This is a genomic window from Cuneatibacter caecimuris (assembly GCF_004216775.1).
Taxonomy (GTDB): Bacteria; Bacillota; Clostridia; order Lachnospirales; family Lachnospiraceae; genus Cuneatibacter; species Cuneatibacter caecimuris.
Genome location: NZ_SGXF01000003.1, coordinates 145224 through 260566, shown reverse-complemented (window position 1 = coordinate 260566; position 115343 = coordinate 145224). Strand labels below are relative to the sequence as shown.

The following is a 115343-nucleotide window of genomic DNA, read 5'->3' as shown; positions in this document are numbered from 1 at the left end:
GCATACCACATATCCGCAGGAATCCTTCACCACAGGAACCCCCTCAGCCATTTCATAGCCGATCTCTGTAAATTTATCCCTGTCTTTTCCGGAAGAGAAACCCAGAGTCCCGATGATTCCCGGATCAGAATTTTCTGACAATACCGACACTGCAAATACCCCGCATTTTTCCATACAGCTGTTGGTATAATTGTCGTGGTTCATGCTCACCGCCACTGTGGCGGGAGAGGACGTGATCTGCATCACGCTGTTTGCAATACACCCTGTGGGCCGTTCTCCATCCATAGTGGTCACGGCATAAACTCCATAAGACATACTTCTGAAAATTTTCGTATCCATAACAAACTCCTTTCCATTACACTTTATTCTGTTCCATCCCCGTCCGTCACAGATGCAGGGATTTTTTCAGCTCGCTCCAAACCGATCCCCCCTGGAAAATTCCGAAAGCCGCCAACACAATCACGCAGCAGGCCGAGGAAACAATGGACGGCCACTGCACCTTCAGCGCGCCGCATACCAGCAGAACCAGAGGGATCAGTCCAAAACCGCAGCACATCAGCAAATAGATCATGTATTCCGGTGAACTCATTTTTCTGACTGTGATGATCACCAGCATGGAAACCAGGGCCGCCACAACCGCGGCAGGCAGGCCATAGTCCAGCGCCCAGAGCTGCCAGCCCGTGGCCCAGTCCCACAGCACCAGCGCGATGCAGGCCAGCACCAGCTGCCACATGGCGTTCTTCAGCAGGTTCCGCCGCTTCCGGATCGCCACCACCGTCACCAGCCAGGCGCAGGCAACGCCGGCCAGCACAAACAGCGACCACCAGGTATCAAAGGGCAGCGCCGCGTTCAGCGACACACACACTACTGCTGCCAGAACACAGACAAAGGTATAGATTTTAAACCAAAACGCCAGTTTGGATGTTTCTTCACTGAGATCCGGAAACAGCTGCTCACAGCCGCTTCCATCGCCGGACAGCGCTCCCTGGCACAGAGGACAGCGTTTCTGCGGCGTTCTGATTCTGACTCTGCAATTTTCACAATATCTCATTCTGCGCCTCCTCCTTCCTCCGGGGACCATGCAGATATTTCCGCCTTTATTCCCAAATCAGTCAGAATCCGGAAAAAATTCCGTTCAATCCTGGTGTCTACATAGCTGGAGGTGAAACTAAGGGAAAGCTTGTCTCCATAAGAGCACATACAGAGCTCCACCTTCGGGGTGCTGGTAAACACCTCAAACTGTTCCAGAAAAGGCGAGCACTCCTGAGGCATTACGATCTTCCCTATATTAGAAAAAATCGCGGTATTTCCGGAAGGCTTCATGTTGGTTCCCAGATAAAGAGCTGCCTGTTTCAGCGCCAGAGGCAAAATCCTCACCAGGGGATTCCGCTCGAATTTCATCAGGCCGTAGATCCGTGCCGCCATCCGTTCCCGGGTAAGCTCTTTTTTAAAGAAGCCTCCCACAAAGGACACGACTTTTTCCAGATCTCCATCCCAGCCCTCAAAATTATAGCCAATATCAATCCACCAGAAAAAATTCCGCATGGATTTGGATGGAAAATAGCTTCTCAGGTTCACCGGAACCATCAGAGAAACTATTTTGTTTTTCTGTCTGGGCGCCAGCTCCTTTGCAATGGCGCAGAGATAGACAGCGGTAAGAAATACTGTGAGCGTAACGCCCCGCTGCCTGGCCTGGGAAAGCGCTTCCTTCACAGACAGCGTCCCCTGGATCAGACGAAGGCTGCCGTATTCCAGCCGGCGGTATCTCAGTTGGAAAGACCGATAGGCAGGGATATCTGTCACCTCCCTGCCTTCCCCATAATATTTTTCAAAGCTGTCCTCTTCCATCTCTTCCGCCGTTGCATCTGCCAGCACAGAGGCCACCGGCCCCCGCACCTCCTCGGGATGCGCTTCCCGGAGGTAATGATATACCAGAACCCGGAAAAAAGCCAGCGCTCCGGTACCGTCCGTCAGCGCGTGATACATCTCACAATTGATGCGCTTTCCAAAATAAGTCACTTCGAACAGCAGGCTTTTCTGATCCCTGACATAGAGCTGGCTGCAGGGAACCTTATATTCCTCCCGCACTTTCGGCTGAATATCCGTAGATTCAAAATAATTCCAGAACAGCCCTTTCCGCAGCACGCAGGAAAACATGGGAAACTCCTGTATGCACAAATCCAGCGCCCCCTGCAGCGCCCCGGGTTCCACTTCCTCCTTCAGTTCACAGACAAAGCGAAAAACCCGTTCATCCTTTTTGTTGCTGGTAGCCGGAAAAATCTTGGCGGCGTTTTCAAGATTCCTCCACCTGGTTTTCTTTGCCTGAAACATCTTCCATCTCCTTCACAAATTCCCGCACCATCCGGTATACCTCCTGCACCGGAGGATACAGAGGCGGCATCTGGATAAAACCATGGATTGTATCCTCCATCCGGTGCAAAGCCGTTTCCACTCCCGCCTCTGCCAGCCTTCCGGCAAAGGCTTCCCCCTCGTCCCTGAGCGGGTCATATTCCGCAGTAATGACAAGTGTTTTGGGCAGCCCTGTGAGATCCTCTGCCAAAAGAGGCGCAAAATACGGATTCTGCCAATCTTCTTCACAGGAAACGTACAGATTCAGATAATCCACCATGTTTTTTCTGGTCAGAAGATAGTCCGATCCGTTTTCCAGTACAGAAGCAAAGGGAGTGTGTTCCGAATAGTCATTGTTGAGACAGGGGTACAAAAGGACCTGCCGCCTAGGAAGAAAGGTTTTCCGTTCCCGCGCCAGCAGGCACAGCGCGGCGGTCAGATTCCCTCCTGCGCTGTCTCCCATCACCGTAATATTTTCCGGGTCCACATTCAGAATACTTCTGTCTGTAAAAATCGCTTCCGCCACCGCGTAGCAGTCTTCCAGCTGTCTGGGAAAACGAAATTCCGGCGCAAGGGGATAATCTACGGATACCACAACCATCTCTGTATGCTTCGCCAGGTCCCAGCAAATCCTGTTATAAGACTCCACGCTCTCCGTCGCAAAGCCTCCTCCATGAATAAAAAGCAGTACAGGCCAGGTATTGTCTTCCATTTTTCCCGGAGACGACACTGGATGTTCTTTCCGGTATTTCTCTATATCTACTGTCTCAAAGGCCTCTTCGCTGGGAAAATAGATCCGCACCGGCACCTCGTGGTCCCCGTTGTAGAATTTGTGGTCCAGGGTCCTGTAGAACAGCTTGAAGGGGTCCAGGGTCTTAATATTCATCAGCTTTCTGGACTTCCCCAAATCCAGCTCCTCCTCCGGATGGGACAGGATCTGCAGCAGGCGCTGCACTGCTTTATTCATGGTCATCTCCTCTCTGCCGGCTCAGGCCGCTCATTCTTTCATCATTTCCCGGGCTGATTCCATGGCTGCGGCCCAGCGGTCGCACCAGGCGTCAAAATCCGGGTCCTCTTTCTGAAGCTCCGGATGGGACATCACATATTCTACAGACTCCCGAAGCCCCTGATCCATCCGCTTCACTGCCCTGAAGCCTGGAACCAGGCGCTTCAGCTTGCTGTTGTCAAATACCACCGTGTTGGCCTTGTCCCCCAGCAGGCCTCCGTACAGATCATACCTGCCTGACTCAGCCAGCATGACGGAGGGGATGTATAACGGGTTCAGTTTTACGCCCAGAGCGGCCGCAACTGTCTGATAAATCTGGTTCCAGGTCATGGATTCGTCGGAAGTGATCTGCACGGCCTCTCCGATGGCGTGGGCGTTGCCCAGAAGGCCGGTAAATCCACAGGCGAAATCCGTATTATGGGTCATTGTCCACAGGGAAGTGCCGTCCCCGTGGATAATCACAGGCTTTCCTTCCAGCATCCGCTTCAGCACCGGATATCCGCCGCCAGGACTGTGCACGCCGAGAGGCACGCTGTATTCGCTGTAGGTATGGCTGGGGCGGACAATGGTCACCGGAAAACCGGTTTCCCGGTACTGCTTCATCAGGTACTCTTCACAGGCAATTTTGTCCCTGGAGTACTGCCAGTAAGGGTTGGACAGAGGGGTCCCCTCCGTAACCCTGTAGTCAGACAGCGGCTTCTGATAGGCAGACGCGGAGCTGATGAAGATATACTGCCCGGTCCTGCCGGAAAAGAGCCTCACATCCCGCTCCGCCTGTTCCTGACGGAACGCGATGAAATCCGCAACCACGTCAAAAGTCATCCCTTCCAGGGCGGCCGCCGCCTGTTCCTCATCTTCATTGATGTCCGCAAAAATCTCATGGGCCCCTTCCGGCACCCTGTCATTCCTGCGGCCTCTGTTCAGCAGATACAGTTCCTCTCCTGCTTCCAGCAGCCGTCTTGTTATGGCGGCGCTGATCGTGCCTGTTCCCCCAATCAATAAAATCCGCATCCGAGTCCTCCTCTGACCAAATTATGGAATCTTTTTCTTTCTATTATACCCGCAAATCAGAAGGGTTTCAATCAGTTTATTGATTCTCGTCCTTCAGCGCGTCAATGGGATTATCGCTGCTGATTTTCCTCATGGAATACATCATTGTGGCGAATACCACCAGGAAAACACTCCCCACAGCCACAGCCACCGCCGGCCAGGGCAGATAAAATCCGGTGTCGTACCCCATCCGGACGCTGCGGAAAATCAGCCAGGTAACCGCAAAGGAAGTGGGGATGCCAAACGCAAGGGCTTTCAGCCCGTAAAGCAGGCACTCAAAATTCATCATCTTACGGAATCCTTTTCTGGTCATACCCACCGATTTCAGCATGGCGAATTCCCGCCTCCGGAGGTAGATGCTGGTGGAAATCGTATTAAATACATTTGCCAGCGCGATCAGGGAAATCAGGACAATAAAACCATAAGAGAATACCTTGATAATCAGCACCAGGTTTCTGTCGTTTTCATTCACCGCATACACATCATACAAATATTCCCTTGGCAGCCCGTTTTTCCCTGCTTCTTCCGCCATGTTCTGAAAAACCAGGCTGTGATCTGCAGCTTCAAAATATATCGTCGCAGACGTACTTCCCAAATTCAGTTTTTCAAAAGCTGAAATAGGGTATACAATACAGACGCTGTGGTTTTTGGAACGGTTCAGGCCGAAAGGGAGCCGGTCCGCATAGGTTCCGATCTCCAGGGTTCTGGATTCCAGGCAAGACCGTCTTCTCTGTTCATATTCTTCCTCTGTCATATCGCCGGTATTGCCCTGTTCCAACATCTGTTCAAATTTCGCCCTGTTCAAATGCCAAAAAGGCAGGGACTTCCGTTCTTGATCCAGCAGCTGCAGGCTCTCCACCCGTTCTGTGCCCCGGTTAAAATCCCTCAGCCAGGAATATCCGACCCCCAGGGGATGCTCTGCATCCATATATGTTTCTTCCGGCAGGCCCAGTTCCTTCAGATAACCGCGGTAGGTCACCTCATCCACGCCATATATCATCAGCCCTGCCTGAAAACCTTCCGCTCCTTCTGTCTCAACTCCTCCTGTCCCAGTCCCTTCAAAATACTTTCTGGTGCTCTCCGGCATCCACTCCGGCGGTATTTCCAGATCCTCTTCTATCGCAACCGCCGCAAAGCTGGAACGGGTCACTCCTTCCGCCCGAGAGAGCAGCGCAGCCGCCTGTCCGGCAGAAACCGGATTGCCCTGGCTGTCCTTCAAGTCCTGGGGAACACTGTAGCTGATATCATAATCATGCACCTGGAATGTACCTGTCACCGCATCTGTGAGATAAGTACAGAAGCTGCTGGCAGATATAAAGATCACCACGCTCATGAAAAGAGAAATAATTGTGGCCCTGTACCGCTTCTTATCCCGTTTAAAATGCTTTGCTGCAATCATTCCTTCCAGTCCGAACAGCCTGTAAACTATCCGTGAGGTTTTCACCTTTCCCCCTGCCTTGATATCTCCTGTCTGGCGGATTGCCTCAATAGCCGATACCCTGGCCGCCCTTCTGGAGGGAATCCAGGCTGATACGAGCACTGTGATAAAGGCCAGGACCGCCGCTGCAGCCAAAGCAAACGGTGAGATTTTCAGGCGAAAGGCCACCTGCCCCACGCCAAACAGGGAATAAAACTTGTTTCCGATCAGGTTTAAAGTCACTCCGATCCCCGCCACGCCGCACAGGATTCCCAGAGGGACGCCGATCAGGCTCAGATAGACCGCTTCGTCGAACACCATATTGCGCAGCTGCCGTCTGGTCGCTCCCACTGAAGAAAACAAGCCGAACTGCCGGGTCCTTTCGCTGACCGATATGGAGAAAGCATTGTAGATCAGAGATACTGATCCGAAAATCGTCAGCCCGATCAAAATGGCCGCCAGGTTGTAAAGCACTTTGTAAAAAGTATCATAGAAGGAAACGCCGCTGTACAGAAGCACGTCTGTATTAGCTGTGCCGGTATACATTGATCCATTCATATAGCTGTAGGCTTTTCCCGGATCCTTTAAAAGCAAATATACGGAATATGTTTCCGCCGCAGAGGAATCATCCCAGCATGTCAGCGCCGTCTGTCCGGGAGAACTGTAATCTTCAAAGCCCGGCGTCTCATAAACACCGACAACTGTGTAGGTTCTGGCCTGCCGTATCTGCAGCGTTTCTCTCAATTCTCCTGTCTCATCCAACATCAAAGGATTATGCTGATACAATGTTTCTCCGCCCAGCATCCTGTCCCCCAAATCCAGCGTCAGCTGATCTCCCACATAAATTTCCGCCTGTCCCCGTTCCACAATTTCATTGGGTATCAAAAGCTCCGAGCTGTTTTCCGGCAGGCGGCCGCGGATCAGATGAACAGGCATCCGCTCCATGAACAATCCGTCCGCGCCCAGCACATAGAGGTAGGGCTTTTCCGCCCATTTATTCTCCACCGGCGCATACCCCAGTTCCTGGGCCGCGGCTCCGCTGTCAACATCTTCGTCTTCACGGACCTGGGACAGCTCCTCCTGCGTCAGATTTTCCTGAGAAATATGCCAGTTCCCGTCCTGATAAACAGCGCAGTTCAGGGCATACTCCTGCAGGCTCACAATGCTGGTCAGCACTGCGGTGATCATGGCTGCCGACAGCATGATCCCGATAATCGTCACGATTGTCCTGGTTTTATTTTTCCAGAGCGTTTTCCTGGTGGTCCTGCCAAAAATATTCATCCCCGGATCACCTCGTCCCTGGTGATTTTCCCATCTTCTATAGCGATGATACGGTCTGCCTGCAGAGCGATATTTTCGTCATGGGTGATAACAATCAGCGTCTGTCCGTATTTCTTATTGGAATATCTCAGCAGCTCAATGATCTCCTGGCTGTTTTTGGAATCCAGATTACCTGTAGGTTCATCCGCCAGCACCACTGCCGGAGCGTTCATCAGCGCTCTTCCAATGGAAACCCTCTGCTGCTGGCCGCCGGACAGCTGATTGGGCAGATGCTGTTCCCTCCCTTCCAGTTTCAGCGTGGCGATCAGTTCCTGCAGCCGCTTTTCATTCACCTTCCTGCCGTCCATCAGCACCGGAAGCGTGATATTCTCTGTCACATTTAATACAGGAATCAAGTTGTAAAACTGATAAATCAGCCCCACCTGTCTCCTCCGGAATACCGCCAGCTGTTCCTCATTCTGTGCGTATACATCCTGGTCCTCCATATACACCTTTCCTGAGGTAGGCGTATCCACGCCTCCCAGTATATGCAGAAGCGTGGATTTCCCGGAGCCGGACGGCCCGATAATCGCCACAAACGCCCCTTTTTCCACGCTGAAAGAGACGCCGTCCAATGCCCGCACTTCATTCTCCCCCGAGCCATACACTTTCATCAGGTTTTCCACTCTCAATATTTCCATCCCTGTTCCTCCTTGATTGATATGGCTCCATCATACCCCCCGGTGATGACGCTCCGGTGACTTGCGGGTGACAATTCTGTCACATTATTATACTGTGGCCCTGTAAAAACGTATGGTAAATTCCGCCCCGCCGCCCGGCCTGTTGCCTGCCTTCAGGGAACCGTCCTGTTCCGTCACAATCATTCTGGCCAGCGCCAGGCCGATGCCCGCGCTGCCTTCCGCAGCATGTTCCCCACGGTAAAACCGCTCGAACAGCCGGGGAAGATCTTTTTCATCAATTCCCTCCCCGGTATCAGAGATCACAATTTCCGTAAAGATCGGCGTTTCCCGCGCTTCGGCTGTAATGCAGCCTCCCTCCGGCGTATGCTCCATACAGTTTTTCAGGATATTTTCCACAGCTTCCGTCGTCCATGCCAGATCTCCGTAAAAAGTCTCTTCTCCCGAGGATTTGAGAACCAGGCGCTGTCCCCGCAGATCCATGGGAATCTCCACAGGCTGCGCCGCCCTGCCGAGCATTTCCCTTACATTCACCTGTGACCTGGCAAATCGGACTGTGCCCGCGTCCAGCCTGGACAGTTTCAGCAGTGTGCCGATCAGCCAGTCGATTCTCCCCAGCAGGCCCCGCAGCTCCTGTACAAGGGCAATCCTGCGTTCCTCTTCCAGGCCCTCCTGCCCCAGAAAATTCACCACCAGATTGATGGACGTCAGCGGTGTCCTGATCTGATGGGAGATATCCGCAATAGAATCTGCAAGGTATACTTTGTCTTTTTTCAGGTTTTCGGCCTGTTCCCGGAGGCGAACCGTCATTTTATAAATTTCGCTCTGGAGCACCGCCAGCTCCCCTTCTGCGAACCGGTCCAAATCCAGCCCCACGCTTCCATGAAGAATCTCATCGATCTCCAGGCTTAACTCTGCCAAAGCCCTGTACCGCCTGAAGGTGGGGACAAAATGCAGCGCTCCGCAGAGCAGGCCAAAGGCCGACGACAGCGCTCCGAACCGCCAGTCCAGACAAGCTGCCGCCGCTGCAAAAGCTGCAAGCCAAAGGGCCCATAGCCAGATACTCCGCCTGATCTCAGGATTTCTGTAAAATTTCATCTCAATCTCCCGCCTTATAGCCCATCCCCCGGACCGTTCTGATCACTGACGGATTCTGTGGGTCGTCTTCGATTTTATCCCGCAGCCGCTTGATATAAACCGTCAGGGTGTTGTCATTCACATATTCTCCCGCGATATCCCAGATTTCTTCCAGCAGTTTGTTCCTGGACAATACAATGCCCATGTTATTGAAAAATACCAGCAGCAGTCGGTACTCCAATGCGGAAAGGAACACCTCCCTGCCGTTTTTCATGACTGTGCCTTTCACCGCGTCCACGGATACGCCGCCATATTCCATGATTTTTCCCAGCCGGTTATTACGCCGGAGCACATTCCTGATCCGGGACACCAGCTCCCTGGGCCGGAAAGGTTTGGCAATATAGTCGTCCGCCCCCACGTCAAACCCTGTCACCACACTGTATTCATCTCCCGAGGCAGTCAGAAAAATCACCGGGACGCCAAAGCGTTCTCTCACCGCGGAACAGACCGCATAACCGTTCCCATCCTTAAGAGAGATATCCAGCAGCACCAGATCCCAGGAGCCGTTTTCCAGCTTTTCCAGCGCCTCCTGCTGTCCCGCCGCAGCTTCCGTCTCAAAACCTTCCCTGCGGAGGAATTCCCGCAGATTTTCAACAATCTTCCGGTCATCCTCCACCAGTAAAATTTTAGTCATCTCAAATTTCTCCTTCCGCCCATGCTGTTCCTATTATATCAGCCGTTTTCAGCTTTCTCAATGAAATTCTTTTTCATATTTTGTTCACTTGACAGCGCTGTCCATGTAGCCTACAATATTGTTAACAAATTAACGGAGGAAAATTAATGATGGCAAATATTTTGATCAGCCCCGGCAAATATGTCCAGGGCGCAGGTGAACTGAAGAAACTGGGAAATTATGCGGAAGGTTACGGAAAAAAAGCGCTGGCTCTGATTACAAAGTCCGGCTATGGCCGCGTTGGAAGCCAGATTCAGGAAAGCTTTGACAAAACCGGCTGCAGCGTGGTCTTTGATTATTTTAACGGCGAATGCTGCCGTACGGAAATTGACAGGCTGACAGCGAAAATGGAAGCAGAACAGTGCGATATGGTAATCGGGATCGGAGGCGGAAAAATTCTGGATACCGCAAAGGCTGTAGCCTACTACCGCAAAACCCCTGTGCTGGTCTGCCCCACCATCGCTTCCACCGACGCTCCCTGCAGCGCGTTGTCAGTGATCTATACAGACAGCGGTGTTTTTGAAGAATACTTGTTCCTTCCTGCCAACCCCAATATGGTGCTGATGGATACAGAGGTGATTGCAAAATCTCCCGCCCGCCTGACTGTTTCTGGAATGGGAGACGCGCTGGCCACTTATTTTGAGGCCCGGGCCATACAGCGTAAAGCTGCTGCTACCTGCGCCGGAGGCCAGGTCACACTGGCTGCCATGGCTCTTGCCAAGCTTTGTTTTGATACGCTCATGGAAGAAGGTGTGAAGGCCAAAATTGCGCTGGAAGCAGGAGCCTGCACAAAATCCGTGGAGAAAGTCATTGAAGCCAACACCCTGCTTTCCGGAATCGGCTTTGAAAGCGGCGGCCTGGCAGGAGCCCACGCCATTCACAACGGATTCACAGTTCTGGAAGAATGCCATTCTATGTACCATGGCGAAAAAGTAGCGTTCGGCACCATCACACAGCTGGTTCTGGAAGACGTGCCCGCTGAAGAGCTGCAGGAAATCATTGATTTCTGTATTGAGCTGGGCCTGCCTGTAACGCTGAAGCAGCTGGGCGTCAAAGAAGTGACAAACGATAAGATCATGGCCGTGGCCAAAGCAGCCTGCGCGGAAAATGACACGCTGCACAACATGCCCTTTGAGGTAACGCCGGAATCCGTCTGCGCCGCAATTCTGGCCGCGGATGCTTACGGGCGCTATTTCCTGGGAGAATGATCCGATGCCGGGAATGGGAAAAAGCGTTATTCATATTTTCGGGGCCTCGGGCTCCGGGACTACCACTCTTGGAAAGTATATCAGCGAAAAGCTGGGCTATTTTTTCATGGATTCCGACGATTATTTCTGGCTTCCCACAGATCCCAAATATACGGCAAAAAGAGACCGGGAACAGAGAATCCAGCTGATGAAAAAAGATATGGAAACCTGGGACAAGGTGGTGGTTTCCGGATCTTTGACAGACTGGGGAGACAGCCTCATACCCTGTTTTACACTCTGCCTGCGCCTGGTCATTGAGCCGGAAGCCAGGCTGGCCCGGCTCAAAGAGCGGGAAAAACGCCATTTTGGCCCGCGCATCGCTCCCGGCGGCGATATGTATGAAAATCATCTCAAATTTATGGAATGGGCCGCTCAGTATGATGAGGGAGGCGTGGAAGTGCGCAGTAAGGCGAAACATGATGAGTGGCAGAAGCTGCTGACTTGCAGAGTCCTTGTCTTAAACGGGGCCGACACGCTGGAACAGAACCTGTCGGCTGTCCGAATGGCTCTGGCAATTCCCTCTATGCATGAATAATTGTTATATACCTGATGCAGAACCGGCGGCTGTCCTTCGACAGCCGCCGGTTCTGTCTCGCTGCATGGGAATCCGCGTTCCCTGTGCAGCAAAACCCTCCCTCTATTCATTAATTCTTACAGATTCTTTTTCCTTCTGCCTCTGGCCGCCAGAGTCAATGCTGCTCCCCCGGACAGAAGCGTCAATATAAACCACAGGAACAAGCGGCTGTTATCTCCTGTTCCGGGAGACGGATTTTCTATCCTGTCAATCAGTTCCAGCAGAGCGTCGATTTCTGCAAGTTGATCACTGATTTCCTTCTTCTCCGCCTCAGTCAGGTGATTGCCCTGCTCCTCCATTACCTTCTCATAAGCGTTTTTGGCTTCTTCCAGAGCTGCTTTATCCTCAGGCTTCACATTATCCCGATGAATGCCTTCAATACCCTTGCCGGCCTCTTTTACTGCCTCAGACGCTTTGCCGATCTCATCCAACAACTCTTCCAGACGATCTTTGAGTTCTTCCAGTTCCGCCTTCTCATCATCCGTCAGATGACCGCCGCTGAGCTGCCCTTCGATGTTTTCCACCAGATCATTGATGCTGCTCTGGTCCTCTGAATCAGCCTGATCAAAGTCAATATTCTCCGCCTGATCCCTGATTTCATTCAGGGCGCCGCTGATTTCTGAAATTTTTTCCAGCAGTTCTTCCCCTTTGCTAATGATTTCTGAAAGGACCTTTTTTTCCTCGGCTGTAAGATTTCCTGTTTCTTGCAGCATTTTTGCTTCTTCAACGATCTGTCTGACCGCGTCTTCATCCGTAGATTTCACTGTTTCGGAAGTATAACCCCCCATCTCCTTCTCCAGCTGATCCAACAGCTCCGCAACATCCTGAAGCTTTGCAAGAAGGCCTTCCAGCTTTGTTTTGCTGTCATGAAGAACATTTCTTTCTGGCTCAGTAAGATTCTGAGTTGTCAAAAGGATGTCTATATCTCCGATCAGCTTTTCAATTTCTTCCTTATCAGAGGATTTCACAGTATCGGGGCTGTACTGCTCTGACGCATCATTCACACGCTCATATTCTGCTGTGGTTTCCGCAATATTATCCAGCAGGCCAGCTGCTGCTTCTCTGACCGCATCCAGCAAGCTTCTCTCGCCCTCAGTCAGATTCCCGCTCATTAAAAGCGAATCAATCCGGCTGACTAAAGATTCGATATTCTCTTTGTCTGAGGAATTCACGGTCTGAGGATCATAACCATCAACACCGTCCGTCACTGCTTTGGCTTCATCTGATACTGCCTGAATTTTCTCCAGCATAGCCTGACACCTGTCAAGAATCTCCTGGAGCGCTGCTTTTTCTTCATCGGCGGCATTCCTCTGGTCTACGGCTTCTGCCGCTGCTTTGACTGCCTCAATCACAGTTATGTCAGCAGAGGTCACCTGGTCCTCGGTGATGCTGTCAATCGGTTCGGCAATTGTGGAAACCGGCTTCATGGTCACAGTCACAACAGTGCTGTTTCCTGCCTTATCAACTGCAGTAATCGTGTAGGCTTCTTCCCGATTGCCGGGCAGCGCTACAGCGCCGGTAACATCTTCGCCGTTGAGGGTAACTGATTCCAGGTTTGCGTCCTGAACATCCGCAATCTGCGTTGTGTAATATGTGCTGCCGTCAGAAACACCGCTGACTGCCGGAGCCATGATATCAAAAACAGCCCCGTCAGAACTGATATAAGTCACATTGCCCGCATCGTCTGAGATCTTGACATAATACACAAATTTCACTGCATCCTTGGCCGTTTCACTGATGAGCTCCTTATAATCTGACCATCCTGTCAGCACCTTCACTTCATTCTCACTGAGCCCTGTTTCACTCCTGAAGTACTGAATGCTTTTTACCCCGCTGCCTGTATCAGACGCGGTAATGCTGACGTCTACATTTTTGTTGAAAAATAAACCGAAACTAATCGCGTTGAGGAATTCACCCCACTTGTCCGAAGCAATGGTAATTTCTCCCTCAGGCGCTGTTTTATCAATTTTAACTGTTTCCGCAGCGATCCCGTCCGTCATTTGACCCTGGGCATTTTTCAAATATACTGTTTCCCCGTCAGTGCTTCCTGTCAGAGTCAGCTTCTCGCCATAAATTCCGTTTAAAGCAGTGGAAATTGTCCATCCCGCCGGAGGCAGAATCTCTACATCGCTTCTGAACCAGCCGTTTTCCCCCTGTATTCCTGAAAGGGTATAGGGTACCTGGGGTGCTTCCAAATAACTGATTGTGAAATCCTTTGTTGCGGAGGCTGCTCCATAATTTTCATCTCCCGCCACAGAAACCCGCAGCGTATAGTCTCCTCTAACGGACGGTTTAATGGCCGAATATGTGCTGTCGTCCGCGTTCCGGAGCTTGTACTCTACCCTCGCCGCGCCGGAAGAAAGCGCCGTAAAGGAGGCGTCTTCAACAGGCTGGCCGTCATAAACCTTAGAAGGATCCGAAAGCTCTTTCACGCTGCCTGCCGCCTTGCTGACAGTAAGGGCAATTTCAGTTGCGGCAGGGGCGGCATTGCCGTCCTTTTCCGCATATTCCATGCCCAGGGGGTGATAGCTGACCGTCAGAATATACGGTTTCACGTCCGCCGCAAGTGTATCGAGCCAGACGGCTTTAAATGTAATTTCGCCTTCCGAGGAGACCGTATAATCCACATTTTTCGTCAATACGGTTCCCCCGCACTGAATTTCCTTCACTGTATTTCCGTTCAGCTTAACCTGCGCGGTTACATCTGACACCCCGGTTTTTGTAAAGCTGATGGATCCAGTATCCTGCGCGGAATCTGTGTAAAGCACAATGCCGTCAGAGCGGATAAAAGCAACGTTGCCCACCTGATCAGTCGCTTTTGCATAAATATATGTTCTGGAATTTGGCGCCATGGTGAAGGTTCCCGTGTAATCCGTCCAAGACACATTGGCATCGTTTAATTCTTTTCCATCACTGTACACCGCATCAGTAAGGAGATACTGCACTTTCTCCACTCCTGAATCAGCATCATCCGCCGTAATCTCTACCGTCTGAGTCTCCTTAAAGAACAAGCCGAAGGTAATTGTATTCAGAAAAGAAGTCCAGTGATTGCTGCCCAGTGTGATTTGAGCCGAAGGCGCCGCCATATCCTGCGCTACCCCTTCCACAGTTACTGTCTGGTTCTCCACAATATCAGATATCGTGTAGCTGCCGTTATGCTCTGTCAGGAGAACACCGTTGGCTTTTACCGCGAAAGCAGCAGTTTTGTAATAGGTATCTGCCAGCGCAAGAGTAAAGCTGTAGCTGCCCCCTTTTACAACCGGGTCTGAACTGCCGGTAACCGTATAACCTTCGCCCGCCGGAAGTGCAACCGTACAGGTAACCGAAGCCAGCTTAATCTGATTGTTCTGTAATGTAAACCAGAAAGCATCGTCTTTATAAGAAAACTTGGCCAGATCTTCTGGGGTAATCGTATAATCCTTTCCTGACGCAACCACATCCCCGGCTTCCGGGTAACCATAAATCCCTTCAATTTCCACCTTATTCTCCAGCGCAGAGGAGATCTGGAACGGTTTGCTGCGAAGATCCAGATACAGTCCGTTGGGGATATTCGCGCTGCCGCCCAGTGTAAAGGTACTGTTCACCACATAGACATTATGGCCTTTTCTTTCAGCCTCCACTGCAGTTCGGGCAGTGTTGTCTCTGATCGTTCCCCCGGTGATCACCAGTTCCGGACTGCTGCCGCCCGCTGCTTTGTATATTCCGCCGCCCCGTCCATAGAGTACGGAATTCCCGCTGATTTCGCCCCCGGTGACAATCAGAACCGAATTGCTGTAAATCGCTCCCCCATAGGTAGCGTCTGCATCTGTTCCGGTGACAGTATTTCCTGTAAGGCTTCCATCTGTGATGCGAATTGTGGTTGATCCCCACCCTGTATCGCTGATTGCGCCGCCGCCCCTGACTGCCGTGTTATTGCTGATCACGCCGCCGTTCATGGTAAAGTTAATTGTACCGCCATTATCGCCCAGGTTAATGGCTCCGCCCATTCCTGTGCTGCTGTTTCCGGTAATGGAACCTCCGTTCATAACAAGATTGGCAGTTACATTATAACCTGCGCCAAAGGAAATGGCAGTATTTGCGTTGTTTTCCAAAACTGCGCCGTTATTTATTGTCAGAGTACCGCCCTTATTAAATTTAAGAATATTTCCTGCTGACGGAACCTCTCCTTTATTTCCATCCAGCGTAATGTTTTCCAGCGTCAGGCTGCTGTTTCCCGCAACAGCCTCAAACATATTTCCTGTACAGGACGCAGCGCGGGTCAGCGCTCCGCCAGTGAGCGTCACGTACTTGCCGCTTGGAATTGTGATCGTGGCAGTAATTGCAATTCCGCCGGCTGGAATTGTGATCACTTCCGGCTGGCCGGCCGTACCGCTGCTCTCGTTAATCGCTGTCTGCAGATCGAACAACTTTGCCGCCAGCACCAGGTCTGTACCGTTCTGTTTGAGGATATAATCTTCTGAAACCAGGGTAAACAATTCTTTATTGACATCGTCAACGGAAGAGACAACAGTTTCACCGATATCAACGCCAGCACAGTCTATTGTTGCACTGGATCCCCTGTATCCTTTCGCGTCAATACTTTCCTTATTCCCAACTTTTATTATGGCAGACACGCTCCCGGTACCAGATAACGTCAGTACAGGCGATCCGGTAAGATACAGCTTACCGAAAGTGGAGTCCGGATAACCCGTGGTATCAATTACATAGCTGTCAGCCTCATAGCTTCCGCCATAAATAGAAACTGTTCCGTCACAGACAATGGCGGAGCCGGCTCCGGTAAAATGTCCCTGATAGATGCTCAGCGTTCCGCCGGCCGCACAGTATAACGCATTAACGCCATTTATTCCGCCGGCTTCCCCTGCGCAGTCGCATACCGTCAGCGATGCGCCGCTCTTTACCTGGACAGAAGCCCGGGGCATATCACTGCCTGCAAATACCGCAGGGCCCGTAACCGTATGGCCGTTCAGACAGAGGTTGATATTGGCATCTACATCCCAACGGCTGTCCAGCCGGACATCCTGCTTCAAATAATAATTCCCGCCGCTGTGGGGCATGGAATCTGCACTTTCCCATGCCGTCCACACAAGTTCCGCATGCGCCGGATCGCCATGGGTGCAGCTCAGGCCGCAGACAGGGTGGTTCAGATGCGTATCGGCAGGGGACGGTGTTATCTCCACATCCGTGGATACAGCTCCATTTCCGGATTGGGTGATATTTCCCACCTTATCGCCGTTTACAAGGATATCATAAACTGTATCAGAGGAGGTAACAGTGCCAGAGTAAACGCCGTCTCCCTGATGGTTTAATACAGTCTCGTTCTGATTGCTGTCTTTAATAATAACGGTTGCATCCGTCACAGGATTTTTTTCTGTATCTGTTACCGTAATGGATATGGAACCAGGAGCGCCTCCCAGCCCGGGGATGAATCCCTGCAAATAGGGATATCCGCCATTTTTGGCGGGGTCAATGGTCCAAGTGTTGCTGAAATCCCAGTTAATATAATTATTTTGCTGTTTTAACTCTCCGGAAGTTCTTCCAAGATCCGTACGTCCGCTGGACGAACTGAAATTTGGGGAAAGTGTTTTGTCAAAATATGTATTTGTAATTTTTTCATTGGGAACAGCCGCGCCGTCGCTCCATCCTGCAATGGGACGAAGCTCCCCGATGCAGGCGGAATAACAGTTGATAATACTGATGCTGCTGCTTGAGTTCCAGCCTGAAATCCCCGCCGTGTCTCCTCTTCCTCCGGTAGGCTTTAAGTCTACGCGGGCATAGCAGTTCTGAACTGTCGTAAGTGTGCTGTAGGTAGAACCTAACAGACCGCTGACTGCAGCGTAGCCTTTCACAGCGCCGGTCACATAGCAGCGTTCAATGGTACTGCCCTGGGCATACCCGGATAAAATCGCCACATCGTTGCCGGAGGAGGTCACATTTGCATTTTCTATCCCTAGCCTCCGGACTGCAGCGCCATTCAGATATCCGAAAAAGCCGCAGTAGCGCTGTGTCGTATTGATGGTCATATTATAGATGATATGATTCTGCCCGTCAAAAACGCCCCGGAATGCGTTGCTGGAAGTTCCGATGGGAGTCCAGTTCGATTCCCCTGCAAGGTCGAGGTCCGCATTCAATGTTACGGTTTGTCCACTGTAGCTGTTTCCGCCGTTTACAGAATCCCGAAATGCCTTCAGATCCTCCACAGTGTTGATTTGGGTGACGGAAGCCGGGGCGGCTGTGACCGCCACTGACGGCGCCGCCGGCACCATTGCGATCACCATACAAAAGGTGAGCAGAAGCGCCAGGAAACGGTTTGTTCTTTTACTTTTCACTTACTTTACCTCCTATTTAATTTTAATATTTTGACCGGCAGGATGTCTCTCTGCCAATGATTCTCTGTCTTCTGCTCCTCCCTTCCTCCGAACTGACTGACAAGACAAATTTTGCTGAAACAGTGTAGCACATGATATGTGTATCGTCTGTCACGGATTATATAATGCCGTCAATTTTTAGACAGCCATCTCTGGAGCGCCGCATAGAGTAAATCAATCTCCAACGGCTTTGTAAGGAAATCGTTCATACCAGCCTCTTTCGCCATATCCCTATCCTCCTGAAAAGAGTTGGCGGTTAGAGCGACAATGGGGATTTCCGCAGCATCTGAGCGGCCGGAATCCCGTATTGCCCTTGTCGCCTCCAGACCTCCCATGTTAGGCATTCGCATATCCATTAAAATAAGATCAAAGTACCCGGGAATACTTTGTTCAAAAAGTCTAACCGCTTCCGCTCCATCCTCCGCAAGCTCCACCTGAATGCCTTTTGATTGTAATATGTCAATCGCGATCTCTGCATTAATCGGGTGATCCTCAGCCAACAGAATCCGTACATCTTTAAAACGGACAGATGACTCAGGCGGTGCTTTTAATTCTATGGGCCTTCCAAAGGAAATCGGAAGAGAAAAGAAAAATTCACTGCCCACATTTATTTTACTTTTCACCTGTAAATTCCCGCCCATAAGCTGTACAATATTTTGGCTGATCGGTAAACCCAGCCCTGTTCCCTGACTTCGCATTTGACTGGCGCCCACTTGTTCAAAAGAATCAAAAATACGTTCTAAATCCTCTTCTCTGATGCCAATGCCGCTATCAGAAACCTTAAATAAATAGGTAGCCTGCCAATTCGAGGCTGCCGTTTCTTCCACACTCAGATGTACCTCTCCTCCTGGCGGTGTGAATTTAACCGCATTGGATATCAGGTTCATCAAAACTTGCTTTAATCGGATTGCATCGCCCTTCAAATCTGAATGCTTGAAATTATTTTCACAGAAAAGTAATATCCCCCGGCTTTGTGCCTGTGTTTGCATCATACTGCAAAGTTCATCCAACAGCTGACGCAAGGAGAAGTCTTCCATTGCAATTGAAAGCATACCATTATCAATTCGGCTCATATCTAAAATATCATTGATCAGCCCCAATAAATATTGTGAGGTAGAATTAAGCTTTGCTAAATTTCCTTTTATGCTTTCGGGAATATCATCCTTCATCGCTATGAGCGCGGTCGTTCCAACGATTGCATTCATGGGCGTACGGATTTCATGGCTCATTCGGGAGAGAAATTCACTTTTGGCTCTGTTATCCGCCTCTGCTCTCGCAATGTTTTTTTGCATATTGGCATTTTTTACACGCATGTTGGATATTACGATAATCACCATTGTGACCAGCAGTAAAATTGTTGATACAGCGGCGATTGTTAAAATAGGATTAGCCTCCACAAAACTTTTCACTGAAACCTTCGTGTCTCCGATTGAAATCAGGTTATGATCCAGAAGAGAATTCCTGTCATCCTCGGATAAGCTGTTGATGCCTTTGTTTATTATGGACAAAAGCTCCGGATTTGCGGGCGCCGGCATAGCAAAGCTGATTTTAATGCGGTTCGCCGATAAAGTAACAGGAACTACATTGGTATAAATCTTGTCCTGCATCATCTGTTCCATTCGCGCAGAAAGCCCGCAGGCAAAATCCACCTTATGAGTATTCACCGCCGACAAAACTTCTTCTATAGTCGTAAAATACACTACTTCACTAGCTTTTACATAAGAAGGCAGCTGGCGCCCTTCCAAAAGCCCGCAGGTTAATCCGTCCTCAGGATAAGTCACAGATCTATTGCGTACAATTAAATCATTTAACGCGGCATAAGACTTGGTCTGTACCAGTTCACTGCGCATGGCATCCGCGGAATCATCGAAAAAAATGCCGGCCATATCAGCTTTGCCTTCGATAACAAGCTGCTGCGCATGGTCATAAGAGTCTGCCAATATGTAGGAAAATTTCATTCCATATCGTTTAGTTATTTTTTTCAGCAGTTCTGGAACCAAGCCGGAATGGTCTCCGTCTTCGTAGCCAATACAATAAAGCGGATGATAATAGTCAGGAACCGCCACTGTCACTGTGCCCTTTTGCTCCACATAATCTTTTTCCTCCTCGCTCAGCAACAAATTTTCCACCCCAGTATCATCAAAATATCTCTGATATACTTCTTCCGAAAAATGAGGATCGGCTAAAAGAATATGCTCCATTGCCCAGTTCAGCTGATCGAGAAGCTCCTTGTTGTCTGGCTGCACAACCAGATAATGGGGCTGTGCATCAAAATACGCCACCGCGCGAAACTCACCTGTATCATCCGTCGCATTTCCAAGTTTCAGGTCAATCTTTCCCTCCTCCAAATCCAGGTTAATTTGATTAGCGGCAACTTCTTCAGAGGTATATGGTTTGATTGTGCAGTTTAAGCCGTTAACATAGAGGAATTCCTTCAGCCTCCGCACATTATCTGTGGCCCGCTCCACAACGCCTATGGTTTTTCCGTTCAAATCCCTTAAATCATACCCTTTGATAGCGTCATTATTCTGTCTGGCCAGTAAAACCGCTTTGGTATTGCCGCAGCTGAAATCCGGGTAGGCAAAGTATTCCTCAAACGACGGAGAATAGTATGTGCCGCCCATGAGGTCATATTTTCCGGCAATAAACTCTCCCGTCATGTCGTTGGCGTCGGTCTCAATAAATTCGTATGACCAACCGGTATACTTTGCAATTTCATACAGATAATCCACTACCAGGCCGGAGCGTGTTCCGTTTTCGTCGGTCATTGTAAAGCCTTCCGCCTCCGGAAACGGAACACGGATCCGGACGGGTTGTTCTTCTGCGGCATAGGCCGGAATAGTTCTTGTACACATTATGACAAGCAGCACAGCCACAGGCCAAAGCCTTGTCATCTGTTTTTTTAACTCTAATACAAAACGTCTCATATTCACTCCTATAACAGCCTATGAAAAGGTCATACTGTATTAATATGGTCCTCGCAGGTGTCGGCGCGTAATTTTTAGTCCCATTTTATTGTAAGCCGGTGGTCCTTTGGCGGAGAAATCGTTCCTGCATGCCTGACGGCGGCAGTCACCAGATCTGTATTATTGCCCAGCTCACTGTGAACACTCAAAGTAGAGGCAATATAGGTTTCGTCAATAGAAGTAGCCCAGGCGGCAACGGTGTAGCGCTTATCGTCCGCGATTTCACTGCCGTCTGCCAGGGTCAGCTTTATCACGTTATTGTTTTGGTCACGCCAGGGGGCATATTCCATCGTGAGGCCGGAAAAAGCGTACATAGCGTTGATTTCCCCGCCGTTGATCATGGGGTGCTCCAGAAGGGCTTTCAGATCAGCGCCGCGGATCTCATAGGTTGTCAGGTAATCCTCGTCATCCAGACCGCGCAGGTAAAACCGATACAGCATGGTCACATCACCCTCATAAAATTTCGCAAAATTTCCATTGTAATAAGTGCAATGTGGAATCAGAGCAATCTCCGCCCCAGTGGCAGAACGCATAGCATCGGCTATAAAGAAGCTGGTTTCCAGAATAGTAAATTCCTCCTCAGCAGTCCCCACTGACTCTTCCGGTTCCCGGCTGTCTGTGATTTTTTCAGTCATGGCGTCCGTTTCGGCAATAACCTGTTCCAAGGTCAGATCGTCCTCTAAATACTTTTTCATGGTTTGATTATGAAGATCATTTCCAATACTGTCCGCGAAAAAAATCTGTCCATTTTCAAGGCATGCCTGCACGTCCCAAAACTCTTCCCTCAAATTCGCCTGGGCGGATTTCACGCTGCTCAATCCCGAATAAAGCTCCTGTAAGGCCTGCTGTCCTTTGTTTGTGCTGAGAAATGCAAAGATGTCCAGTAAAATCTTCTTTTTGCCGGGATCCTCCATGGACGCTTTGGACAGCGCCATACTGCGCCCGAAAGACATTTGCATCCAGCGTTCCCCCGGCGTATCGGTAGGATAACCAAAAAAGCCAATTTCACACGCAGGCTGTTCGTCCTCATACAGGGAGAACATGGTCAATTGTTCCGGCAGCATAGCAATTTCACCGGCATAGAGGGCGTAACGATTTTTCGTCAGGCTGGAAGAAAAGTCGTCTTCCACCACGATACCACGGTCATATAGTTCTTTATGTACCTCAAAATATGGCTCCAACACGCCCTTGCATGAAGCTTCACCGTTACAGAACAGGTCATACTGTTCCCGTTTTTCCATGGTGGAAAAAACCGCGCGGTTGCTGAATCCCAGTCCTACCCCATCCATGGAATACTTAAAGCAGGGGACAAAGGGGCGTATACCTTGGGCGGAAATTTCATCACACAGGGCATAAAATGCGTTGATCGTCTCTGGTATTTCCCAGCCGTGGGCTTCAAACAGATTTTTATTGTAAAAGATTCCTTGTACCGAGCTGTTAATAGGAAGCTGGTAGAGTTTGCCCCCGGAGCTTAAGTCATTCAACGCGGATTGATTGTACCTGAATGTGAAATCCTCCGCCGATAAGTCATAGAGAATATTACTGCTTATCTCAGCATCCTTTATAGCGCCCGTAAAAATAATATCTTCCAAATCTTTCTGTACTCCGGGATTTTTCAAATGTTCCTGGATGTCCGGAATGCTGGCCTGATCCATGATAACGATATCAACGTTGGGAAATTCCGTTTCGATGGCAAGCTCTACGGGCTTTGCGTTGCAAGGCGCATATGTGCCAATGGTGATGACCGTTTTATCGAAGTCCACCGGCTTATAAGTTAAAATTTCATTGTCTGCGCAGAACCGCGCCTCTGGCTCTGTTTTTTTCTGCATATCGGAGCATCCAGCCATTCCCGCCAGCATGGCGCCGGTTACAAAAAAGATCCATAACTTTTGCTTTTTCACACGGCTTCCTCCCTAATGTATATATTGGATAAATATTTTTTTAACAGCTTCTAAATTTACCGGCTTGCTGATATGAGCCTGCATCCCGTGAGCAAGAGATTTTTCCACATCCTCTTCAAAAGCGTTTGCGGATAAAGCGATGATGGGGATGCTTTGCGCGTCCATGTGGGCCGAGCTGCGAATAGCAGCCACAGCTTCCAGGCCATTCATCACCGGCATTTGAATATCCATCAAGATTATAGAATAATATCCCATGGAAGAACTTAGGAAGCGCTCCACAGCTTCAGCGCCATTAACCGCCCCGTCAACCGAAAATCCAAGCCCGCTTAAAAGCGCTGCCACAATTTCGCGATTGATTTCGTTATCTTCCGCCAGCAGTATTCTCTTTCCACGCATATATTCTGGCAGTTCATTGCTTTGCCCTTTTTCTGGTTTTGATTCGCTGAGTTCGATCCGCTCCAGGGGAAGCTCTATGACAAATTTGCTTCCTTGGTTCAGTTCGCTCTCCACATGAATGGTGCCATTCATCAAAGACACGAGACTGTGTACAATTGCCAGCCCTAAACCACTGCCCACATGCGCGGAGGTAAGGGAGGACTGTTCCTGCTCAAAGGGATGGAACATCTGCTGCATAAACTCTTCGCTCATGCCGATCCCTGTATCCTCCACCATAAAGCAGGCCCTGGTATACGTGACGCTTTCCTGACATTCCCGGTAAGTCAGGGTCACTCCCCCCTCTTCTGGGGTAAACTTTATGGCATTGGAAATCAAATTGACAAGACACTGCTTAATACGGACAGCGTCCCCCAGGTATCCTCTGTGGATGCGATCCGGACAGTCCAGATGAAAATTCAGCGCCTTCTTACACGAGGAATATGTTTCCAGCTGAATAACCGTATCCAGCAGTTCCTTCATATCAAAAGCCGTATGGGAAATCCTTAACTTTCCGCTTTCTATCCTGCTCATATCTAATACGTCATTGATAATGGAAATAAGATATTCACCGGACTTTTTCGCTTTCCGCGCACAATCCGCCACAATATCTGGTTTGTCCACATTGTGCAGCAGCAGGTCGTTCAGCCCGATCACAGCTGTCAGCGGTGTGCGGATATCATGTGAGACCTTGTTCATAAAATCACTTTTCAAGGTGGCTTTTGCTTGCTCCAGTTTGATCTGCTGTCCTTTCTTTACATAGTAGCATATCCAAACTGCAGCTATGGCAACTACAGTTAAGAGGGTCAGCCCGATCATAATGATTACATTACGCATTCCGTCAAAGGTGGCTACCGCCGTTATTGAAATCGGAACAGCTATCACAATACTGTTGCCCCCGCTTTCCGGAAAACTTTGAATACGCCAGATCTCTCCATCTATTTTTGCTATGGATTCCACCTTGTGCTGCTGTTCCAACCCCTGCTGCAGTGCAAGAATCTGGCGCTTGTCTACTTTCTTTTCCTGCAGGGTATGGAGCAGGTTATATCCTCCAAAATATTCATTGGCGGTGGATTCAGTCGGCCGCAGTTCGATCACGCCTTGTTGATCCACAACATAAGAGGCTCCCTGATTTTCGTATAACGCGGTGGCCGCAGCCTCTGCATAAGAATTTGCATCTACCAGCATGATAACGCCAAAAAATTCTTTACCGTCTATGGTAACATCGGAAATAGGAGACATAAAAACCCAAAAATCTCCCTTAGCCTGTACTGTACAAAAATCTGTCCGAATCTCATCCGAAGATTTCAACATCTTAATTTCTTCTGATTCAGACAGTACAATTCTCTCTCCGGTCAGAGAAATACAGGAACCGTCCTCAGCCAAAAGATATAACTGTTCAAACGCCAGAAGCAATTCCTGCCCCTGGTCCAGAGACTGGACATGGTTGCTTGTGATAACAAGAGCCGCCTGTCGCACCTTATCCTCATAAGTTTGCCTCAGCAAAAGCAGTTTTTCTGAAATCAAAGTACTCATTTGCTCAATGGAGTCAATACGCTCATTTTGAATCGACTGGTTTAAATGACGATAAGTAACAGTAAAAATAAAGACCTCGGAGAGGAGCAGACACACCAGCAAAACAGTCATCCGCCTAAGCCACGGAAGACTCTTTACTTTGGCATTTTTTGTCTTGCCAATCATTTCTCTTACCATCTTGCTTTACCACCCTCCGCTCAGCATGATTAAAGTCTTATCAAGAAAACTATTTCCAAAGCTGAGAGCCGTCATATATTTTCTTAACTGTCTCCCAGTAGCCTAACCTTTTACACTCTTCAACGATAAGTTGATGGGTATACTTGAACATCGCGGCGGCTTGTTTTGCAAATAAACTTTGGTCTCCTTCCAGCAAAGCATTTGCTGCTTCTTTGCACATTCCATGTATCTCCAGTTTTCCGGATGCATTGGCCCGGTTTATTAGTTTCGGTATTTTTCGGCCAATTCTGTAATTTTCAAGTATAATTGTATAAATTGACCGCAGAGCATCAAATGGAATGTGCTCAATTAAAAATTCCAGAAGGACAATAGGGTCAGCTTGATATAAACAGCTATATTTTTCCGCTTCGTCCAATCGCTGAATCAGCTTTCGGATTTGCTCATTGGCAACATGGACCGCAGCCTGGTAAGCTACTCCCTCCGCAGTAAGTGAAAGCAGCTCCAGGCACTCGAAATATCTTCTGAGATGGCTTGCAATTAATTCCGGGTCCACATGGATATCATTTAATGCCTCTATATTAGATGAAACAAAAATTCCCTTTCCGCGTGTCGCCTCTACCACGCCCCATTTTTGCAGACATTGAATGGCCTGTGTCGTCGTATTTACGCTGACGCCATACTGCTTCTGCATCTGGGCGTGTGAGGGCAGCCTGTCTCCCGGCTGATAATAACCAATGGCGATAAGCCCCAAAATGTCCAGGTATACGCTGGAATAGCGTTCATCCGCTGTTTTCATCCACTGATCCAGACCCTGAACGCCAATTCGAAAGGGCGAATCAACAGGAACGTAGCATTGAAAATCTTCCCTTGAAATGGTAATATCATGAATATATGCAAGGAAATCTTTGATGGCATCGCTTGTAGGCGCCGATGTCCTGCTCTTTTGAATAAAATTAAGGAGTGTCTGCTGATATCTTACGCGTGAATCAAAATTGTTTTCCCTATATTCCACTCCCAGAAATCCAAGAGAATCAACGATATGAAGGCTTAACTCATTTTCGCATCTGGCAATAAAAAAGCGCCAGATCTGTTTGGAATTTTTCCAAAAAAGCCTTGGTATCCTGGGATTCAATTGCCGGACAATCTTTTCAGGGATATCCCAATCATACTTGTTGCACAGGGATATTCCATGACATATAAATGGATAATAAACAATTTCCGCTGTTTTTAAGATGTCTGTCATAACGGGGACATTTGGCTCATGCAAATTGTAAGCTAAATCATTTCCCGGGTCAGCCTGATCATAAATCACCACAGAAAGCTGTCTCTCTTTTGTCTCAATGAGTCCGGCGTCAGACAGCATTGCAGCCACGCGGCGTATCGTTTTATTGGATACTTTGTACTCTTTGCAAAGATCTGCAAAGGAAGGGAGCATTGTCCCTTTCGGAATTAATCCGGTTTCGATTTTATTCTTTAATATCTCAAATAATCTGTAATATTGAAATTTATCGTATTTCATGTCCTCTTTTCCTCATAAGGCATTTCTTCTGATAGTACGGACAAAAAACTATTCATGGAATCGTCATAGATGCAGTAACAATTCCGTCCTTTATGCTTTGCGGCATACAGAGCCTGATCCGCGCAATGAAACAGGTCTTCATATTCTGTTGCGTGCGTCGGGGCAAGCGCAACTCCCATGCTCGCACAAATATGGAAATCTTGATACATTCCGCCGATGGATTGAAAAATGCGCTCTGCTACGGGGGTGATATCCGCCTTATATTCCACAAAGAGCAAAAATTCATCCCCGCCGATTCTGGCAATTATATCTGAGTTCCGTACTGATCTCTTCACTTTCTGCGCCACCGCGCGCAGCACTTTGTCTCCAAACATATGCCCATAAAGATCATTTGCATTTTTAAAGAAATCCAGGTCAAAGAGCATCAGCGCATATATTTTGTTCGCAGAATGCTCTTTTTCGATAATTTCTTTTATTCTTGTTCGGGCATATTTCCTGCGGTATAAGCCAGTTACATCATCAAAATTGGCGGTCTGCTTTAATAGATCCAGTTCGGTGATTTCCTCATGAATGTCTGTACACTTTCCGATCACGCCTGTAACTGTATTCGTATCATTCCCTAACCAAAGAGGGCGCGCTATGATTTTGAACCACCGCCATTGTCCATGAACGCACAGGCAGTAATTTTCCGAAATGGTAGGTTTTTCTGGCGACACATCTCGAATCTTCTTTTGCAGGTCTTGATAGTCCTCTTTTTTAATAACCTGCTGAAACAGCCTGTCCTCTTTCAGATTCACAATAATTTCAGGTAATCCAAGCTGGAAAACACCCTCTTCTGACAGCGTCAAGACATCAGTCTGGTATGTATATTCAAAAAGGATTTCTTTTGACATTTTAGCGATAAACTGATATTTAATCCGTTCCTGCTCCAAGAGAGCCAATGTGCGATTGGAGGCGGCTCCGCTCTGCAGAATAGTTCGAATTATTTCTTTGATTTCTTCTTTTGTGACATAGCCAAGCGAACGGAGTTTCAGCTCTCTTTCCAACAAGGGGCCTATATCTTTCATGCATTGGAGCAGCAGCGGATTGAATGCGCCGCATTTTCCGCTGAAAATCAGTTCAAAGGCTTCTTGATGCGAATAGGCTTCCTTATAAACACGCTTATGGATCAAAGCATCATACACATCCGCCAGGGAAACCACCTGAGCCTCAATGGGAATTTCATCTCCTGCAAGACCGTCAGGATAACCCTTACCGTCATATCGCTCGTGATGCCACCGGCAAATATTTCTTGCGATCCGCACAATCTCCTCATTGGGGTAATATCGAGTTTTTTCCAGTATATTGGCGCCGATGCTGCTGTGCATCTTTATTTTTTCGTATTCTTCAGGCGTGAGCTTGCCAGGCTTATTTAAAATCTTCTCGTCTATAGAAATTTTACCAATGTCATGCAATGATGACGCGTTTGCAATCAATAAAATTTGGGATTGAAGATAGCGATATTGGTTCTGTGAAGCGCAGAGCTGGGTCAGCAGCATTTCAGTGATCAACCGAATGTTAAGGACATGCATTCCGCTCTCACCGTTACGGAATTCGACAATGTGACTTAAAACCTCAACCATAATAAGATTGCTTTTTTCTTTTTCCAAAACTTGCTCTGTCACTGCATTTTCAAGAAATTTCTGTTTGGAATATAGCATAATGGTGTTGGAGACACGCCGTTTGATTGTTTTGGGATCAAACGGGCGATTTATAAACTCGGTTGCGCCTAAATCATAAGCCGCATCAATATAGGCTGCTGTTGTTTCGGCTGAAATGATTATGACTGGGATATGCTCAATCCATTTATTTTTATTCATTATTGCCAATACCTCAAACCCATCCATCTCAGGCATGACAATGTCCAGCAGGATCAACGAAATTTCGAATTGATGAAATTCCAGAAGCTTTACGGCCTGCAGCCCATTCCCGGCCTCTAAGACTTCATATTCATCGCAAAGCATTTCTGCAAGCAGGGAACGGTTCAGCTCAGAATCATCTACAATTAAAACTTTATTTTGGAGTTTCATCTTCAGGGTTAATCCTTTTCATGTATGCGCTTTCTCTTAATGCAGCTATAAAATCTTTTTAATCAGCTGCAATACACAGAAAAGCCAAATCTCTGTGTACCTGTACCAAATAAGTCTATCATAAAAAATAGCAAATGTCAATTTATTAAGCTATTGTACGGCACGATATACAAAATAGGGACTCTTTCTATAAAAAAAACAGGGACAGCTTAATCTTCTCAAGCTGTCCCTGTTTTTCTATTTTTTTCGTCACTACTTGTTATGCCGTCATGCCGCCGTCAACCACAATGCTCGTTCCAGTCACATATGAGGAATCTTCGCTGGCAAGGAACACTGCAACCGTACCGATTTCTCTCGGCTCTCCGCCTCTTCCCATAGGAATCGTCGCCAGCGTTGCTTTTGTAAACTCGCTGTCCCTCTGCATCATTTCTGAATAAATTGTTCCGGGGCAAATCGCATTTGTGCGGATGTTCATAGGCGCAAGTTCCTTGGCCATGGATCTGGTCAGGGAAAGCACCCCTGCCTTAGTCGCGCCATAGGAAGATAAATGAGGAGCCCCGCTCAAACCGCCGATGGAAGCCACGTTTATGATAGCGCCGCCATCTTTCATCGCATTCGCAGCGAATTTGGTGGCCACAAAATAGCTTTTCAAATTCAGTCCGATTACCTGATCCAGATCGCTTTCCACATCCATATTGGCGATCTCAAAGCTCTTTAAAACTCCTGCGTTATTTACCAGGATATCCAGTTTTCCATATGTATCCAGGGTTTTCTGAAACAGATTGGCCACATCCGCGCTGTCAGTCATATCAGCACGGACAAAAGTTACGTCATAACCCTTCTCCTGAAGTTCCTTTTCAATAGCCTTTCCTTTTTCTTCTCTCCTGCCGCAGAAAACCACCTTAGCTCCCTCTTCCAGAAAGCACTCCATAACCCCGGTTCCGATGCCCGACGTAGCGCCGGTAACAATGGCGACCTTATCCTGAAGCTTACCCATGAATTTTACCTCCATAATTTCTGATTTGCGATACCGCATAAAATTTGTTATAATTATAACATTACAGTTCATGAGCAACAAGAAACACTTTGTCCAAAACAATCTCTTATGAGACAAATCTGCTGATTTTGTCTCTCCTCACAGGGGGTAATATTATCATGAATTCTGATTTTCCAGTTTCCCGGTGCAGGTCCCGCGCAGCTTATATCGCCGCTTTTATCGGACTGCTGCAAGATAAAACTTTTCCGGAAATTACGGCCAATGAAATTATTTCCAGGTCTACCTACAGCAGAGCCAGCTTTTACCGCCATTTCCGGGATAAATATGATCTGGCGGAAAAGATGATCACGGAAGAAGCAGAACGGTATGTTCAGATGATCGGCACGCAGATGCTGCTATGCAGCGAGATGTCCTCTCAGGAAGAATATGTTTTTCAGGTGGCTTTGAAAACTTTTCAGCATGTGGCTGAAAATATGTCACTATACCGTATTATTCTGGATTCCAGAATTGACGGCTTTGATTTGGAACGTTTCTGTACATTAGCCATAGACTTTTTTAAAAAAATCGGGCAGTTTGTTCCGGATAAGTCAAAATCTGCGATTGATACTGATTTTTATTTTTATTGCACCACACATCAGTTTATCCGTTATGTCTGCTATTGGGAAAAAAATAATTTTGTTCAGACGCCGGAATATATGGCTGCGCAGGCGGCGGAGATGATTAATTTGGCAAAGCCTGGGGCTTTTTTGTCCGGAAAAAGGTTGAAGTAGACGGTTTTATCTAGGTAGCGGCTGGCAGGAGAGCCGCTAAGAGGCGGCAGAAAAAACGGAGGAGGCTATTTGCCGTAAGGCATCGAGCCTCCGGAGTTTTCTCTGCCGCCTCTCTGCCGGGGGAGTTCCGGCCGATGCTTTATAACTTTATTTTTCTTCTTTTACCAGATAGGCCGGACGTTTTTTGGTTTCCAGATAGGTTCTGGAAAGGTAGACGCCTAATATTCCCATGCATAGCAGTTGTATTCCCCCTAAGAATAATATTATGCAGGCCAGGGAGGGCCAGCCTGCTACGGGATCGCCGAAGAGCAGCGCCCGTATGACCACAAATAGTACCATGAGGAGGGACAGCAGGCAAAGGATTGCTCCTGTGACGGAAGCGAGGGCCAGAGGAGCGGTGGTGAAGGCTGCGATTCCTTCTACGGAGTAGCGGAATAGCTTCCAAAAAGACCATTTTGTCTGTTAAAAGGTTAAGAATTAGTAAAGGCGCATAGAACCGTCTACTTCCGCGCCGGGACAGGCCCAAGTTTTTGGCAGCGCTGCAAAAAATCATGTAGGAGTCCGACCGTAAACCATAACTGATAAAACAATAACAAAATAACGTGCGACAGTGACGGATCCCCAACCTGCATTGATCTGCGGCCTTTGGCCGCGGCAGGCAGCGGCTGCCCGGAACGCGGAACGTCTCTGCTCACAGTTCCAGTTCAAAGGTCCTGGTTTGATTGCAGGCGTCCAGCTCCAGCTGAAGTTCCATGATTTCTTCATTCAGCTTTCTGTAGTCTTCCTGCACTTTCTTTACATCGTAATTCAGATACGCATATTCGATCAGGCTGCTGTGGCCATAGCTTTCATGACGGGTTTTGGGCAGGCGGCTGCGCATATCTTCCAGCCGCAGCCTGGCCTGGGTCATCTGGGCCATTTTTACCAGCGCCTCATCAATGGTGATTCCCTGTTTTTCCAGGACTGTGGTGGTGTTAAAAACATTCACCGCATGCTTGATCCGGCAGATTTTTCTGTCGATCTCCTGCATTTTCGCAGTGGTCTCCTCATAATCATAGGCCGGAGGCTCCTGTTTTTCATTCTCCGCCAGCACGTACTCTCTGGAACGTTCTTCCATCCTTTCCAGGTAGCTGCGCTCATCCCGCAGCGCCCGCAGCATTTTATTCGCTCCTGCTGATGTGATCTGCATACGCCTTCCTCCTGTTCTGCAGCATTTCGGTCAAAACGGCTGGGCGGACGGCCTGGGGCCAAAAACCGCAGCTCTGACCTCTGTTTCCAGCTCTGTCACCCCTTCTCTGATCTGATACCGGACCGCAGGAATCAGGGTCTTGGGATACAGCAGATTCGTATTGGGACTGGGTATGATCACCTCGCCCCTGCCCTCTCCCTTCCGGGACTTCACACTGCAGCTGCTCCAGCTGTTGGACGCCAGCCCTTCTGTTTCTTTTTCTTCCTTTACTGCCTGTTCTCCCAGCGCGTTGGAAACCGCGAAGCCTCCGTCCACTGCTTCACAGGCGATGCTGCTGGTGATCCTGTGCTTTCTGATATGCCCCTCTTCTGTGGGGATCAGCACAGTTTCCACCTCGATTCCCGGGAACGGAGACCATTTGGAATACACAGCGTTCTCTTCGATCCTGTATTCCTGGCAGATCCGGCGCATGAAGACATAATCTCCCACGCAGAAAGCCAGCATGCTGTCCGGCGCTGCTTCATGCAGCTGGCAGGAAGATTTTGCGATGCTGAAGCCAAACTTACTGTCATAGGCAAATTTCCCATATTTGGCGGGCATCTGGTTGTGCTCCTGGGAGCTGTACAGTCCCGGCGCGTATGCCGTCACATGTCCGGGATAGCGGCGCAGGATCATGGCGCCCTGTTCCATGGCGCACTGCGGCGGCAGCTGGGGCAGAGGCCCGGCCTGCGCCGACCAGAAAGGATGGTCATCCGGAAGGGCCAGAAAAGCAAATGCTTTCATGCACCAGTAAGGGGAGCCGGGCGCGTTATACTGTTCCGCCATCAGGAGGTTTGGATAACCGTATCCAATGGTCAGAATCCCGTCCCTGTCAAAAACAGGGCGCTCCAGCCAGGACCGGAGATGCCTCGTGATCAGTCCCTTCATTACAGGAACAGGAAAAGGCTCCACTCCTGCCAGCAGGCAGGCGGAAAAGAAGCTGACCTGGGCAAAACGGTATGTCATGGACCGGCCGAAGGCAATGGACGGGCCGTCTTCATCAAACCAATAGATAAATTGTTTCGCAAACAGGCAGGCGCGGTCCCGGTAAAGGCGGGCGCGCTCCGGGTCTTCCTGATCCATAAATTTCGCGTAAATCAGGCTGTAAAAATGGATAGCAAAGGAAATATAGTAATCCCTCTGGTCTCCGCCTCCGTCTTTATACCAGCCCTCTCCCAGATAATAGGCCTCCGCCCGGTCCAGATACCTGGCCAGGCATTCTTCGCTGTAAGGATAGCCCACCTTCTTCATGGCGATGTTCACCAGCACATCAAAGAAAATCCAGTTGCAGTCCGGAAGCTCATGCTCATTGATCTTGTACAGATATCCGGCCAGATTCTTTTTCCCCTGTTCTGTCAGGGGTTCCCAATAAATCTCCGGCTGCATCAGAATCGCATAAGCAATAGCAGCCATTTCCACAAACCGCTGGTCATAATCCGCAGGCTCTCCCCAATATTCCGGATGATCCGGGTCCGTGCCATTGGCCAGCCCCTCTCTGTAGATCCTGTCAAATTCGGGGCTGCTTCCTCCTCCCGCGTGAAATGGCACAAGCCCCCACAGAGGCCTGGCAAAAGCCTCCATCCATACTGCTCCCTGGTCATAATGGGCGGCGGTCACGCCGATATTCAGCCGCGCGCAGCCTTCGCTGTAATGCGGCAGAAGAGGGTTCAGAATATCCATCATCATTTCCTGAAAATCCTGTTTTCCTGACAGCTCTGTTTTCCTCATAAAAACTCCTTTCTGTACTTTTCCTTTGAAACGCCAGGTTATTTCTCTTCCTGAATTTCTTCTTTCCGGATCGCTTTTGTGCGGATTTCTTCTGCAATCTGTCCGATAAACTGGCCCAGAGGCTTCACTCCCTCGTCTCCGGCGAAACGGCTGCGGACAGAAACCGTCCCGTCCGCTTCCTCCTGCTGTCCCACCACCAGCATATAAGGCAGCTTGTCCAGACGGGCCTCCCGGATCTTGTAACCGATTTTTTCGGATCTGCTGTCCAGGCTGCAGAGAATCCCGTTTTTCTTCAGCTCTTCAGTTACCGCTGCGCCATATGCTTCGTATTTGTCAGAAATGGGCAGCACCCTTACCTGTTCCGGGCAGAGCCAGGTAGGGAATTTACCGGCATACTTTTCAATCAGCCAGGCCAGCGTCCGCTCGTAGCATCCCATGGAGGTGCGGTGAATGATATAGGGGCGCACTTTGTCGCCGTTCTGATCGATATAGTACATATCAAAATTTTCGGCAATGGCGCAGTCCAGCTGGATGGTGATCATCGTGTCCTCTTTGCCGTACACGTTTTTAGCCTGGATATCGATCTTGGGGCCATAAAACGCCGCCTCACCGTCCGCCTCTGTAAAGGTCAGGTTTTTCTCCACCAGAATCCTGCGGATCGTATCCTGGGTCTTCTCCCAGTACGCTTCGTCTCCCAGATATTTCTCCTTGTTGCTGGGGTCCCATTTGGACAGCCTGTAGGTCACCTCATCCTGCAGGCCCAGGGTGCGCATGCAGTAGTCCGCCAGGTCCAGGCAGCCGATCATCTCTTCTTCCACCTGGTCCGGGCGGATGACCAGATGGCCTTCCGAAATAGTGAACTGGCGCACTCTGGTAAGGCCGTGCATTTCTCCTGAATCCTCATTCCGAAACAGCGTGGAGGTCTCTCCGTAGCGGATGGGCAGATCCCGGTAGGAATGCTGCTCTGCTTTATATACATAATACTGGAAAGGGCAGGTCATGGGGCGCAGAGCCATCACCTCTTTATCCTTTTCTTCCTCCCCCAGCACAAACATCCCGTCTTTATAGTGGTCCCAATGGCCGGAAATTTTATAAAGATCTGATTTTGCCATCAAAGGAGTCTTTGTCCGCACATATCCCCGGTTATAATCTTCTTCATCCTCAATCCAGCGCTGAAGCGTCTGGATAATCTTCTGGCCTTTGGGCATCAGCAGGGGCAGGCCCTGTCCGATCACATCCACAGTGGTGAACAGCTTCATTTCCCTGCCCAGCCTGTTGTGGTCGCGCTTTTTTATATCCTCCAGATGTTCCAGATAAGCGTTCAGCTCCTCCTTCGCGGCAAAGGCAGTGCCGTAAATCCGCTGCAGCTGGGCTCTGTCAGAATCTCCACGCCAGTATGCCATGGAGGAAGAGATCAGCTTAAAGGCTTTGATCCCTTTTGTGTTCATCAGGTGAGGGCCGGCGCACAGGTCGGTAAAACCCTCTCCCTGCCGGTAAAAAGAAATCACCGCGCCTTCAGGCAGATCCTGGATCAGCTCCACCTTATAAGGCTCTCCCTGCTCTTTTTCAAAAGCAATGGCTTCTTCCCTGGGCAGTTCAAAGCGTTCCAGACGTTTTCCCTCTTTAATGATTTTTTTCATCTCTTTTTCCAGGTTGTCCAGATCCTCCCTGGAAAAAGGCTCCGCGTCAAAATCGTAGTAGAATCCTTCGTCTATTGCGGGCCCAATGGCGCATTTCGCGCCGGGAAAAAGCCTCTTTACCGCCTCAGCCAGCACATGGGACGCCGTGTGCCGCACCACCTGCAGGCCGGCGGCGTCTCTGGCCGTCAGGATATTCAGCGCGCAGTCCCTGTCAATCACTGTCCTGAGGTCGGCCACTTCTCCGTCCACCTCTCCGGCGCAGGCCGCTCTGGCCAGGCCTTCACTGATATCCGCAGCGATGTCATAGATGCTTTTTGCTTCCTGGTATTCCTTCACAGTTCCGTCTTTCAATGTGATTTTCATCTCGTTGTTTCCTCTCTTTTTCTGTTTCCTGTTCAATATTCAACTTATTATGCCTCATTTTCTGTCAGGCAGGCTGCCAGAAGCTTCAGCGTATTTTCCACTCCGTCCCTGTGGCTCCGCTCATAGCCATGGGAAGCATACACGCCCGGCCCGATCAGGCCGTGCCTCACATCCGCCCCCGCGCGGAGAGTCGCCTCCACGTCAGAGCCATAATGAGGATAGATATCCACTGCAAAACCAATGTTGTTCTGCTGGGCTGCGCGGACCATCCTGCTGACCACTTCATAATTGTAGGGCCCTCCGCTGTCCTTGGCGCAGATTGAGACCTCTCTCTCCGTACACTGCAGACCCTGCCCGACGCAGCCCATATCCACGGACCAGGCCTCAGTCACTCCGGCAGGGCAGGGGCCGCTGCCTCCGTGCCCCACTTCCTCATAAATGGTAAAATGCGCGTATATCATGCGCTCCGGTTCCAGGCATTCTTCCTTCAGATATCTGGCAAATCCCAGAAGGATTGCGCTGGACAGCTTGTCATCCAGAAACCGGCTCTTGATATATCCGCTTTTCGTCACCCTGGTGCGGGGTTCAAAACAGATATAATCCCCGGGCATGATCCCCAGGGCCCCGGTCTCTTCTTTAGAAGAAACCGGTTCGTCGATCACAATTTCCACGGTGTCCCAGGTTCTCTCTGTTTTCCCATAGTCCCCGTTCACATGGACGGATGCGTCCGCCAGCTGGCAGGTTCCCTCATAAATTTTCCCGGTTCTTGTAAGAATCCGGCAGTTTTCTGCTTCCGCGTTGGCAGCCATCATACCGCCTATATTGACTGCCTTCAGCCTTCCGTTTGTTTTTATTTCATGGACCATGGCGCCCAGAGTGTCGCAGTGGGCTTCCAGCAGCACCGCATCCTCCCTGTCTCTTCCGCCGAATTCCGCCAGCACGCCTCCCTTGACAGTCCTCCTGGCCGGCACGCCGATTTTCTGCAGCTCTGCCAGAAGATACTCCGTCACTTCTTTTCCATATCCGGAAGGGCTGTCGATGGCCAGCAGTGCCTGAGCCTGTTCTATAATATAGTCTGTATATTTGCTGAAATCTTTGATCATTTCTTTCCTCCCGCTGAGCAAATCGTTCTGAGAACAGTTTACTATGGAACTGCGCAGAGTTCAATCCCAAATTTTTCCGCCTTCAGCCCTGACGACCCGGTCGGCAATGCGTTCAGCCGAAGCCCTATGAGTGGAAATAAGGATGATCCTGCCCTCCCGGCTGCTTTCCAGGCATCGGTATAATTCTTCTTCATTTCGGGAATCCAGCGCAGAGGAAGGTTCGTCCAGGAGCCAGACCGGAGCGTTTCTGTAAACCGCTCTCGCCAGAGCCAGACGCTGCAGCTCTCCGCCCGAAAAACAGCCGGAGCCGCCTGTGATCCTGGTCTCATAGCCTTTCGGAAGTTTCCTGATCACCTCATCGATCTGCGCCAGCTTTGCCGCTCTTCTGGCTCCCTCCGCATCCCTGTTCCATCCGGCCATAATATTTTCCGCAACTGTTCCCGGAAACAGCACAGGCTTCTGCGGCACATAGGCAATGAGCTTTCGCAGCGCTTTCCTGTCCCAATCCCTGGTATCTGCTCCATTAATGAGAATTCTGCCGGAATCCGGCAAATACAGCGCCAGCAGCAGCCGCAGCAGCGTGCTTTTCCCTCCGCCGCTCTCCCCGGCCAGAACCGCTATCTCCCCTGCCCGCAGTTTCAGGTTCAGGTCCTGCCATACCGGTTTCCCCGGCTGATAGGAAAAAGCGACGTGTTCCAGCACGATCTCCGGTTCCCCTCCCGCTCCTGCCTCCTGCCCCGGCTGTTCCGGCAAAAGCCCGGCCATCATCCCGAATACCTTTGCCGTACCAGCTACCGACATCTGCGTATCCGTCAGAATCCTGGAAACATTCAAAACCTGCGCTACCTGGCCTGAGAGCTGGGAAACCTGCACTACCTGGCTGATTCCCAGCTGCCCTCCCGCGGCCAGAAGCCCTGAAAGAAAGATGCTTCCCTTCTCCAAAAACTGCCCGTTTGTATTGTTCAGGCCTCCGATCAGCCCTGACAGGCTTCCATAAGCCACAGCTTTTTTCTGTTCCGCCAGACACGCCTTTTCATATTTTTCCTGAGCCACCCCGCCCAGCCCGTCCATGCGCACTGTTTCTATCCCCTCCAGCACAGACTCCATCCACAGGCAGGTTTCCCCTCTGGCAAGGATCAGGCGGTCGCTGATCTTCCGCATCCTGCGGGACAGGGTCAGGCTATAGGCCAGCTGCCAGAAGCCTATCATCAGGACAAGAATTCCCATGCTCCAGTGCATAGAAATAATATAGGCCAAACCGCTTCCGCCCAGCGCCAGAGCATTCGCCGGGACCTGAAGGACCTGGGTGAGATTGGTAAATGCAGCCTGAATATCGTTTGAAAAAACAGCCAGCACCTGCTCGCCTTTCAGCCCATATACCGCGTCCATCCTGGCCTCCAGCAGCTTATTCAAAAAATCCCCGCGCATCCGGGCGGCTGATTGCTGTGCCGCCTGCTCGGCCAGATATTCTCCTGCAATATGAAGGCACATCACTGCGGTAAATCCCGGCAGCAGCCGCAGCGTCAGAAATACCACCGCCGCCATTCCTTCAGACTGGATCAGAAATACCGCGTCTCCGATCAGCCCGGCCATCAGGAACACCGAAAGAACCAATTCCGCTGTTCTGCAGATCATCCCCACAGCCAGCCTTGCCCTGCTTCCTGCAGTATACTCAAATAATTTTCTGAATTCTCTCATCCAAAACACCTCCCCACATCGATCCGGCGTACCCCGGAAATTTCCAGCTCATTATGGGTCACCAGCAGCACTGTCAGCCCCGCAAGTTCCTGTTGGAAAGTTTCATAGACTTTCCTTTCCGTCTCTCTGTCCAGACCGGACGTCACTTCATCCAGCAAAATGATCCGGCTCCCTTTTGCCAGCCCCCTGGCAATAGCAATCCGCTGCTTCTGACCCCCTGACAGCGCGGTCTCATGTCCGTCCAAAAGAGTGTCCAGCCCTCTGTCCAGACCATCCAGCCAGCTTCCCAGCCCTACCTGGCGCAGAAGCTCCTCCGCACGGCTCCGGCTTATCTGTTCTGCCCTTCCGCAGGCAATATTTTCATATACAGAGACTGGCAGCAGATACGGTTCCTGGGGTACATAAGCGATTCTGCTTCTCATTTCCTGCAATCCGCATTTTCCTGCTTCCAGCCCCTCCACCAGGATTTTTCCGGACCAGGGCATATAAAAACCGCAGATCAGCTGCAGCACTGTGGATTTTCCGCTTCCGCTCTCTCCGGCCAGTTGAATCCACTCCCCCTCCTTTACCTGCATGGAAAAATTATTCAGCACCGGCTGCCCGCTGCGATACCCGAACGATACCTGATCAAAGACTAAAGCTTTTAGGCAGTGTTTGCTTTCGCCCTCCATGTCCGGCGGATTCTCAGATTCCGGCCGGATTCCTTTCAGTTCCACCCGTTCCAGACAGGCCCGCACATTCTGCAGATGAATGTTAAGATCGGCAAATCCTTTAAACAACCTGGCTGCAGAAGAGGACAGCGCTACAAATACCATCAGATCACCCACGCTCATCCTTCCCCGGCTGATTTCATATCCGCCTGCCAGAATCAGCAGGACTCTGGGCAGAATCTCCGCCAGATAGGAAAACGCCCCCTGGACGGCCTCCAGCCTTTTCGCCCTGAGCGCCGCCTCCACCTGCGCTTTCTGGCAGGACAAAAACTGTTCCTCCATTTCTTTCTGCAACGAAGCAGCCTTAATATATTCGGCGGAAGAAAAACAGTCCGATACTGTTCCCAGCATTATTCCGGCAGCCTGAAGGCTTTCTTTTTTGTATTTTTTTACCGGGCGGGCAATCCTGTTCTGGAGCCAGAGAATGAGCGGGGACAAGCAGAGCATGGCCGCTGTGACGAACCAGTTCTTCCACATCATGTACAGGACTGTTTCTACCCGCATTAAAACCAGGGAAAAACACATGATCACAAAGGGGCGCAAAGAAGCTGACAGCGCATTGATATCATTCAGGCAGGCTGCTCCCAGCTCTCCCCTGTGCCATTCGTCCAGAGAAGCCATGGACGCGCCGGAAAGCCTGGCAAAACAGTTTTTCTTGATCCGCAGCACTTCTTTTTCCAGAGAGGTCACATAGAGCCGCTCTTTTCCCCAGATGCAGAACAGAATCAGCAGGCTCAGGGCCAGCGCGCCGGCCGCCGGATACCACAGGCCTGCGCTGTTTCCCGCAGAAGCCTCATTGACCATAGCGCCGCCGAGGGACGCCAGAAGAATCCTCACCGCTCCTTCCGCGAGAGTCGCCGCCACCGCGGCCAGAAACCAGGGATTTTTCATGACTTGCTGAAAAAAAACATTCTTTTTCATTGCTTTCTACCTCCGTTTTCTTTATAATACATTGCAGATTTGCAGCAGCGCCCGTATATTCAGAAAGGAGCCCCTATGCACAATTCTCAGATGATTGCCTGGAAAGAGTCCACCGTCCGCCCTTCCCAGTATGTACATTCCTTTTTCCATTCCCATCAGGCCTTTGAAGTGGTGATGGTGACAGAAGGCGCGGTGCGCGTACATTTTTCCGGCCGTTCCTATGATGCATGCCCGGGGGACATCCTGGTATTCGGCAGCATGGAGTCCCATGTCTTCGAGATCACAGATTTTCCTTACAGCCGGACCGGAATCCGTTTCTCCAGAGAAGCGCTGCGGCGCACGATACAGAACCCGGCTCTTTCCGCAATTTACATAAAACACGCACCGGATTTCTGCCACCTGCTGCCCGTTCCCAGAGAAGCGGAAGAACCCCGGCGGCTTTTGGAAGAAATCCAGGGCCAGTTCCGGCAGAAGGCTCCTTTCTATCTGGAAAATATGCTGTATCTGCTGGGGCAGTTTACTGTCTCCCTTTACCGCTGCTGCCCCGCCTGTTTCCCTGTGGTTTCAGCCTCCGGCCATCAGTCCGTATATGAGGTGCTGGAATACCTGGAAAGCCATTATGCAGAAAATATCCATGTGGAAGAACTGGCCCGCCATTTTTATATGAGCAGCTCTCATCTGGCGCACACCTTCCGGGATTTGACAGGGCATACGCCCAGACAGTACCTGACGCTCTGCCGGCTTTCCCGGGCCAGAGAGCTGTTGGCGGCTACGGACCTCCCTCTGGAAGATGTGGCTGCCCGCTGCGGATTTGACCTGGCAGGAACGTTAATCCGCTCCTTCAAAAAGGAATACAATATTACGCCAGGAGCCTTCCGCAAATCTGTCTCTGCCCAACAGTCAATTTTTGAAAACGGCCTGGACATCCCAGTCCCAGATGTGATGGATACGTTTCATGTCCCTATATCGTGAAAAAGAATCCCGCTCGCGGGATTCTCCGCCTGCGGCGTGTCGCTTTAGCGATGTAATTCCTTACGCCGCAGTGCGATCCCCCGGAGGGTCTTGTTGCATAGGGAACGCAGTTTCCTATACAATAACAAAAAAGCCGGATGCTTTCATCCGGCTTTTCTGCTGAATAATGTGCAGAATCTGCAATTTCATTCCATAAGATTTTTTCCGTCCAAAACAGCTTCCTCCAGAACGTCTCCTTTATAGCGCAGCTTCAGGGAGAAAAACGGAGCGTTTTCCGCCAGCAGCCGCAGGAAAATCCTGTCACCCTCCCACAGCTGCAGGCCGCCGATCTCATCCGCAGGCACCCATTCCAAAACGCCCTCCCTGCAATCCGGCAGGCAGGAGGCGTCCCCGTCCCACTCTGCTGATGTGTAAAGACACATATATTCCGCGGGATGTTCATCCGCGATGAAGGTCACGATCCCCCGGAAACGCCAGGAAAGCAGTTCCAGTCCCGTTTCCTCCTTCACCTCCCGCTGCAGGCATTCTTCCGGGCTTTCTCCCTCTTCAAAATGCCCTCCGACGCCGATCCATTTATCCCGGTTCACATCATTTTTCTTGCTGACCCGGTGCATCATCAGATATTTTCCGTCCTGTTCCAGATAACACAGAGTGGTGAGGCAGGATTTACTCATCGACAGTTCCCTCCAGTTTCATTATATGATATTTCTAGATTTAACTGATTTTTCTTCATTTGTCAAGCCGGCTTTTCCCACTCCCGGCGAAACCTGCACAAATCGTCCCAGACCGTTTTTTCATCTGGACCGTTCAGGCATTCAAAAGAAACATATCCACCATAAGAAATGCGCTCCAGAGATCCCTTCACAGCGGAAAAATCTATACGGCCCAAACCAGGGCGCAGCCTGTTTGAATCTGCCAAATGGACATGCCCCAGAGAACTTCCGAGGCTGTCAATGGACTTCTCCAGTGATGCTTCTTCGATATTAGCATGAAAAGAATCCCATAATACTTTTAGATTTCTGCACCCTCTGTAATATCCGGCAAAAAAATCCAGGATCTCTTTTCCAGTATTTAACAGAGCGGATTCGTACCTGTTTAATGCCTCCAGAAATAGAACTACCCCCTTTTCCTCCGCTTCCCGGACCACAGGTTCCAGCCCCTCCGCCAGCCTCTCAAGAGCATCCTGCAGGCTTCCGGCCTCTCCTGACCCCCTCAACAAACCAATGGTAACTCCGCATTCCAAAATTTCCGCGGCCCTAATATGTTCTGACAGACGCGCTCTGGCCAGTTCCATTTTTTCCCGATCTCCGGTCAAGGAAAGCTGCTCCCTGCCTGCCGCCTGTCCTGTGGATATGGTGGAACAGCCCAGCCCGCAGTTTTCAAGTTCCCGTCTGATTTCACGAATATCCAAACTCCCATAGTCGGAGATGCACAGCTCCGCCGCCTGAAATCCTCCTTCACGGATTTTACTCAGCCCCTGCCTCCATTCCGACGCGCGAAAAGGAGAAAAGCAGGTGTCGTACTGTACCGGGATTGTCATGCTGAATTTCATTTTTCTTCTTCCGCCTTCTTTCTGTATTCTGATGGGTTCATTCCCGTCCGCTTTTTAAATACCTTGCTGAAATAGAACTGATCCAGATAACCCAGATATTCAGAGACAGCGCCCACGCTCTCCCCTGCGGATAAAAGTTCCCTGGCCTTATCAATCTTCCGTCCAGTCACATAGTCTTTGAACGAGGTATTCTGATAATTACGGAAAAGCCTGCAGATGTAAGTCTGAGAATACCCGAAAACGGAACTGATATCCTGCAGGGAAAACACCTCATTCAGGTGAGCACCGATATACTGTTCTATATTTTCCATGACCCCCTGCCCCTTTTTCTTTCCCCCTTCATTTTTCTCTCCAAAATCCCAGCCCATCATCAGCATGTCCAAAAATCCGCCCAGAACTTCTGTCATGCTTTTGGACAGGAAAATAATTTCTGCTGTGCTGGTATCCTGCAGCTCAGCCGTGATACTTCGTTTTTCTGCTGTCAGCTGAAGAATTTTCTGAAGTCCGGCTTCCACTAGATACTGAGGAATTTCTTCTTGTTCCATCTCATCAAAACAGTGAATTATCTCATTCTTCAACTGTTCAAAGCTGTTCATTTTCATTGCCTGAATCAGCTCTGCTGCCCGGATGGAAGCCGCCCTCGTCAGTTCTCCCTGCGGCTGCGGCTTCCATCCGGGCAGGGTCTGGCTTTTTCCGATTATAGTTCTGTAGTATAAAATTTTTCTGCATGCAGAACAACAAGAAGCGGCAGCCTTTAAGTCTGTAAAAATTTCCGAACAGACAGCTGTCCAATATCCCTCTCCCTCCTGCTTTTCCAACATGTTCAGCTGTACCGGGCCTGTACCGGCGTCCCACAAAACAGCCAGTACATTGCTGTCTCCCGCAAGGCACCAGGCAGCCGCGCGGCTGGGATCAGGAAGCATCTGCTCTGCCTCCTCATAGGTGACTCCGCCCTGCTCCTCCGCCTGCACCAGGTATTTCATCCGCGAGTTAAGCACGCAGCCTTTCTGCAGCAGCACAAGCTGATACTTCGAAACGGTATTTTTCAGACGTTTTACTGCATCCCCCTCCAATTCTCCCCGCAGGATGCTCTGCAAAGCTTTCTGTCCGTTTTCCAGGCGATTCTGCTCCAGTATTTCTTCCAATTGTTTCAGATTCTCCTTCAGCTGCTCTTTTGTCACAGGCTTAATCAGGTAATTATATACTCCCAACTGCAGCCCATCCCGGGCGTATTCGAAATCCCGGTAATCACTGATGATCAGAAATTGTGCATCCGGGTCAGCCTTTTTAATCCGGCGGATCATCTCCAGGCCATTCATCATAGGCATCCGCACGTCCGTAATCACCACGTCTGGGCGGTATTCTTCATATAATTCAAGCCCTTCCAGCCCGTTTCCCCCTGTGGCGGCCACTTCAAACGTTTCTTGGAACTCTTCCAGAAGCCTGCAGAGATATCTGGCGATCGGCGGCTCATCCTCTACGATCAGAATCCGGTACATCTCCATCCCCTCCTTTTATCAGCACCACCGCTCCTCCGTCTGGAGCGTTCCTCAGCTCAAGGCGGATCGCTCCTCCGGAAAACAGTTCCAGCCTGGCATAGGTATTAATCACTCCCATTCCGCCGATTTCCAGTCCGGGAAAAGACGGGCTGTTTTTCAGCTGTCCCAAATATGCCTCCATCTTTTCCCTTAAACTCCGAATCTCTTCTTCTGAAAACCCATTGCCGTTGTCCCGTATGACTAGATACCATTCCCTGGAATCCCCGCCTGTTTCGATAATCAGACGGATGATCTCTGACTGGCTTTCATAATACGGGTGGTATACTGCGTTTTCCACAAAAGGAATCAGGGATAACTTGGGAAGCAGAATCTGACTGGCTTCCAGATTCCCCAGGCGCAGTTCATATTCCAGCTTATACTCAAACCTTTTCTTCATCAGAATCAGATAATTTTCAATAAAGCCCAGTTCTTCCTGCAGAGTAACGGTCTGCTCCCTGGTGGACGTAGAATAACGGATATTTTCTGAAAGGCGGTTGCAGATCTCAGGGATCTCCTGCAGCTCTCCCTCATACGTCATATTCACAATTACATTCAGCATATTGTGCATGAAATGCGGATTGATCTGGGTCTGCAGCACGTCGAACCTGGCGTTCATCTGGGCCTGATAAGCGCTTCGCTCCCGGCGGATCGAATCCGTCAGGCGTACGTTCATTCTGCCAAAAGACGAGATTAAAGAATTAATTTCTTTGATTTTGCTGCCTGAGATCGATATATTCCCGTTTTCCTGCAAAGTATCCAGATCTGTTCGCTCCAGCACCTGCTTCAATTCCAGCAAAGGCTTCAGAATCCTATGAATAAACACCGCCGCCAAGATGATGGACAATAGCGCCACAGACATCACAGCAAAAACGCCGGTATTCCAGACAATCCCCAGGCTGCTGTCCCAAAATGAATTTTCCTGGAAAACCAGGCACTTAAGCCCTGTTTCGGAAGAAACCGCCGTGCGGACCAGTTCCTGTTTTCCAGTGGCCGGATTCTCCCAGATTCCGTTTCTTTCTTCTTGATCCAGAACCATTGCGTCCTGGTTTCCTGTTCCGTCAGCGCCGCTGTTCGTATAAAATATTTGTCCGTTTTCATCCAGTACAGTAATTCTGAAGGATTCTGCCACGCTGCATATCTCCCGAACTTTCTCAAAGTCCAGCTGTGCTTCAATAAATCCGATTTCCTTCCCCGGATCCCGTACCAGCCGGGCCAGAGTAATCACTTGAGCCCTCTGCCTCCCCCATGGATCCGCGCCCGGCCCCAGCAGCACCTTTTCCCCCTTTTTCATACGTGCTTTGGAAAGCCACCAGATATTCTCGATCATCTTTGCCGGATAGGCTTTTTTATCCACGTTTGTTGTAACAAAAAAACTATCTGATGTGAATACGCTCAGCCGGTGAAGCGTCCGTATAGAAGATTCTGTTACAATGCAGTCGGAAACAATATTGGTCAGTTCATACTTGCGTTTCTCCGTCATGTTTTTTTCTGACCGGAGTTCCTTGAGCGCACTAATCAGAGACTCGTCCGAGATAGCGTCCAGCAGGATGTAATCCATCTGTTCTATATCGTGATCCAGTCTGTCCAGGACAGATTCCACCGTATACTGAATTTTCTGCCCCTCTTCTTCCAGATAATTATGATAGCTGCCATATACCGTCCCTATGTAAACGCTGATCAGAATGGCAAATAAAATTCCCACATATAAAAACAACAGCCGAAGGCGTATGCCCGACAGCCTATCTCCGATGACTTTCCACATGCCGCGCCTCCTTTTTCGGCCCTCTCAGATTAATACACAGCATCCCGGCGATAAAGCAGAGTGTTCCGCAGATAATATATCCGGTGACAGGTTCCTGAAAAAACAGCACTGCCCAGACCAGCGAAAGAATCACTGTGGCGCTCTGAATAACCGTGATCAGAAAAAGGGGAACTGTTTTCATTGCTTCCGCCTGCAGCAAAAAACCAATGCCAGTGATTGCTCCTAATATACCTAATGCTATTATACCAGAAAAACTAACCTCATTCTGCGGATAATTCTGGAATGGCAGAAAAAACATGCAACATACGGCTCCCACCGCAAACATGGAACCATTCATTTCCATAATTCCCATCTGGCTCAGCAATCTTTTCTGCGAAACGGCGAATAAAGCAGCTCCGACGCCGGCAATCACAAACGCTGCTAGCAGATGCAGGTGTTCTCCAAAAAACACTTCCGCCGATGCTCCGTTCCAGGAAATGACACCAATTCCCACCATGCACAGAACAGCGCCAAGGATGTTCCTGGCGCTGATTTTTTCATGCAGCACTGTAATAGAAATGATCAGGACAACAATCGTCTGTACTGGCCAGACCACTACATTCCCATAGGAAAAACCATTTGCCACTCCATAATTTTCTCCCAGATAGTGCAGCGCCTTACAAAATCCTCCCAGCCAGATCAGATGGCAGGCAAATTTCCATTTTACCTTCCTCTTTCTGGCTTTCTGCAATACAGACAGTAAGAAAATCCCGCAGGCAAACCGTAGAAATGAGATCATATTAGGTGAAAATAAAGTTCCAGCTGCTTTGATCAGGATTCCGCCAAAGCTGAACAATACTGTTACAATTGCTAAATACAGATATGCCATATTTCCCCTCATTCATCCTCGCTGTATATCACAGGAGAAGAGAGAATTCCCATGGGCTGCAGCTGGTATTCACAGCTCCAGGCTGCCCCTTCTGTTCTCCAGGTTTTAGGGCCGAAATATTCCTCGTTTCTGTCACAGTGATGCAGCTGCCCAAAGGTATTTCTCCTGTTTCCATATATTGTAATCTCCACCCTGTGTTTTCCTTTTTCCAGAATACCCAAGTCTGCTGTATATGGGGAGCAAAAAAGATATTGCTCTTCCTTACCCTCTGCACGGGCTGAAACCAGGCTTCCAGAGTAATTTGGAATCTGAAGCGTCACATGCTTTCTGCTTATTATCTTCAGTTCCGTATGATAAACGATATTGCCTCCAAAGAAGGGGAAACCTTGGCGGGTCAGATCGCCAAATTGAATGGTTTCAGGCTTTCTGGTGAGCCGCAGGCTGCTGCCGTCTGTTTCTGCCCCAAACTCTCCCAGCAGAAAGCTCCATTCCAGCGCGGTCTGTTCTCCAAAAGGGACTTGGAAAACCAATTCATTGCTTCCTGAACAGATCTGCGGCAGCCGGTAGACAGTAAATGCCTGGTCCAGCCAGAATTCCTCTGTCCTGATACAAGGCTTTCCATTCAACACCAGATCCCATCCCTGCTCTGATTCTGCCGCCAGCTTCGCATCTTTTATTACCACCTCTGACTCAAAGGTAAAACGCAGCGTCAGCCTGCATACGGGTTGGGTTTTCCCGTTTTCCAACCAAGGCTGAGGATAGCTCTCAGATCGAAGAGAATATCCCAATTTCTTACGGAGAATATCTTCTATTTTTATTACCTCCAGTTGGGCTCCCTCTGCCTGTATATTGCCGTCCACCCAGAACTCCGCCCGGTCCAGCAGCAGGACATTGGGCTCTGAAAGCGAATATTCCTCCGGCCCCTGCAGATAACCCTCCTGCTTTCTTGCCTCCACGCCTCCGGCATCCCGGATATTCTGCCTTCCGCAATCCATGCTGGCTGTCAATTCATCCTGCGGAATCAGCCGGAGCAGCAGGCTGTCATCCTCATAGAATGGAATCCTGCATTCAGTATAGCCGCGTTCATAAGCAGCCAGTACTTCCTTTCGTTTTCCATCCAGAGCACAATATTCCCACACCTTCCAGCAGCCTCTGATCCGCAGGATATTTCTGCTGCACTGCGGCACGCAGGCACGCTCTTCTTTTTTCCCCGGGGCCAGAAATACCCATCTGTCCTCCCCGTCCTGCCGGATCTGGGAAATAAAACGATCCGCAAAGGTCCCGTCCTCTCCATAAACAGATATCTCCTGATACTGTTCTAATTCCCGGCGCACCGGAAAGGCCTCAAAGGGCGCGTTTTCCCCAAATGAAAACCAGCTTTTCTCCGCAGACAGCGCGTCTATATATTCCGGTTTTTCTCCCAGCCAAAGCACATGTCCTCCCATATCCGCAAATTCTTTCAGGCAGTTCAGGGTTGACTTTCTGATGGTTTTCAGCGGCGGCACCACCACCACTTCATACGCCATTTTTCCCACATGGAATTTCCCGTCCCCCTCTGTTGTGTACTGACTAGGCAGCTGAGATTCGCAAATATAATCAAAGTCCAGCAAATGGAAGATCAGCCACTCTGCAAGGGATGAAAATTCCTCTTCCATTTCTTTGCGCATTTCCCCCGTCTGGTCATTCGGCCCATAATACAGCCAATAGCTTTCTATTGGATGCACCACTCCAATATGAACAAGGGGCTTGCCTCTGGTGAGCGCAGAATTGATCCTGGCAAAATAATCTTCTATCAGATGGTACTTTGGATACCAGGGGGAATGTTCGTCAATCGGGGCCGGATAGTCCCGTTTGGCTTCTCCTTTCATGCACAGCCAGCTCAGGTGGTGCACTCTCTGGGTGACTCCCAGCGCGGCCTGCCAGTCCCCCTGCCTTTTATGCCCCCTGAAATCAAAATCCCAGTTGGTCACACCGTACAGCTCGCTGAGCACGCCGGGACAGCCATATTGGTGCGCAGCGCTCTGAGCCTGCTTCACCGTATTATATTCGTACCGGTCTGCAAGCATATCCACACCCGGCAGTCCAAACCCGCGGTACTGGCGCATGGCTTCCCCTAAAGCCCTGGTCTGAGACCCCAGCTCCGCTTCTTCCATCACATGTCCTGTCAGTAAAAGGCCGTGATTCCGGCACCAGGCTCCAATAGTATCTGCATAAGCCCGGGCAAACCGTTCCGCCACATAATCGTGATACTTATATCTCACTTCAGAAACCCCTTCTGGCAGTTCCCAAAACAGTTCCGGCAGAGATTCCAGCAGGCTGCATCCATACGTCCTGCAAAAGCCATGCTCCAGGTCTTCCGTATAAGGGATCTTCAGTTCTTCCTCCGATTTTGCAAAAGAAAAATTATCTTTTTGGGAAAACTGCGGCTCATCTGTAAAGATTGCCGGTACGGCGCCTGAGAACTCCTCTCCCACTGCAGCCGCATAACGCTCATGCACTTCTTTAATAAAATGTTCTGTAGCCTTGGGGTTCAATGTGTCTGCATAGGACTGGCTGTTGAACCAGGGAGACGCTTCCGCAGTCACCAGATAGGCAAACCATGTATTTACCGTATCCTTGTCCGATTCTGCCAGCAGTCTGTAACCCTCTAACTTCCCATCCCTCAGTTCTACGTCATACCGAGCCAGCAGCCGTCCCTGTCCACCGGCAGCAAGACGGGTGACCTGCTTCGGAGTTTTCTGGCGCATATAGCCATCTTCTTTTCTTTCCGGTGAAAACAAGAGAAACTTATTCCGGTACTCCGGGTTTTTCGTCACTCTACCGCCTCCATAACCTGAAGGCCACTTGTCCTCATCATACAGCCAGCACCGCATACCCAGTTCCTTTGCCCGGTCAATACAAAAGCGAACGTCCTCCATAAATTCCGGCCCCAGGTATTCTGTGTTCAGCCCGATCCTGCTGTGGATATGAAAGCCGCCCATGCCCATTTCTTTTAGGACACAAATCTGCTCTTCCAGCCTCTTTTTGTCCAGCCTGGTATTCCAGGCCCAGAACGGAGTCCCCCTGTATTGCGCAGGGGGATTCTGAAATACTTCATCACTGTACTGCTGACTGCTCTTGGGATATAAATCCATCTTTTTCATCCTTTCACAGAACCCGCTACCATTCCCTCCACTATCTGCTTGTTAAATACCACATACATCACCACCACAGGAATGGAGATCAACAGGATATCAGCGAATACCAGGTTCCAGTCGCTGCCATACTGTCCGGAAAAATAATATATGGACAGCTGGATAGTAGCGTTTTTGGCTCCGGGCAGATAATAAAGAGGGTTCACAAAATCATTATACACATGGAGGGTGGATACCACTGCTACTGTAGCTGTTACCGGTTTGAGCAGCGGCAAAATGATTTTCATAAATAATTTTCCGGTTCCGCACCCGTCAATAATAGCCGCCTCGTCAATCGCCTGCGGGATAGATCCCATAAATCCCCTGTACAGAATGGTGGCAAAAGATATATTCAGCGCCACTTCCACGATAATCAAACCCACAATGGTTTTAGAAATGTGCAGGAAATCCAGCACCCAGTATGTAGGCACCACGGAAGAAGGGACGATCAGCCCGGCCAAAATCAGCAGGCTGAACAATCTGGTGCTCCTGTCGTTTCTGCGCTGCATCACAAAGGCCAGCAAGGCTGTAACCACAACGATGATCAGCACAGAACAGACTGTCAATACCAAGCTGTTAAAAAATGCCCGGATGATCATCCCGTCATTTACAGTCAGGACTTCCTTGATATTCTCAAAAAGTTTCCATTCTGTAGGCAGGCTCAGGTTCAGCCAGGAGGCTTCCTTCTTATTTTTGCACGCTGTCAGAATGATGAAATAGAACGGGACGATGTAAGCCACCAGAGTGACCAGCACTGCAATTACCTGAAAAATCAGCCGTTTGACCCGCTTGTTCATCAGTACACCTCCTCTTTTTTTGTCAGATAATAATATACCGGGAAGGCGATCAGCGCCACCACAAGGAACAGAATTACATTTCCTGCTGTGGACAGGCCGTATAATCCATTGGCATACTGTTTATAAATCACCGTGGTCAGCAGATCCGTGGTAAATCCGGGACCGCCTCCAGTCATCACCCAGATCAGATCAAAGTTGCGCAGCCCGCCGATCAGTGAAAGGATGAGCACTGAATTCATAGCCGGTCGGATCAGTGGAAGAGTAATATACCTGAATCGCTGTACCCCGCTGGCGCCGTCTATTTCCGCTGCTTCCGTATAGGTCCGGTCAATTCCCTTAATCCCGGCTACATAAATCAGGGTCGCCACTCCAAGTCCTTTCCACACATCCACCAGCGCTACTGACAACAGCGCAAGCCTTTTGTCTGTCAGCCAGAAAACGGAACCGATTCCCAGCTGGTCAAGGGCCTGGTTGATAATTCCATTTGTGGGATGCATGAAGCTTTTAAACATCAGGCCGATGGCGATGGTACTGATAATGGTGGGAATAAAAATCACGGTCCGCAGATATCCTTCAATTTTCCATCCTCTGGTCAGCAAAATTGCCAGCAGCAGGGCGATCACTACTTTCAGCCCGCAGGTCATCGCTCCATAAAGAATGGTATTCTTCAGGCCGATCAGCAGAGATGGTTCCTGGAAAAAAGTGATAAAATTATCCAGCCCGATCCACTCCCAATCCTTCAGTGTCCACCTGGTGAAACTGAAAAAGAAGGATGAAAATGTGGGGATGACAAATATCACCACATAGATTGCCGCGGCAGGCAGCATCAGTTTTCTGGAATAAATTTTCTGCGCTATAGATTTATGCTTACCCTTTCTTTTCATCCTGTGTTTCATCCTCCTTTTTCATTCTGTTTACTTCCAGCCTTCCAGCCCCAGCTGCTGAGCTGATTTTTTATTATCCTCATGCAGCGCCTTGATCCCATCTTCCGGAGAGATTTCTCCTGAACCGATCTGCACACAGATCTGTGCCATATTCGTTCCTTTCACCGGGCAGAGGAATTCCATTGCGGGAGCGGATTTCCTTCCTTCCACATAATTCATCACCTCCTGAATCGCGGGCCGTACATTGTTCCCCAGATCCACGCCTTTGAGCATAAAAGGCCCCATGGGAGAGGAGGCCGCAGCATAAGCCTTGGCAGCTTCTTCAGTAGTGGTAAATTCCTGCCACAGTTTCGCGTTTTCCAGGTTCTTTGCGTTTTTGGCGATATAGAATCCATGAGGCATCCAGACAGTAATTCCACTGTCTGAACCGTCCTCTCCGGGAACTGCGAAGAATCCAATCAGTTCCTCAGCCTCCGGGTAGCTTTCTACCATGCTGTTATACTCTCTGGTCCGCATGATCTGGTGCGCACCTTTTCCTTCTACCAGCATCCTGCATCCGTCGTCATTTGTACTGGAAAGGAAATCCGCATTGAAATACTCTTTCTGGGCAGCCAGCTTTTCAAGGCTCTTCAAATACTCCGGCGCGTCCTCCAGCGTCACTTCTCCGGCAGTATATTTCTCTGCAAAATCCGGCTCGCTGGAATTCAGATAGTAAAAATCCGACAAAAGAAGCAGCTGTGAGGTCCAGGCGTCCCCGTATGTTCCGATGATGCCCGTATATCCGGCATTTTGGCAGGCGCTGCAGTTTTCCAGGAATTCTTCCCATGTCTTCGGCACTTCCAGCTTTAATTCCTCATAGATCTTCTTATTATAAAATACGCCTCCCGCATAGGTAGGGCCTACTGGCGTACCATACACCTTTCCGTCCACAGTCACGCAATCCAGGAAGGTATCGTCCACATTCTTCAGATACCCTTCTCCGGTAATATCCATCAGATTATCGCCGGGGCTCAGAGTGCTGAGCTGAGATCCGGAATGAAAATCCACAATATCTCCCAAATCCCCTGTTGCCGCTCTGGACCGAATCAGATTTTCCGCCTCATTGTCCGGAAGCAGTTCCAGAGATACCTTGACGCCGTACTTTTTCTCAAAAGCATCCACCATGGCATATGTTCCGTCGTTTACGCTGTTCTGGGGTGCCAGAATGCTCAGTTCCCCACCCTTCACATTTGCGTTCTCTGTTCCTGCGGCCACTGTGGTCTTGCTGCTGTCCGTATTCCCGCATCCCGTCATTGCCGCGGCCATCACTCCGGCCATCACTGCACAATAAAATCTTCTTTTCATGTGTTCCTCCTTTTATTTGATTCAACTGTTTTGGATATTTGTATTCTATCAACAATTTTTGACAAATTGAATGGAAAAACTGCAACTGTTTCCTGTAAAATCCTGCACTTTTAAGTTTTACTGATTTTTGTATTATGCTTCCCGGATTGACAACCTTCCAGATTATGCTAGAATATAGAGGATATCAACAAATGAAAGGGTTTTTAATACTATGTATCAGATTATCAGCGATGGCTCCTGCGATCTGGGGCCGGAATTAGCAGAGCAGTATGGAATCCATGTGGTTCCCTTTTATGTCTCTCTTGATGGGGAGGTCTACCGAAAGGAAATTGCCGAAGTGGGCGTATTAGATTTTTACCAGGAAATGATCGACCACCCCAAGGCATGTCCCAAATCCTCCCTTCCGTCAGTACAGGATTTTATCAATGCTTTTCTTCCATATGCAGAAAAAGGCACGGACATCATCTGCCTCTGCATCACCACAAAATTCAGCGGCTCCTACAATTCCGCTGTAGCCGCCCGTTCGGCCGTGCTGGAAAAATATCCGGATATCAAAATTACCGTGATTGATACTACAGTGAACACCGTGCTGCAAGGGCTTGTAGCAGTGGAGGCCGCCCGTATGCGGCAGGCCGGACTCTCCTATGAAGATTTGGTAAAACGGATTGGAGAAATCAAACATACCGGCAGGATTTTCTTTACCATCGCTAATATGGACTATCTCCTGAAAGGCGGCCGGGCCGGCAAAGTGGCCGGCATGGTCACAAACTGGCTGTCTCTCCGCCCTGTCATCACCCTCAAACAGGGGGAAATTTTCCTTGGAGGCATTGCCCGCAGCCGGAAAAAATCGCTGGATAAAGTAGTCCAGAAGCTTACGGAGCATTTTGAAAAACACGGTTTAGATCCACAGAAATATTCTTTTGCCCTGGGCGCAGGCATAAACCACGAGGAAGCCGTGCCTTTTCAGGATAAGGTTCTGGAAGCATTAAACGGCCAGCTCCCGAAAGACAGCCTGCCCATACGCCAAATCGGCGCAACCATCGGCGTGCACACCGGCCCATATCCTTTGGGGATCGGAATTGTGGAACGCTGGGACGCCGGGAGGTCTTCATGAAATCCCAATCCCGCCTGAAGGAATTCTGCAAACTGTATCTGCCCTGCAGGTTCCGCTTTTCCCTGATTTTGCTCTGCTCCTTTGCAGCATCCTTATTTACGCTGCTGATACCGCTGTGCGTCAGTAAAATCACGAATATCGTTATAGATATGGATTCTTCAGAGGCGCTGAGCAAACTTCTGCCGGTCTGCGGCGTTATGCTGGCCCTGGCTGTTCTGGAAATGCTCTTTAACTATTTCTATGATTTTTACGGCCACAAGCTGGGAGCGGAAATGGAGAACGCTCTGCGTCAGAAGCTATTCGCCCATCTGACCCGGCTTTCCTCTTCCGAATATGACGAATTCAGGGTGGGCCAGCTGATGTCCTCTCTTACCAATGATTTGCTGGATTTGACAGAACTGTTCCACCACGGTCCGGAGGACTATGTTACCAGCATTGTTAAATTTATCGGCACCGGCATTATTCTGGTTTCCGTGTGCGGGCCCCTGTCCCTGATCGCATTTTTATGCATTCCGGTAATGGCTCTCTATACCTTGTATTTTTCCCATAAAGTGAGGATCATTTCCCGGAAAAATCGCCAGGATATCAGCGATATTAACGCTCAGGCCGAGGATCTGCTCTCCGGTATCCGGGTGGTGCAGGCATATGGCCAGGAAGCCCAGGCGGAACGCCGTTTCGCCGCTGCCGGGAAACGATTTTTCCACAGCCGTACAGGAATCTATTTTATCGAGTCTGTGGAATATCAGGGCGTGCAGTTTTTGCTGCAGCTGATGACCATTCTGGTGGTGGGCTGCTGCGCGGTTCTGATCTCCAAAGGGAGCATTCCGGTATCTGTTCTGGTGGCGTTTCTCATGTACGTGGGCTATCTGACTGAACCCATCCGCAGAATTGCAGGCATGACCAACCAGTACCAGCAGGGTATGGCCGGGTTTGAGCGGGTCATGCATTTTATGGAGATGGAACCGGAAATCCGGGATGCAGCGGATGCTGAGTCCTTTCTGGAATGCCGCGGGGAAATCCGCATGGAACACGTTTCTTTTTCCTATCGTCAGGAAACCGGCGAGGTGCTTCACGATATCAGCTTCACAATACCTGCCGGAGGCTATGCGGCGGTTACCGGAGAATCCGGCGTGGGCAAATCCACGCTCTGCCGCCTGATCCCCCGTTTCTATGAACCGGATTCCGGCAATATTTACATAGACGGAAAAAACATCCGAAGCCTGAAGCTGGCCGATCTGCGGTCGCAGATCGCCTATGTGCAGCAGGACGCTTATCTGTTTGACGGAACCATTGAAGAAAATATCCGCTTTGGCCGGGAAGATGCCGCTGAGGAAGAAATCCGGCAGGCAGCCCGGTATGCCATGGCTGATGATTTTATTATGGCACTGCCAGACGGCTACCAGTCTCTCACAGGCCCCAAAGGCGTCCGCCTCTCCGGCGGGCAAAAACAGCGCATCTGCCTGGCCAGAGCTTTTCTGAAAAACGCGCCCATCCTGATCCTGGACGAAGCCACCAGCGCGCTGGATTCCCGGACGGAGGCCCAGGTAATCGCCGCTATGGAGGCGCAGCGCAAGGGCAAAACCACCCTGGTGATCGCGCACCGGCTCTCTACAGTGGAGCATGCGCAGCAGCTCCTGCATTTTGAAGACGGACGCATCACTGGCCCGGATAAGGCGTACCGACGAAATTAAAATTGGGGAGGCTTGAAATGAAAATAATTGAAATAAAGGATAGAAATCCGTTGTTGCTAAAACAGCTGTTAGAGGTTTGGAAAAGTTCTGTAAAAGCGACACATCTTTTTTTATCGAAGAACGAAATAGAGGAAATTAAGAAATATGTTCCTCAAGCATTAAACGAAATTCCCCATTTAATTATTGTAGAAAACGAAAATCAAGTACCGATAGGATTTATGGGAATTGCAGAACAGCACCTTGAAATGCTGTTTATCTCTGATGAAGAAAGGGGAAAAGGCTTAGGCAGTGAGCTGCTTAAATATGGAATAGAAAAATATTTGATTAACGATTTGGCAGTGAATGAGCAAAATCCTCTTGCAAAAGGTTTTTATGAACACATGGGTTTCAAGGTTTACAAAAGAACTGATTATGATGAGCAAGGAAATCCCTATCCGCTTTTATACATGTGCAGATAGTAGTTTTCGTTTATCAGGATGTCTGAGTAGGCCTTCTTGGGAAAGGACGCCCTGATAGGCCAATCAAAAGACTGATCGAAACAGGGCGGCCGTAACGTACGGGTTCACTCAAAAATAACAGTTAAATTCCCTCTTCTCCCGCGTCCTCTATGTACTTCTCCTCCCGCTCCGGAGCGATCACCAGCGCACAGACCACAAGAGCTGCAAAGCCTGCCGCGATCTGAAGCGGATAAAACAGCATCTGATCAGCCGGGATCAGCATGGCCAGAATTGTAATCGCGCCGGCGGGCGGCAGGTAGATCCCTGTCCCGGACATGACAGCCAGCATCACCACAGTGGCCGCTGCCGCCGAAACCGTCAGCGGCAGGCCCAGCAATCCGGTGAGGCCATACCGGCACAGAATCCCGGCGGCCGCACAGGCAGTCACTACCATCACGGCCGCTGCAGGTTTCTTCCTCAGCGCTGTCCCGGGTTCTGTCATACTGGTAAACGCCACCAGAAGAGGAGGCGCTGCTGCAAATTTCATATCCAGCCACAGCGCCGGGGCCGCCAGGACAGCGACTGTCAGAACCCGCCTCACCAGCATAATCCAATCTGACTTTTCCAAACGGGCCGGCATGAATTCGCCTTCGCTGCGCCAGCCGATTTTTTCCATCCGCTTTTGGACCAGTACAATGACAGCGGCCAGTGCAGAGGCAGAAACCGGATAAATCCAGGTATCAGTCTGCATCAGCACTGGCAGAACCATAGCGGAGATCATAGGCGCAAAATTTGTGCCTGACCAAAGCAGTCCGCAGGAGGATACAGCAAAAGCCAGAATCATCTGCGCATATATCGGCAGGGGAATACAACGTACGATCAGCACCCCCATCACTGCAAACAACGTGATGCTTGCCCATATTCGCAGCCTGTCAGTCTTCCACAGCTGTTTCGGCGCCGCCCAGGCGCCTACCGCCAGCGCGGTGATTTCAGGAAAAATAATCTCTTTTTCCTGCAGCAGTTCTGCCGCTCCTGTCATAGCGCATACCAGCAATATGGTCAGAAAAAAGGCATAACGTCTGTATTTCTCTTTCATCTCATTCCCCGCTTCTCAGATATTTCTTCACATATTTTCCCGTAAAGGATATGGGATTTTCGACAACCTGCTCCGGAGTTCCCTGTGCGATCACAGTGCCGCCCCCGTCTCCCCCTTCCGGGCCGATATCTATGAGGTAATCCGCTGTCTTGATCACGTCCAGATTATGCTCGATCACCACCACAGAATTTCCGCCGTCACAGAGACGTTGAAGGATTCCCGTGAGCTTGTGCACGTCTGCAAAATGCAGTCCTGTTGTAGGCTCGTCCAGCACATAGATGGTATGTCCTGTCCCTCTCCGGCTCAGCTCTGTCGCCAGCTTAATCCGCTGCGCTTCTCCTCCTGACAGAGTGGTGGAGGGCTGGCCCAGCCTGATATAGGATAACCCGACGTCATAAAGTGTCTCAATTTTCCTGCGGATGGAAGGGACATTTTCAAAAAACTTCACGGCCTCTTCCACGGTCATATTCAGCACGTCATAAATGCTCTTTCCCTTGTACTTGACCTCCAGCGTCTCCCTGTTATACCGCTTCCCGCCGCAGACCTCACAAGGCACATATACATCCGGCAGGAAGTGCATCTCGATTTTAATAATCCCGTCTCCGGAGCAGGCTTCGCAGCGGCCGCCTTTTACATTAAAGCTGAATCGGCCTTTCTGGTAACCTTTAGCCTTTGCATCCGCTGTGGAGGCGAAGAGATCCCGGATCAGATCAAACACGCCGGTATAAGTGGCCGGATTGGAACGGGGCGTGCGCCCGATAGGCGATTGGTCAATAGCAATGATCTTGTCCAGCTGCTCCACGCCCTCAATACATCTGTGTTTTCCCGGAATGGTCCTGGCATGGTTCAGTTTCCTGGCCAGAGACTTATAAAGGATTTCGTTTACCAGCGAACTCTTGCCGGACCCGGAAACGCCGGTGACGCAGACCATCACCCCGAGAGGAATCTTCACATCTATATTTTTCAGGTTATTTTCCCTGGCCCCCCGCACGGTCAGCCAGCCCACCGGCTCTCTTCTTTTCTCCGGCACCGGGATTTCCAGCCTTCCGCTGAGATAGGCCCCGGTGATAGACTCCGGGCAGGCCATGATCTCCTCCGCATTCCCGGCAGCCACAACTTTTCCGCCGTGTTCGCCCGCGCCCGGACCGATATCCACAATATAATCCGCCGCCCGCATGGTATCTTCGTCATGTTCCACCACCAGCACGCTGTTGCCCAGATCCCGCAGCCTCAGCAGCGTATGCAGCAGCTTGTCATTATCCCGCTGATGCAGGCCGATGCTGGGTTCATCCAGGATATAGGCTACGCCCACCAGGCCGGAACCGATCTGGGTCGCCAGACGGATTCTCTGTGCCTCGCCCCCGGACAGGGTGCCTGTCCCCCTTGACAGGGACAGATAATCCAGCCCTACATCCACGAGAAAATTAATTCTGGCGCGGATTTCCTTCAGGATCTGTCCTCCGATAGCCTCCTGATAAGGGGTGAGCTCCTGCCCTCCCAGGAACCGGTGCAGATCTTTGATGGACATTTCCGTCAGCTCAAAAATATTCTTATCCCAAACCGTCACTGCCAGAGACGTCTTTTTCAGCCTTCTGCCACCGCAGGTCTTGCAGGGGGTGATGCGCATAAAGGTTTCGTATTCAGATTTAATGCTCTCAGAGGATGTCTCCCTATAACGGCGCTGCACATTGCGGATCAGCCCTTCAAAAGCCACATCATAAACGCCCTCCCCCCTCTGTCCTTTATAGTATACCTTAACAGAATGTCCGTCTGTGCCATTGATCAGAATATCATGAACTCTCTCAGGATACTGTTCAAAAGGAGTGTCCAGGTCAAAGTCATATTCCCTGCACAGCGCGTCCAGTATGGCTCTGGTAAAGCTGCCCGGGGAAGAGCAGGACTGCCACCCCATCACTGCAATCGCCCCCTGGTTGATGCTCAGGGTTTTATCAGGAATCATCAGGTCCTCGTCAAACTCCATCTTATATCCCAGCCCGAAACAGTCAGGGCAGGCGCCGAAAGGATTATTGAAGGAAAAGCTGCGGGGCTCTATCTCCTCCATGCTGATTCCGCAGTCCGGACAGGAAAAGCTCTGGCTGAAATTCAGAGGTTCTTCCCCGAACACATCTACCACCAGCAGCCCGTCCGAAAGTTTCAGCACATTTTCAATGGAATCTGTCAGTCTCTGCCCGATCCCATCTTTCACCACCAGGCGGTCCACAACAACTTCAATATTGTGTTTTTTGTTTTTATCCAGGGTAATTTCCTCATTCAGTTCAAACAGATTTCCATCCACCCGCACCCGCACGTATCCGCTGCGCTTGGCCTGCTCGAACACCTTGACATGCTGCCCCTTGCGGCCCCGGACCACCGGAGCCAGCAGCTGGATCCTGGTCCGTTCCGGCAGCTCCATGATCTGGTCCACCATCTGGTCGACAGTCTGTTTCTTGATCTCCCGGCCGCACTGAGGGCAGTGGGGAATCCCCACCCGGGCATACAGAAGGCGCAAGTAATCATAAATTTCTGTCACTGTACCCACAGTGGAACGGGGATTCCGGTTGGTGGATTTCTGGTCAATGGAAATGGCGGGGGACAATCCTTCGATGCTCTCCACATTTGGCTTTTCCATCTGCCCCAGGAACTGCCTCGCATAGGAGGACAGCGACTCCATGTAACGCCGCTGCCCCTCCGCATAGATTGTGTCAAAAGCCAGGGATGATTTCCCGGAACCGGACAGGCCGGTGAGCACTACGAACTCGTTGCGCGGAATATCCACGTCCAGATTCTTCAGGTTATGCTCATTGGCTCCTCTTATCTTAATATACTGTTTTTCAGACATAATTCCTCCATTTATGGTTCTTCTATTTCAAGCAGGTGGCGTTTCAGTTCTTTCATCTGGTCACGCAGCTCCATTGCGGATTCGAAGTCCAGCTCCGCCGCTGCCTGCTGCATCTTTTTTGTCACCTGCGCGATCAGCTTCTTCAGTTCCTTTGCATCCATGGACTCCGGGTCTTTCTCCAGCCTGTCCCGCGCGGCTTCTGCGGCCTGGGAAATCGTCACAAGATCCCGCACCGCCTTGTGGATGGTCTGGGGCGTGATTCCATGTGCTTCATTGTATTCCTGCTGGATTTTCCGGCGGCGCACCGTTTCGTCTATCGCGCCCCGCATGGAGTCTGTCATGGTATCCGCATACAGGATCACATGGCCCTCTGAATTTCTGGCCGCCCGCCCGATGGTCTGAATCAGAGAACGCTGGGACCGCAGAAAGCCTTCTTTGTCCGCGTCCAAGATGGCCACCAGGGAAATTTCCGGGATATCCAGCCCTTCACGCAGCAGATTGATGCCTACCAGCACGTCGAACACATCCAGCCTCATGTCCCGGATGATCTGGGCCCGCTCCAGGGTCACAATGTCAGAATGCAGATACTTCACCCGCACGCCCGCTTCTCTCAGGTAATCTGTAAGGTCTTCTGCCATCCGCTTGGTCAGCGTGGTCACCAGCACCTTGTTCTTCTTATCCGTTTCTTTCCGGATTTCTCCCAACAAGTCGTCAATCTGCCCGGCCACCGGCCTGACGCACACCTCCGGGTCCAGAAGCCCTGTAGGCCGGATCACCTGCTCGGCCCGCAGCATTTCATGCTCTTCTTCATAATCGCTGGGCGTTGCGGAAACAAACAGCACCTGATCCAGTTTTTGCTCGAACTCCTGGAAATTCAGCGGGCGGTTGTCCAGGGCTGAGGGCAGGCGGAACCCAAATTCCACCAGCGTTTTTTTCCTGGAACGGTCTCCCGCATACATTCCCCGGACCTGAGGCACGGTGATATGGGACTCGTCAATCATCAGCAGGAACTCCTCCGGAAAATAGTCCAGCAGGGTATGGGGAGCCTGTCCCGGTTCCAGTCCGGTCAGATGCCTGGAATAGTTCTCAATGCCGGAACAAAAGCCGGTTTCCCGCATCATCTCGATATCAAAATTAGTCCGTTCGGAAATCCGCTGCGCCTCCAACAGTTTTCCTTCGCTTTTGAACAGCGCCACCTGTTCCTTGAGTTCTGCTTCAATGTCCCGGACGGCACGCTCCATCTCCTCTTTGGCCACCACATAGTGGGAAGCCGGGAAAATCGCCACATGCTCCAGCCGGCTCTTGATCTCTCCGGTCAGAACGTCAATTTCCGTAATCCTGTCCACTTCATCCCCGAAAAATTCCACCCTTACCGCGTCCTCTCCGGAAGCCGCAGGAAAAATCTCCAGCACATCCCCCCGCACCCGGAAGGTTCCCCGGTGAAAGTCCATATCATTGCGGGTGTATTGATTGTCGATCAGCTGGTGAATCACCTCGTCCCTGTCCTTTGTCATCCCGGGGCGCAGGGATACCACCATCTTCTTGTAATCAATGGGGCTGCCCAAACCGTAGATACAGGACACGGAGGAAATGATGATCACATCCTGCCGTTCCGCCAGCGCCGCGGTAGCTGAGTGGCGCATTTTATCAATTTCATCATTGATGGATGAATCTTTTTCAATGTATGTGTCTGTGGAAGGGACGTAGGCTTCCGGCTGGTAGTAATCGTAATAACTTACGAAATATTCCACCGCATTGTTCGGGAAGAATTCTTTGAACTCGCTGTAGAGCTGGGCCGCCAGAGTCTTGTTGTGGGCCAGCACCAGCGTGGGTTTATTCATCCTCGCGATAATATTTGCCATGGTAAATGTCTTACCCGATCCGGTGACGCCCAGCAGGGTCTCAAACTGGCTGCCTTTTTGAAAACCCTGCACCAGCTCTTCAATAGCCTGAGGCTGGTCTCCGGTAGGCTGGTATTCGGAAACTAACTCGAAATGATCCATAAAATTCTCCTTTTAGTACATCAATACAGTACAGTAACACTTATACATCATTATTAATATAATATTATGTTTTTTCAGTAGTTTAGCAACTGAAAAACCTGTTCCAAATTCATCGGATAATTCTCGCGAAAGGTTTTTCAACAGATATGAGCCATATGTTGATTTAGGCTTTCCCTGTTGCTCCTGTTCTACAAGTCTCTTCCATGGCTGGAAGTTTGTCACCATTTTGCTTTATCAATTCTTTTTTTCATTCATAAGACCTCCACTCGAATTCGCTACACATGTGTAGCGAATTGGTATTTCACTTTTTTTATAGTCCTATCCCTTTTGAAAGTATTTATCATCTGCTGTTTCTTTTGGAAACACGGCAACATCTTCACCCGTTTTTTCCAGTTCAACATTTCAGTAAACTGCTTCCCTTTCTTCTCCCCGATCAAGAACAAATGTTCTTATTTATTTTACTCCAAATACTTCCCAGCGTCAATCAAAATAACACATTTTATCCTTTAAATTTTCAAGCCTCATTGAAAAAGAGGGGCATACTGAAGACATGCCCCTCTTTTCCATATATTATAACCACATTTTATGCCAAACGGACAGATTAATTCTCCCTGCGATTCGCCCCTAAAAACTGATGAAGAATCTGTTCCAGTTGCTCCAGATCTATGGGTTTTGCTAAATGAGCGTTCATACCTGCCTGGAAAGCCTCTCTCACATCTTCCTCAAAGGCATTGGCTGTCATAGCGACAATGGGCAGGGACGCAGCATCCCTGCGGGCCAGGCCGCGGATCGCCCTTGTGGACTGATACCCATCCATAACCGGCATCTGGATATCCATAAAAATTAAATCATAGTGCCCCTCTGCAGATTTCTTCACCATGTTTACTGCTTCTTCTCCATTATGCGCCTCTTCCGGCAGTACCCCTGTCTCCTCAAGCAAAGTCCGCGCAATTTCCATATTGATTTCATTATCTTCAACCAATAAAACATGTTTTCCCGTATAATCAGCCTTGCCTTCAAAGGAATTCCACCTGGGAGGTTCGTCCCCCGCGCTCAGTTCCCGGAGCAGGTAACACATTTTTGACCGGAAAAAGGGCTTGGAAAGGAACGCCGTAACACCTGCGCTGCGGGCTTCCCCCTCAATTTCCGCCCAGTCATAGGCAGTCAGGATAACCACCGGGATATCCGGCCCCACCTCTTCCCTGATGCGCCGGGCTGCTGTAACGCCATCCATCTCTGGCATCTTCCAGTCAAGAATCACCAGCTGGAACGGGTCCTGCGTATCTTTGGCCTCTAATACCCGTGAAACCGCTTCCCGGCCCGTGGTGACAAACTGCGCGCGAAGCCCCATCGCCTGAAGCAGTTCTTTGGTGCTCTCACAAACCTGTAAATCATCATCGGCAATCAGACTGCGTACATCCATCCACTGTTGCGGCACCTCCTCATGCTCCACATTCTGCACTTTCAAAGGGATTGTTACAGTGAATACAGACCCTTCTCCCGGCTGGCTCTCTACCCGTATACCGCCATTCATCAAATCCACCAGGTTTTTGGTGATCGCCATGCCCAGCCCCGTTCCTGTCACTTTACTGCTGGTGGTATTTTGATCCCTCTCAAAAGGCTGGAACAGTCTTTTAAGGAATTCTTCACTCATCCCAACCCCTGTATCAGAGCAGCGGAAGACATAGCTGTAATACCCATTATAAACATTTTTTTCCTGCCATACTTCCACATTGATCCGGCCTCCTGCAGGCGTATATTTCACTGCATTACTCAAGATATTAATAAAAATCTGCCTGATGCGCAGAGAATCTCCAATGACCTCCTCATTTTCCAGGAAATCCAGCCGCACATCCAGTTGAAGCTGTCCGGCCTCTGTCTGCGCGCGGACCAGCTCAGCAGTATCTGATACCAGCTGGGCAAAATTAAACGGCTCATTCCGCAGCGCCAGCTTCCCATTTTCGATCTTGGACATATCCAGTACATCATTGATCAGGCTCAGTAAATGTTTGCCGGAAAGGTTGATTTTCTTGAGACATTCTAATACTCTTTCAGGATTATCAGGATGCGCAGCTGCAATGGCGGTCATTCCGATAATTGCGTTCATCGGTGTGCGTATATCATGGGACATATTGGACAGGAACTGACTTTTCGCCACATTAGCAGCTTTTGCGCTGTCCAGAGCGCTCTGGAGCGCCTGTCTGCGCTGCTCCTCCGCATACCTCTGTTCATCAATCCGACGTGAAATCAGTATGGCCAGTTTGTCCTCCGAATAGGGGTTGTCAACCGCGATCACTTGGGTGGAGGTCCAGTGATACGCTCCATCTGCCAGCTGCTGTCTCGCCTCACAAAAAATCTCTTTGCGCATTTCTCCCAGACCCCTAAAAAGATTTTCAGGAGCAAAACACTGTTTGAATTCCTCCAGGCTGTCTCTATGTATCGTTGGCAGCATATCCTCATATAACTGGCGGAAGGACTTCTGCACGCCTACCGGAAGCATTAAGCCTGGTTTTATATAGATAAAATTCAGAGTATCCTTCGTCAGATTGAGGCTGACAATTAAGGGATATGCATTGGAGATCGCTCCTACCAGAGTCAGGCGTTCCTGCAATTTCCCGCGTTCCGCCTCTTCTTCTGCCAGCTTTTCTTCCGTGATATCATGTACGGCAGTGATAATCACCGGCATTCCGTTCTCGTCCAATGTTCTCTCTACAATCCCATCCGCCCAGAAAAAGGTGTTGTCAACTCTTTTGAGCCGGATCTCAAAAATGTTTTTATTACCGTTTTGGACGGAATCCCGAAATAAAAGGGCTGTCCTTTCATAATCCTCCGGGTGCACCACATCCTGAAGGCTCTGTCCGCCCAACGTGTGCTCGCAGGAATTTTCCTGACAGCCCAACAGACGGCGCCCCTCCTCATTCAGCTGGAGGAAAAGGTAGGGCGATTCCACCGTCATCAATGCGATTCCTTCCGGCACTGCATTATAGAGATGGCTGATATAGTCGGCCTGGTTGCGCAGCCTGCGGTTGGTCCGCCTTACATAATAGAAATACATCAGCACCAGAACCGCAATCCCCAGAATGATCCACAGGATCAGAATCAATGTTTTCAGGATGATTTGATTGGTCTGTGCATTGACAACATCCTCCGGGATAATAGAAATCAGATACCAGTCTGACTGCAGCTTCAACGGAATATAACAAAAAACCGTATCTTCTCCCTGATAGGAGAACACTGCCCACCCGGTTTTCATCCCGGTCAGAGATTGCCGGAATTGTTCCAGTCCTGCAGAATCATTTTTTGATTCCCGAAGAATATCATACAGGTTCTGTACTGTTTTATTGCTGTTAGGATGCGGAGGGCGGATCAGCACATTGCCATCCGTATCGACTACATAAGAAAAACCCGCGTCCTGATAAAAGGAGACGGAGAAGGAATCGACAATTTGCCCCACCTCATACTCTTTCACCAGAAACCCTCTCGTTCCGTCAGACAATTCAGCCTGAACAAACAAATGAAATACATTCACGCCCGTTACACTGCTGATATGAGGATCAATCATCCCGCTTTTGGCATTATTCTCATGCAAAAACTCTGCTACATTTTTGTCAATTTCCTCATCCGCAGGAAAACATCTGCCGTCTTCCAGATAGAGGCTGATCCCATGGTCAACTGCATTGTAATTGCTTAAAAACGCATCCAATGCATCCGCACTCTTCGTCATATCAATACCAGTTAAAGCAGCGCTGACAGTTTCCATGGTACCGTACTCCTCCTGGAGCTGTACCCGAAGGGTATTACGCCCCTGCTGAGTGCTCTCCATAATTGTATTTATGGACTGCTGCCAAAGCTTTGCCTGCACCGCACTGATAAACATGTAAGTCATAATGCCGAGCGCTGCGCCTATAAAAATTGCTGTGAGCGCAATGGTAAGTTTAGAACTTTTTGTCTCTCTTCTATCTCCGCCCTTCATGATCGTTCATCCTCCCCAGCCTGCCGGTCCAGCCACTCCATCACCGCTCCCAGCGGCTCGCCGGAAAGCAGCTTTTGGGATGCACCGGCTGTGAGCTCCCAGATCGGAAGGTTCAGCAGTGCATCCGTACCGATCACTGTACGTCCTTCTGCATAGCAGGAATACAATGGCTGGATTTCCGGTTCCGAAGATGGAACCCCTCTTATCAGCGGGCTGAACGAAGATTGCTGATCAGCAAATTTTTGTATATTTTCCGGCGCAGTAAAGTATTCCACAAACTTCATGGCTGCGCCCAAATGTTCGCTGCCGGCATTCACACTCAGCCTGGTATCGGGATTGATCACCAGCAAAGCCCCATCATCCAATACCGGAAGCGGATACACCTGAAACTCAAAATCAGGATTCATTTCCCTCACCCGGCCGGACGCCCATGCGCCTGTGAGCATAAAGGGGGATTCCCCAAGGATAAATTCCTGCAGATCCTCTGAAGTTTTCTTGGTAGCCAAAGCTTTCGCTTTGTCAACATACCCCTTCTGAATGAACTCCTCCGCCACAGTAAACCCGGAATACAAGTATTCACTGAGCGCCGCTTCGCCATCATTGATTTGTTCAAATATCTCAGCCTGCCGCCCCTCCTGATAAGCCCGAAAGAAGCTGCGGCCGATGGCAAGAGTTTTAAGTGAGATATCATTGTTGGCAATCACCGGTAAAATCCCTCTGCCTGCAAAATAACTGCACACCGCTTCCCACTCCCCAAGATTTTCTGGGACTTTCTGCCCGTGTTCTTCCAGCAAGTCCATATTGCAGTAAAGGCCGAACGCAGATACCGTGGTGGGGACCCAGAAAATTTTTCCGTTTTCCTCCATTTGATCGAGCATCCTTTCGGTAAACCCAGTAATTGTTCTCAGTCCGGACAGATCAGCCACCTGCCCCTCCAGCTCCAGCAAAATATCGTGGTTGACCATGAACACATCATCGCCCTTTCCGGCCTTCATCCGCTTTTCTAGGGCATCATAATATTCCGTCCCCTTCAAACTTTCATAAGAAATCCTTATATCCGGATTCTCCTCCATGAAACCAGAGATGATCTCTTCGATCACTTCCACATTTTCCGGCTCATATTTATTTCCGAAAAAAGTAATTGTGGTAATCTCTCTGTCCGGATCTTCAATAGTAACCACGCTGCCTGTACCGCCGCACCCGGCAGCGGCCAAAAGCAGCAATGCGAATATAGCAAACATGGCGGATATCCATTTTTTCATCTTGTCTCCTTCATTCATTCTGCTCAGGTACCAATAAATTTTATTATAACACAAAAAAAGAGCCCCCTCAAGCCATTGGTTGACTATCAGGGCTCTCTCTTAAAAATTCAGCGCTGTTTGCACAGAACTCACGATTCCTTCACAATTTTTTCCAGCATCTGCCGGACGCCGGCGGGATTTGCCTTCCCTTTCATCCGCTGCATGACCTGGCCTACAAAGAATCCATAGACCTTTTCTTTACCGCCTTTCAGCTCGGAAAAAGGTCCCGGATTTGCCGCCAGCGCTTCCCGCACCGCAGCTTCCAGAGCGCCGGAATCCTCCACAATTTTCAGCCCGTGCTCCTCTATATAGGCCAGCGGCTCTATATTCTCCCGAAATACTTTTTCAAATACCAGCTTGGCATTCTGCGCGCTGATCTTTCCATCATCCAAGCTCTGAATCAGGGCCGCCAGATATTCTGGTAAAAAACAAACCTGCTCCGGGTCAAGTCCGTCCTCTTTCTGCAGCCGAAGCACTTCTCCCAGAAACCAATTAGCCGCCTTTTTCGGGCTTTTGCAGGCCTTCGCTGTCTCCTCAAACAGTCCGGCCAAATGACGGGAATCTGTAAGAATTCCCGCCTCATAGGCGGACAGCCGGTATTCCGCCTGATAGCGCGGCATCTTCTCATCCCGCAATTCAGGCTGCCTGCTTCGTATATCTCTGATCCAATCTTCGGAAATTTCCACCGGCGGCAGGTCGGGATCGGGGAAATACCGGTAATCTTTGGCGTCCTCTTTGGAACGCATGGCATAAGAATATTCTTTATTGTCATCCCAGCGCCTGGTTTCCTGCTGTACCGGTTTCTCTGCCTCCAGCAATTCGATCTGGCGTCTGCGCTCCCCCTCTATGGCCCTGGAAATGGCTTTAAAAGAATTCAGGTTTTTCATTTCCGTTCTTGTGCCCAGTTCCCGGCTGCCCGCCTCCCGAACAGAAAGATTTACATCCGCCCGCATGGAACCTTCCTGCAGCTTGCAGTCAGATACTCCCAGATATTGCAGCGTGTACCGCAGTTTTTCCAGGTAAGCGATCACTTCCTCCGCGCTGCGCATATCCGGTTCCGATACAATCTCAATTAAAGGCACGCCGCTGCGGTTATAGTCCACCAGAGAGCAGTCCTCCCACTCATCGTGAATCAGCTTCCCCGCGTCTTCTTCCATATGCATCTCATGGATACGGATCTTCTTTTTTCCTGCCCCGGTTTCAATCTCCAGCCATCCGTCGTGGCAAATGGGCACATATAGCTGGGAAATCTGGTAGTTCTGGGGATTATCCGGATAAAAATAATTTTTTCTGTCAAACTTGGTCAGCCGATGGATTTCACAGTGAGCAGCCAGCCCCGCCGCCAGAGCAAATTCCACCACTTTTTTATTCAGAACCGGCAAAGAACCCGGCAGCCCGGCGCAGACAGGGCAGGTATGGGTGTTGGGTTCCCCTCCAAAAGCAGTGGAACAGCCGCAGAAAATTTTTGTCCTGGTAGCCAGTTCCACATGGACCTCCAGGCCGATCACCGTTTCATACTGCTTCATATTCAGTCCGCCTCCTTTTCCCATGCCATGGAAAACGCCCCTCTGCAGGCTTCAAAAGCCGAGGCAGCCCGCAGGATTTTTTTCTCCTGAAAACAGTCCCCGATGATCTGCAGCCCTATAGGCAGCCCCGATTCATCTCTTCCGCAGGGCAGGCTCAGCGCGGGCAGACCGCACAGATTTGCCGCTACCGTATGGATATCTCCCAGATACATAGCCAGCGGGTCACGAAGGCTGCTCCCAATCTCCGGAGCCGTGAACGGCGCGGCAGGAGCCAGCAGCACGTCAAAATCCGCGAACGCCCGGTCAAAGTCCTGCCGGATGAGGGCTCTGGTTTTCAGCGCTTTCAGATAATATGCCTCATAGTATCCTGAGCTGAGCACAAAACTCCCCAGCATGATGCGCCGTTTTACCTCCGGACCGAATCCTTCCGTCCTGGTCTTACGGTACATATCATGCAGCCCGGCGCAGTCTGCGGCCCGGCGCCCGTATTTCACTCCGTCAAACCGTTCCAGATTAGAACTCGCTTCGGCGCTGGCAATCAGATAATAGGCCGGAATCATATAGTCCACTGTTTTTAAACTCAAGAACTCTACTGACGCGCCCATCCCGCTGAAAGCCTTCATGGCATCCATAAATGCCTGGCGCACCGCAGGCTGCAGACCTTGCCCGATAAATTCTTTTGGAACGCCGATACGCATTCCCCGAACCTCTTTCCCCAGAGCAGAAGAAAAATCCAGATCCTCCCTCTTTACAGAAGTGCTGTCCTTTTCATCATGGCCGGAAAGAACCTCCAGAAACGCCGCGCAGTCTGCCGTATTTTTTCCGATTGGGCCGATCTGGTCCAATGACGAGGCATAGGCCACCAGCCCGTACCGCGATACCGTTCCATAGGTCGGTTTCAATCCGGTGACTCCGCAGAATGCACTGGGCTGGCGGATAGATCCCCCCGTATCAGAACCCAGCGCAAGAAAAGCTTCCCCTGCCGCCACCGCCGCGCAGGAGCCTCCGGAAGAACCGCCGGGAACTCTTCCGGTATTCCAGGGATTGCGCGTCACGCCGTATGCGGATGTTTCGGTGGTGCTCCCCATCGCAAACTCATCCATATTGGTTTTTCCTAGAATCACCATACCGGCCTGCTCCAGCCGGTCGATCACATGGGCGTTATAGGGAGCTACAAAATTCTCCAATATTTTAGAAGCGCAGGTAGTCTTGCCCCCCTTCATACATATATTATCCTTCACCGCCACAGGCACTCCCGCCAAAGGGCCTTTCATATCCCCGGCCGCAATCTTCTTCTCCACCTGTTTTGCCCGGGCCAAAGCATTCTTTTTATCAATATACAGGTAGGCGTGGATTTCTTTTTCCTGCCTGTCAATCTGATCCAGCGTATCTTTTACCGCTTCTGTAACGCTGATCTGACGCCTTCTGATCAGATCCGCCAGCTCCAGAGCGCTGTGTTTTCCCAGCTCCATTTCACGCCTCCTGCTATTCTACTGTTTTTGGCACCTGAAACTGGCCGTCCTTTTTCTTCGGAGCATTCGCCAGCATCTCCTCTCTTCTGTCTCCATTTCTGACCTCGTCCTCCCGGAACACGTTCCGCAAAGGAAAAACATGGGACATGGGCTCTACTCCCTCCGTATCCAGCTCTTCCAGCTTTTCCACAAAATCCAGCATTTTCTGCATCTCTGCCTTCGCACCTTCCCGTTCTTTCGGAGATAAGTTCAGTTGCGCAAGCGTACAGACATTATCCAATATTTCATCATCAATTATATGAGTCATTCTTCTCTCCTTACGGCGTCAGGCGATTCATATCCCTGGGGAACAGGCAGGCCTCCCGCACATTTTCCGCTCCCAGAAGCTGCATGGTAAGGCGCTCCAGGCCGATCCCCAGGCCCCCGTGAGGGGGCATTCCATATCGAAAGGCATCCAGATAGAATTCCAGCCCTTCTTCTGTCATCCCCCTGTCCGCGATCTTGCGCGTCAGCGCCTTGTAATCATGAATCCTCTGTCCTCCGGTGGTCACTTCCACCCCCCGGAAAAGCAAATCAAAGCTCAGCGTATACCGTGGATCTTCCGGATCATCCATGGCATAAAAGGGCCGTTTTTTAGACGGATAATGGGTGACAAACACAAACTCCGCTCCGTATTCTTCCAGAAAATATCTGCTGATCAGCTGTTCTTCTTCCGGCTCTAAATCATGGGGATTTCTAATGCTTCTGCCGTACTTTTCCGAAACCAGCCTTTTCGCTTCAGTAAACCTGACCCTGGGAATTCTGTCTGCGGCCGGCAGCTTCAGGCTCAGCCGGTCCAGCTCCTCCTGATAATGCTCTTTCAGAAATTCCATAGCATACTGCAGATACCCGGTCTCCGTTTCCATCACTTCTTCAAAACCGTCAATATAACCCATCTCAAAATCCAGGCTTGTATATTCGTTTAAGTGACGTTTCGTATTATGTTTTTCCGCCCGGAACACAGGACCTGTTTCAAAGACCCGGTCAAACACCCCTGCCATGATCTGTTTATAGAACTGGGGGCTCTGGGCCAGCACGGCCGGCTGGTGAAAATATTCCAGGCGGAACATATTAGCTCCTCCCTCGGCTCCCCTGGCGCCAATTTTGGGCGTGTGGATTTCCGTAAATCCCTGCCTGTTTAAAAAGTCACGGAAAGCTCTGGTAAGGCCCTCCTGCACCCGGAATGCGGCCCGTTCCCTCGGGTTGCGCAAGGACAGCGCCCGCATGTTCAGCTTCGCTTCCAGCGATGCGGAGAGCTTCCATTTGTCAATTGCCAGAGGCAGCGGAGTTTCCGGCACAGATAATATCTCCGCCTGCTTCAGGGCCAGCTCTCTTCCGTGAGGCGCCCGCTTCTCTTCTCTCAGCTGTCCGTTCACCCGGACGGCCATCCCCTCCCTTATTTTTTCAGGCAGAGTTTCCCACTGTTCATTTTCACAGACCACCTGAAACAGCCCTTCGCGGCTGCGCAGAATGATAAAAATAACGTCTCCCATATCTCTGACGCTGTGCACCGCCCCCTCTGTCTGTACAGAAGCAGGCAATTCCTTTTGCAGCATCTCTTTCAGGCCGCAAATTTCTTTCTTATTAATTCCTTCCACAAATTCCATACAGCGCCTCCGAACCTTATTCTATCATCAGCATCAATATCATCTGGGCAGTTTCCGCCATATTGGTTCCCGAATCCATGCTGGATTTTTGGATATAACGAAATGCCTCTTCTTCGCTCATTTGATGGCGTTCCATCAGCAGCATCTTCGCGTTGTCGATGTAATTCTTTTCTTTCCATGAACGGGGAGCCGGTTTTTTCTTATCCCTTTTTTTCTGCCGCTCCAGCTGCGTCAGCATCATGGAAACCGTATTAACCAGATCAGCCACCTTTACCGGCCGCTGCAAAACCATCCTTCCATTCTCCAGCTCTCCCACATGCCCTGCTTTTTCCAGAAGGAGCATCTCAAAATATTTTGGCAGATATTCCGCAAATTCACTGCAGTGCATATCCGGCATAAAGTCTTCTGTAATCACCAAGCCGCTGTCTGTCTGGGAAATCTCCAGCAGCGCTCCGGCTGCAGTGGTGCAAACCGCAGATACAGTAAAGCCATAGCGTATCAGAACCTTCTCTACCGAATGCGCAAATTCGGCGTTCCCCAATGCAATGATGATGCTGCCGCCCATCCGCCATCACTCCCTCCTGTTGCCGTAGCATCAGATTCGGTAAAGATATTCTTTGAGCTCCCACTCTGTCACCTGTCTGGTATAGGTTTCCCATTCCCTGCGTTTAGCGCAGATATATTCCCTGAAAAACTCCTCGCCCAATATCTGTTTCATAAATTCTGATTTTTCCAACTCATCCACCGCATCTCTGAGATTCGCGGGAAAATTTTCCTCCCCGCCCACTGCTTCCGGTTGAATTTTTCTGGCAATGCCGTCCAATCCTGCCGCCAGACACGCAGCGAATACCAGATAGGGATTGGCTGCTGCGTCCGGACTGCGAAGTTCAATTTTTGTCTCTTCCCCCCGGCAGATCGGAACCCGAATCAAAGAAGTCTGGTTATTCTTGGTCCAGCTGATTTCCGTAGGGGCCTCATATCCGGGCACCAGCCGTTTGTAAGAATTAACAAGAGGGTTCGTGACAGCCGCCATTTCCCGGCTGTGGGCCAGCAGGCCGCCAATAAAGTAGTAGGCCTCTCTGCTGAGCCCCATCGGATCTCCGGGATCCGCAAATATATTTTTTCCGTATCGGAACAGCGACATGTTCACATGCATGCCGGACCCGTTCCCGTCCGCTCTGGGCTTTGGCATGAAAGTCGCGTGCAGGCCGTGCCGTTTTGCCACAGTGCGCACCGCCAGCTTAAACGTCATGATCTGGTCTGCCATTTTTTCCGCGATATCGCCGTTAAAATCAATCTCATGCTGGGCCGGAGAGGTTTCATGATGGGATGAACTGATCTCATAGCCCATATCTTCCAGGGTCAGCACCATGTCTCTCCGGGCATTTTCTCCGAAATCCAAAGGCCCGAGATCCAGATAACCTGCCTCTTCATAGCTGACCGTGGTGGGCAGGCCGTTATCATCTGTGTGAAACAGGAAAAATTCACATTCAGGATTCACATAAAAGCTGTATCCCTGTTCTCTGGCCCGCTCTGCCGTCCTGTGCAGCAAATACCTGGAGCTGAGCTGGTAAGGCGTCCGGTCAGGCCTGTAGATATCGCAGATCAGCCGGGCCACTTTTCCCTGCTGAGGACGCCAGGGCAGAATTGTAAAAGTATTGGGATCCGGATAAAGATACATATCCGTCTCTTCCGCTCCGTCAACTCCCGGAATAAACGCACAATCCACCACACACTCCTGATTCAGAGCCTTGGGGAGCTCCTTGGCCGTAATCGCAATATTCTTCAGCGTACCGAACATGTCGGTAAACTGCAGGCGAATGAACTCCACATCTTCCTCTTCCGCCATTTTCAGCACATCGTCTCTGGTATAATCCGCCATCACACATTCTCCTTATCCGAACTAATGAATTTCTCATATCACAAAAAGGCGCACTTCAGGAAAAATTCTTCCCTCAGAACGCCTTTGTTCATGGGAGCATTATAGCAGGGGATTTTTTATTTGTCAATTGATATTTTGCCCTTTTATCACATTAAATTGGTGTATCCCATCAGCGATTCGTCCACAGCCCGGGCAGCTTCTCTCCCTTCCCGAATTGCCCATACCACCAGAGACTGTCCCCTTCTGGCGTCTCCCGCCGCAAATACCCGCGGTACGGAAGTCTCATATTTTTCCGCATCCGTCCTGATATTGGTGCGCATATCCAATTCTGTCCCGAACGCCTCTGCCACATAAGGTTCCGTTCCCAGGAATCCTGCTGCAATCAGCACCAGGTCTGCCGGAATCACTTCTTCTGAATCCGGCACAGCGGCCATCCTGGTTTTCCCTGTTTCTTTGTCTTTCTCCGGCCGCAGTTTCACGGTCCTGACCTGGACCACCTGGCCTTCTTTCCCCATAATAAATTCCTGTACCGTAGTCTGATAAACCCTGGGGTCTTTTCCAAATACCGCAGCAGCTTCCTCCTGACCGTAATCTGTTTTCAGCACTTTCGGCCACTCAGGCCATGGGTTATCCTCTGTTCTGGAAACAGGGGGCTTTGGCATCATTTCCAGCTGGACTACGGATTCGGCGCCCAGGCGCAAAACCGTCCCCACACAGTCATTTCCTGTATCCCCGCCGCCGATTACCACCACATTCTTGCCTTTTGCCAGTTCAAAGGGCGGGTTCTCAAAATTGCTGGCCAGCAATGCCTTCGTAACCGCGCTCAAAAAATCCACGGCAAAATAGATTCCTTTCGCCTCTCTCCCCGGGACCTGTATTTCCCTGGGTTTGGAAGCGCCGCAGGCCAGAATGACCCTGTCAAAATCTTTCAACAATTCCCCGGCAGATATCTCCGCGCCTACATTGGCATTCAGAACAAATTTCACGCCCTCCTGCTCCATCAGCTTTATGCGCCGGTCAATCACGGATTTTTCCAGCTTCATATTGGGAATCCCATAGCGCAGCAAGCCTCCCGGGCGGTCATTTCGTTCATATACTGTCACAAGATGTCCTCTGCGGTTCAGCTGCATGGCAGCCGCCAGTCCCGCCGGCCCGCTGCCTACCACAGCAACTTTCTTTCCTGTCCGTACTCCCGGCGGTTTTGCCTCCACCCATCCTTTTTCAAAAGCCATCTCAATGATTGCCCGCTCATTTTCTTTTGTAGATACCGGCTCCCCATCCAGACCGCAGGTACAGGCCGCTTCGCAGAGGGCCGGACACACCCTGGATGTGAATTCCGGAAAGCAATGAGTGCTGGCCAAACGGCGGTAGGCCTGCTTCCAGTTTCCCAGATAAACCAGGTCATTTGTCTCGGGCACCAAATTATGCAGGGGACAGCCGGAGGCCATCCCGCCGATCATCATTCCCGATTGGCAGAAAGGTACGCCGCAGGCCATACATCTGGCTCCCTGTCTCCTCTGTTTCTCTGTACTCAGCGGCATATGGAATTCATGAAAATGGCGGATGCGTTCCAGCGGAGCCTCCGCCTTGGATGTCTCTCTTTTATATTCTAAAAATCCTGTAGGCTTTCCCATTTTTCCTCCTCACTGCTGAACTCCGGCGCTCTCATAAAACGCTTCCATCTGTGCCTGCTCCGCCGTCAATCCCTTTTCTTCAAGTTTGGCGCTGAGCAGCAGCATCTTCTGATACTCATTCGGAATCAATTTTTTAAACCTGGGCAAGTAAGCTGCATAATTTTCCAGGATCTCCTTTCCTTTTTTCGAGCCGGTTGCCCTGACATGGGCCTCTATCATTTCTCTTAGTTCTTCTTCATCATATTTATTATTGATTTTTTCAATGGAAATCATGGCTTTATTCATATTTTTATAGAGCTCATTGTTTTCATCCAGAACATAGGCTATCCCGCCGCTCATTCCTGCCGCGAAATTTTTACCGGTGCGGCCCAGCACTGCCACCCTTCCGCCCGTCATATACTCGCAGCCATGCTCTCCCACGCCTTCCACCACCGCGATGGCTCCTGAATTGCGGACTGCAAACCGCTCTCCGGCCACGCCGTTAATATAAGCGGTTCCGCCGGTGGCGCCGTACAGCGCCACATTGCCGATGATAATATTCTCGTCTGCCTGGTACCCCGCGTTTTCCGGCACTTTTACAATCAGCTTGCCTCCGGACAGCCCTTTCCCGAAGTAGTCATTGCTGTCCCCTGTCAGCTCCAGGGTCAGCCCTCTGGGGATGAAAGCTCCGAAACTCTGGCCGCCAGCCCCCTTGCAGTGAATCACCACAGTATCTTCCGGCAGGCCATCCTTATGGTATCTGGTAATCTCGGAACCCAATATTGTACCAAAAGACCGGTCCGTGTTGCCTACCTTCAGATGTAGTTCCGTTTTTTCCCCCTTTTTCACTGCGCCTCCGCATTTTTTCAACAATACTTTTACATCCAGCGTATTTTCCAGATTAAAATGATAGGCGTCCTTGGGGCGGAAGGTCACATTTTCCGCCCCTGCATATGGATTATCCAGAATCGCTCCCAGATCCAGCTTTCCCTGGTGTGGCTCCTTTGACGCTGCGTTCTCCGACATCTTTAACAGATCAGTACGCCCGACCATCTCATCTACCGTGCGCAGACCCAGCTTTGCCATGTATTCCCGAAGCTCCTGTGCGATAAAACGCATAAAATTCTCCACATATTCAGGTTTTCCCCGAAAACGTTTTCGCAGCTCCGGGTTCTGCGTGGCAATGCCCACCGGACAGGTGTCCAGGTTGCAAACCCGCATCATCACGCAGCCCAAAGTCACCAATGGCGCGGTGGCGAAGCCAAATTCCTCCGCTCCCAGCAGCGCCGCCACAGCCACGTCCCGTCCGCTCATCAGTTTGCCGTCTGTCTCAATGCGAACCCGGTTCCTCAGGCCGTTCATCAGCAATGTCTGATGAGTCTCTGCCAGCCCCAGTTCCCAGGGCAGGCCCGCATTATGAATAGAACTTCTGGGCGCGGCGCCTGTGCCTCCGTCATAGCCGGAGATCAGAATTACCTGAGCGCCGGCTTTGGCTACGCCAGCGGCCACAGTGCCCACGCCAGCCTCGGAAACCAGTTTTACTGAAACATCCGCCATGGTATTGGCATTTTTCAGATCATAAATCAACTGGGCCAGATCCTCAATGGAGTAGATATCGTGGTGAGGCGGCGGAGAAATCAGGCTGACTCCCGGCGTGGAGTGACGGGTTTTCGCCACCCAGGGATAGACTTTTTTAGCCGGCAGATGCCCGCCTTCCCCGGGTTTTGCACCCTGTGCCATTTTGATCTGGATTTCTTTTGCGCTGACCAGATAACGGCTGGTGACGCCGAACCGTCCGCTGGCCACCTGCTTGATGGCGGAGCATCTGTCTGTTTCCGACCCTGCGGAATCCAGGCGCTCCTCACTTTCTCCGCCCTCTCCTGTATTGGATTTACCCTGCAGTCGGTTCATGGCGATGGCAAGGGTCTCATGAGCCTCCTGAGAGATGGAGCCAAAAGACATGGCTCCGGTTTTAAAGCGCTTTACAATTTCTTCCACCGGCTCCACCTCTTCCAGCGGGACAGGAGTTTCACTGTAGACAAAGTCCAGCAGGCCCCGGAGATTTCCGCTGTTTTCTTCATCCACCAGGCGGGTATATTCCTGAAACAGATCATACCGCCCCAGTCTGGAAGATTGTTGAAGCAGGTGGATGACTGCGGGATTGAACCGGTGCTGTTCCCTGCCGCTGCGCATCTTGTGAGCGCCCACGCTGTCCAGCGTCAGATCCACTTCCAGTCCCAGAGGGTCAAATGCCTCTGAATGAAGGCGTTCCACATCCTGCGCAATATCTTCCAGGGTAATTCCGCCTACCCGGCTGACAGTTCCCGCAAAATATTTTTCTGTCACTTCCTCAGAAATACCCACTGCCTCAAAAATCTTGGAACCCTGATAGGACTGTATGGTGGAAATCCCCATCTTAGATGCAATTTTTACGATGCCGCTGATCACCGCGTGATTATAATCGTCCACTGCCGCATAATAGTCTTTACTCAGCATGCCTGTGTCAATGAGTTCCCGGACGGTCTCCAGAGCCAGGTAAGGATTGACGGCGCTGGCTCCGTACCCCAATAGCGCTGCAAAATGGTGAACCTCTCTGGGCTCGCCGGACTCCAGGATAATGGCTACAGAAGTGCGTTTTTTTGTCTTGACCAGATGCTGATGCACTGCCGAAACTGCCAGCAGAGACGGGATTGGCATGTGATTTTCATCCACGCCGCGGTCAGACAAAACCAGCAGGCTCGCGCCGTCCCGATATGCCTTATCCACTTCCACAAACAGCCGGTCTATCGCCCGTTCCAGTTTTGTGCTCTTATAGTATATAGTAGAAACTACCGCCACCTGAAACCCCGGCTGATCCAGATTTTTAATTTTCAGCATGTCTGTATTGGTCAGAATCGGGTTATTAATTTTCAGCACATGGCAGTTTTCCGGACTCTCCTCCAGAAGATTGCCGTCACGTCCCACATATACCGCGGTGCTGGTAACTATCTCCTCCCGTATTGCGTCGATGGGAGGATTGGTGACCTGCGCAAACAGCTGCTTAAAATAATCAAACAGCGGTCTTCGTTCCTTAGACAGCGCTGCCAGCGGCGTATCCGCCCCCATCGCCCCAATGCTCTCCGCTCCGTTCAGCGCCATATTCAAAATGCTGGTACGGTACTGTTCATATGTGTAGCCAAAAGCTTTTTGAAGCCGTGCCCGCTGCTCCGGTTCATAAAAATCCACACGTTTATTAGGAATTTTCACATTTTTTAATTCCAACAGATTGCTGTCCAGCCATTCTCCGTAAGGCTGGCGTCCGGCATAGTATTCTTTCAGCTCCTTGTTGTCCAGCACCCTGCCCTGTACCGTGTCTACCAAAAGCATTTTTCCCGGATGCAAGCGTTCTTTAAGAATGATTTTCTCTTCCGGAACCGGCAGCACCCCCACCTCCGAGGAAAGAATCACATTTCCGTCAGAAGTGATATAATATCTGGAAGGGCGCAGGCCGTTCCTGTCCAGAACGGCGCCCATTACATCCCCGTCTGAAAACAAAATGGAAGCCGGGCCGTCCCAGGGCTCCATCATGGTGGCATAGTACTGATAAAAGTCCCGCTCTTCCTGGGAAATTGTTCCGTTATTGGCCCAGGGTTCCGGGATGGTAACCATCACAGCCAACGGCAGAGGCATCCCGCTCATCGCCAGAAATTCCAGCGTATTGTCCAGCATGGCGGAATCCGACCCCCGCCGGTTGATCACTGGCAGAATCTTGTGCATCTGATCTTTTAAATAGGGAGATTCCATATTTTCTTCTCTGGCCAGCATCTTATCCGCGTTTCCCCGGATAGTATTAATCTCTCCATTATGTACGATAAAGCGGTTGGGATGCGCCCGTTCCCAGCTGGGATCCGTATTGGTGCTGAATCTGGAATGTACCAGCGCAATAGCGGAATCATAGGAGGGATCCTGCAGATCAGCAAAAAACGTGCGCAGCTGTCCCACCAGAAACATCCCCTTATACACAATGGTACGGCTGCTCATGGACACTACATAAGTATTATCATTGCTTTGTTCAAATTCCCGCCGGGCAATATACAGACGGCGGTCAAATTCCAGACCCTTTTCCACATCGGCAGGTTTTAGTATAAACGCCTGCATAATGCAGGGCATACATTCTCTGGCTTTATGTCCCAGGACTTCCGAACGGACCGGTACAATTCTCCAGCCGGCCAGCTCCAGCCCCTCCTTCTCAATAATAATCTCAAACATCTTCTTCGCCTGATTGCGGGCCAGCTCATTTTGCGGAAAAAACAGCTGAGCAATTCCGTATTCCCGCTCTTCACCGATTTCAATTCCCGCTTCCCCGCATACTTTCCGAAAAAACCTGTGAGAAATCTGCAGCAGAATCCCCACTCCGTCGCCTGTCTTTCCTTCCGCATCCTTTCCCGCACGGTGTTCCAGATTCTCTACGATTTTCAGCGCGCCGGCAACAGTGTCATGGCTTTTCCTGCCTTTCATATTGACAACCGCGCCGATTCCGCAGTTATCGTGTTCAAACTCGGGGCGGTAAAGACCCTGGCCAGGATTTCCTTCTGTTTTTGTCTTCATCGTCTTCATCCTTTCTTAAAAAAGAATCCCGCTCGCGGAGCGGTTTTATTTCACAGGAACTCTTTTCCTGTGGAATAAAACAAGCGCCAGAAACAGACCCGTACGGTTCCTCCGCAGTCTGTATCCGGCGCCTTTGCCAGCTATCCTTTAACACATTAAGTTGTAAATAGCACTCCCCTATTATCTTTCTCTCGCGTACATTTGTCAACCCCAAATTTTCATTTTTTTAAGAAAGTCATTGACAACCGGCTTTTTTTGTGTATACTAAGGGAATATAAAGCACAGGCGCTTTAGAATGAATTTTCGTTCTAAGGCGCCTTTTCTTTATACTTCTGTACCGGTTTGCCGGTACAGCCCCCTTGGCTGCTGCGAATGCCCGGGATTCCAGACGGCCATAACTGTATTTCCGATTTTTTTAATAGGAGGATATGAAAAATGGGTGAATTTTCTTCGGTAAACACAATCTGGGTGCTGGTAGGCGCCGCTCTGGTATTTTTCATGCAGGCAGGCTTTGCTATGGTGGAGGCCGGTTTTACAAGAGCCAAAAATGCCGGTAACATTATTATGAAGAATCTGATGGATTTCTGCATCGGCACTCCGGTGTTCTGGCTGGTAGGATTCGGCCTGATGTTCGGAGCCGGAAGCAGTATCGTGGGCACCATCGGAGGCATCGCCTCTGAGGCAAATTATGGGGCCGGAATGCTTCCGGCCGGCGTTCCCTTCTGGGCGTTCCTGATCTTCCAGACAGTTTTCTGCGCCACAGCGGCCACTATCGTTTCCGGAGCCATGGCTGAGCGCACAAAATTTATTTCCTACTGCATATACAGCCTTCTGATCAGTCTCTTTGTGTATCCCATTTCCGGCCATTGGATCTGGGGAGGCGGCTGGCTGGCTGAGATGGGATTCCATGACTTCGCCGGCTCCTGCGCCGTACATATGGTAGGCGGAGTCGCCGCACTGGTGGGCGCAAAGATCCTGGGACCCCGTATCGGCAAGTACGATAAAAGCGGAAAGCCCAAAGCAATTCCCGGCCACAACCTGACCATCGGCGCACTGGGCGTCTTTATTCTCTGGTTTTGCTGGTTTGGTTTCAACGGCGCCTCCACTGTCAGCATGGAGGGCGAGGCAATTGTATCCGCAGGCAAAATATTTGTAACCACAAACCTGGCAGCAGCAGTAGCCGCCATTACAGTCATGATTATCACCTGGGTCCGTTATAAAAAGCCGGATGTATCCATGTCATTAAATGGCGTTCTGGCAGGCCTGGTGGCCATAACGGCAGGCTGCGATACCGTTTCTCCCGCTTCTTCGGCCATCATAGGAATCATTGCCGGTTTTGCAGTTGTATTCGGCATTGAATTTATTGATAAAGTAGCCAAAATCGACGACCCGGTGGGTGCAATCGGCGTACACGGCCTCTGCGGCGCGCTGGGCACTCTCTGCGTAGGCCTGTTTTCCGACGGAGCGGGCACAGCGCATCTGGGACTTTTTACAGGCGGCGGGTTCCAGCAGCTGGGAATTCAGGCGCTGGGCACCGTATCCGTCATCGCCTGGGTGGCGGTCGTCATGACCATCGTGTTCCAGGTTCTCAAGCATACCATCGGCCTGCGAGTCTCCGCTGAAGAGGAAATCGCCGGGCTGGATGTCATGGAGCATGGACTTGACAGCAGCTATGCGGGATTCATGGTACAGGACGCCCTTCCGTCTGTCCCCACTCCCATGGGCTTCAAAACCCCTGAATCTGCCGCGCCGGTTTCCGCGGCATCTGCACCCGCAGAATCAACCAAAGCGGTAAAATCTGAAATCCATAAACTGACAAAAGTAGTTATCATCACCCGCCAGAATAAACTGGATGAGTTCATGCAGGCCATGAATAATATCGGGGTAACCGGAATCACAATCACCAACGTCATGGGCTGCGGCATACAGAAAGGCTCCTCCGCTTATTACCGGGGCGTTGAGATGAACATGAACCTGCTTCCTAAAGTAAAAATTGAAATTGTAGTCAGTCTGGTCCCTGTACAGACAGTTATTGATACAGCCAAGAAAGTGCTTTATACCGGTAATATCGGAGACGGAAAAGTATTCGTTTACGATATAGAAAACGTGGTAAAAATCCGTACCGGTGAAGAAGGATACCTCGCACTGCAGGACACATCCTCTAAAGAATAATTCATCATACAGGAACGCCGCAGCCTCCAGAGGCTGCGGCGTTCCTTTCACGATATAAAATTTAAAAATTCATGGACAGTATTTAAACCATAACTCCCACAGGATAGCGCATCCTCCTCTGCTGGTATGAAAGTTCCATCACCATTGCAGCTACCTGATAGCATACTGTTATAATATACTGGCAGTCCAGCTCCACACTGGCGGGAAGCCTGCAGTATTCCTCATGCATCTTCCTGATATACTGGCAAAGTGAACCGGGGGTATGCACCTCAGCCAATTGGGGAAAAGCCTCGGCCTGATAACCTCCGCGGATATATGCGCCCAACTGGTTCTTCAGTTGTTTTTCATACATGCAATGGTCTTTCAGATTCCCCTTAAAATGAGCATTGTGAGGATATGTAAAATAATCTGCCAGGTAATGGATCACCTGCCCGAGGTCTCTGCAAAACGCCCTGTCATTTTCTTCATATTTTTCATCCAGCAGCACCAGCCGTTCGATGGCGCCGAACACGGCAGCCGCTGTCTCTTCAAATTCGTGTTTTGTTGTAACAAAGGAAGGTTTACAGTCAGGTAAAACATTTCCCAAAATAAATGCCTTCCGGTGGCGGAACAGTTCTGCGCAGTCCATATCATACGCCAGATAACGCCCCAGAGACACATGTGATTTTTTTCTCATTCAAACGCCCTCCAAATCAACCTTTTATATTGTACTCGCATACCGGTCCAAAAGTCAATGGTTCTTTTTGCTATTTTGCAAATTTAATAATTGCCAGAGGGCATTGGAACATGATATACTTTCTTTAACGGTTTGCAATTATATTATAACAATACGGAGGAAAAATAAAATGATACGATTAATTCTCGTGCTGATTGCAGTAATTGTATATCTGCTTGTGGGAATACTGCTGCAGCTGATCGAGTGGATGATCGGTAAGTTTAATAAGCCCCTGAAGGACCGCAGCTCTCTGGCTCTGATCAAAGGCGTATTCCGCGTCATCCTGTTTTTGTCCGGCACCAAAGTCACCGTTTTAGGGAAGGAAAATGTTCCCACAGACCAGGCTGTGCTCTATGTCGGCAACCACCGCAGCTATTTTGATATTGTGATCGGTTACACACTCGTCCCCGGCCTTACAGGCTTTGTGGCAAAAAAAGAAATGGAGAAGATTCCGCTCCTGTCTTTATGGATGAAAATGCTGTACTGCCTGTTCCTGGACCGCAAAGATATCAAAGAAGGTATGAAAACAATCCTCAAGGGAATTGAGTATGTTAAGAAAGGAATTTCCATCTGGATTTTCCCGGAAGGCACCCGGAACCGGAATGAAGAAGGCTCCATGCTTCCTTTCCACGAAGGTTCCCTGAAAATTGCAGAAAAAGGAAAATGCCCTATTATTCCGGTGGCCTTCCACCATACGGCGGACATTTTTGAAGCCCATGTTCCTTTTATCCGCAGGGCTGAAGTCACCGTGGAGTTCGGAAAGCCAATTATTATCTCAGAACTGGAAAAAGACCAAAAGAAATTCCTGGGCGCATATACACAGGATATTATCGCCCAAATGATCAGGGAACCCGGAAGCGCCAAACGCTGAAATAATTATTTTAACGAATATTGTTCACATACAGGCAGGGCCGAAGCGGTATACCGCTGTCAGGCCCTGCCTGTATGTGTTACGATCAAAAGGCAGAATTCCATCATTTTTCAATCGCAGAAAAGAAGTTGTAAGTCAGTGTATCCGCATAGCGGTAAAACACATTGCTTCCGGTTTCTATACCGGATACAATTTCCACTAATATCCCGTCAGAAACCCCGGTTTTCACTTCCACAAGACCTCCCAAAGCGTCCTTTTTCTCATCGTAGCTCGTATAGACATAGGTTTTCCCGTCTCTTTCTTCCAAAGCCGCCGCGGGAATTGCAGCGGCCGCCTCGCTCTCTGCCGTTGTGATCTTGACGGCAGCGTTCATCCCGGCAATCAGATTTTTTTCTTTCGGAAGCGATACAGTTACACTATATTTTGTATTGCTGCCTTCATTGGAGCCGGTCCTTCCAATCCCGGTGATGGCGCCGGTGAATTCCTGCCCTTTCAGCGCCTCCAGCGTAATCTTTACGGGCAGATCTTCCTGTATAGAAAGGATATCGAGCTCATCCACGCTGATCGTGATGCTCATACTCTCCTGTGATGTGATAGAAAGCACCTGCTTTTCTGCCAGACTGTACTGTTCGTAAATTTTTTCTTCGTTTTCCTTCTCTTGCTGGGTTTCGCCTGCTTCGCCCGAGAAAGAGGGAGACTCTGCAGAACCTGACGGGAAAGAACCTGAACCGGAGGGAAAAGAGCCGCCGCTCCCCTGAGAAGGAAATGCAGATATTCCCGGATCTGAAGGACTCATCGGATCGGCAGGCTTCTGTGGGGCAGTAGGTCCCTGAGGGTCGGCGGGTTCCTGAGGGTCAGTAGGTTCCTGAGGGTCAGTAGGTTCCTGAGGGTCAGTAGGTTCCTGAGGGTCAGTAGGTTCCTGAGGGTCAGTGGGTTCCTGAGGGTCAGTAGGTTCCTGAGAATCTTCATTTTCACCGGCAGCACGACTGCACACTATCCAGACCGGAGTCATGGATCCCGCTGTACCGGCCTGAACGGTAATAACACAAAATTCACCGGGAACAAGCTTCGATGCGCTGATTGTTTTCCATATCCCGTCCTGATACGCATAAACCAAGTCGGCTCCTTCACAGGAATAGGAACCCGTATACTCATAATCTTCTCCTGACAGCCCGGAAAGATTCGTATAATCCAACGCTCCGATTGCAGCTGAGGATACGGAGAACTCAACGCTTTCTTTGCCGGATGAAACAACTTTTGCAGCAAAATTCTGCAGTACGGAATCATCTTCTCCTGTTGGTGAATTGGAGAGCAGCCTCGCTTGCACAGCGCTTTGCTCGGGGCGGGTCATAAAACCAGTAAAGGAAACTGACGATTCCTGGATAACCGCACTGTCTTCGGGAATTCCGGACACGGTTCCATCCGATTCGGCATAGAGATATCCGTCCTGATAAAGCAGAAACAGGGAATCCATCTGATCCTCCAGCGCTCTTCTTCGGTTCAGAAGACTTTGATAAGTGCTTGTATGCCCTACATCGCTGAGCGTTAAAAGGGTGTCGCCCTCATCCACATAAGTATTTACCTCCACCGGCACGGAAGAAATCTTCCCATAATACCCGGTGATTTTCAATTCGCTGTGTATATACAGGCTGCCTTCGCCAAGCTGTCCTCCATCTTCCCTCCATACGGATACCGAATCGCCGCAGTTTCCCGATTCATCGGAAATCGTAACAGTCAAAATTCCGTCTTCATTTGCCGAAACACGTCCGTTTTCCTCCGCCCCGTCAGGAAGAATGACTTTAACCGTATCACCTACGGAAGCGCCATCTGTAACTTCCAGATTTACAGCCATAAGGCCATCCAGCGAAAGCAGCATCAGGCATCCATGCTCGGATACGGTATCCAAAACGCCCGCATCTTCCTGCGCGTAAATCAATTTAACTCTTCCGCCCACAGCAGCCGTAATCGAAGCAGCAGCGTTTTCTTCAGCGGCTGCGTCCAGATCCGCGTCAAGCTCATCTATTATCCCTTGAAGTTCCGCGATAGCAACACCTACCGAAGCCTTATTGACGGAAGCCAGAATATCCCCCGCCGCAACCGTGTCGCCGTTGTTCACATGATAAGCTGTCAGAGTAACGCTGTCAGGAATGCTGACCCGTTCAGACGTCTCATCTGTCAGCGTTCCTGTCCCGGAGATCACAGTAGATATCGTGCCTTTCTCCGCTGTACCGGATACCACCTGTTTGTCTGCGTACACAGCGTCTGTATCAGAATTTCGGAGAGGCAGCGACGCAATCACCGCTGCGACAGCAATTACAAGACACGCCGGGAGAATCCAGCCTCCCTTTTTCTTCTTCTTTACATCCTCGTCATCCTCCGGGCCTTCTTTTGGATCCGCAATAAGCCGCTGCGCCCCGGCAGATGATTTCTTTCTAATACGGATATACAAGAACAGGCAGCTCCCGCCGCCCAGCAGGCAGACGATCAAAATCGGGAGCCATGCTCTGCGGACAAGAGACAAGAAACTATTCCCACCGCCAAAAGGCTGCTGGCCGTTTAATGAGAAGTCTTCCGTATTGCCGCCCGGGAAGTTAAATCCGCCTTCCGGCATCGAAAAATCTTCCGGCATGGAGAACTGTCCGTTGGGTGTTTCTCCGCTCCCGTTAAAGGAGGGAATTGAGGATGGATCAAATTCAGAAAAATCCATTGCGCCCGCTGCGGGAGTCAGGGCGAGATTTAATAAATCAGCAATCAATATGAGCATAAAAAATACCATGAGGATGATGCAGACGATTCCTCTTCTTTTTCTGGAAGAGGATATTGCTTTTTTATTCATTGGTTTATTCACCTCCATTTAACCACCGTAGTGGAGTGCGTCGATAGGCGCCATCTTCGCAGCTTTATTTGCCGGATACAGCCCGAACATGATTCCAATCATAAAGCAGAAGCCCACGGCGATCAGCACTACATTCCATTCCAGAGAAAACGACATACTGAGACTGGATACAACTACTGAAAGAATCCGAAGCACCGCCCATGACAGGAACACGCCAATGGCACAGCCAAACATGCAAAGGACAACCGATTCCAGAAGGAATTGCTGCAGGATGACCTTTCTCCCTGCGCCGATTGCTTTGCGGATGCCGATTTCCCGCGTCCGCTCCGTTACGGTAACAAGCATGATATTCATAATGCCAATCCCACCGACGATCAGGGAGATCCCCGCGATGCTGCCCAGCAGGATCATTAAGACAGAGGTTACGCTGCTCATAGCGTCCTCCAGCACATCCTGTGAAGATACCGTAAACGCATCATCGTCCTGGTCAAACCGCTCCATCAAAAGCGATGTCATAGCAGTCTCTGCCGCTGCCATGTCTGTTTCGGCGCTGACAGAAAAGCTGGTAATGTCGGACGATACCTCAGAAGACAGGCGCATCAGCGATGTATACGGGATATAAGCAACCATGGAACCGCTGCCAAAAACGGCCGTCAGAGAGTTCTCGTCATCTTCCAGCAGGCCAACAACGGTAAACTTAACGCCGTCCAGCGACACTTCTTCCCCGATGCAGTCCGTATACCCAATAAGTTCCGTTGCTGCCGTTTCGTTGATGACCGCCACATTCGTATGGCTATCCACATCGGAGGATTTGATGAACCTTCCCAATAAGAGAGAAAGGCCGTTGACCGTTTCATAAGCAGGGGTGGTTCCATATACAGTAACAGAGCTGCTGTTGCCCTCATATCTCCCCGTCACGCTGGTTTCGCCTGACGGTGCGATGAGTCCAATCCCGTCTTTCTCCATCCACTCATTCAGCGTCTGAAGCTTGACCGGCGCCCCTTTGTCATCAGAGATCGTCACTGAGAGCAGGTTATTGCCCAAGCTGGAAATAGAGTCCGTAACCGATCCGGTAGCTCCGCTGACCAAACTTACCAGGATGACCAGCGCCATGACGCCGATGATAATCCCCAGCATCGTTAAGAACGCCCGGAATTTGTTCCCGGCTATGGATTTTAGCGCCATTTTAAATGACTGAATCATACGCTCACCTCCGACAGCTTTCCATCACGGATATGTACGATCCGTGAAGCCTGCTCCGCGATCTCCTGATCGTGAGTGATGAGAACGATGGTATTGCCGTGGGCATGCAGCTCATGAAAAATATCCATGATCTCCTCCGTGGTTTTAGAATCCAGATTACCCGTGGGCTCATCTCCTAATATCAGCGACGGTCTTGTGACAATCGCTCTTGCAATGGCTACCCGCTGCTGCTGGCCCCCGGAGAGCTCCGAAGGAAGATGGCGCGACCGTTTTGTCAGATCGACCCGTTCAAGCGCCTCCGCGACGCGGGATTTTCGCTCCGCTTTGCCAATGCCCTGGTAAATCAGGGGCAGCTCCACATTTTCCTCAGCTGTCAGCTTATGGATCAGATTAAAGCTTTGAAACACAAATCCGATTTTCCGGTTACGTATTTTGGCGAGTTCAGTCTCCGTATAAGCTTCAATGGGAATATCGTCCAAAAGGTAGGTGCCGGAATCCGCTGTATCCAGACAGCCGATGATATTCATCAGCGTGGATTTCCCGCTTCCGGAAGGACCGATAATACTGACAAACTCCCCTTCATCGATATGAAGCGTTGCTTTGTTCAGTGCGAATACCTTCCCGGAACCGATCTGATAGATCCGGGAAACGTTCTTTAAGTCGATCATGCTGTCCTCCTCCTTAATTTCCGGGAAAGTTCATTCCGCCTGAACCGCCTGGTATGTTATCCGGCATATTCCCGCCGCTTGGCATACCGCCCCCAGGCATACTGCCGCCGGACATTCCGCCCCCAGGCATTCCGCCGCCAAAGTTAAAGTTACCGAGACCGTTATCCTGTGATTCCGTATAATACACTGTATCGCCTTCTTTCAGCCCCTCCAATATCTCCACATAACTGCCATTGGATAGGCCGACTGTCACTTCCGTCATACCGTCAAGCTCTCCGGTGGATTCGTCATAAGAAGTATACACGTAGGCAGAGGAACTGGTTTTCCGAACAGCGTCATCCGGAAGAAGCAGCGCATTATCCACACCTTCAATCACAATAGACGCGGAAGCCGTCATGCCGGCCAGCATTCTATCCGCTCTGTCTAAGGTGATGGTAGCCGTATAAGTTGTTACACCGCCGGAACTGGATGCCGCAGACGTATCAATTTCCGTCACCGTACCGGTGTATGTATCATCTCCAATGGATTCCACGGTAACGGATACCTCCTGCCCCACTGCCAAAGAGAGCACATCCGTTTCATCTACGCTGATGGAAACGGTCATGCTTTTTTCCGGATCAATGGCAAGCAGCACGGATTCTTCTTCCGGTGCAGAAACAGCCGCAGTTTCGGTGGGAACCGCATTGCTTCCATATCCGGAATCGGACTGTGTATGGGTCTCCGAAGAATCCTGGTTGTAAGATACGCTGTCGATACTTCCTGAAATTGGCGCGAGAATTGCTCCGTCTTGATAGAGATTCACAAGTACCTGCAGTGTTTCCTCTAAAGTCTCCCGCTGCTCCAGGATACTGTCATAATTTGCGGAATAGGAGGTGCCGGTCAATGTAAGCAGCGCAGAAGCCTCACTAACAGCGCTGTTTTCTGTTACCTTTATAGACTCAACAGTTCCGGCATAGCCCGTAATTTTTAACGGCTCATGGATATACAGCTTCCCGCTGCCGGAGTCTCCAACAGTTACCGTATCCTGATAGGCCGGCCCGTCATCTTGAATCAAAACCGTTGTTTTTTCAGCCGTTACCTTTTCCACTGTCCCTGTATAGGCCGTTCCGTCCGATGCAGTCACTGTCATTGTATCTCCCACACTGTACGCAGTGGATTCCAGATCCACGGCCATATATCCGTCCAGAGACAACAGAAGGAGCGCACCGTTCTCATACATGACAGAGGAAACATCGTCGCCTTCCTCCACAAAGATCGCTTTTACGCGGCCTTTCATAGCGGTCTTAATGGTGGAATCCACTTCCTTGCCGCTGACATCCGCAAGCTGTTGATCCAACTCGTCCAGATTTTTTTGTGTGTCCGATAATGCCGACAGAACGGAAGCTGTGTCTACGGAAGCCAGAATGTCGCCTTCTCCCACAGATACGCCCGCTTCCACATAAACCTTTTTAATTTCCACGCCGGCCGGGACAGTCACCTCCCTGATCCCATCGCTTACAAGCGCACCTGAACCAGAAACAGTGGCGCTGATGCTGCCGGTGCTGACCTCAGCTCTTAAAACCTCCCGTTCTCCTGAAGCAAAATTCTGGCGTACCTGCTTTTGAAGAAAAAGAACCGCAGCAATCAGCAGCAGAACGGCAATGGCGGCAATACATATCCCGATGCGGATATGGCGGTTTCTGCGTTCCGCTTTAGATAATTTTTGGGTCGTACTCATGATATTTCCTCCTTACACCTTTGAATCTCGTTCATTATAAAAGGCGGGGCTAAAGACAGCCTAAAGGAAATTTCTAGTTCAAAAAAAGAAGCGTTTCCGTTTTGAAAACGCTTCCCTATGATGCATAATATCAGTATGCTATTTTAAGACAATACGGAAACCGATGAGATCATGACCTTTTTTGTATGCGCAAATTTCCCCGCGATGCTTTTCCACGGCGGCTTTGGCAATGGAAAGGCCAATTCCGAAACCGCCTGTAAAAGTTCGGGCCTTGTCCGCCCGGTAGAATCGGTCAAACAGCCTATCAAGTTCTATGTGATCCACCTCTGCGCATGTATTTTCCACACAGATCACAGGATGGCGTTTGGCGGTGAGGGCCAGGAAGATACTCCCGCCCTTATCGCAGTACTTCAGTGCGTTATCCAATAGGATTGAAATCACGCGCCGTATTTCCGCCTCATCACCAGTATATGTAATCCCTGGCTGCACATCTGCAAAGATAGGTTTTCCTTTTTCCTCCGCGAGCATCTTGAACTCAGATACCGTATCGGTAATGGCGTCACTGAGTGAAAATGCGCTGACATTGACATCCGTTTTTTCCTCATCCATGCGGGTGAGCATCACAAGTTGTTTCACAAGGGCATTCATCCGTTCACCCTCAGCACGAATATCATCCAGCCATTCGTTCTTTCCGATATCTGCCTCTATAATGTCCAAATTGGCAAGAATCAGTGTCAATGGCGTTTTCAGCTCGTGATTTGCGTCTGTAATAAATTGTTTCTGCTTTTCATAGCTCTCCGCAATGGGCCTAACGCTCCGTTTAGAAAACAGAATGATCAGAAGAAGGATCAGTACAAGGCTGAACAGCAGGACAATTCCCACTGTCAATAAGAGCATTCTTGTAAAAGAGCGGTTCATTGTCCCGTCAACAAATACTACAATCTGCCCCATGTATGTATCAGATATTTTATAGCGGTATCCGTCGATCCAGCCGCGCTCCTTTCCTGAGCCCATAGCCTGGCCGGCGTACTCCTGCGCGGCGTCAGCGGTGACAGAGGCAATAAATTCCACATCCGCTGAGACAAAATGCCCCAAAAGATCAAACCTAACTGTAAAAAAGCGGGTGCTGAAAGGGGTCTCCTCTGTGATAAAAGGTGCAAACCCTCCATCCGGAGGCGGGTTCATCTCGTTAAATTCCGGAAACCGGCCGTCATCCGGAGATATTTCGTCTGTTAACATATCCATCGTACTATTCAGGCTTTTCGTGCTTACTACACAGATGCCTGTATAAATTATGATAAAAACAATGATAACAGACAATCCACTGATCCAAATAAGATGCTTTCTTAATTTATAAATCATGTCCCGTCCTCTAACGCATAACCGGCATTGCGGACAAATCGGATTTTGAGCGGCGCGTCCATCGCTTCCAGCTTCTTTCTCAAATTAGAAATATGCACCCATACAACACTGGTGTCTACACTGGTTTCCCAACCCCAGATATGCGTGATAAACTGATCTGTGGTAATGAGAACACGGGGATTGCGCATCATCATCTCCAGCACCTGGAACTCTTTTCCGCTGAGTTTTTGCATCTGTGATCCGAACATGACTTCATGAGTAGAACAGTTCAGCACCAAATTGCCCATTTTCAAAAGGTCGGGCGTATAGTTATCTTTTCTGCGCAGCATCGCTCTCACCCTTGCAAGCAGTTCCGATGTAGAAAATGGTTTCGGCAGATAGTCGTCCGCCCCGGCGTCGAGCCCCTCCACACGCTGTTCGATTTCTGTCCTTGCCGTCAGAAACAGGGCGGGTGTTGTGATGTTTTGACTCCGGAGTTTTTTCAACACCTGTATGCCGTCCATTCCCGGCATCATAATATCCAGCACAAGGCCGTCATATTCGCCGGATTCCGCTAATGTCAGCGCATCTGTGCCGTTTATTACGCCGTCCGCGGAGAATGCGTTTGCCTCTAATATATGCAGCAGCGTTTTCAGCAGCCTCGGATCATCTTCTGCTATTAAAATACGCATGATATCCCTCCTATGACTTTGTTATCCTTCATCATAGATCTGCACCCTTAAGGTTCCCTAAAGATATCTTCTTTTCTTTCCGTCAACAGGCTGATTCCCCGATATGGACATGCTTTCCAGCCGCGCTGCCATACCGGGGAATGTGACGATTATTTCATATTCAGTTTGCCAGAACAGACGCCGCAATCTCTTTCACCAGTGTATCCACTGAAGACACTGCCTGTTCTGCTTTCAGTGAAGATTTGACTGTGAGCACAGGTTCCAGCACTGTCATATTCTTCATTCCTTCCAGGGCGGCGCGCATCAGCTTTCCTGACGCAGGCGCCCAGGTCCCGTTTTCAATCAGGCCCACCGTGCGCCCCTGTACATTCAGCGCCTTCATATCGTTCAGCAGGGCTTCCATCTTCGGATACAGACCGCCGTTATAAGTAGGACTCGCCAGCACCAGGTGGCTGCAGCGAAAGGCTTCTGCAATCAGCTCTGAAACATCTGTGCTTGAGATGTCATACACTTTAATATTCCGTATCCCTGCCTTTGACAGTTCAGAGGCTGTGACGCACGCTGCGTTTTCTGTATTCCCGTACATGGATCCATACATCACCGCAACCGCTTTTTCTTCCGGCTCGTAACGGCTCCATTTATCGTATTTATTTATAAACCATTCCAGATTGCTTCTCCACACCGGCCCATGCAGCGGACAAAGCATACTGATCTCCAGCCCGGCCGCCTTTTTCAGAACTGTCTGAACCTGCGCTCCGTACTTGCCCACAATATTTGTATAGTAACGTCTGGCATCGGGAAGCCATTCCGTCTCAAAATCCACTTCATCGTTAAACAGGTTGCCGTCCAGCGCGCCAAAAGTACCAAAAGCATCTGCTGTAAACAGAAGCTTTTCCTTTTCCTCGTAGGCCATCATCACTTCCGGCCAGTGCACCATGGGGGCTGTCACAAAATGAAGGGTATGTTCTCCCAGGGCCAGCGTATCTCCCTCTTTTACGAGAAGAGTCCGTCCTTCCAGATCTGCATCATAAAACTGCTGAATCATCTGTATGGTTTTTGTGTTGCCCACCACCTGCATCTGCGGATATAATTCCAACAGCCGACCTATGAGGGCGCAATGATCCGGCTCCATATGGTTCACCACCAGATAATCCAAACTTCCTCCCTCCAGCACATGAGCTATATTTTCCAGAAACTGCTGGCTGACAGAGGAATCCACTGTATCCATCAGCGCAGTCTTCTCATCCTGGATCAGATAAGAATTATACGAAACGCCCCGCGGAATGGGGAACAGATTTTCAAACAGGGCAAGGCGCCGGTCGCTGCTGCCGACCCAGTAAACCGTTTCAGTCACATTTCTCACGCAATACATCTCTAATCCACCTTTCTGTAAGTAATTTCCGCAATAATCATACCTCATCGGCATTAAAATGTCACGGACTTTTTACGGTACATCTTACCTTTCTGCTGCAATACTGCTCCAAAAACTGCTGCCGTCACCTCTGTATGGTATTTCCAGATACTCTCCAACAGAGGCCGCGATATCCGCAAAGGTATTTCTGGTCCTCAAATTTACTCCTGGTTTAACCGGGGTTCCCACAATCACCAGAGGCGTATACTCCCGGGAATGATCTGTGGACGGCGTGCTGGGATCGCAGCCGTGATCCGCAGTTATCATCAATATATCCTCCGGCCGCATTCTTTCCAGCAGCTCAGGCAGCCTTGTGTCAAAATATGTCAGCGCCTCCGCATAGCCATCCACGTCGTTTCTATGGCCGTACAGCATATCATAATCCACCAGGTTCGTAAAACATAATCCCTCAAAATCCCGTTCCATCCACTGGGCGGTACGGTCAATCCCCTCCGCATTTGATTCTGTCCGAACCATATCCGTCACGCCGCGGCCGGCAAAAATATCATTGATTTTTCCTACCGCCAGCACATCCCTGCCTGCCTTTTTCAGGGCGTCCAATACCGTTTCTCTGGGCGGCTTCAGCGAAAAATCGTGCCTTCTGGCAGTCCGTACAAAATGTCCCGGTTCTCCCTCAAAGGGCCGTGCGATCACTCTTCCCACCGCCCACGCTCCCTGGCAGATATCCCTTGCGGCTTCGCAGGCCCGGTACAGTTCTTCTATCGGCACCACCGCTTCATGGGCCGCCACCTGGAACACACTGTCCGCAGATGTGTATACAATCAGTTTTCCGGTTTCCATATGTTCTTTCCCGAAATCCCGGATCACATCCGTACCGCTGTAAGGCCGGTTGCACAGCACGCCTCTTCCGGTCCTTTCTGTAAATTGTTCCAGTAACGCCTGAGGGAATCCCTCAGGAAATGTAGGCATGGGCTTTGGAGAAATCACACCTGCAATTTCCCAGTGTCCCGTAGTGGTATCTTTTCCGCTGGAGGCTTCTTTCATCCTGGCAACCGCCCCGGCAGCTTTCCCGCCCAGTTTTGGACCGCAGTTCACTCCTTCAATATCAAACAGCCCCAGTTTTTCCATATTGGGCATCGAAAAACGAGCGCTGCGGGACGCCGCGCCCAGCGTATTGCTTCCTTCGTCTCCATATTCAGCGGCATCCGGCATTGCTCCGATTCCCACACTGTCCAGTACAATCAGAAATACTCTTTTCATTTTCTCCTCCTGTTTGTATCCTCTGCCAGTATTTTACTACATTTTACCCGCACAGGCTACTTCCAATTCACATATTATACAGGGAAAGGAGTGATAATCTCATGAATTGTTGTTGTATATTAGCAGCTTTAGCTGCTGCCGGCAGTCAATGTGGCTGCGGCTGTCAGAATAATAGAAGACCTGAACCTCCCCGCTGCGGTTCCCGTCCGGGAGGCCGCCCCGGCTGCGGCTGCGGCGGAAACCGGCCTTCCGCTCCTGAGTGTGGAAATTCCTGCGGCTGTAATCAGGGCTGCGGCGGAAATCAAAACTGCGGTGGAAACCAGGGCTGCGGCGGAAACCAGGGCTGCGGCGGAAACCAAGGCTGCGGCGGAAACCAGGGCTGCGGCGGAAACCAGGGCTGTGACTGCAATCAGGGCTGCAGGCCTCAGCCCCGTCCCTGTCAGGAATCTCCCTGCGGCTTTAACGCCCAGATGGGCCCCGGGCCTGTCATCCGTTACAATGAACCGGATAATTGCGGCTGCAGATAAACTTCATACGATAGGCTGAATAATTATTAAAAAAGCCGCATATGCTAAAACTACTTTGCATATGCGGCTTTTCAACTGTAAACTTATAGGAGGCGTCTGATGAAACCCATAACCCGCAGCACAATCTTTTCCATTCTGTTCACCTGCATCGCAGGCTGTCTCCTCCACTTCGTCTATGAATGGAGCGGGAACAGCTGGATCACTGCCTGGTTTTCACCCATAAATGAATCCACCTGGGAACATCTTAAGCTGTTATTCTTCCCTGCCATGCTGGTTTCCATACTGGAATCCCTGTTTCTGCGGCAGTTTTATCCTGGTCTGCTTTTTTACCGTTTCTGGGGAATCTGTGCCGGGCTGGCTGCCATCGTCGTCCTGTTTTACAGCTATACCGGTATTTTGGGGTTCCATCTGCTGTGGGCTGATATCGCCTGCTTTATTCTGGGCGTTCTTACCGCCTTTCTGCTCAGCCTGCGCCAGACTCTCAAAAACCCCAAACGCCATACCGGAACTGTTGCCGCTGTTTCAGGATTCCTTGTGCTTACCGCATGTTTCGTATTCTTTTCCTTCTGGCAGCCTGCTATCGGCCTTTTTACGGCTCCCTGAGCCGATTCCCCGCGCTGTCATTGATCCAGTTTCGCCAGTGCGTCACAGAACTCCTCCAGCGAGGCGCCATTTTCATTTGACAGAAGGTACAGCGCGCCGTCTTCTGAAAATGCGGCGCCATACCCTCTGCCGTTTCCGTAATCAGTCCTGTAAAGCGCGATCTGCCTTCCTCCGATCTGCTTCTCCCCCAGCTTCTCCCATTCACGGCTGATCTGATAGGTATATGTGTATGCGGAACTTCTGTTCCGGACAAAATAGACATGATATCCAGTAATCGGCGCCGCCCCGTAAGTTTCCGTAAAACTTGCATACACAGAATAAAAATCGCTTTGGGGAGGGGCTTCCAGATGCATCCAGTCTAATTCCTGCCCCATCGGTTTCAGAAGTTTAAACCCCAATTGTTTTTCCATTTCTTCCCAGGACTTGTAGCGGTGCGTCCTGCCATAAATAAGATCCAAGTCTTTATATTGATAGCGGAACTGTTCCTGTCCGCCGCTTTCGGTACGAAACGTAATATAAGTGTTTCCCCCATAGGATTTCACAGGCCTGAAAACTACGGCTGCCGCTGTTATGGTCAGAATGACGCACGCTGCGGTAAGCGCCGCCCTCCACACCTTGAGCCGGCGGGACTGCCGGTCAGCTGCCAGGGCCCGCCATTTTAGTTTCAGTTCTTTTTCAGAAAATGTCTTTGGCAGACTGCCATTTTTTATGACCAGCATTTCTTTCACCCTGCGCTCCATCTCATCCGGCAGAAATTCCCGCCCGTCCAGATATTCCTCCGGGGTCCTGTCAGTAATTTTCTTCATTTTGGATTCCCCCCTTCTTCAGCAGTTTTACCTGTTTTTTTAGTTTTTTTCTCAACCGGTACACTTTTGTTGTAGCGTTAGTATACGATACGCCCAACGCTTCCGCAATTTCTACTGTTGCCCTCTTTTCCGTCACCAGAAGCCGGTACAATTCCAGCTCTCCCGGCCTGAGCGTCCCGGTCAGATACTTTTCCAGTTGCGCACTTTCTCTTTCTTCACAGCTTTCCAGAAATTTATCTTCCGCACTATCCTCTGCTCCATACATAGAAGTCCGGTCTGGCCTCAGATCATCTAAACTGTCCGCATACCTGTATTTCATTCTTCTGCGCAGCATCTCCATAGAAATGTTTCTGGCCGTCACATAAAGCCAGCGCTCCGGGCATGGATGCTCCATGAGATCTTCAACATGTCTGAATGCCCTGGAAAACACCTCCATCGCGCAGTCCTCCGCATCCTGAAACGGCTTCCCCAGCCGGAGGCAGCAGTACTCATAAATTCTGTTATAATTCTTATCAAATAAGAAGGCAATAAACTGATTTTCCTCCTGCTCTTTTCTCACACTCCGCCTCTTCTCTTAATCTTCCTGCCGTATCAGGCAGCTGATGCTGTCCCTGAAAAATGCTCTTTTTCCAATGGCAGCAGCAATTCCAAACAGCAGATATCCTGCCGCCAAAGCCAGTACTCCCTGAGAAACCATTGATCCGGCAGGCAGGGAAAACATCTTTTCAGCAATCACTGATATGACTGCGGCGGAAGCAGCCCATGCCGCGGGTATGACCACCAGCGCGGGCCGGACCATTTTCCAGAACAGCGACATTCTGGTACAGCCGGCCGCCAGATAGAGCCCGGTCCGCTTCCGGTCTGCCCGAATCCGGGCCAGCAGCCTGCCTGACGCCATTCCTGCGCCCATAGCTGCAGAAAGCCCTGTCAGTAACGCTGTCAACACGGCCAGCATCAAATGGTACTGTCTGTACTCCGCCATAAACTGGTACCGGTCTTCCAGTCTCATATCCGGCAGCTGCCCGCTCAGCCAGTATACTCCACGCTGAAGCGCCGGCCCGCCCCCGCCCTCTCTGCCGTAGATTCTCACCCGATTATAGGTACTCTTAATCCCAACAGCATCAAAAGTTTCATTCAGCCCATATAAATAAAAGCTTCCCGGAGGCTGCATTTCATTTTCAAACCAGCCTGCCCTGCATCGTATTACTGCTCCTATTTTCAGATGGAAATCCTGCTTCTTTACCTCATTCCGCACGATTTTCTCATTTACAAATCCCCGCAGTCCGGGGTTATCTGAATAAAGCCTGAAAAGTTCCAGCTCATCTCCCACATGATAATATTCATCCCGGTATTGGCCAGGGCTTCCGTCATACTGATCCTTTTCCAGAAAAGAAGTGGATATAGTAACAGTTCCGTCAGAATTTGCGCTGATCTCTATCTGTTTGTCCGGTATTACCAGAATCACTTCTTCCCCGCTGCGCAGCTTATCCGGATGAATCTCCCCCTCGTCTACATAAGGCGCCAGGCTCATCAGCTCTTCTTCCGGAAACCCCCGGAGATTTACATTGATATATCCGTCATTGTCCAGTTCAAAAATTTCTGCAATTTTTTCATCGAAACTCATGATATCCGCGGAATAAATGTCGTCTTCCAGCGCCCTCTGAAACGGGTCGTTTCTGTCCAGCTTCATATACAGCCTGGAGTATTCACGAAAGGCCTGCACTTTGCGTATCCCCTCTGTTTGACTCAGATATTCCAGCATCTCTTCATCCATCCCCAGATATGCCTCATTGTATACAGAGAAAATATCATCTTCTTTCATGGTGCTGATGCTGAGATGATTTCCGTTCTCATCCACATAGCTGGTATCGCTGCTCATCAGAGCCCCCAGGAATTCATAATCATAATCCGTTGGAATTTTACCATATAAAGGAGCAGAGATGTTAAATGACTCATCCGCTTTCAAAAAACAGACTGAAAAACCGTACAGAAAAAACAGAAAAAACACCAGAAGGCCAAACAGTACCTCTGAAGCCAGGCGTTTTCCCCGCCGCCTGCGCACAAAGTCCAGACCCGGCCGCGGCAGCGCCTCTGCCCTCCGAAGGCGGAGAGCAGGCAGGCACCCCGCCCCCAGTACCAAAATTCCTGTCACCGCAAAGATCATACAAGCTTGTCGCCAATCCATTGAAAACTGCACGGAAATCCCTGATACTACTTCACTAATTCTGCAGATAAGCCATCCGCCTCCCGTTCCGAGGGCTAAGCCCGCGGGCACCGCGATCATCCAGATCCAGATCAAATCCAGATAAAAGAAAAATGGAATCCGATTTTTCTCCACTCCCATCAGCCGGTACATTCCCATGCGCTTTTCCAGCTGTGGGAAAACCAGAAGAAGTATCTGGACAAGCAGCAGCCCGGAGCAGATGTATACAGCTCCCAGCAGCATGTCCGGTACAGAAAAACGCTGTTTTTTCAGAGGAATATTCTGCACCAGATTTGTATCCCCTTGATAGGATTCGGAAGAAAACAAGCTTTCCCCTTTTATCAATGTGCGGTGCCTTGCGGCTTCCTGACGCCCGGCCAGCACCAGGCTGGAAAAATCCTCCGCCGACAGGAGAATCTCTGGTACAGCGCAGTCTTCTTTTTTCTGTTTCCCATTGGCAGCCCAAAGCATGCCATAATCTGCAATAACCCCAGACACAATAAACCTCTGTCCTCCCCAGGAAATTACATCGCCGGTTTTGACCCCTCCGGGCCATTCCCTGCATAAAGCTTCTGCCAATACTGCCTGCCCCTTCTGCGGCCATTCCCCTTCTTTCAGCCGGAGCCTTCCCAGCAAAATTGCATTATTATCCGCATATCCGGCCGACAGCAGACCTGCTCCTCCTGTGCTCTGTTCTCCGTTTCTGCTGTTTTCCTGTTCCAGCCGGGAAACATATACCTGTTCGGCCTGTCCGGTCTGATCCCCCTGATCCACAGGATTTTTTCCGCTGCTGCCTGACAAGTCCCAGCTGTAAAGATTTCCAAAACTCCATATCTTTTCATTCCCCTCTCCCTTCAGCAGCTGTTCCAGCATGCTGTCAGCCAGGAGGCCATTTTCCGGAATATGTCCATTTTCCCATACAGAGACATCGTTTCCATAATAGAGATCACTGAATTCTCCATAAATGTCTTTTTTCTTTTCCTGCATGGTATAAAGCATGCTCCCTGTAGCAGTAAAAAAGAGCAGAGGCAGCGCCATGGATAGAATAACTCCTGCCAGAAAAACTCTGCAACTCCCGCTTTTCACCACACTCTGCAGACTGTATCCCAGCATTTTCTTCATTTTCATCCAGTTCACCCCTCCTCGATCCTGCCGTCCCGCAAATGGATCATCCGATGTGCCGAAGCCGCCGCACTCATGTCATGTGTGACAATAACAAAAGTCTGTTTATAGCGTTCATTGGAACGGCGTATGAAATCCAGCAGTTCCCTGCCTGCTGCCTCTCCGATATTTCCTGTGGGCTCATCGGCCAGAATAATTTCCGGACGCATCAATAGCGCCCGGGCAATCGCTGCTCTCTGCTGCCCGCCTCCTGAAAGCTGATGGGGATAAAAACCCATTCTATCCTTTAAATCCAACAGCTCCGCCAGTTCCTCCTCCAATTGAAGATCCAGAGTTTTTCCAGCTACATCCAGCGGGAAACGAATATTCTGGCGTATGGTCATCTCCGGAACCAGTTGAAATTTCTGAAAAATAAATCCGATTTTCTCCCTGCGGAATTTTGTTCTACGCGAATCCCGCAGATCATACAGAGATACCCCATCCACCAGCACCTTTCCCTGAGTAGGTGTCTCCAGCCCGCCCAGCATGTGCAGCAAGGTGGTTTTTCCGGATCCGCTCTTTCCCACAATAGCAGTGATTTCACCTTTATTAATAGAAAAATCTACATGATCCACACTCTTCACCAGAGCTTCCCCGTCTCCGTAATATTTCGAAAGTCTTTCTGCCCTGATTACCTCTTTTTCCAGATTCCCCATATACTGTCCCGCCTTTCAGCTGCCTGCACTTTACTGTTTATTTTATCATGACATTTTAATTAGATATGTCACACTTTTTATTGAACCTTTTCTTCTGCTGTGGTATCCTAATGTATACGTTATAATATAATCGCCGCAGTTATTTTGGATTTATTCAAACTACTTGGCGGCAAATCCAAATCTGACTTACAGGAGGAAATAAAATGATATGTCCAAAATGCGGAAGTGAATCCGTTTCCAGCCAGGCTGTAACAGAAACAAAATCCAAAGGCAAAACAAAGGGGTTTGGCTGGATAAAATCCTGTCTCGGTTTTTTGATCTTCAGCGTCCCGGGCCTCCTGTGCGGTCTTTGCGGAATGGGAAAAGGAAAGACAAAAACAACTACGAAAACCAGGGTGGTCCATATATGTCAAAATTGCGGCAATACCTGGTACAATTGATGGACGAAATCGGTGTGCGCAGCGGATGCCACCGCCTCCCGGAACGCAGCTTTTTCTTCCGCGGCCGCCAGTTTCCGGTCTGCGCCAGGTGCACCGGAGTGGCAGCGGGGCAGCTGGCTGCTCTGGCAGTCAGTTGTTTACGTAACGTACCGGTGATTTTGTCCACAATATTTTTGGGAATCATGGGCTTGGACTGGGGTCTTCAGGAAACCGGAATCCGACAGTCCACCAACCCCCGCAGGCTGGCAACAGGAATTCTGGGAGGGTTTGGGTTATTCAGCATCTACTGTTCCGCCGCTAAATGGGTCTGGAAAAAGCTCAGGCAGAAGAAATCCCTATAACACAAAAACCCCCTGAGAGCTTCGCAAGTACGAAATTCTCAGGGGGGTCTTATTCAGGAAAATTATTTCAGTGTAACCTTTGCGCCTTCTGCTTCCAGCTTGGTCTTGATCTCTTCTGCTTCTTCCTTGGAAACAGCTTCCTTCACAACCTTGGGAGCGCCGTCTACTACGTCCTTTGCTTCCTTCAGGCCCAGGCCGGTTGCTTCACGAACAACCTTGATAACCTTAACCTTGTTAGGGCCAACTTCGGTCAGCTCTACGTCGAATTCAGTCTTCTCTTCTGCTGCTTCTGCTGCGCCGGCGCCTGCTGCTGCCACTACAACGCCTGCTGCTGCGGATACGCCGAACTCTTCCTCACAAGCCTTTACCAGATCGTTCAGTTCCAGAACGGATAACTCTTTGATTGCATCAATAATCTCAGCTGTTGTTAACTTTGCCATGATAATTTTACCTCCATTTTTGATTTGTAAGTGGATGGGCTACGCTGCCCGTAACGGCTTCTGCCGTAATCTTATGCCTCCTGCTTCTCTGCGATCTGCTTGATCACACGAGCGAAGTTTGTAATCGGAGACTGGATGCTGCCAAGGAACTTGGACAGCAGCTCTTCTCTGGACGGGATGGTCGCGATCACTTTGATACCTGCTTCATCATAGTATGTTCCCTCAACCACGCCAGCCTTCAGCTGCAGAGCGTCACAACTCTTTGCAAAATTGTTCAGGATTCTTGCAGGAGCTGTTGCGTCTGTCTTGGATACTGCCAGAGCAGTAGGGCCTTCCAAGTTAGGATCCAGTGCTGCAAACTCCGTGCCTTCTGCTGCAAAACGGATCATGGTGTTCTTATAAACTTTATAAGTCACATCAGCTTCTCTCAGCAGCTTGCGCAGCTGCGTATCCTGTTCTACAGTCAGGCCGCGGTAGTCCACCAGTACAGCAGACTGCGCACCGTCCAGCACGCTTTTGATCTCTTCTACAACCGGCTGCTTTAATTCTACCTTTGCCATGAATGGTACACCTCCTTATTAGATTCTTGCAGGAAAACCTGCGGGGTACCGCCTCAAACCCATTTATTCCACAGAGCTTTCGCCGAAAGCCGCTGAAAAATAAACAGCCTCTCTATCCAAAGACAGAGAGGCTCCAATAAGCTTTTCTAATGAAAAATCTTATCTCCTCGGCAGGCGTTTGCACCTTATGCCTTACGGCACCTGCTGTCTTCGGCAGTGTGCGCCGTCCTTTCCGCAAAAGAACGGCACGTTTTAAAACATATCATATTATTTATAGGATGTCAAGCATTTTTGCAAAACTCAGGCATTAACCAGCTTTGCAACGTTCAGCTTTACGCCGGGGCCCATGGTAGAAGTCAGTGTAACGCTCTTCAGGTACTGACCCTTCAGGGAGCTCGGCTTAGCCTTGATGATGGCATCCATCAGCGTCTGGAAGTTGTCGCCCAGCTGCTCTTCGGAGAAGGAAACCTTACCGATCGGCACATGGATGATATTTGTCTTGTCCAGTCTGTATTCAATCTTACCGGCTTTGATGTCGTTTACGGCCTTGGTAACGTCCATGGTAACGGTACCAGCCTTGGGGTTGGGCATCAGACCCTTGGGACCCAGCACGCGTCCCAGACGTCCCACAACGCCCATCATATCGGGAGTTGCCACAACTACATCAAAATCCAGCCATCCGTCATTCTGAATCCGGGGGATCAGCTCTTCCGCTCCAACATAATCTGCTCCTGCAGCCTCTGCCTCAGCAGCCCTGTCGCCCTTTGCGAACACCAGAACGCGAACCTTCTTACCGGTTCCGTGAGGCAGTACAACTGCTCCGCGGATCTGCTGCTCGGCATGGCGGCCGTCGCAGCCGGTTCTGATATGAACTTCAACTGTCTCGTCAAATTTTGCTGCCGCTGCTTTCTTTACGACGGAGATTGCCTCCGCCTTATCATACTGAACCGCACGGTCCACCAGCTTTGCAGCTTCTGTATATTTCTTTCCTCGTTTCATTCTAAAAACCTCCTAGTGGTAATATCGGGAGAAGTCCCTCCCACAATCCTCTCAATGTTCAACTCAGTCTACAACCTGGATACCCATGCTGCGCGCGGTACCTGCGATCATGCTGGTAGCGGCTTCAACAGTCGCTGCATTCAGGTCAGGCATCTTCATCTCAGCGATTTTCTGAACCTCAGCCTTGGTGATGGTAGCCACCTTAGTCTTATTCGGAACAGCGGAACCGGACTTGATGTTGCATGCCTTCTTCAGCAGAACAGCTGCCGGAGGAGTCTTGGTAATGAAGCTGAAGCTTCTGTCTGCATAAACAGTAATCACAACAGGGATGATCAGATCACCCTTGTCAGCAGTTTTCGCGTTGAATTCCTTTGTGAACTGTACAATGTTCACACCGTGCTGACCCAGAGCAGGACCAACCGGCGGTGCTGGCGTAGCCTTACCAGCGGGAATCTGTAATTTGATATAACCTGTTACTTTCTTTGCCATTTTCGGCACCTCCTAAATAATGTGGTATTTGCGGGAATCTCCCTCCCACCGTCCCGAGGGGGACGCGTTACATCTTCTTCACTTCTGTGAAGCTCAGTTCAACCGGGGTTTCACGGCCGAACATGTCAACATTGATGGTCACAGTCTGTTTGCTGCGATTAATCGAGTGCACCACGCCTACCGTATCCTCCCATACACCGGAAGTCACGGTCACCATATCGCCCTCTTCAAAATCCACGATGACTTCTCCCGAATGGACGCCGAGATTCTGCATCTCATCCTCCGTCAGGGGCACGGGCTTGGAACCCGGGCCTACAAAGCCTGTCACGCCGCGCGTATTGCGCACCACATACCAGGTCTCATCATTCATCACCATGTTCAGCAGAACGTATCCGGGAAACATCTTCTTCTGCACTAATTTCTTCTGTCCGTTCTTGATTTCCGTCACGTCTTCCAGCGGAACCCTGACCTCCAGAATCTGGTCCTGCAGCTTTCTGTTCTCGATCGTCTTCTCAATATCGACCTTTACTTTGTTCTCATAGCCTGAATAGGTATGTGCCACATACCACTTTGCGTCTGCCATACAATGCACCTTCTCAAGAAAAGAGTACGCTGGCGCCGAGCTGGACCAGGATGTCCACCACCGCGATAACAACGCCCAGGAATACAGATACCAGAATCACCGTAACCGTTTCTTTCCCTACATCTTCCTTAGTGGGCCAGATAATCTTTTTGTATTCAGCTTTGAGATTTTTGAAAAAGTGCTTCTTTTCCTTCGGAGCCTTTTTCTTCGTTTCTACTGCTTCGCCCATACGCTCACCTCATGTGATCTGATTACTTTGTTTCCTTGTGCATAGTGTGCTTCTTGCAGAACCTGCAGTACTTCTTAGTTTCCATCCTGTCCGGATGCGTTTTCTTTTCTTTAGTCATGTTGTAGTTACGCTGTTTGCACTCCGTACATGCTAATGTGATTTTAACGCGCACAACTTCCACCTCCGCTTATTTTCTACTTGCTGATAGTGTGCAGCCCTCTCTTTTGTACCGCCTCTCCGGAAAATTGCGGATTCCGAAAATTTGTGCATAAAAAAAAGACCTGCGATTCCATTCGCCCGTCCAGTTTAGCACAGGGCAGATAGAAAGTCAAGTAGTTTCTTAAATCTGCTCTGAATTTTTAAAGACCAGGAAACGCCGGGATTCTGCCAGCCGTCTCCGCAAAATCTCTGCGCTTCCTGTCTCAATATTTAAAAATCACTGCTCTTTTGCGTGTTCCTCTTCCGGAGCTTCGCCGTTTCTTTCATGTATAAAAGACCACACGCCCGCGCCCAAAACTGCTGCGCATAATACGCCCACCAGAATATACGTTACCAATCCGTCCATACGCTGCCTCCTTTATCCTTACGATCAGTCATACATTGAAGCATGAAATTTGATCTTGCGGTAAATCTTCTGTCCCAGAACCACAAACAGAGATACCGTCAGATACAAGGTAGAAAGCAGGCCGGCCAGGCCGCCGACAATTGTAACAATCCATATCGCAATATTAAAAAGCATTTTTCTTCTCCTTTTACAGGAGCCGCCGCTGAATTAAGCGGGCAAGACCGCATTCCCCCCAAGTTTGGGTTTTACAGCCTGCCCGGTCATCCCAGGCGGCAGGCTCATATTTTCATGCAGCGTTTTAATAATATTTTTTTTATCAGCCAATATGGATTTTTTTCGGCCGTCACTGTCCTGTATATACATTATAATATATAATTGTTTATGAATACGTCGGCTGCGCGCTGACAGAATTTCCCAGACCCGCCGGAGAAAATCCCGCAGAAATACCGGGGAGCATAACAGCAGAAGAAGCAGAATGCTTCTTCCCGAAGTCCTGGCATACCGGAAACGCTCCGGGCCGGAAAAAGCCGGACGGATCTCTTCCGTCCTGCCGGCCCAGCAGTCTCCGTTCTGAATCACCGCCTCCGGAGCGCTCAGCGTGGCTTTCTGGGGATGCAAAACAAAGGCCTGACTTCCTGAATCAAACCCACCCCTGCATACCGCCGCCACCATGGCAAGCAGAATTACAGCAATGATTAAGTTTTGTTTTCTCCCCTCTTTAATCAGCATAAAATCCCCTTAAACAAGCGTTTTAAATATAGATTGTACTTCAAAAACACACCAATGACATATCAGATACATCTTAGCACGATATTTCAGCAAAAGCAAGTTTGGTTTCAACCTTCTTCCCAGTATCTTTTCACCTGCTGCTGGCTCAGCCCCTCCACAAATTTCTTTTTCAGTTTCAAAAAGTATTCCAGTTCATTCAGCACATCATATAAAATCGCAAAATCTTCCATCTGAATCTGATTTTCCGGCAGGGGGACTCCCTTGTGCAGCCGTATCAGTTCATGGAGCTGCATAATCAGCCCGTCTGCATTATTCCGTTCCTGCACTGTATCGGCCACATGCCGGATGAATTCTGCCACCAGCGCCGCATGTTCCGGTACATAAGCCAGATGATGGAGGTGGTCATGAATCTGGCGCAGCGTCTGACACTGGGCCTTGCGCATTTCCATATAATCCAGATAATATTCAGAATCTGCAAACATGGTGTTATTCTGTATCTGGTATGCCCTTTTTCTGGATTCTTCCAGGAACTGCTCCAGATATCCCAGCGCTTCTCCATCCAGATCTGTGTCATCCACTCTCTGCACATAAGCAGACAAATCGTTCAGAATCACTTTCAGACGCTTTTCCACTTCCTCAATATCCCTCAGCACAGCCTGGATTCCGCGGCCTAACAGCAAATTCATCAAAAGCGCCATACCCGTGCCAACTGCCAGCAGCGCCAGTTCATTTCCCACCACATCCAGACCATAGTGCGCCTCTGTAAGGAAATGGGTAGTTACCACCGCACTGGTGGACAGCACATCCTGCCAGCCGATATAATAGCTGGCCGCCACAAAAATCAGCAGGAACACTCCATAACTGTAGGCATGAAATCCAAAAAAGTGAAATACAACCCAGGAGACGCCCACAGCGGCAATATAAGAAATGCACCTGCGCACTGCGCCCCAGACCGTTTCCCTTTTTGTATCCTGTATGCTCAGAAGCGCAATAATTCCCGCAGTAGCGCTGTATTTAAGGCCCAGCACATCCGCGGCTAAAATGGCTAACAGGCTGGCCAGCGCAATTCTGATCACTTTCACAGCCTCAATACTGTTTTTTTCAAATCTCATCCGCACCCTCCAGTTCAGGAATCTCCCTGTTCATGCAAGACCGTCTCCCGGCCTGCCCCGATGGCCGCGCAGACCACATACACTTTTTTCACACCCGTTTTCAGCAGCGCTCTCGTACATGCCTCCGCCGTGCTCCCGGTCGTAAAGATATCATCCACCAGAATAATCTTTTCCCACTGTCCTGCCTCCGGCAATGCCCTGAAAGCGCTGAGCAGATTCTTAAGACGCTGATTCTCATTTAATTCTTTTTGTGGAACTGTCTTCCTGACACGTTCCAGCCCCGCTGCCACCGGCAGTTTCAGACGGCGTCCCAGCCCCCTGGCCAGCAAAGACGCCTGGTTATATCCTCTGGCTCTTAAACGTGCCGGATGCACAGGAACAGGAATCATTGCCTGCGCATTCCACGCTCTAAACCGCCCTCCCATCTTCAGATACATTTCCTCCGCCAGCGCTTCTGCGTATTCTCTGCGGTTGCTGTACTTTAATTCATGAAGTATGCGGGCTGTCAGCCCGTCTTCAGTTCTATACCGAAGCAAGGCGCTCCCCTGCTCAAAACTCCGTCTCTTCTCCGAACAATCCCGGCAGTATTCCTGACGCGGCGAGGTCAGAGGCTTACCGCACCGGTAGCATACCGGGCCCCTGACGAATGGCAGGAGATCTCTGCACTCTCTACAGATATACGCCCCTTCCGGCCGCACTATTCCCCTGCACACCGGGCATCTCCTGGGAAACAGGATTCCCAGAGCCAGATCTTTCCTCTTCTCCTGGGCCAGCGTTTCTCTCCATATTTTCATTTTCTGCCCCTCATTCCTCTCCCCTGTTTTTCCAAAGCGGCATTCCGCGAAGCCTAAATTACGTCATCAGCTCTCTGGCTTTCTTCCTGTAAAGCACAAAGTTCCCTGATCCTGTCAGCCAGTCCGGAATAGCGCCTCTGTTCCTGCACGTTATCAATCATCTCCTGAAAGGTCTCCACACTTCCCACAATGGTTACACAGGTCTTCGCCCGTGTCACGGCTGTATACAGCAGATTCCGGTTCATCAGCATCCGCGGGCCTGCCAGCAGCGGAATCACCACAGCCGGATATTCGCTGCCCTGGGATTTATGGATAGTCACAGCATAAGCAAGCTCCAACTCTTCCACCTGCTTAAAGCTGTAATTCACCCTCCGCCTCTCTTCAAACTCTACAGTCAGCTGCTCGGCAAACAAATTGATTTCCAGGACCACCCCCATATCTCCGTTGAACACCCCCATTCCACGATCCACAGCAATATGGTAATCTCCCTGTATCTCCCATTCTAACTGATAATTATTTTTAATTTGCATCACCTTATCCCCTTCCCGCAAGGTACAGTGAGCAAATATCTTTTCTTTTTTGTCAGGCGACGGCGGATTCAGATGCTCCTGCAGCACCGCATTCAGGCTTTCCACCCCCAGGCTTCCTTTTCTCATTGGAGTCAGCACCTGGATTTCACGGAAGGATACTCCCACATAGCCTGGAAGCTTATCCCTGACCAGGGTCAGCGTAGCGCCCACCACATTCCCCACCTGATTTCTTCTCACAAACAAGAAATCCCGGCTGTCCGGGTTGGGCTCCACACGTTCTCCGGAATTAATCCGGTGGGCATTTACAATAATTTCGCTCTGGGCTGCCTGGCGGAAAATATGAGTCAGCATGACCATATGAAAGCACCGAGACTGAATCATGTCCTTCAGCACATTTCCCGGCCCCACAGACGGCAGCTGGTTCACATCTCCCACAAGGATCAGCCTTGTCCCTGCAGGAACGGCCCGAAGCAGCGCGTGCATCAGGTTGATATCCACCATGGACATCTCGTCTATGATAATTACATCCGCCTCCAGAGGATTTTCTTCATTTTTTCCAAATATACTTCTCGCACCGTCTTCCGGTGCCCCGGATACCTCCAGCAGACGGTGTATGGTCTGGGCTTCATATCCTGTGGCCTCTGTCATACGCTTTGCCGCGCGGCCCGTGGGAGCAGCCAGCAGAATATCCATGCCCGCGCCGGTAAAGTAACGGATCATCATATTAATGGTAGTAGTTTTGCCAGTTCCGGGTCCCCCGGTAAGAATCAAAAGTCCATTTTTAACTGCTTCCACCACAGCCATGCGCTGTTGAGGATCCAGCTCTACGCCCGCCCCTTCCTCCAGTTTTTTTATCTGGCCTAAAATACTAAATTCTTCCACCTCCAGGCTTACATTCAGATCATGCAGCATTTTGGCGGAATTCAATTCCATATAATAATAAGAAGAAGAAAAGACAAGCCTTTTCCTTCCTTCCTGTGCCGGAGCCAGTTTCACCACCAGCCGCTTGTCCATCACCATATCCATAATATGCTTTTCCGCTTCTTCCGGCAATACCTGCAGCATTCCCGCAGCCTGTGAAACCAGTTCTTCCTGGGGAAGATAAGTATGCCCCTGGCCGGATGCATTCATCAGCGTATACAGAAGACCGCTTTTAATCCTGAAATCAGAATCCGCCTGAATCCCGGCCTTTGCCGCAATCTCATCAGCCATTTTAAAGCCCACGCCAGCAATGTCATCAGCCAGCCGGTAAGGATTCTGGCGGATAATATTATACAGCTCCTGCCCATACTGCTGATAGATCTTTACAGCCAGATTCAGAGAAATGCCATACTGCTGCAGAAAAATCACTGCTTTGCGCATATCCCTTTTTTCAGCCACCTGCCCCGCAATCTCCATGGCCCGGCGCTCGCTGATCCCTTTTATTTCAGCCAGCCGTTCCGGTTCTTCTTCAATAATTCTGAAGGTATCGTCTCCGAACTGCCTTACGATCCTGGCCGCCAGCGCGGCCCCCACTCCCTTTACTGCCCCGGACCCAAGATAACGTTCTGTAGACTCCGCGTCCGAAGGAGCCACAAAACTGTATTCTTCCACCTGCAGCTGCGGCCCATACATAGGATGTTCCGTCTCCTCTCCCGTAGCGCACAAATACTCTCCCTGAGAAATACTGGGAAACGTCCCTACCATAGTGATTTCTTTTCCGCCGCTGCTTACAGAAAGTACGGAATATCCGTTATCATCGTTTCTGTATACAATACGCTCCACATATCCTTCCACCGTGGACAACGCAATTCCCCCTTTCTCCCCTCCCATATTACACGGAGCATTTTCTCTCCCATTGATATCAGCTTACCGCAGGATAAAAGGAAGCTGCTGCCGGCATAATAAAAGCCGACAGCAGCCATTTTCTATCCCAACTGCGCCATTAAGGCACACTGATTACTCATTGCTATCAGCGCCGGGATTATTTAAAAATTCGATATATTTCCCTGTTCCGATGGCCACTGCAGACATAGGATCCTCTGCTGTCATGGTGCTGATTCCGGTTTTTTCCTCAATCAGCTCTTCCAGGCCGTTGAGCAGAGCCCCGCCGCCGGTCAGGACAATACCGCGGTCGGAAATATCCGCGGCCAGCTCCGGAGGAGTGCGCTCCAGCACGCTGTGAACAGCGTCCACGATCTGCATAGCCGGTTCCTGAAGGGCCTCCAGAGTTTCATCAGAAGTAAATGTGATGGTCTTGGGCAGTCCGGTCACCAGATTACGCCCGCGCACATCAATCGTCGCCACTTCCGGTTTGGCATAGCAGGTGCCGATTTTCATCTTAATTTCCTCTGCCGTTCTTTCACCGATCAGCAGATTATGTTTCTTTCTCATATAGCGCACAATAGCTTCGTCAAAATCGTCTCCGGCGATCTTAATGGAGGTGCTCACCACCGTTCCGCCCAGAGAGATCACCGCGATATCAGAAGTGCCGCCTCCGATATCCACAATCATATTCCCGCAGGGTTTTGCAATATCAATCCCGGCTCCGATAGCTGCTGCCACCGGCTCTTCAATAATGGATACGCTCCTTGCCCCGGCCTGGTAAGTTGCGTCTTCCACCGCCTTGCGTTCCACTTCCGTCACCTGGCTGGGAACACAGACACAAACTCTGGGTTTACGGAAGGTCCGCTTCCCCACAGCCTTGCGGATAAAATATTTCAGCATTTTTTCTGTCACTGTGTAATCAGAAATTACACCCTGACGCAGCGGACGCACCGCAACAATATTTCCAGGCGTTCTGCCGATCATCAGCCGCGCCTCCTCACCAATGGCCTTAATCTGATTTGTATCGCGGTCAAAAGCCACTACTGACGGCTCCTTAAGCACAACTCCTTTTCCTTTTATATAAACCAGAATGCTGGCAGTTCCTAAGTCAATTCCAATATCTGCTGAAAGCATCTTTAATCTCCTTTCTCTCTCCTGAAGCATGGGACGCAGCGTCCGTATTATCCTTAGTTTCTCGCATACATTTTCCATTATATACAATTCCTGCAAAATTTAAAAGGGCTTTTTTCATCCTTCTCCATTTTTTTGTTTTTATTCATATCTTTTTTATAATTTGTACAAACTTTAGACACATTTTCCTTATATACTGTAGTTGTACCAAAGAAATGCGGTACTATTCAAGTTGATCCCCATCACTTGAATACACAAAGCTTTTTCATACTCATACCTGGCGGGCGACCGCCAGGTACCCCCCGAATAATTTATCATTTATATATTTTTTCAGATTATCCAGCCCAGGCTGGGTATTTTTTTGATTCTCTTCCCGGAAGATTTGTTGAGTTTCATATTTCCTCAAGATTTCCTTCATGTTTTTTTTATTAATTTCATTTCTTTTTCAGAGCCTGTACAAACTTTGTGCACAATTATCGGTTATACTAATACACGTACCAAACAAATGCGGTACTGTTCAGGTGATTCCCCATCACTTGGGCACACAAAGCTTTTTCATACTCATACCTGGCGGGAAACCGCCAGGTCCCCCCGTTAACTGACTAAATTCACATATACCTCCAAGGCCGCTGCCCGGGACACCAGGCAGCGGCCTTATTTTCATTGAATAGGAAACCACGTTCCTGATGCAGCAAAACCCTCTGGTTATTTTCTCTTTTTCTTCCTCCTGCGCGCCCGCTTCTCCTGTCTCCGCTCCTCCATGCGTTTCTGCAAAAGCCTCAGAGCTTCCGCATATTCGGAAGACTTCGCGCCGGGATTGCTGCGCAGCAAACTTCTTTGAAAATAGTCCAGCCTGTGTCCTTTCAACGGACCTCTCAGTTCTTCGACCCGGTCGCCCAGATTTTCTTTCAGATCATCCAACCTGCTTCCAAGCAGTTCTCTGAGGTCCTCAAATTTGTCCTCCACGCTTTCCCGCAGTCCCTCAGCGCCGCCTTTCAGTTCGTCCAGACGGTCCCCCGCTGATTCCTTTAACCCTTCCAGGCGTCCGCCCATATTGTCCCTCACTTCAGCCGCCAACTCCTGAGCCTTTTCTCTGGCAGTACTCAGCGCAACAAGCACTCTGCGGAAGTCCAGGGCCGCTTTCGTGGACACTGCCACATCCGCAGCAAACAATATGCTTAAAACCGCGGCAGCCAGGTTGCTCCAAAACTGCGGAACCTCCGTCACCAGCCGCTCCATGGGCTGATGGATAAACTGGGTCAGGGCAATGGTGAGCAATCCCCAGGCAATAGAAGTTCCCAGACAGATATGACCGTTGAGATTAAATTTTTTATCGCTGTAATCCCAATACCGTACCTTAAATATTTTTTCCATACAGGCTCCGGTGATATATTCCAGAACAGATGCAAAAAACATTCCGCTGATAAACATCCAGAACCAGTTGCCTCCTGCCGGCACAGCCGCCAAAAGCATCGCCATTGCCCCGAACCCATAAATGGGTATCCAGGTTCCGCGGAGAAATCCCCTGTTTACAAACCTTTTCTGATGCACAGAAACCCAAGTGGATTCAATACACCACCCAAAAAAGCAGTATATGTAGAAAAACAGCAGCCACTGTGCGATTGTATAAGAATACATAATTGTTCTCCCATCCGGTGCATTTACGGACTAAACCGTTTTTCTCAGCATAGCGGATTCCGTCTGATTTGTCAAGGAGCCCCTCTGCCCTCCTATTCCTCGTGATGCTGATATTTCTCCTTTGTTGCCAATCCGCCTCTGATATGGCGTTCCGACTTATTGATGTCCAGAATCACCCTGGCCTCTTTCGCCAGCTCCGGATCAATCTGTTCCAGACGGTCCGTAGCATCCTTATGCGCCGTACTCTTGCTGATGCCAAATTTACGGGCAGTCTGCCTCACTGTGGCGTGGTATTGAATAATATACCGACCGATTTCCACCGCGCGCTCTTCAATATAATCTTTCAAGGAAAAATCCCCCTGTTCCAGGCTTTTTACCAAACTATGCAGGCAGGACATCAGAATATGACCGTATTTCAGATTCCCTTGACAGTTTATCCTGAAGGAGTTAGACTGAGGGCAGATAAAGGCAAACGCATATTGCCAAATATTTTTAGAGGGGCATTATACACAATGAATACAAAAACAAAGAAAATTTTATTATGGGCATTATCAGCTTTTCTATTTCTCACTTTTTTTGCCGCTCTGGCCCAAGGCGTTTTTGCAGCGGCAGTTTTTGCTCTTATCGCTGGTCTTTCCTGCAATCCATTGGTCCAGGATGTCCTAAAGCCTTATTCGCTTTCCAAGTATACTATGCCCGTGGTTTTTGGTGTTTCCTTTCTTCTCTGCACATGCATATTTCCAAAAGCCGGCAGAGAAGCTTCCGATATTGGGCAGACCACTGAAATCGCTGTGCAGGCGAAGCCTTCTGCTACAGTTTCTATAGCAGAAACGGAATCCGCCTTTCCTGAAACAGTTACTCTGGCTTCAGAAACAGAACCCAGCCAGACACAAGCTCCGGCCGAAAGCGAAACAGCCCCTGACCGGACTTCTGTTCCTGAACTCACCACTGCAACTCCAGTTCGCAGCGAAGCTGCAGCGCCGCCGCAGACTGCGGCCCCCACCCTGCCTGCCCAGACGGTTCCTGTCAGGCAGCCGGTGGAACAAACCGTATGGCTGTCGGCAACCGGTGAAAAATATCATAATAAACCCAACTGCGGCAATATGAACCCGGACAAAGCAAGAAAGGTATCTCTGTCTCAGGCCCTGGCAGAAGGCAGACAGCCCTGTAAAAAATGTTTTGGTTGATCTTTAAGCAGAAACACTTGATTTTCACGGGAAATCTATGGTATAATATATTCAGTTTTATGGAAGCATAGCTCAGCTGGGACGAGCGTTCGCCTGACGCGCGAAAGGCCATGGGTTCGAGCCCCATTGCTTCCATTTTTTTCACAGATTCTTCACTTTCCCTTCATGATTTATTTATGTACCGGTCATAATACTGTCACATCTCTGCTTTATAGTATTAATTACAAAAGGCAAACGCCTTTTCCAATAAATTCTCTTTTTCATATTTTCCCCTTTTAGCCGGTACGAAGCGTACCGGCTTTTTATTGTATCCATTTTAGAATTGGGCAGCACAAAATGCAACATAAAAAGATGCCGCTCAATCATCTGTTTTGATAATTGAGCGGCACCTCCTAATCATGAGACACGGGGGATTCGAACCCCCGACAACCTGATTAAAAGTCAGGTGCTCTACCGACTGAGCTAGTATCCCATACTGGGCCAGCTGGATTCGAACCAGCGCCTGCAGGAGTCAAAGTCCTGTGCCTTACCGCTTGGCGATAGCCCAATAGTAAGCAGGAACGTCCTGCGAGGGTGGGTACAGGGATTCGAACCCTGGGCCTTCAGAGCCACAATCTGACGCGCTAACCAGCTGCGCTATACCCACCATACAGCAAAAAATAAGGGTGCAATGCACCAGCGTGCCTGAAAGGATTCGAACCTTCGACCCACGGCTTAGAAGGCCGTTGCTCTATCCAGCTGAGCTACAGACACATAAAAGCGGGTGATGGGAATCGAACCCACGTATCTAGCTTGGAAGGCTAGTGTTCTACCATTGAACTACACCCGCAAACATAGCGTTACAACTCGGGGTGACAGGATTCGAACCTGCGGCCTCCTGGTCCCAAACCAGGCGCTCTACCAAACTGAGCCACACCCCGTATCCGTTCATCTCTGTCATCTCTCATGACGCGAGAGTTATTATACCTAAAACCACGGCGGCTGTCAACCTTTTTTTTAAACTTTTTTTTGAAATTGACATATTTTTTTCAAACCGCTCAAAAACTTTAACATAAAGAGTCCGGCTCGCCGGACTCTCGCGCCGGAGCGCGGCCGCTTCAGCGGCCATATTCCCTTAGCGCGCAGTGCACATCCCCCGAAGGGTTTTGTTTCATAGGGAACGAAGTTTCCTATGAATTAAAGAGTCCGGCTCGCCGGACTCTCGTGCCGGAGCGCGGCCGCTTCAGCGGCCATATTTCCTTAGCGCGCAGTGCACATCCCCCGGAGGGTTTTGTTTCATAGGGAACGAAGTTTCCTATGAATTAAAGAGTCCGGCTCGCCGGACTCTCGTGCCGGAGCGCGGCCGCTTCAGCGGCCATATTTC

Annotated in this window: 86 protein-coding genes, 7 tRNA genes, 2 pseudogenes and 1 other annotated feature (1 of these 96 only partly in view); of the genes and pseudogenes, 14 read left to right on the top strand and 81 right to left on the bottom strand. The window is 50.0% G+C overall.

The window, feature by feature from the left end; all coding sequences use genetic code 11:
* From EV209_RS09460 to EV209_RS09420, 9 genes are all read right to left on the bottom strand, one after another.
* A protein-coding gene (locus EV209_RS09460) for a flavin reductase (protein ID WP_130435209.1) crosses the window boundary here: on the bottom strand, positions 1-339 show its 5' portion. The gene continues 312 nt to the left of window position 1, outside the view; only the first 339 of its 651 coding nucleotides appear in the window; the start codon lies at positions 337-339; its stop codon lies off the left edge, out of view.
* 46 nt (positions 340-385) lie between these two features.
* The gene (locus EV209_RS09455) at positions 386-1051 is read right to left on the bottom strand and encodes a DUF6320 domain-containing protein (protein ID WP_130435208.1); all 666 of its coding nucleotides are present in this window, start codon (positions 1049-1051) and stop codon (positions 386-388) included.
* Positions 1048-2331: a hypothetical protein gene (locus EV209_RS09450; protein WP_130435207.1), complete on the bottom strand. Its 1284-nt coding sequence runs from the start codon at positions 2329-2331 to the stop codon at positions 1048-1050. Before EV209_RS09450 ends, EV209_RS09455 begins: the two co-directional genes overlap by 4 nt.
* Positions 2294-3316: an alpha/beta hydrolase gene (locus tag EV209_RS09445; protein WP_330521015.1), complete on the bottom strand. Its 1023-nt coding sequence runs from the start codon at positions 3314-3316 to the stop codon at positions 2294-2296. Before EV209_RS09445 ends, EV209_RS09450 begins: the two co-directional genes overlap by 38 nt.
* A gap of 30 nt (positions 3317-3346) precedes the next feature.
* Positions 3347-4366, bottom strand: a complete 1020-nt coding sequence (locus EV209_RS09440) for an NAD-dependent epimerase/dehydratase family protein (protein ID WP_130435205.1) — start codon at positions 4364-4366, stop codon at positions 3347-3349.
* Between the two features lie 76 nt (positions 4367-4442).
* Positions 4443-7103: an ABC transporter permease gene (locus EV209_RS09435; RefSeq protein WP_130435204.1), complete on the bottom strand. Its 2661-nt coding sequence runs from the start codon at positions 7101-7103 to the stop codon at positions 4443-4445.
* Complete coding sequence (locus EV209_RS09430; protein WP_130435203.1) at positions 7100-7783, bottom strand: ABC transporter ATP-binding protein; 684 nt, start codon at positions 7781-7783, stop codon at positions 7100-7102. Before EV209_RS09430 ends, EV209_RS09435 begins: the two co-directional genes overlap by 4 nt.
* A gap of 87 nt (positions 7784-7870) precedes the next feature.
* Entirely contained in the window at positions 7871-8878 is a 1008-nt protein-coding gene (locus tag EV209_RS09425) for a sensor histidine kinase (protein ID WP_130435202.1), read from the bottom strand.
* Between the two features lies 1 nt (position 8879).
* Positions 8880-9551, bottom strand: coding sequence for a response regulator transcription factor (locus tag EV209_RS09420; RefSeq protein WP_130435201.1), 672 nt, complete (start codon positions 9549-9551; stop codon positions 8880-8882).
* Positions 9552-9700: 149 nt separating this feature from the next.
* Between EV209_RS09420 and EV209_RS09415 the strand changes: the two genes are divergently transcribed.
* Both EV209_RS09415 and EV209_RS09410 read left to right on the top strand, forming a co-directional pair.
* Entirely contained in the window at positions 9701-10798 is a 1098-nt protein-coding gene (locus EV209_RS09415) for a glycerol dehydrogenase (protein WP_130435348.1), read from the top strand.
* Between the two features lie 4 nt (positions 10799-10802).
* A complete protein-coding gene (locus EV209_RS09410; protein ID WP_243647562.1) occupies positions 10803-11372 on the top strand; it encodes an AAA family ATPase in 570 nt (189 codons plus the stop codon).
* Positions 11373-11488: 116 nt separating this feature from the next.
* On the opposite strand, the gene EV209_RS09405 is transcribed toward EV209_RS09410, so the two are convergent.
* The 7 genes from EV209_RS09405 to EV209_RS09375 form a co-directional block, all read right to left on the bottom strand.
* Positions 11489-17737, bottom strand: coding sequence for a X2-like carbohydrate binding domain-containing protein (locus tag EV209_RS09405; protein ID WP_130435200.1), 6249 nt, complete (start codon positions 17735-17737; stop codon positions 11489-11491).
* 170 nt (positions 17738-17907) lie between these two features.
* Positions 17908-20670, bottom strand: a complete 2763-nt coding sequence (locus EV209_RS09400; protein ID WP_243647567.1) for an ATP-binding protein — start codon at positions 20668-20670, stop codon at positions 17908-17910.
* A gap of 107 nt (positions 20671-20777) precedes the next feature.
* Positions 20778-22643 carry an extracellular solute-binding protein gene (locus tag EV209_RS09395; RefSeq protein WP_130435198.1) on the bottom strand — a complete coding sequence of 622 codons (1866 nt, stop codon included), beginning with the start codon at positions 22641-22643 and terminating at the stop codon, positions 20778-20780.
* Between the two features lie 12 nt (positions 22644-22655).
* Complete coding sequence (locus tag EV209_RS09390) at positions 22656-24788, bottom strand: hybrid sensor histidine kinase/response regulator (RefSeq protein ID WP_130435197.1); 2133 nt, start codon at positions 24786-24788, stop codon at positions 22656-22658.
* Positions 24789-24837: 49 nt separating this feature from the next.
* The gene (locus tag EV209_RS09385; protein ID WP_130435196.1) at positions 24838-26307 is read right to left on the bottom strand and encodes a GntR family transcriptional regulator; all 1470 of its coding nucleotides are present in this window, start codon (positions 26305-26307) and stop codon (positions 24838-24840) included.
* Positions 26304-28376: a bifunctional diguanylate cyclase/phosphohydrolase gene (locus tag EV209_RS09380; RefSeq protein WP_130435195.1), complete on the bottom strand. Its 2073-nt coding sequence runs from the start codon at positions 28374-28376 to the stop codon at positions 26304-26306. Before EV209_RS09380 ends, EV209_RS09385 begins: the two co-directional genes overlap by 4 nt.
* 259 nt (positions 28377-28635) lie before the next feature.
* The gene (locus EV209_RS09375; protein WP_165388884.1) at positions 28636-29373 is read right to left on the bottom strand and encodes an SDR family NAD(P)-dependent oxidoreductase; all 738 of its coding nucleotides are present in this window, start codon (positions 29371-29373) and stop codon (positions 28636-28638) included.
* A 158-nt stretch (positions 29374-29531) separates the two neighbouring features.
* On the opposite strand from EV209_RS09375, the gene EV209_RS09370 reads away from it, so the two are divergent.
* Positions 29532-30143 (top strand): TetR/AcrR family transcriptional regulator, encoded by a 612-nt coding sequence (locus tag EV209_RS09370; RefSeq protein WP_130435193.1) that lies wholly within the window; start codon positions 29532-29534, stop codon positions 30141-30143.
* Positions 30144-30290: 147 nt separating this feature from the next.
* On the opposite strand, the pseudogene EV209_RS16975 reads toward EV209_RS09370, so the two are convergent.
* The 7 genes and pseudogenes from EV209_RS16975 to EV209_RS09340 all read right to left on the bottom strand — a co-directional run.
* A pseudogene (locus EV209_RS16975) lies at positions 30291-30605 on the bottom strand (glycosyl transferase family 2); the annotation flags it as partial.
* Between the two features lie 229 nt (positions 30606-30834).
* On the bottom strand, positions 30835-31332 hold the full coding sequence (locus tag EV209_RS09365; protein WP_130435192.1) for a hypothetical protein: 498 nt from the start codon (positions 31330-31332) through the stop codon (positions 30835-30837).
* Between the two features lie 30 nt (positions 31333-31362).
* Complete coding sequence (locus tag EV209_RS09360; protein ID WP_130435191.1) at positions 31363-33099, bottom strand: DUF2264 domain-containing protein; 1737 nt, start codon at positions 33097-33099, stop codon at positions 31363-31365.
* Between the two features lie 38 nt (positions 33100-33137).
* Positions 33138-35102, bottom strand: coding sequence for a threonine--tRNA ligase (gene thrS, locus EV209_RS09355; protein WP_130435190.1), 1965 nt, complete (start codon positions 35100-35102; stop codon positions 33138-33140).
* Positions 35103-35149: 47 nt separating this feature from the next.
* Positions 35150-36202 carry a M42 family metallopeptidase gene (locus tag EV209_RS09350; protein ID WP_130435346.1) on the bottom strand — a complete coding sequence of 351 codons (1053 nt, stop codon included), beginning with the start codon at positions 36200-36202 and terminating at the stop codon, positions 35150-35152.
* A gap of 63 nt (positions 36203-36265) precedes the next feature.
* Complete coding sequence (locus EV209_RS09345) at positions 36266-37903, bottom strand: ABC transporter ATP-binding protein (RefSeq protein WP_130435189.1); 1638 nt, start codon at positions 37901-37903, stop codon at positions 36266-36268.
* On the bottom strand, positions 37900-39534 hold the full coding sequence (locus EV209_RS09340) for an ABC transporter ATP-binding protein (protein ID WP_130435188.1): 1635 nt from the start codon (positions 39532-39534) through the stop codon (positions 37900-37902). Before EV209_RS09340 ends, EV209_RS09345 begins: the two co-directional genes overlap by 4 nt.
* Before the next feature lie 75 nt (positions 39535-39609).
* Between EV209_RS09340 and EV209_RS09335 the strand changes: the two genes are divergently transcribed.
* Positions 39610-40506, top strand: coding sequence for an AraC family transcriptional regulator (locus tag EV209_RS09335; RefSeq protein WP_130435187.1), 897 nt, complete (start codon positions 39610-39612; stop codon positions 40504-40506).
* 194 nt (positions 40507-40700) lie between these two features.
* Here the strand turns inward: EV209_RS09335 and EV209_RS09330 are convergent.
* From EV209_RS09330 to EV209_RS09290, 9 genes and pseudogenes are all read right to left on the bottom strand, one after another.
* Positions 40701-41180 (bottom strand): annotated as a pseudogene (locus EV209_RS09330) (NUDIX hydrolase); the annotation flags it as partial.
* A 62-nt stretch (positions 41181-41242) separates the two neighbouring features.
* On the bottom strand, positions 41243-42058 hold the full coding sequence (locus EV209_RS09325; protein WP_130435185.1) for a sugar phosphate isomerase/epimerase family protein: 816 nt from the start codon (positions 42056-42058) through the stop codon (positions 41243-41245).
* Positions 42055-43557: a response regulator gene (locus tag EV209_RS09320; protein WP_165388883.1), complete on the bottom strand. Its 1503-nt coding sequence runs from the start codon at positions 43555-43557 to the stop codon at positions 42055-42057. Before EV209_RS09320 ends, EV209_RS09325 begins: the two co-directional genes overlap by 4 nt.
* A complete protein-coding gene (locus tag EV209_RS09315; RefSeq protein ID WP_130435183.1) occupies positions 43529-45358 on the bottom strand; it encodes a cache domain-containing sensor histidine kinase in 1830 nt (609 codons plus the stop codon). Before EV209_RS09315 ends, EV209_RS09320 begins: the two co-directional genes overlap by 29 nt.
* Positions 45336-46226, bottom strand: coding sequence for a DMT family transporter (locus tag EV209_RS09310; RefSeq protein ID WP_165388882.1), 891 nt, complete (start codon positions 46224-46226; stop codon positions 45336-45338). Before EV209_RS09310 ends, EV209_RS09315 begins: the two co-directional genes overlap by 23 nt.
* 8 nt (positions 46227-46234) lie before the next feature.
* On the bottom strand, positions 46235-49369 hold the full coding sequence (locus EV209_RS09305; protein ID WP_130435181.1) for a glycosyl hydrolase: 3135 nt from the start codon (positions 49367-49369) through the stop codon (positions 46235-46237).
* Positions 49366-50196 (bottom strand): carbohydrate ABC transporter permease, encoded by an 831-nt coding sequence (locus EV209_RS09300; protein ID WP_130435180.1) that lies wholly within the window; start codon positions 50194-50196, stop codon positions 49366-49368. Before EV209_RS09300 ends, EV209_RS09305 begins: the two co-directional genes overlap by 4 nt.
* The gene (locus tag EV209_RS09295) at positions 50196-51080 is read right to left on the bottom strand and encodes a carbohydrate ABC transporter permease (RefSeq protein WP_130435179.1); all 885 of its coding nucleotides are present in this window, start codon (positions 51078-51080) and stop codon (positions 50196-50198) included. Before EV209_RS09295 ends, EV209_RS09300 begins: the two co-directional genes overlap by 1 nt.
* 30 nt (positions 51081-51110) lie before the next feature.
* Positions 51111-52424: an ABC transporter substrate-binding protein gene (locus tag EV209_RS09290; protein ID WP_130435178.1), complete on the bottom strand. Its 1314-nt coding sequence runs from the start codon at positions 52422-52424 to the stop codon at positions 51111-51113.
* Positions 52425-52635: 211 nt separating this feature from the next.
* Between EV209_RS09290 and EV209_RS09285 the strand changes: the two genes are divergently transcribed.
* The 3 genes from EV209_RS09285 to EV209_RS09275 are packed head-to-tail and all read left to right on the top strand — an operon-like array spanning position 52636 to position 55687.
* Positions 52636-53538, top strand: coding sequence for a DegV family protein (locus tag EV209_RS09285; RefSeq protein WP_130435177.1), 903 nt, complete (start codon positions 52636-52638; stop codon positions 53536-53538).
* A complete protein-coding gene (locus tag EV209_RS09280; RefSeq protein WP_130435176.1) occupies positions 53535-55229 on the top strand; it encodes an ABC transporter ATP-binding protein in 1695 nt (564 codons plus the stop codon). The genes EV209_RS09285 and EV209_RS09280 overlap by 4 nt, the downstream gene beginning before the upstream one ends.
* Positions 55230-55246: 17 nt before the next feature.
* Positions 55247-55687, top strand: a complete 441-nt coding sequence (locus EV209_RS09275) for a GNAT family N-acetyltransferase (RefSeq protein ID WP_130435175.1) — start codon at positions 55247-55249, stop codon at positions 55685-55687.
* A gap of 121 nt (positions 55688-55808) precedes the next feature.
* Here EV209_RS09275 and EV209_RS09270 read toward each other — a convergent pair whose 3' ends face one another.
* The 13 genes from EV209_RS09270 to gltB all read right to left on the bottom strand — a co-directional run bounded on the left by EV209_RS09270 (position 55809) and on the right by gltB (position 79604).
* Positions 55809-56762 carry an HPP family protein gene (locus EV209_RS09270; RefSeq protein WP_130435174.1) on the bottom strand — a complete coding sequence of 318 codons (954 nt, stop codon included), beginning with the start codon at positions 56760-56762 and terminating at the stop codon, positions 55809-55811.
* Between the two features lies 1 nt (position 56763).
* Entirely contained in the window at positions 56764-59601 is a 2838-nt protein-coding gene (gene uvrA, locus EV209_RS09265; RefSeq protein ID WP_130435173.1) for an excinuclease ABC subunit UvrA, read from the bottom strand.
* 11 nt (positions 59602-59612) lie between these two features.
* Positions 59613-61604, bottom strand: a complete 1992-nt coding sequence (uvrB, locus tag EV209_RS09260; protein WP_130435172.1) for an excinuclease ABC subunit UvrB — start codon at positions 61602-61604, stop codon at positions 59613-59615.
* A 601-nt stretch (positions 61605-62205) separates the two neighbouring features.
* On the bottom strand, positions 62206-65577 hold the full coding sequence (locus tag EV209_RS09250) for a response regulator (RefSeq protein ID WP_243647561.1): 3372 nt from the start codon (positions 65575-65577) through the stop codon (positions 62206-62208).
* The gene (locus tag EV209_RS09245; protein ID WP_130435171.1) at positions 65574-66839 is read right to left on the bottom strand and encodes an ABC transporter substrate-binding protein; all 1266 of its coding nucleotides are present in this window, start codon (positions 66837-66839) and stop codon (positions 65574-65576) included. Before EV209_RS09245 ends, EV209_RS09250 begins: the two co-directional genes overlap by 4 nt.
* A gap of 128 nt (positions 66840-66967) precedes the next feature.
* The gene (gatB, locus tag EV209_RS09240) at positions 66968-68404 is read right to left on the bottom strand and encodes an Asp-tRNA(Asn)/Glu-tRNA(Gln) amidotransferase subunit GatB (protein WP_130435170.1); all 1437 of its coding nucleotides are present in this window, start codon (positions 68402-68404) and stop codon (positions 66968-66970) included.
* Positions 68405-68406: 2 nt separating this feature from the next.
* Positions 68407-69876, bottom strand: coding sequence for an Asp-tRNA(Asn)/Glu-tRNA(Gln) amidotransferase subunit GatA (gatA, locus tag EV209_RS09235; RefSeq protein WP_130435169.1), 1470 nt, complete (start codon positions 69874-69876; stop codon positions 68407-68409).
* 13 nt (positions 69877-69889) lie between these two features.
* Positions 69890-70183 (bottom strand): Asp-tRNA(Asn)/Glu-tRNA(Gln) amidotransferase subunit GatC, encoded by a 294-nt coding sequence (gatC, locus tag EV209_RS09230; protein WP_130435168.1) that lies wholly within the window; start codon positions 70181-70183, stop codon positions 69890-69892.
* 10 nt (positions 70184-70193) lie between these two features.
* Positions 70194-71522 (bottom strand): aspartate--tRNA(Asn) ligase, encoded by a 1329-nt coding sequence (gene aspS / locus EV209_RS09225; RefSeq protein WP_130435167.1) that lies wholly within the window; start codon positions 71520-71522, stop codon positions 70194-70196.
* Between the two features lie 16 nt (positions 71523-71538).
* Positions 71539-72087, bottom strand: a complete 549-nt coding sequence (locus EV209_RS09220; RefSeq protein ID WP_130435166.1) for an ANTAR domain-containing response regulator — start codon at positions 72085-72087, stop codon at positions 71539-71541.
* 30 nt (positions 72088-72117) lie between these two features.
* Entirely contained in the window at positions 72118-73404 is a 1287-nt protein-coding gene (gene glnA, locus EV209_RS09215; RefSeq protein ID WP_130435165.1) for a type I glutamate--ammonia ligase, read from the bottom strand.
* 146 nt (positions 73405-73550) lie between these two features.
* Complete coding sequence (locus EV209_RS09210) at positions 73551-75038, bottom strand: glutamate synthase subunit beta (protein WP_130435164.1); 1488 nt, start codon at positions 75036-75038, stop codon at positions 73551-73553.
* 9 nt (positions 75039-75047) lie between these two features.
* Positions 75048-79604 carry a glutamate synthase large subunit gene (gltB, locus tag EV209_RS09205; RefSeq protein ID WP_130435163.1) on the bottom strand — a complete coding sequence of 1519 codons (4557 nt, stop codon included), beginning with the start codon at positions 79602-79604 and terminating at the stop codon, positions 75048-75050.
* 435 nt (positions 79605-80039) lie between these two features.
* Between gltB and EV209_RS09200 the strand changes: the two genes are divergently transcribed.
* Positions 80040-81776, top strand: a complete 1737-nt coding sequence (locus tag EV209_RS09200; protein WP_130435162.1) for an ammonium transporter — start codon at positions 80040-80042, stop codon at positions 81774-81776.
* Positions 81777-81858: 82 nt separating this feature from the next.
* Here the strand turns inward: EV209_RS09200 and EV209_RS09195 are convergent, their stop codons facing one another.
* Positions 81859-82452, bottom strand: coding sequence for a zinc dependent phospholipase C family protein (locus EV209_RS09195; protein WP_130435161.1), 594 nt, complete (start codon positions 82450-82452; stop codon positions 81859-81861).
* Between the two features lie 169 nt (positions 82453-82621).
* On the opposite strand from EV209_RS09195, the gene EV209_RS09190 reads away from it, so the two are divergent.
* Positions 82622-83362, top strand: a complete 741-nt coding sequence (locus EV209_RS09190) for a lysophospholipid acyltransferase family protein (RefSeq protein ID WP_130435160.1) — start codon at positions 82622-82624, stop codon at positions 83360-83362.
* Between the two features lie 103 nt (positions 83363-83465).
* Here the strand turns inward: EV209_RS09190 and EV209_RS09185 are convergent, their stop codons facing one another.
* The 8 genes from EV209_RS09185 to EV209_RS09150 all read right to left on the bottom strand — a co-directional run bounded on the left by EV209_RS09185 (position 83466) and on the right by EV209_RS09150 (position 94451).
* Positions 83466-86198 (bottom strand): efflux RND transporter periplasmic adaptor subunit, encoded by a 2733-nt coding sequence (locus EV209_RS09185; RefSeq protein WP_130435159.1) that lies wholly within the window; start codon positions 86196-86198, stop codon positions 83466-83468.
* Positions 86199-86216: 18 nt separating this feature from the next.
* Positions 86217-87401, bottom strand: a complete 1185-nt coding sequence (locus tag EV209_RS09180; RefSeq protein WP_130435158.1) for an ABC transporter permease — start codon at positions 87399-87401, stop codon at positions 86217-86219.
* The gene (locus EV209_RS09175) at positions 87398-88069 is read right to left on the bottom strand and encodes an ABC transporter ATP-binding protein (RefSeq protein ID WP_130435157.1); all 672 of its coding nucleotides are present in this window, start codon (positions 88067-88069) and stop codon (positions 87398-87400) included. Before EV209_RS09175 ends, EV209_RS09180 begins: the two co-directional genes overlap by 4 nt.
* Positions 88070-88082: 13 nt before the next feature.
* Complete coding sequence (locus tag EV209_RS09170; protein ID WP_130435156.1) at positions 88083-89786, bottom strand: efflux RND transporter periplasmic adaptor subunit; 1704 nt, start codon at positions 89784-89786, stop codon at positions 88083-88085.
* A gap of 138 nt (positions 89787-89924) precedes the next feature.
* Positions 89925-91031: a sensor histidine kinase gene (locus EV209_RS09165; RefSeq protein WP_243647560.1), complete on the bottom strand. Its 1107-nt coding sequence runs from the start codon at positions 91029-91031 to the stop codon at positions 89925-89927.
* 113 nt (positions 91032-91144) lie between these two features.
* Positions 91145-91819, bottom strand: a complete 675-nt coding sequence (locus tag EV209_RS09160; RefSeq protein WP_130435154.1) for a response regulator transcription factor — start codon at positions 91817-91819, stop codon at positions 91145-91147.
* Positions 91820-91979: 160 nt separating this feature from the next.
* Complete coding sequence (locus EV209_RS09155) at positions 91980-93191, bottom strand: FprA family A-type flavoprotein (protein ID WP_130435153.1); 1212 nt, start codon at positions 93189-93191, stop codon at positions 91980-91982.
* A gap of 84 nt (positions 93192-93275) precedes the next feature.
* Positions 93276-94451 (bottom strand): phosphopentomutase, encoded by a 1176-nt coding sequence (locus EV209_RS09150; protein WP_130435152.1) that lies wholly within the window; start codon positions 94449-94451, stop codon positions 93276-93278.
* A 150-nt stretch (positions 94452-94601) separates the two neighbouring features.
* Here EV209_RS09150 and EV209_RS16340 point away from each other — a divergent pair, with 150 nt between their 5' ends.
* Both EV209_RS16340 and EV209_RS09140 read left to right on the top strand, forming a co-directional pair.
* The gene (locus tag EV209_RS16340; RefSeq protein ID WP_165388880.1) at positions 94602-94997 is read left to right on the top strand and encodes a hypothetical protein; all 396 of its coding nucleotides are present in this window, start codon (positions 94602-94604) and stop codon (positions 94995-94997) included.
* A gap of 80 nt (positions 94998-95077) precedes the next feature.
* The gene (locus tag EV209_RS09140; RefSeq protein ID WP_130435151.1) at positions 95078-95581 is read left to right on the top strand and encodes a DUF6512 family protein; all 504 of its coding nucleotides are present in this window, start codon (positions 95078-95080) and stop codon (positions 95579-95581) included.
* A gap of 17 nt (positions 95582-95598) precedes the next feature.
* Here EV209_RS09140 and EV209_RS09135 read toward each other — a convergent pair whose 3' ends face one another.
* Genes EV209_RS09135 through EV209_RS09120 form a run of 4 tightly spaced genes read right to left on the bottom strand, consistent with a single transcriptional unit; the run spans position 95599 to position 100407 of the window.
* A complete protein-coding gene (locus tag EV209_RS09135) occupies positions 95599-96387 on the bottom strand; it encodes a hypothetical protein (protein WP_130435150.1) in 789 nt (262 codons plus the stop codon).
* Positions 96371-96946 (bottom strand): RNA polymerase sigma factor, encoded by a 576-nt coding sequence (locus EV209_RS09130; protein WP_130435149.1) that lies wholly within the window; start codon positions 96944-96946, stop codon positions 96371-96373. Before EV209_RS09130 ends, EV209_RS09135 begins: the two co-directional genes overlap by 17 nt.
* Before the next feature lie 15 nt (positions 96947-96961).
* Positions 96962-99718 (bottom strand): FtsX-like permease family protein, encoded by a 2757-nt coding sequence (locus EV209_RS09125; RefSeq protein ID WP_130435148.1) that lies wholly within the window; start codon positions 99716-99718, stop codon positions 96962-96964.
* 5 nt (positions 99719-99723) lie between these two features.
* Entirely contained in the window at positions 99724-100407 is a 684-nt protein-coding gene (locus EV209_RS09120) for an ABC transporter ATP-binding protein (protein WP_130435147.1), read from the bottom strand.
* Between the two features lie 406 nt (positions 100408-100813).
* Between EV209_RS09120 and EV209_RS09110 the strand changes: the two genes are divergently transcribed.
* On the top strand, positions 100814-101188 hold the full coding sequence (locus tag EV209_RS09110) for a DUF2085 domain-containing protein (protein ID WP_130435145.1): 375 nt from the start codon (positions 100814-100816) through the stop codon (positions 101186-101188).
* A gap of 62 nt (positions 101189-101250) precedes the next feature.
* Here the strand turns inward: EV209_RS09110 and rplL are convergent, their stop codons facing one another.
* The 17 genes from rplL to EV209_RS16330 all read right to left on the bottom strand — a co-directional run bounded on the left by rplL (position 101251) and on the right by EV209_RS16330 (position 113436).
* Positions 101251-101628 carry a 50S ribosomal protein L7/L12 gene (gene rplL, locus EV209_RS09105; protein ID WP_130435144.1) on the bottom strand — a complete coding sequence of 126 codons (378 nt, stop codon included), beginning with the start codon at positions 101626-101628 and terminating at the stop codon, positions 101251-101253.
* Between the two features lie 71 nt (positions 101629-101699).
* Positions 101700-102188: a 50S ribosomal protein L10 gene (rplJ, locus tag EV209_RS09100; RefSeq protein WP_130435143.1), complete on the bottom strand. Its 489-nt coding sequence runs from the start codon at positions 102186-102188 to the stop codon at positions 101700-101702.
* A 91-nt stretch (positions 102189-102279) separates the two neighbouring features.
* Positions 102280-102420, bottom strand: a sequence feature (ribosomal protein L10 leader region).
* Positions 102421-102488: 68 nt separating this feature from the next.
* A complete protein-coding gene (gene rplA / locus EV209_RS09095; RefSeq protein WP_130435142.1) occupies positions 102489-103187 on the bottom strand; it encodes a 50S ribosomal protein L1 in 699 nt (232 codons plus the stop codon).
* Between the two features lie 63 nt (positions 103188-103250).
* Positions 103251-103676 (bottom strand): 50S ribosomal protein L11, encoded by a 426-nt coding sequence (gene rplK, locus EV209_RS09090; RefSeq protein ID WP_130435141.1) that lies wholly within the window; start codon positions 103674-103676, stop codon positions 103251-103253.
* Positions 103677-103743: 67 nt separating this feature from the next.
* Positions 103744-104259, bottom strand: a complete 516-nt coding sequence (nusG, locus tag EV209_RS09085) for a transcription termination/antitermination protein NusG (RefSeq protein WP_130435140.1) — start codon at positions 104257-104259, stop codon at positions 103744-103746.
* 13 nt (positions 104260-104272) lie between these two features.
* Positions 104273-104488, bottom strand: coding sequence for a preprotein translocase subunit SecE (secE, locus tag EV209_RS09080; protein WP_130435139.1), 216 nt, complete (start codon positions 104486-104488; stop codon positions 104273-104275).
* Between the two features lie 22 nt (positions 104489-104510).
* Positions 104511-104660: a 50S ribosomal protein L33 gene (gene rpmG, locus EV209_RS09075; protein ID WP_130435138.1), complete on the bottom strand. Its 150-nt coding sequence runs from the start codon at positions 104658-104660 to the stop codon at positions 104511-104513.
* Positions 104661-104924: 264 nt separating this feature from the next.
* Complete coding sequence (locus EV209_RS16795; RefSeq protein WP_279387338.1) at positions 104925-105053, bottom strand: hypothetical protein; 129 nt, start codon at positions 105051-105053, stop codon at positions 104925-104927.
* 24 nt (positions 105054-105077) lie between these two features.
* Positions 105078-105227: a hypothetical protein gene (locus tag EV209_RS16335; RefSeq protein ID WP_165388879.1), complete on the bottom strand. Its 150-nt coding sequence runs from the start codon at positions 105225-105227 to the stop codon at positions 105078-105080.
* A gap of 33 nt (positions 105228-105260) precedes the next feature.
* Entirely contained in the window at positions 105261-105782 is a 522-nt protein-coding gene (locus EV209_RS09070) for a hypothetical protein (protein WP_130435137.1), read from the bottom strand.
* 107 nt (positions 105783-105889) lie between these two features.
* Entirely contained in the window at positions 105890-106894 is a 1005-nt protein-coding gene (locus tag EV209_RS09065; RefSeq protein WP_130435136.1) for an aromatic acid exporter family protein, read from the bottom strand.
* 14 nt (positions 106895-106908) lie between these two features.
* Positions 106909-107688 (bottom strand): ComF family protein, encoded by a 780-nt coding sequence (locus EV209_RS09060; protein WP_130435135.1) that lies wholly within the window; start codon positions 107686-107688, stop codon positions 106909-106911.
* Positions 107689-107741: 53 nt separating this feature from the next.
* Positions 107742-110003, bottom strand: coding sequence for an SF1B family DNA helicase RecD2 (gene recD2 / locus EV209_RS09055; protein ID WP_130435134.1), 2262 nt, complete (start codon positions 110001-110003; stop codon positions 107742-107744).
* Between the two features lie 153 nt (positions 110004-110156).
* Positions 110157-111158, bottom strand: a complete 1002-nt coding sequence (gene mreB / locus EV209_RS09050; RefSeq protein ID WP_130435133.1) for a rod shape-determining protein — start codon at positions 111156-111158, stop codon at positions 110157-110159.
* Between the two features lie 702 nt (positions 111159-111860).
* Positions 111861-112793, bottom strand: coding sequence for a putative ABC transporter permease (locus EV209_RS09045; RefSeq protein WP_130435132.1), 933 nt, complete (start codon positions 112791-112793; stop codon positions 111861-111863).
* A 92-nt stretch (positions 112794-112885) separates the two neighbouring features.
* A complete protein-coding gene (gene spoIIID / locus EV209_RS09040; RefSeq protein WP_130435131.1) occupies positions 112886-113140 on the bottom strand; it encodes a sporulation transcriptional regulator SpoIIID in 255 nt (84 codons plus the stop codon).
* An 86-nt stretch (positions 113141-113226) separates the two neighbouring features.
* Entirely contained in the window at positions 113227-113436 is a 210-nt protein-coding gene (locus EV209_RS16330; protein ID WP_165388878.1) for a hypothetical protein, read from the bottom strand.
* Positions 113437-113485: 49 nt separating this feature from the next.
* Here EV209_RS16330 and EV209_RS09035 point away from each other — a divergent pair, with 49 nt between their 5' ends.
* Positions 113486-113980 (top strand): hypothetical protein, encoded by a 495-nt coding sequence (locus tag EV209_RS09035; protein WP_165388877.1) that lies wholly within the window; start codon positions 113486-113488, stop codon positions 113978-113980.
* Positions 113981-114041: 61 nt separating this feature from the next.
* Positions 114042-114115: transfer RNA gene (locus EV209_RS09030), tRNA-Val, on the top strand.
* Between the two features lie 264 nt (positions 114116-114379).
* Here EV209_RS09030 and EV209_RS09025 read toward each other — a convergent pair.
* The 6 genes from EV209_RS09025 to EV209_RS09000 all read right to left on the bottom strand — a co-directional run bounded on the left by EV209_RS09025 (position 114380) and on the right by EV209_RS09000 (position 114900).
* Positions 114380-114452, bottom strand: a tRNA-Lys gene (locus tag EV209_RS09025).
* 3 nt (positions 114453-114455) lie between these two features.
* A tRNA-Gln gene (locus EV209_RS09020) sits at positions 114456-114527 on the bottom strand.
* A gap of 25 nt (positions 114528-114552) precedes the next feature.
* Positions 114553-114626 (bottom strand) — tRNA-His (locus EV209_RS09015).
* 33 nt (positions 114627-114659) lie between these two features.
* A tRNA-Arg gene (locus EV209_RS09010) sits at positions 114660-114733 on the bottom strand.
* A gap of 5 nt (positions 114734-114738) precedes the next feature.
* A tRNA-Gly gene (locus EV209_RS09005) sits at positions 114739-114809 on the bottom strand.
* Positions 114810-114826: 17 nt separating this feature from the next.
* Positions 114827-114900: transfer RNA gene (locus EV209_RS09000), tRNA-Pro, on the bottom strand.
* Positions 114901-115343 lie beyond the last annotated feature (443 nt).

Bases quoted from the DNA above. Each gene is read 5' to 3' on its own strand.
- EV209_RS09165 (WP_243647560.1), bottom strand. From the start codon at position 91,031: ATGGATATGTTAACAGACGAAATATCTCCGGATGACGGCCGGTTTCCG.
- EV209_RS09425 (WP_130435202.1), bottom strand. From the start codon at position 8,878: ATGAAATTTTACAGAAATCCTGAGATCAGGCGGAGTATCTGGCTATGG.
- EV209_RS09185 (WP_130435159.1), bottom strand. From the start codon at position 86,198: ATGAATAAAAAAGCAATATCCTCTTCCAGAAAAAGAAGAGGAATCGTC.
- EV209_RS09290 (WP_130435178.1), bottom strand. From the start codon at position 52,424: ATGAAAAGAAGATTTTATTGTGCAGTGATGGCCGGAGTGATGGCCGCG.
- EV209_RS09365 (WP_130435192.1), bottom strand. From the start codon at position 31,332: ATGCAGATCACATCAGCAGGAGCGAATAAAATGCTGCGGGCGCTGCGG.
- EV209_RS09455 (WP_130435208.1), bottom strand. From the start codon at position 1,051: ATGAGATATTGTGAAAATTGCAGAGTCAGAATCAGAACGCCGCAGAAA.
- EV209_RS09270 (WP_130435174.1), bottom strand. From the start codon at position 56,762: ATGAAAGAGAAATACAGACGTTATGCCTTTTTTCTGACCATATTGCTG.
- EV209_RS09065 (WP_130435136.1), bottom strand. From the start codon at position 106,894: ATGAGATTTGAAAAAAACAGTATTGAGGCTGTGAAAGTGATCAGAATT.
- EV209_RS09300 (WP_130435180.1), bottom strand. From the start codon at position 50,196: ATGAACAAGCGGGTCAAACGGCTGATTTTTCAGGTAATTGCAGTGCTG.
- EV209_RS16335 (WP_165388879.1), bottom strand. From the start codon at position 105,227: ATGCTTTTTAATATTGCGATATGGATTGTTACAATTGTCGGCGGCCTG.
- rplJ (WP_130435143.1), bottom strand. From the start codon at position 102,188: ATGGCAAAGGTAGAATTAAAGCAGCCGGTTGTAGAAGAGATCAAAAGC.
- EV209_RS09295 (WP_130435179.1), bottom strand. From the start codon at position 51,080: ATGAAAAGAAAGGGTAAGCATAAATCTATAGCGCAGAAAATTTATTCC.
- glnA (WP_130435165.1), bottom strand. From the start codon at position 73,404: ATGGCGGATTATACCAGAGACGATGTGCTGAAAATGGCGGAAGAGGAA.
- EV209_RS09195 (WP_130435161.1), bottom strand. From the start codon at position 82,452: ATGAGAAAAAAATCACATGTGTCTCTGGGGCGTTATCTGGCGTATGAT.
- EV209_RS09450 (WP_130435207.1), bottom strand. From the start codon at position 2,331: ATGTTTCAGGCAAAGAAAACCAGGTGGAGGAATCTTGAAAACGCCGCC.
- secE (WP_130435139.1), bottom strand. From the start codon at position 104,488: ATGGGCGAAGCAGTAGAAACGAAGAAAAAGGCTCCGAAGGAAAAGAAG.
- EV209_RS09035 (WP_165388877.1), top strand. From the start codon at position 113,486: ATGCCCGTGGTTTTTGGTGTTTCCTTTCTTCTCTGCACATGCATATTT.
- EV209_RS09325 (WP_130435185.1), bottom strand. From the start codon at position 42,058: ATGAAATTCAGCATGACAATCCCGGTACAGTACGACACCTGCTTTTCT.
- EV209_RS09155 (WP_130435153.1), bottom strand. From the start codon at position 93,191: ATGTATTGCGTGAGAAATGTGACTGAAACGGTTTACTGGGTCGGCAGC.
- EV209_RS09135 (WP_130435150.1), bottom strand. From the start codon at position 96,387: ATGAAGAAAATTACTGACAGGACCCCGGAGGAATATCTGGACGGGCGG.
- EV209_RS09385 (WP_130435196.1), bottom strand. From the start codon at position 26,307: ATGAAATACGATAAATTTCAATATTACAGATTATTTGAGATATTAAAG.
- gatB (WP_130435170.1), bottom strand. From the start codon at position 68,404: ATGAAGCAGTATGAAACGGTGATCGGCCTGGAGGTCCATGTGGAACTG.
- gatA (WP_130435169.1), bottom strand. From the start codon at position 69,876: ATGGAGCTGGGAAAACACAGCGCTCTGGAGCTGGCGGATCTGATCAGA.
- EV209_RS09110 (WP_130435145.1), top strand. From the start codon at position 100,814: ATGTCAAAATTGCGGCAATACCTGGTACAATTGATGGACGAAATCGGT.
- EV209_RS09440 (WP_130435205.1), bottom strand. From the start codon at position 4,366: ATGCGGATTTTATTGATTGGGGGAACAGGCACGATCAGCGCCGCCATA.
- EV209_RS09305 (WP_130435181.1), bottom strand. From the start codon at position 49,369: ATGAAAAAGATGGATTTATATCCCAAGAGCAGTCAGCAGTACAGTGAT.
- EV209_RS09315 (WP_130435183.1), bottom strand. From the start codon at position 45,358: ATGTGGAAAGTCATCGGAGATAGGCTGTCGGGCATACGCCTTCGGCTG.
- EV209_RS09430 (WP_130435203.1), bottom strand. From the start codon at position 7,783: ATGGAAATATTGAGAGTGGAAAACCTGATGAAAGTGTATGGCTCGGGG.
- EV209_RS09445 (WP_330521015.1), bottom strand. From the start codon at position 3,316: ATGAATAAAGCAGTGCAGCGCCTGCTGCAGATCCTGTCCCATCCGGAG.
- EV209_RS09345 (WP_130435189.1), bottom strand. From the start codon at position 37,903: ATGAGAGAATTCAGAAAATTATTTGAGTATACTGCAGGAAGCAGGGCA.
- EV209_RS09370 (WP_130435193.1), top strand. From the start codon at position 29,532: ATGAATTCTGATTTTCCAGTTTCCCGGTGCAGGTCCCGCGCAGCTTAT.
- uvrA (WP_130435173.1), bottom strand. From the start codon at position 59,601: ATGTCTGAAAAACAGTATATTAAGATAAGAGGAGCCAATGAGCATAAC.
- EV209_RS09120 (WP_130435147.1), bottom strand. From the start codon at position 100,407: ATGGGGAATCTGGAAAAAGAGGTAATCAGGGCAGAAAGACTTTCGAAA.
- uvrB (WP_130435172.1), bottom strand. From the start codon at position 61,604: ATGGATCATTTCGAGTTAGTTTCCGAATACCAGCCTACCGGAGACCAG.
- EV209_RS09335 (WP_130435187.1), top strand. From the start codon at position 39,610: ATGCACAATTCTCAGATGATTGCCTGGAAAGAGTCCACCGTCCGCCCT.
- EV209_RS09435 (WP_130435204.1), bottom strand. From the start codon at position 7,103: ATGAATATTTTTGGCAGGACCACCAGGAAAACGCTCTGGAAAAATAAA.
- EV209_RS09245 (WP_130435171.1), bottom strand. From the start codon at position 66,839: ATGAAAAAATGGATATCCGCCATGTTTGCTATATTCGCATTGCTGCTT.
- EV209_RS09210 (WP_130435164.1), bottom strand. From the start codon at position 75,038: ATGGGAAAGCCTACAGGATTTTTAGAATATAAAAGAGAGACATCCAAG.
- EV209_RS09150 (WP_130435152.1), bottom strand. From the start codon at position 94,451: ATGAAAAGAGTATTTCTGATTGTACTGGACAGTGTGGGAATCGGAGCA.
- EV209_RS09140 (WP_130435151.1), top strand. From the start codon at position 95,078: ATGAAACCCATAACCCGCAGCACAATCTTTTCCATTCTGTTCACCTGC.
- EV209_RS09190 (WP_130435160.1), top strand. From the start codon at position 82,622: ATGATACGATTAATTCTCGTGCTGATTGCAGTAATTGTATATCTGCTT.
- rplA (WP_130435142.1), bottom strand. From the start codon at position 103,187: ATGAAACGAGGAAAGAAATATACAGAAGCTGCAAAGCTGGTGGACCGT.
- EV209_RS09410 (WP_243647562.1), top strand. From the start codon at position 10,803: ATGCCGGGAATGGGAAAAAGCGTTATTCATATTTTCGGGGCCTCGGGC.
- EV209_RS09415 (WP_130435348.1), top strand. From the start codon at position 9,701: ATGGCAAATATTTTGATCAGCCCCGGCAAATATGTCCAGGGCGCAGGT.
- EV209_RS09275 (WP_130435175.1), top strand. From the start codon at position 55,247: ATGAAAATAATTGAAATAAAGGATAGAAATCCGTTGTTGCTAAAACAG.
- EV209_RS09400 (WP_243647567.1), bottom strand. From the start codon at position 20,670: ATGACAAGGCTTTGGCCTGTGGCTGTGCTGCTTGTCATAATGTGTACA.
- EV209_RS09375 (WP_165388884.1), bottom strand. From the start codon at position 29,373: ATGGGTAAGCTTCAGGATAAGGTCGCCATTGTTACCGGCGCTACGTCG.
- nusG (WP_130435140.1), bottom strand. From the start codon at position 104,259: ATGGCAGACGCAAAGTGGTATGTGGCACATACCTATTCAGGCTATGAG.
- mreB (WP_130435133.1), bottom strand. From the start codon at position 111,158: ATGCTTTCAGCAGATATTGGAATTGACTTAGGAACTGCCAGCATTCTG.
- EV209_RS09060 (WP_130435135.1), bottom strand. From the start codon at position 107,688: ATGAAAATATGGAGAGAAACGCTGGCCCAGGAGAAGAGGAAAGATCTG.
- EV209_RS09045 (WP_130435132.1), bottom strand. From the start codon at position 112,793: ATGTATTCTTATACAATCGCACAGTGGCTGCTGTTTTTCTACATATAC.
- rplK (WP_130435141.1), bottom strand. From the start codon at position 103,676: ATGGCAAAGAAAGTAACAGGTTATATCAAATTACAGATTCCCGCTGGT.
- gatC (WP_130435168.1), bottom strand. From the start codon at position 70,183: ATGACTCATATAATTGATGATGAAATATTGGATAATGTCTGTACGCTT.
- EV209_RS09180 (WP_130435158.1), bottom strand. From the start codon at position 87,401: ATGATTCAGTCATTTAAAATGGCGCTAAAATCCATAGCCGGGAACAAA.
- thrS (WP_130435190.1), bottom strand. From the start codon at position 35,102: ATGAAAATCACATTGAAAGACGGAACTGTGAAGGAATACCAGGAAGCA.
- EV209_RS09390 (WP_130435197.1), bottom strand. From the start codon at position 24,788: ATGGTAAGAGAAATGATTGGCAAGACAAAAAATGCCAAAGTAAAGAGT.
- aspS (WP_130435167.1), bottom strand. From the start codon at position 71,522: ATGGAATTTGTGGAAGGAATTAATAAGAAAGAAATTTGCGGCCTGAAA.
- EV209_RS09170 (WP_130435156.1), bottom strand. From the start codon at position 89,786: ATGAGTACGACCCAAAAATTATCTAAAGCGGAACGCAGAAACCGCCAT.
- EV209_RS09310 (WP_165388882.1), bottom strand. From the start codon at position 46,226: ATGGCATATCTGTATTTAGCAATTGTAACAGTATTGTTCAGCTTTGGC.
- EV209_RS09420 (WP_130435201.1), bottom strand. From the start codon at position 9,551: ATGACTAAAATTTTACTGGTGGAGGATGACCGGAAGATTGTTGAAAAT.
- EV209_RS09250 (WP_243647561.1), bottom strand. From the start codon at position 65,577: ATGAAGGGCGGAGATAGAAGAGAGACAAAAAGTTCTAAACTTACCATT.
- EV209_RS09285 (WP_130435177.1), top strand. From the start codon at position 52,636: ATGTATCAGATTATCAGCGATGGCTCCTGCGATCTGGGGCCGGAATTA.
- EV209_RS09220 (WP_130435166.1), bottom strand. From the start codon at position 72,087: ATGGGCGGCAGCATCATCATTGCATTGGGGAACGCCGAATTTGCGCAT.
- gltB (WP_130435163.1), bottom strand. From the start codon at position 79,604: ATGAAGACAAAAACAGAAGGAAATCCTGGCCAGGGTCTTTACCGCCCC.
- EV209_RS16795 (WP_279387338.1), bottom strand. From the start codon at position 105,053: ATGGACGGATTGGTAACGTATATTCTGGTGGGCGTATTATGCGCAGCA.
- rplL (WP_130435144.1), bottom strand. From the start codon at position 101,628: ATGGCAAAGTTAACAACAGCTGAGATTATTGATGCAATCAAAGAGTTA.
- EV209_RS09175 (WP_130435157.1), bottom strand. From the start codon at position 88,069: ATGATCGACTTAAAGAACGTTTCCCGGATCTATCAGATCGGTTCCGGG.
- EV209_RS09360 (WP_130435191.1), bottom strand. From the start codon at position 33,099: ATGAGGAAAACAGAGCTGTCAGGAAAACAGGATTTTCAGGAAATGATG.
- EV209_RS09280 (WP_130435176.1), top strand. From the start codon at position 53,535: ATGAAATCCCAATCCCGCCTGAAGGAATTCTGCAAACTGTATCTGCCC.
- EV209_RS09125 (WP_130435148.1), bottom strand. From the start codon at position 99,718: ATGAAAATGAAGAAAATGCTGGGATACAGTCTGCAGAGTGTGGTGAAA.
- EV209_RS09200 (WP_130435162.1), top strand. From the start codon at position 80,040: ATGGGTGAATTTTCTTCGGTAAACACAATCTGGGTGCTGGTAGGCGCC.
- EV209_RS09380 (WP_130435195.1), bottom strand. From the start codon at position 28,376: ATGAAACTCCAAAATAAAGTTTTAATTGTAGATGATTCTGAGCTGAAC.
- EV209_RS09160 (WP_130435154.1), bottom strand. From the start codon at position 91,819: ATGCGTATTTTAATAGCAGAAGATGATCCGAGGCTGCTGAAAACGCTG.
- EV209_RS09320 (WP_165388883.1), bottom strand. From the start codon at position 43,557: ATGTACCGGATTCTGATCGTAGAGGATGAGCCGCCGATCGCCAGATAT.
- EV209_RS09340 (WP_130435188.1), bottom strand. From the start codon at position 39,534: ATGAAAAAGAATGTTTTTTTTCAGCAAGTCATGAAAAATCCCTGGTTT.
- EV209_RS09070 (WP_130435137.1), bottom strand. From the start codon at position 105,782: ATGCTGATTAAAGAGGGGAGAAAACAAAACTTAATCATTGCTGTAATT.